Origin of the sequence: Roseovarius sp. AK1035 (assembly GCF_003288315.1) — a bacterium.
In the GTDB taxonomy this organism is placed as follows: domain Bacteria; phylum Pseudomonadota; class Alphaproteobacteria; order Rhodobacterales; family Rhodobacteraceae; genus Roseovarius; species Roseovarius mucosus_A.
The window spans coordinates 734,370-843,257 of record NZ_CP030099.1 but is presented as its reverse complement, the minus strand read 5'-3'; the positions used below and the strand labels follow the sequence as shown (position 1 = coordinate 843,257).

The 108,888-nt window shown below is 60.6% G+C and carries 123 protein-coding genes (2 of these 123 running past the window's edge); 70 read left to right on the top strand and 53 right to left on the bottom strand.

From position 1 onward, the window contains the following. The 6 genes from bluB to RAK1035_RS04135 form a co-directional block, all read right to left on the bottom strand. Positions 1 to 54, bottom strand: partial view of a 5,6-dimethylbenzimidazole synthase gene (gene bluB / locus RAK1035_RS04160; RefSeq protein WP_008279678.1) — the 5' end (the start) only. Its footprint begins 576 nt before the window's first position; 54 of the gene's 630 nt are visible here — the first part of the coding sequence; its start codon is at positions 52 to 54; the stop codon falls past the left edge of the window. A gap of 18 nt (positions 55 to 72) precedes the next feature. Then, positions 73 to 450 (bottom strand): 30S ribosomal protein S16, encoded by a 378-nt coding sequence (gene rpsP, locus RAK1035_RS04155; protein WP_008279677.1) that lies wholly within the window; start codon positions 448 to 450, stop codon positions 73 to 75. A 49-nt stretch (positions 451 to 499) separates the two neighbouring features. Beyond that, a complete protein-coding gene (locus tag RAK1035_RS04150; RefSeq protein ID WP_008279676.1) occupies positions 500 to 796 on the bottom strand; it encodes a chorismate mutase in 297 nt (98 codons plus the stop codon). Positions 797 to 830: 34 nt separating this feature from the next. Then, the gene (locus RAK1035_RS04145) at positions 831 to 1,394 is read right to left on the bottom strand and encodes a GNAT family N-acetyltransferase (RefSeq protein ID WP_008279675.1); all 564 of its coding nucleotides are present in this window, start codon (positions 1,392 to 1,394) and stop codon (positions 831 to 833) included. 73 nt (positions 1,395 to 1,467) lie between these two features. Then, positions 1,468 to 2,982 (bottom strand): signal recognition particle protein, encoded by a 1,515-nt coding sequence (gene ffh / locus RAK1035_RS04140; protein ID WP_008279673.1) that lies wholly within the window; start codon positions 2,980 to 2,982, stop codon positions 1,468 to 1,470. A 154-nt stretch (positions 2,983 to 3,136) separates the two neighbouring features. After that, entirely contained in the window at positions 3,137 to 3,685 is a 549-nt protein-coding gene (locus RAK1035_RS04135) for a hypothetical protein (RefSeq protein ID WP_008279672.1), read from the bottom strand. 121 nt (positions 3,686 to 3,806) lie between these two features. On the opposite strand from RAK1035_RS04135, the gene RAK1035_RS04130 reads away from it, so the two are divergent. Together RAK1035_RS04130 and RAK1035_RS04125 are read left to right on the top strand one after the other, a co-directional pair. Then, positions 3,807 to 4,688, top strand: coding sequence for a LysR family transcriptional regulator (locus RAK1035_RS04130; RefSeq protein ID WP_008279671.1), 882 nt, complete (start codon positions 3,807 to 3,809; stop codon positions 4,686 to 4,688). A gap of 8 nt (positions 4,689 to 4,696) precedes the next feature. Continuing rightward, on the top strand, positions 4,697 to 5,590 hold the full coding sequence (locus tag RAK1035_RS04125) for a DMT family transporter (RefSeq protein WP_037297019.1): 894 nt from the start codon (positions 4,697 to 4,699) through the stop codon (positions 5,588 to 5,590). Between the two features lie 12 nt (positions 5,591 to 5,602). Here RAK1035_RS04125 and RAK1035_RS04120 read toward each other — a convergent pair whose 3' ends face one another. Beyond that, complete coding sequence (locus RAK1035_RS04120) at positions 5,603 to 5,947, bottom strand: ArsR/SmtB family transcription factor (protein ID WP_441346852.1); 345 nt, start codon at positions 5,945 to 5,947, stop codon at positions 5,603 to 5,605. A gap of 138 nt (positions 5,948 to 6,085) precedes the next feature. On the opposite strand from RAK1035_RS04120, the gene RAK1035_RS04115 reads away from it, so the two are divergent. The 13 genes from RAK1035_RS04115 (at position 6,086) to RAK1035_RS20120 (ending at position 14,381) form a co-directional block, all read left to right on the top strand. Continuing rightward, positions 6,086 to 6,499, top strand: coding sequence for a universal stress protein (locus RAK1035_RS04115; RefSeq protein WP_008279668.1), 414 nt, complete (start codon positions 6,086 to 6,088; stop codon positions 6,497 to 6,499). A 199-nt stretch (positions 6,500 to 6,698) separates the two neighbouring features. Next, positions 6,699 to 7,040 carry an AtpZ/AtpI family protein gene (locus RAK1035_RS04110; protein WP_008279667.1) on the top strand — a complete coding sequence of 114 codons (342 nt, stop codon included), beginning with the start codon at positions 6,699 to 6,701 and terminating at the stop codon, positions 7,038 to 7,040. Continuing rightward, on the top strand, positions 7,030 to 7,812 hold the full coding sequence (locus RAK1035_RS04105) for a F0F1 ATP synthase subunit A (RefSeq protein WP_037296858.1): 783 nt from the start codon (positions 7,030 to 7,032) through the stop codon (positions 7,810 to 7,812). The genes RAK1035_RS04110 and RAK1035_RS04105 overlap by 11 nt, the downstream gene beginning before the upstream one ends. A 100-nt stretch (positions 7,813 to 7,912) precedes the next feature. Beyond that, entirely contained in the window at positions 7,913 to 8,149 is a 237-nt protein-coding gene (locus RAK1035_RS04100) for a F0F1 ATP synthase subunit C (protein ID WP_008279665.1), read from the top strand. 85 nt (positions 8,150 to 8,234) lie between these two features. Beyond that, positions 8,235 to 8,768 (top strand): F0F1 ATP synthase subunit B', encoded by a 534-nt coding sequence (locus tag RAK1035_RS04095; RefSeq protein WP_008279664.1) that lies wholly within the window; start codon positions 8,235 to 8,237, stop codon positions 8,766 to 8,768. A gap of 5 nt (positions 8,769 to 8,773) precedes the next feature. Continuing rightward, positions 8,774 to 9,334 carry a F0F1 ATP synthase subunit B gene (locus RAK1035_RS04090; protein WP_008279663.1) on the top strand — a complete coding sequence of 187 codons (561 nt, stop codon included), beginning with the start codon at positions 8,774 to 8,776 and terminating at the stop codon, positions 9,332 to 9,334. A gap of 349 nt (positions 9,335 to 9,683) precedes the next feature. Continuing rightward, on the top strand, positions 9,684 to 10,067 hold the full coding sequence (sdhC, locus tag RAK1035_RS04085) for a succinate dehydrogenase, cytochrome b556 subunit (RefSeq protein WP_008279661.1): 384 nt from the start codon (positions 9,684 to 9,686) through the stop codon (positions 10,065 to 10,067). Positions 10,068 to 10,077: 10 nt separating this feature from the next. Further along, on the top strand, positions 10,078 to 10,449 hold the full coding sequence (gene sdhD / locus RAK1035_RS04080; RefSeq protein ID WP_008279660.1) for a succinate dehydrogenase, hydrophobic membrane anchor protein: 372 nt from the start codon (positions 10,078 to 10,080) through the stop codon (positions 10,447 to 10,449). A 12-nt stretch (positions 10,450 to 10,461) separates the two neighbouring features. Next, positions 10,462 to 12,264: a succinate dehydrogenase flavoprotein subunit gene (gene sdhA / locus RAK1035_RS04075; protein WP_008279659.1), complete on the top strand. Its 1,803-nt coding sequence runs from the start codon at positions 10,462 to 10,464 to the stop codon at positions 12,262 to 12,264. Continuing rightward, positions 12,264 to 12,584 carry a hypothetical protein gene (locus RAK1035_RS04070; protein WP_008279658.1) on the top strand — a complete coding sequence of 107 codons (321 nt, stop codon included), beginning with the start codon at positions 12,264 to 12,266 and terminating at the stop codon, positions 12,582 to 12,584. Before sdhA ends, RAK1035_RS04070 begins: the two co-directional genes overlap by 1 nt. A gap of 14 nt (positions 12,585 to 12,598) precedes the next feature. Next, positions 12,599 to 13,378: a succinate dehydrogenase iron-sulfur subunit gene (locus RAK1035_RS04065; protein WP_008279657.1), complete on the top strand. Its 780-nt coding sequence runs from the start codon at positions 12,599 to 12,601 to the stop codon at positions 13,376 to 13,378. A 15-nt stretch (positions 13,379 to 13,393) separates the two neighbouring features. Beyond that, positions 13,394 to 14,107: a ZIP family metal transporter gene (locus tag RAK1035_RS04060; protein ID WP_008279656.1), complete on the top strand. Its 714-nt coding sequence runs from the start codon at positions 13,394 to 13,396 to the stop codon at positions 14,105 to 14,107. Between the two features lie 103 nt (positions 14,108 to 14,210). Beyond that, positions 14,211 to 14,381: a hypothetical protein gene (locus RAK1035_RS20120; protein WP_008279655.1), complete on the top strand. Its 171-nt coding sequence runs from the start codon at positions 14,211 to 14,213 to the stop codon at positions 14,379 to 14,381. A gap of 51 nt (positions 14,382 to 14,432) precedes the next feature. On the opposite strand, the gene RAK1035_RS04055 is transcribed toward RAK1035_RS20120, so the two are convergent. From RAK1035_RS04055 to RAK1035_RS04045, 3 genes are all read right to left on the bottom strand, one after another. Beyond that, positions 14,433 to 14,780, bottom strand: coding sequence for a DUF2794 domain-containing protein (locus RAK1035_RS04055; RefSeq protein ID WP_008279654.1), 348 nt, complete (start codon positions 14,778 to 14,780; stop codon positions 14,433 to 14,435). A 53-nt stretch (positions 14,781 to 14,833) separates the two neighbouring features. Further along, a complete protein-coding gene (locus RAK1035_RS04050; RefSeq protein WP_008279653.1) occupies positions 14,834 to 16,480 on the bottom strand; it encodes a Y-family DNA polymerase in 1,647 nt (548 codons plus the stop codon). A gap of 303 nt (positions 16,481 to 16,783) precedes the next feature. Then, on the bottom strand, positions 16,784 to 17,050 hold the full coding sequence (locus RAK1035_RS04045) for an I78 family peptidase inhibitor (RefSeq protein ID WP_008279652.1): 267 nt from the start codon (positions 17,048 to 17,050) through the stop codon (positions 16,784 to 16,786). Positions 17,051 to 17,180: 130 nt separating this feature from the next. On the opposite strand from RAK1035_RS04045, the gene RAK1035_RS04040 reads away from it, so the two are divergent. Then, positions 17,181 to 18,293, top strand: coding sequence for an S-(hydroxymethyl)glutathione dehydrogenase/class III alcohol dehydrogenase (locus RAK1035_RS04040; RefSeq protein WP_008279651.1), 1,113 nt, complete (start codon positions 17,181 to 17,183; stop codon positions 18,291 to 18,293). Between the two features lie 112 nt (positions 18,294 to 18,405). Continuing rightward, on the top strand, positions 18,406 to 19,266 hold the full coding sequence (gene yghU, locus RAK1035_RS04035) for a glutathione-dependent disulfide-bond oxidoreductase (protein ID WP_008279650.1): 861 nt from the start codon (positions 18,406 to 18,408) through the stop codon (positions 19,264 to 19,266). 59 nt (positions 19,267 to 19,325) lie between these two features. Here the strand turns inward: yghU and trxB are convergent, their stop codons facing one another. Further along, positions 19,326 to 20,270, bottom strand: a complete 945-nt coding sequence (gene trxB, locus RAK1035_RS04030; protein WP_008279649.1) for a thioredoxin-disulfide reductase — start codon at positions 20,268 to 20,270, stop codon at positions 19,326 to 19,328. A 197-nt stretch (positions 20,271 to 20,467) separates the two neighbouring features. On the opposite strand from trxB, the gene RAK1035_RS04025 reads away from it, so the two are divergent. Continuing rightward, positions 20,468 to 20,968, top strand: a complete 501-nt coding sequence (locus tag RAK1035_RS04025) for an Lrp/AsnC family transcriptional regulator (RefSeq protein ID WP_008279648.1) — start codon at positions 20,468 to 20,470, stop codon at positions 20,966 to 20,968. 2 nt (positions 20,969 to 20,970) lie between these two features. On the opposite strand, the gene RAK1035_RS04020 is transcribed toward RAK1035_RS04025, so the two are convergent. Then, a complete protein-coding gene (locus RAK1035_RS04020; RefSeq protein ID WP_008279647.1) occupies positions 20,971 to 21,735 on the bottom strand; it encodes a Hint domain-containing protein in 765 nt (254 codons plus the stop codon). Positions 21,736 to 22,116: 381 nt separating this feature from the next. Between RAK1035_RS04020 and RAK1035_RS04015 the strand changes: the two genes are divergently transcribed. Continuing rightward, entirely contained in the window at positions 22,117 to 22,563 is a 447-nt protein-coding gene (locus tag RAK1035_RS04015; protein ID WP_008279646.1) for a hypothetical protein, read from the top strand. Positions 22,564 to 22,805: 242 nt separating this feature from the next. Further along, complete coding sequence (locus tag RAK1035_RS04010) at positions 22,806 to 23,930, top strand: alpha-amylase (protein ID WP_008279645.1); 1,125 nt, start codon at positions 22,806 to 22,808, stop codon at positions 23,928 to 23,930. Positions 23,931 to 24,071: 141 nt separating this feature from the next. Here RAK1035_RS04010 and RAK1035_RS04005 read toward each other — a convergent pair whose 3' ends face one another. The 9 genes from RAK1035_RS04005 to RAK1035_RS03965 form a co-directional block, all read right to left on the bottom strand. Then, positions 24,072 to 25,184, bottom strand: a complete 1,113-nt coding sequence (locus tag RAK1035_RS04005; protein ID WP_008279644.1) for an alpha-hydroxy acid oxidase — start codon at positions 25,182 to 25,184, stop codon at positions 24,072 to 24,074. Positions 25,185 to 25,192: 8 nt separating this feature from the next. Beyond that, entirely contained in the window at positions 25,193 to 25,597 is a 405-nt protein-coding gene (locus RAK1035_RS04000; RefSeq protein WP_008279643.1) for a universal stress protein, read from the bottom strand. A gap of 15 nt (positions 25,598 to 25,612) precedes the next feature. Continuing rightward, positions 25,613 to 26,596 (bottom strand): zinc-dependent alcohol dehydrogenase, encoded by a 984-nt coding sequence (locus RAK1035_RS03995; protein WP_008279642.1) that lies wholly within the window; start codon positions 26,594 to 26,596, stop codon positions 25,613 to 25,615. Beyond that, complete coding sequence (locus RAK1035_RS03990; RefSeq protein WP_008279641.1) at positions 26,593 to 27,351, bottom strand: SDR family NAD(P)-dependent oxidoreductase; 759 nt, start codon at positions 27,349 to 27,351, stop codon at positions 26,593 to 26,595. Before RAK1035_RS03990 ends, RAK1035_RS03995 begins: the two co-directional genes overlap by 4 nt. Further along, on the bottom strand, positions 27,344 to 28,651 hold the full coding sequence (gene hisD / locus RAK1035_RS03985; protein ID WP_008279640.1) for a histidinol dehydrogenase: 1,308 nt from the start codon (positions 28,649 to 28,651) through the stop codon (positions 27,344 to 27,346). The genes RAK1035_RS03990 and hisD overlap by 8 nt, the downstream gene beginning before the upstream one ends. Positions 28,652 to 28,660: 9 nt before the next feature. Then, the gene (locus RAK1035_RS03980; protein WP_008279639.1) at positions 28,661 to 29,986 is read right to left on the bottom strand and encodes a TRAP transporter large permease; all 1,326 of its coding nucleotides are present in this window, start codon (positions 29,984 to 29,986) and stop codon (positions 28,661 to 28,663) included. A 12-nt stretch (positions 29,987 to 29,998) separates the two neighbouring features. Continuing rightward, positions 29,999 to 30,505 (bottom strand): TRAP transporter small permease, encoded by a 507-nt coding sequence (locus tag RAK1035_RS03975; protein ID WP_008279638.1) that lies wholly within the window; start codon positions 30,503 to 30,505, stop codon positions 29,999 to 30,001. A gap of 108 nt (positions 30,506 to 30,613) precedes the next feature. Beyond that, on the bottom strand, positions 30,614 to 31,762 hold the full coding sequence (locus tag RAK1035_RS03970; protein ID WP_008279637.1) for a TRAP transporter substrate-binding protein: 1,149 nt from the start codon (positions 31,760 to 31,762) through the stop codon (positions 30,614 to 30,616). Positions 31,763 to 31,787: 25 nt separating this feature from the next. Beyond that, complete coding sequence (locus RAK1035_RS03965; protein ID WP_008279636.1) at positions 31,788 to 31,967, bottom strand: hypothetical protein; 180 nt, start codon at positions 31,965 to 31,967, stop codon at positions 31,788 to 31,790. Positions 31,968 to 32,103: 136 nt separating this feature from the next. Here RAK1035_RS03965 and RAK1035_RS03960 point away from each other — a divergent pair, with 136 nt between their 5' ends. After that, positions 32,104 to 33,141: a LacI family DNA-binding transcriptional regulator gene (locus RAK1035_RS03960; RefSeq protein ID WP_008279635.1), complete on the top strand. Its 1,038-nt coding sequence runs from the start codon at positions 32,104 to 32,106 to the stop codon at positions 33,139 to 33,141. Positions 33,142 to 33,193: 52 nt separating this feature from the next. On the opposite strand, the gene phbB is transcribed toward RAK1035_RS03960, so the two are convergent. From phbB to RAK1035_RS03945, 3 genes are all read right to left on the bottom strand, one after another. After that, positions 33,194 to 33,916 (bottom strand): acetoacetyl-CoA reductase, encoded by a 723-nt coding sequence (phbB, locus tag RAK1035_RS03955; protein WP_008279634.1) that lies wholly within the window; start codon positions 33,914 to 33,916, stop codon positions 33,194 to 33,196. Positions 33,917 to 34,086: 170 nt separating this feature from the next. Next, positions 34,087 to 35,262, bottom strand: coding sequence for an acetyl-CoA C-acetyltransferase (locus RAK1035_RS03950; protein ID WP_008279633.1), 1,176 nt, complete (start codon positions 35,260 to 35,262; stop codon positions 34,087 to 34,089). Between the two features lie 141 nt (positions 35,263 to 35,403). Next, positions 35,404 to 36,240 (bottom strand): EAL domain-containing protein, encoded by an 837-nt coding sequence (locus RAK1035_RS03945; protein ID WP_008279632.1) that lies wholly within the window; start codon positions 36,238 to 36,240, stop codon positions 35,404 to 35,406. A 108-nt stretch (positions 36,241 to 36,348) separates the two neighbouring features. Between RAK1035_RS03945 and RAK1035_RS03940 the strand changes: the two genes are divergently transcribed. The 3 genes from RAK1035_RS03940 to RAK1035_RS03930 are packed head-to-tail and all read left to right on the top strand — an operon-like array spanning position 36,349 to position 38,015. Next, the gene (locus RAK1035_RS03940) at positions 36,349 to 36,948 is read left to right on the top strand and encodes a DNA-3-methyladenine glycosylase I (RefSeq protein WP_008279631.1); all 600 of its coding nucleotides are present in this window, start codon (positions 36,349 to 36,351) and stop codon (positions 36,946 to 36,948) included. A gap of 4 nt (positions 36,949 to 36,952) precedes the next feature. Further along, complete coding sequence (locus RAK1035_RS03935; protein WP_008279630.1) at positions 36,953 to 37,168, top strand: hypothetical protein; 216 nt, start codon at positions 36,953 to 36,955, stop codon at positions 37,166 to 37,168. A 1-nt stretch (position 37,169) separates the two neighbouring features. Beyond that, entirely contained in the window at positions 37,170 to 38,015 is an 846-nt protein-coding gene (locus tag RAK1035_RS03930) for an urea carboxylase-associated family protein (protein ID WP_008279629.1), read from the top strand. A 42-nt stretch (positions 38,016 to 38,057) separates the two neighbouring features. Here RAK1035_RS03930 and RAK1035_RS03925 read toward each other — a convergent pair whose 3' ends face one another. From RAK1035_RS03925 to RAK1035_RS03915, 3 genes are all read right to left on the bottom strand, one after another. Next, the gene (locus tag RAK1035_RS03925; RefSeq protein WP_008279628.1) at positions 38,058 to 39,323 is read right to left on the bottom strand and encodes an ABC transporter permease; all 1,266 of its coding nucleotides are present in this window, start codon (positions 39,321 to 39,323) and stop codon (positions 38,058 to 38,060) included. Beyond that, complete coding sequence (locus RAK1035_RS03920; RefSeq protein ID WP_008279627.1) at positions 39,320 to 40,129, bottom strand: taurine ABC transporter ATP-binding protein; 810 nt, start codon at positions 40,127 to 40,129, stop codon at positions 39,320 to 39,322. Before RAK1035_RS03920 ends, RAK1035_RS03925 begins: the two co-directional genes overlap by 4 nt. 88 nt (positions 40,130 to 40,217) lie before the next feature. Next, a complete protein-coding gene (locus RAK1035_RS03915) occupies positions 40,218 to 41,216 on the bottom strand; it encodes a taurine ABC transporter substrate-binding protein (RefSeq protein ID WP_037296853.1) in 999 nt (332 codons plus the stop codon). Between the two features lie 427 nt (positions 41,217 to 41,643). Between RAK1035_RS03915 and RAK1035_RS03910 the strand changes: the two genes are divergently transcribed. Further along, positions 41,644 to 43,041, top strand: coding sequence for an aminotransferase family protein (locus tag RAK1035_RS03910; protein ID WP_008279625.1), 1,398 nt, complete (start codon positions 41,644 to 41,646; stop codon positions 43,039 to 43,041). A gap of 139 nt (positions 43,042 to 43,180) precedes the next feature. Next, positions 43,181 to 43,756 carry a HupE/UreJ family protein gene (locus RAK1035_RS03905; protein ID WP_008279624.1) on the top strand — a complete coding sequence of 192 codons (576 nt, stop codon included), beginning with the start codon at positions 43,181 to 43,183 and terminating at the stop codon, positions 43,754 to 43,756. Positions 43,757 to 43,772: 16 nt separating this feature from the next. Here RAK1035_RS03905 and RAK1035_RS03900 read toward each other — a convergent pair whose 3' ends face one another. From RAK1035_RS03900 to RAK1035_RS03875, 6 genes are all read right to left on the bottom strand, one after another. Continuing rightward, complete coding sequence (locus RAK1035_RS03900; RefSeq protein WP_008279623.1) at positions 43,773 to 44,231, bottom strand: phage regulatory CII family protein; 459 nt, start codon at positions 44,229 to 44,231, stop codon at positions 43,773 to 43,775. A 111-nt stretch (positions 44,232 to 44,342) separates the two neighbouring features. Continuing rightward, on the bottom strand, positions 44,343 to 45,464 hold the full coding sequence (locus tag RAK1035_RS03895) for a beta-ketoacyl-ACP synthase III (RefSeq protein WP_008279622.1): 1,122 nt from the start codon (positions 45,462 to 45,464) through the stop codon (positions 44,343 to 44,345). Positions 45,465 to 45,569: 105 nt separating this feature from the next. Continuing rightward, on the bottom strand, positions 45,570 to 45,992 hold the full coding sequence (gene arfB, locus RAK1035_RS03890; RefSeq protein ID WP_037296848.1) for an alternative ribosome rescue aminoacyl-tRNA hydrolase ArfB: 423 nt from the start codon (positions 45,990 to 45,992) through the stop codon (positions 45,570 to 45,572). Positions 45,993 to 46,047: 55 nt separating this feature from the next. Then, a complete protein-coding gene (locus tag RAK1035_RS03885; protein ID WP_008279620.1) occupies positions 46,048 to 47,400 on the bottom strand; it encodes an MATE family efflux transporter in 1,353 nt (450 codons plus the stop codon). After that, positions 47,393 to 47,902, bottom strand: a complete 510-nt coding sequence (locus RAK1035_RS03880) for a PaaI family thioesterase (protein WP_037296845.1) — start codon at positions 47,900 to 47,902, stop codon at positions 47,393 to 47,395. The genes RAK1035_RS03885 and RAK1035_RS03880 overlap by 8 nt, the downstream gene beginning before the upstream one ends. Continuing rightward, complete coding sequence (locus RAK1035_RS03875; protein ID WP_008279618.1) at positions 47,902 to 48,324, bottom strand: PaaI family thioesterase; 423 nt, start codon at positions 48,322 to 48,324, stop codon at positions 47,902 to 47,904. Before RAK1035_RS03875 ends, RAK1035_RS03880 begins: the two co-directional genes overlap by 1 nt. Before the next feature lie 118 nt (positions 48,325 to 48,442). Between RAK1035_RS03875 and RAK1035_RS03870 the strand changes: the two genes are divergently transcribed. The 9 genes from RAK1035_RS03870 to RAK1035_RS03830 all read left to right on the top strand — a co-directional run bounded on the left by RAK1035_RS03870 (position 48,443) and on the right by RAK1035_RS03830 (position 57,188). Then, positions 48,443 to 48,811: a MerR family transcriptional regulator gene (locus tag RAK1035_RS03870; protein ID WP_008279617.1), complete on the top strand. Its 369-nt coding sequence runs from the start codon at positions 48,443 to 48,445 to the stop codon at positions 48,809 to 48,811. Between the two features lie 171 nt (positions 48,812 to 48,982). Then, positions 48,983 to 49,384 (top strand): MerR family transcriptional regulator, encoded by a 402-nt coding sequence (locus RAK1035_RS03865; RefSeq protein WP_037296838.1) that lies wholly within the window; start codon positions 48,983 to 48,985, stop codon positions 49,382 to 49,384. Positions 49,385 to 49,418: 34 nt separating this feature from the next. Further along, positions 49,419 to 51,197, top strand: coding sequence for an acyl-CoA dehydrogenase C-terminal domain-containing protein (locus RAK1035_RS03860; RefSeq protein WP_008279614.1), 1,779 nt, complete (start codon positions 49,419 to 49,421; stop codon positions 51,195 to 51,197). A gap of 28 nt (positions 51,198 to 51,225) precedes the next feature. Next, positions 51,226 to 51,438 carry a hypothetical protein gene (locus RAK1035_RS03855; protein ID WP_008279613.1) on the top strand — a complete coding sequence of 71 codons (213 nt, stop codon included), beginning with the start codon at positions 51,226 to 51,228 and terminating at the stop codon, positions 51,436 to 51,438. 2 nt (positions 51,439 to 51,440) lie between these two features. Then, complete coding sequence (locus RAK1035_RS03850; RefSeq protein ID WP_008279612.1) at positions 51,441 to 51,797, top strand: hypothetical protein; 357 nt, start codon at positions 51,441 to 51,443, stop codon at positions 51,795 to 51,797. A 5-nt stretch (positions 51,798 to 51,802) separates the two neighbouring features. After that, entirely contained in the window at positions 51,803 to 52,948 is a 1,146-nt protein-coding gene (locus RAK1035_RS03845; protein WP_008279611.1) for an acyl-CoA dehydrogenase family protein, read from the top strand. 163 nt (positions 52,949 to 53,111) lie between these two features. After that, complete coding sequence (locus RAK1035_RS03840; protein ID WP_008279610.1) at positions 53,112 to 53,747, top strand: glutathione S-transferase family protein; 636 nt, start codon at positions 53,112 to 53,114, stop codon at positions 53,745 to 53,747. 15 nt (positions 53,748 to 53,762) lie between these two features. After that, positions 53,763 to 54,974, top strand: a complete 1,212-nt coding sequence (locus RAK1035_RS03835; RefSeq protein WP_008279609.1) for an acetyl-CoA C-acetyltransferase — start codon at positions 53,763 to 53,765, stop codon at positions 54,972 to 54,974. Positions 54,975 to 54,989: 15 nt separating this feature from the next. Further along, the gene (locus RAK1035_RS03830; protein ID WP_008279608.1) at positions 54,990 to 57,188 is read left to right on the top strand and encodes a 3-hydroxyacyl-CoA dehydrogenase NAD-binding domain-containing protein; all 2,199 of its coding nucleotides are present in this window, start codon (positions 54,990 to 54,992) and stop codon (positions 57,186 to 57,188) included. A 112-nt stretch (positions 57,189 to 57,300) separates the two neighbouring features. Here RAK1035_RS03830 and RAK1035_RS03825 read toward each other — a convergent pair whose 3' ends face one another. Further along, the gene (locus RAK1035_RS03825; protein ID WP_008279607.1) at positions 57,301 to 57,951 is read right to left on the bottom strand and encodes a carbonic anhydrase; all 651 of its coding nucleotides are present in this window, start codon (positions 57,949 to 57,951) and stop codon (positions 57,301 to 57,303) included. 158 nt (positions 57,952 to 58,109) lie between these two features. Between RAK1035_RS03825 and RAK1035_RS03820 the strand changes: the two genes are divergently transcribed. The 8 genes from RAK1035_RS03820 (at position 58,110) to RAK1035_RS03785 (ending at position 64,922) form a co-directional block, all read left to right on the top strand. Beyond that, the gene (locus RAK1035_RS03820; protein ID WP_037297011.1) at positions 58,110 to 58,490 is read left to right on the top strand and encodes a hypothetical protein; all 381 of its coding nucleotides are present in this window, start codon (positions 58,110 to 58,112) and stop codon (positions 58,488 to 58,490) included. A 79-nt stretch (positions 58,491 to 58,569) separates the two neighbouring features. Next, positions 58,570 to 59,949, top strand: a complete 1,380-nt coding sequence (locus tag RAK1035_RS03815) for a leucyl aminopeptidase family protein (RefSeq protein ID WP_008279605.1) — start codon at positions 58,570 to 58,572, stop codon at positions 59,947 to 59,949. After that, positions 59,946 to 60,695 (top strand): C40 family peptidase, encoded by a 750-nt coding sequence (locus RAK1035_RS03810; protein ID WP_008279604.1) that lies wholly within the window; start codon positions 59,946 to 59,948, stop codon positions 60,693 to 60,695. Before RAK1035_RS03815 ends, RAK1035_RS03810 begins: the two co-directional genes overlap by 4 nt. Beyond that, a complete protein-coding gene (gene speB / locus RAK1035_RS03805; protein WP_008279603.1) occupies positions 60,692 to 61,660 on the top strand; it encodes an agmatinase in 969 nt (322 codons plus the stop codon). Before RAK1035_RS03810 ends, speB begins: the two co-directional genes overlap by 4 nt. A 115-nt stretch (positions 61,661 to 61,775) precedes the next feature. Then, positions 61,776 to 62,954: a 23S rRNA (adenine(2503)-C(2))-methyltransferase RlmN gene (gene rlmN, locus RAK1035_RS03800; protein ID WP_008279602.1), complete on the top strand. Its 1,179-nt coding sequence runs from the start codon at positions 61,776 to 61,778 to the stop codon at positions 62,952 to 62,954. Between the two features lie 4 nt (positions 62,955 to 62,958). Then, entirely contained in the window at positions 62,959 to 63,912 is a 954-nt protein-coding gene (locus RAK1035_RS03795) for an amidoligase family protein (RefSeq protein WP_008279601.1), read from the top strand. Then, positions 63,909 to 64,628, top strand: a complete 720-nt coding sequence (locus RAK1035_RS03790; RefSeq protein WP_008279600.1) for a gamma-glutamyl-gamma-aminobutyrate hydrolase family protein — start codon at positions 63,909 to 63,911, stop codon at positions 64,626 to 64,628. The genes RAK1035_RS03795 and RAK1035_RS03790 overlap by 4 nt, the downstream gene beginning before the upstream one ends. A gap of 105 nt (positions 64,629 to 64,733) precedes the next feature. Beyond that, positions 64,734 to 64,922, top strand: a complete 189-nt coding sequence (locus RAK1035_RS03785) for a hypothetical protein (protein WP_008279599.1) — start codon at positions 64,734 to 64,736, stop codon at positions 64,920 to 64,922. A 136-nt stretch (positions 64,923 to 65,058) separates the two neighbouring features. Here RAK1035_RS03785 and rpsU read toward each other — a convergent pair whose 3' ends face one another. Continuing rightward, positions 65,059 to 65,265 (bottom strand): 30S ribosomal protein S21, encoded by a 207-nt coding sequence (rpsU, locus tag RAK1035_RS03780; protein WP_008207378.1) that lies wholly within the window; start codon positions 65,263 to 65,265, stop codon positions 65,059 to 65,061. A 106-nt stretch (positions 65,266 to 65,371) separates the two neighbouring features. On the opposite strand from rpsU, the gene RAK1035_RS03775 reads away from it, so the two are divergent. Together RAK1035_RS03775 and RAK1035_RS03770 are read left to right on the top strand one after the other, a co-directional pair. Then, complete coding sequence (locus RAK1035_RS03775; RefSeq protein WP_008279598.1) at positions 65,372 to 66,061, top strand: COQ9 family protein; 690 nt, start codon at positions 65,372 to 65,374, stop codon at positions 66,059 to 66,061. Positions 66,062 to 66,077: 16 nt separating this feature from the next. Next, positions 66,078 to 67,061: an NAD(P)H-quinone oxidoreductase gene (locus RAK1035_RS03770; RefSeq protein ID WP_008279597.1), complete on the top strand. Its 984-nt coding sequence runs from the start codon at positions 66,078 to 66,080 to the stop codon at positions 67,059 to 67,061. Positions 67,062 to 67,164: 103 nt separating this feature from the next. On the opposite strand, the gene RAK1035_RS03765 is transcribed toward RAK1035_RS03770, so the two are convergent. Beyond that, positions 67,165 to 67,452 carry an HU family DNA-binding protein gene (locus RAK1035_RS03765; RefSeq protein WP_037270194.1) on the bottom strand — a complete coding sequence of 96 codons (288 nt, stop codon included), beginning with the start codon at positions 67,450 to 67,452 and terminating at the stop codon, positions 67,165 to 67,167. 132 nt (positions 67,453 to 67,584) lie between these two features. Further along, positions 67,585 to 69,048, bottom strand: a complete 1,464-nt coding sequence (locus tag RAK1035_RS03760) for an AMP nucleosidase (protein WP_037296834.1) — start codon at positions 69,046 to 69,048, stop codon at positions 67,585 to 67,587. 62 nt (positions 69,049 to 69,110) lie between these two features. Here RAK1035_RS03760 and RAK1035_RS03755 point away from each other — a divergent pair, with 62 nt between their 5' ends. Together RAK1035_RS03755 and RAK1035_RS03750 are read left to right on the top strand one after the other, a co-directional pair. Beyond that, positions 69,111 to 69,554, top strand: a complete 444-nt coding sequence (locus RAK1035_RS03755) for a VOC family protein (RefSeq protein ID WP_008279594.1) — start codon at positions 69,111 to 69,113, stop codon at positions 69,552 to 69,554. Then, complete coding sequence (locus RAK1035_RS03750) at positions 69,551 to 70,306, top strand: class II aldolase and adducin N-terminal domain-containing protein (protein ID WP_008279593.1); 756 nt, start codon at positions 69,551 to 69,553, stop codon at positions 70,304 to 70,306. Before RAK1035_RS03755 ends, RAK1035_RS03750 begins: the two co-directional genes overlap by 4 nt. 36 nt (positions 70,307 to 70,342) lie before the next feature. Here the strand turns inward: RAK1035_RS03750 and RAK1035_RS03745 are convergent, their stop codons facing one another. Continuing rightward, positions 70,343 to 71,227, bottom strand: coding sequence for an HAD-IIA family hydrolase (locus RAK1035_RS03745; RefSeq protein ID WP_008279592.1), 885 nt, complete (start codon positions 71,225 to 71,227; stop codon positions 70,343 to 70,345). Between the two features lie 300 nt (positions 71,228 to 71,527). Between RAK1035_RS03745 and RAK1035_RS03740 the strand changes: the two genes are divergently transcribed. The 7 genes from RAK1035_RS03740 to RAK1035_RS03710 all read left to right on the top strand — a co-directional run bounded on the left by RAK1035_RS03740 (position 71,528) and on the right by RAK1035_RS03710 (position 79,190). Beyond that, positions 71,528 to 72,304, top strand: a complete 777-nt coding sequence (locus RAK1035_RS03740; RefSeq protein ID WP_037297008.1) for a DeoR/GlpR family DNA-binding transcription regulator — start codon at positions 71,528 to 71,530, stop codon at positions 72,302 to 72,304. Further along, entirely contained in the window at positions 72,301 to 73,338 is a 1,038-nt protein-coding gene (locus tag RAK1035_RS03735) for an ABC transporter ATP-binding protein (protein ID WP_037296832.1), read from the top strand. Before RAK1035_RS03740 ends, RAK1035_RS03735 begins: the two co-directional genes overlap by 4 nt. Before the next feature lie 42 nt (positions 73,339 to 73,380). Then, on the top strand, positions 73,381 to 74,637 hold the full coding sequence (locus RAK1035_RS03730; RefSeq protein ID WP_008279588.1) for an ABC transporter substrate-binding protein: 1,257 nt from the start codon (positions 73,381 to 73,383) through the stop codon (positions 74,635 to 74,637). A 75-nt stretch (positions 74,638 to 74,712) separates the two neighbouring features. Next, positions 74,713 to 75,606, top strand: a complete 894-nt coding sequence (locus RAK1035_RS03725) for a carbohydrate ABC transporter permease (RefSeq protein ID WP_037296830.1) — start codon at positions 74,713 to 74,715, stop codon at positions 75,604 to 75,606. Continuing rightward, the gene (locus RAK1035_RS03720; RefSeq protein ID WP_008279586.1) at positions 75,603 to 76,412 is read left to right on the top strand and encodes a carbohydrate ABC transporter permease; all 810 of its coding nucleotides are present in this window, start codon (positions 75,603 to 75,605) and stop codon (positions 76,410 to 76,412) included. Before RAK1035_RS03725 ends, RAK1035_RS03720 begins: the two co-directional genes overlap by 4 nt. A gap of 2 nt (positions 76,413 to 76,414) precedes the next feature. Next, the gene (locus tag RAK1035_RS03715; protein ID WP_008279584.1) at positions 76,415 to 77,212 is read left to right on the top strand and encodes a phosphodiesterase; all 798 of its coding nucleotides are present in this window, start codon (positions 76,415 to 76,417) and stop codon (positions 77,210 to 77,212) included. Between the two features lie 124 nt (positions 77,213 to 77,336). Further along, the gene (locus RAK1035_RS03710) at positions 77,337 to 79,190 is read left to right on the top strand and encodes a heavy metal translocating P-type ATPase (RefSeq protein WP_008279583.1); all 1,854 of its coding nucleotides are present in this window, start codon (positions 77,337 to 77,339) and stop codon (positions 79,188 to 79,190) included. Positions 79,191 to 79,207: 17 nt separating this feature from the next. Here the strand turns inward: RAK1035_RS03710 and RAK1035_RS03705 are convergent, their stop codons facing one another. From RAK1035_RS03705 to RAK1035_RS03685, 5 genes are all read right to left on the bottom strand, one after another. Then, positions 79,208 to 80,725, bottom strand: a complete 1,518-nt coding sequence (locus RAK1035_RS03705; RefSeq protein WP_008279582.1) for an AMP-binding protein — start codon at positions 80,723 to 80,725, stop codon at positions 79,208 to 79,210. Further along, complete coding sequence (gene sauS / locus RAK1035_RS03700) at positions 80,722 to 82,131, bottom strand: acylating sulfoacetaldehyde dehydrogenase (protein ID WP_037296828.1); 1,410 nt, start codon at positions 82,129 to 82,131, stop codon at positions 80,722 to 80,724. Before sauS ends, RAK1035_RS03705 begins: the two co-directional genes overlap by 4 nt. Positions 82,132 to 82,203: 72 nt before the next feature. Next, positions 82,204 to 83,163, bottom strand: a complete 960-nt coding sequence (locus tag RAK1035_RS03695; protein ID WP_037296827.1) for a tripartite tricarboxylate transporter substrate binding protein — start codon at positions 83,161 to 83,163, stop codon at positions 82,204 to 82,206. Between the two features lie 47 nt (positions 83,164 to 83,210). Next, a complete protein-coding gene (locus RAK1035_RS03690) occupies positions 83,211 to 83,666 on the bottom strand; it encodes a tripartite tricarboxylate transporter TctB family protein (protein WP_008279579.1) in 456 nt (151 codons plus the stop codon). Then, positions 83,663 to 85,183 carry a tripartite tricarboxylate transporter permease gene (locus RAK1035_RS03685; protein ID WP_037296826.1) on the bottom strand — a complete coding sequence of 507 codons (1,521 nt, stop codon included), beginning with the start codon at positions 85,181 to 85,183 and terminating at the stop codon, positions 83,663 to 83,665. Before RAK1035_RS03685 ends, RAK1035_RS03690 begins: the two co-directional genes overlap by 4 nt. A gap of 110 nt (positions 85,184 to 85,293) precedes the next feature. Here RAK1035_RS03685 and RAK1035_RS03680 point away from each other — a divergent pair, with 110 nt between their 5' ends. Further along, entirely contained in the window at positions 85,294 to 86,331 is a 1,038-nt protein-coding gene (locus RAK1035_RS03680; protein WP_008279577.1) for a LacI family DNA-binding transcriptional regulator, read from the top strand. Here RAK1035_RS03680 and RAK1035_RS03675 read toward each other — a convergent pair. After that, the gene (locus tag RAK1035_RS03675; RefSeq protein WP_008279576.1) at positions 86,313 to 87,101 is read right to left on the bottom strand and encodes a GntR family transcriptional regulator; all 789 of its coding nucleotides are present in this window, start codon (positions 87,099 to 87,101) and stop codon (positions 86,313 to 86,315) included. The genes RAK1035_RS03680 and RAK1035_RS03675 overlap by 19 nt on opposite strands. Beyond that, positions 87,094 to 88,218, bottom strand: a complete 1,125-nt coding sequence (locus RAK1035_RS03670; RefSeq protein ID WP_037297005.1) for an alpha-D-ribose 1-methylphosphonate 5-triphosphate diphosphatase — start codon at positions 88,216 to 88,218, stop codon at positions 87,094 to 87,096. The genes RAK1035_RS03675 and RAK1035_RS03670 overlap by 8 nt, the downstream gene beginning before the upstream one ends. Positions 88,219 to 88,334: 116 nt before the next feature. Here RAK1035_RS03670 and RAK1035_RS03665 point away from each other — a divergent pair, with 116 nt between their 5' ends. The 10 genes from RAK1035_RS03665 (at position 88,335) to RAK1035_RS03620 (ending at position 98,221) form a co-directional block, all read left to right on the top strand. After that, entirely contained in the window at positions 88,335 to 89,192 is an 858-nt protein-coding gene (locus RAK1035_RS03665) for a PhnD/SsuA/transferrin family substrate-binding protein (protein WP_008279574.1), read from the top strand. Positions 89,193 to 89,252: 60 nt separating this feature from the next. Further along, complete coding sequence (locus RAK1035_RS03660; RefSeq protein WP_008279573.1) at positions 89,253 to 90,059, top strand: phosphonate ABC transporter ATP-binding protein; 807 nt, start codon at positions 89,253 to 89,255, stop codon at positions 90,057 to 90,059. Beyond that, a complete protein-coding gene (phnE, locus tag RAK1035_RS03655) occupies positions 90,052 to 90,852 on the top strand; it encodes a phosphonate ABC transporter, permease protein PhnE (protein WP_008279572.1) in 801 nt (266 codons plus the stop codon). Before RAK1035_RS03660 ends, phnE begins: the two co-directional genes overlap by 8 nt. A 128-nt stretch (positions 90,853 to 90,980) precedes the next feature. Further along, on the top strand, positions 90,981 to 92,096 hold the full coding sequence (locus RAK1035_RS03650; protein ID WP_037296825.1) for a M24 family metallopeptidase: 1,116 nt from the start codon (positions 90,981 to 90,983) through the stop codon (positions 92,094 to 92,096). Positions 92,097 to 92,235: 139 nt separating this feature from the next. Next, positions 92,236 to 92,865, top strand: a complete 630-nt coding sequence (locus tag RAK1035_RS03645) for a helix-turn-helix domain-containing protein (RefSeq protein ID WP_008279569.1) — start codon at positions 92,236 to 92,238, stop codon at positions 92,863 to 92,865. 126 nt (positions 92,866 to 92,991) lie between these two features. Further along, a complete protein-coding gene (locus tag RAK1035_RS03640; RefSeq protein WP_085976967.1) occupies positions 92,992 to 94,536 on the top strand; it encodes an ABC transporter substrate-binding protein in 1,545 nt (514 codons plus the stop codon). Between the two features lie 71 nt (positions 94,537 to 94,607). Beyond that, positions 94,608 to 95,615 (top strand): ABC transporter permease subunit, encoded by a 1,008-nt coding sequence (locus RAK1035_RS03635; RefSeq protein ID WP_008279567.1) that lies wholly within the window; start codon positions 94,608 to 94,610, stop codon positions 95,613 to 95,615. Continuing rightward, a complete protein-coding gene (locus RAK1035_RS03630; RefSeq protein WP_008279566.1) occupies positions 95,612 to 96,529 on the top strand; it encodes an ABC transporter permease subunit in 918 nt (305 codons plus the stop codon). Before RAK1035_RS03635 ends, RAK1035_RS03630 begins: the two co-directional genes overlap by 4 nt. Before the next feature lie 4 nt (positions 96,530 to 96,533). Next, positions 96,534 to 97,373, top strand: coding sequence for an ABC transporter ATP-binding protein (locus RAK1035_RS03625; RefSeq protein WP_008279565.1), 840 nt, complete (start codon positions 96,534 to 96,536; stop codon positions 97,371 to 97,373). Next, positions 97,370 to 98,221, top strand: a complete 852-nt coding sequence (locus RAK1035_RS03620; protein ID WP_008279564.1) for an ATP-binding cassette domain-containing protein — start codon at positions 97,370 to 97,372, stop codon at positions 98,219 to 98,221. The genes RAK1035_RS03625 and RAK1035_RS03620 overlap by 4 nt, the downstream gene beginning before the upstream one ends. Here the strand turns inward: RAK1035_RS03620 and RAK1035_RS03615 are convergent. The 5 genes from RAK1035_RS03615 to RAK1035_RS03595 all read right to left on the bottom strand — a co-directional run bounded on the left by RAK1035_RS03615 (position 98,218) and on the right by RAK1035_RS03595 (position 102,963). Next, a complete protein-coding gene (locus RAK1035_RS03615) occupies positions 98,218 to 99,864 on the bottom strand; it encodes an acyl-CoA synthetase (RefSeq protein ID WP_008279563.1) in 1,647 nt (548 codons plus the stop codon). The two genes, RAK1035_RS03620 and RAK1035_RS03615, sit on opposite strands and share 4 nt — an antisense overlap. A 3-nt stretch (positions 99,865 to 99,867) precedes the next feature. Beyond that, the gene (locus tag RAK1035_RS03610) at positions 99,868 to 100,668 is read right to left on the bottom strand and encodes an enoyl-CoA hydratase (RefSeq protein WP_008279562.1); all 801 of its coding nucleotides are present in this window, start codon (positions 100,666 to 100,668) and stop codon (positions 99,868 to 99,870) included. A gap of 21 nt (positions 100,669 to 100,689) precedes the next feature. Then, positions 100,690 to 101,139 (bottom strand): OsmC family protein, encoded by a 450-nt coding sequence (locus RAK1035_RS03605; RefSeq protein WP_008279561.1) that lies wholly within the window; start codon positions 101,137 to 101,139, stop codon positions 100,690 to 100,692. 29 nt (positions 101,140 to 101,168) lie between these two features. Beyond that, entirely contained in the window at positions 101,169 to 102,311 is a 1,143-nt protein-coding gene (locus RAK1035_RS03600; protein ID WP_037296816.1) for a glycine cleavage T C-terminal barrel domain-containing protein, read from the bottom strand. A gap of 160 nt (positions 102,312 to 102,471) precedes the next feature. Then, entirely contained in the window at positions 102,472 to 102,963 is a 492-nt protein-coding gene (locus RAK1035_RS03595) for an Lrp/AsnC family transcriptional regulator (protein ID WP_037296997.1), read from the bottom strand. A gap of 234 nt (positions 102,964 to 103,197) precedes the next feature. On the opposite strand from RAK1035_RS03595, the gene RAK1035_RS03590 reads away from it, so the two are divergent. The 3 genes from RAK1035_RS03590 (at position 103,198) to RAK1035_RS03580 (ending at position 105,570) form a co-directional block, all read left to right on the top strand. Beyond that, positions 103,198 to 104,157: a DUF808 domain-containing protein gene (locus RAK1035_RS03590; protein ID WP_008279558.1), complete on the top strand. Its 960-nt coding sequence runs from the start codon at positions 103,198 to 103,200 to the stop codon at positions 104,155 to 104,157. A 134-nt stretch (positions 104,158 to 104,291) separates the two neighbouring features. Then, positions 104,292 to 105,170 (top strand): phosphotransferase, encoded by an 879-nt coding sequence (locus RAK1035_RS03585; protein ID WP_008279557.1) that lies wholly within the window; start codon positions 104,292 to 104,294, stop codon positions 105,168 to 105,170. Positions 105,171 to 105,327: 157 nt separating this feature from the next. Then, positions 105,328 to 105,570, top strand: coding sequence for a hypothetical protein (locus tag RAK1035_RS03580; RefSeq protein ID WP_008279556.1), 243 nt, complete (start codon positions 105,328 to 105,330; stop codon positions 105,568 to 105,570). A 76-nt stretch (positions 105,571 to 105,646) separates the two neighbouring features. Here the strand turns inward: RAK1035_RS03580 and RAK1035_RS03575 are convergent, their stop codons facing one another. Beyond that, positions 105,647 to 106,456, bottom strand: a complete 810-nt coding sequence (locus RAK1035_RS03575; RefSeq protein WP_008279555.1) for an alpha/beta hydrolase family esterase — start codon at positions 106,454 to 106,456, stop codon at positions 105,647 to 105,649. Positions 106,457 to 106,563: 107 nt separating this feature from the next. Further along, positions 106,564 to 107,379: a cyclase family protein gene (locus tag RAK1035_RS03570; RefSeq protein ID WP_037296814.1), complete on the bottom strand. Its 816-nt coding sequence runs from the start codon at positions 107,377 to 107,379 to the stop codon at positions 106,564 to 106,566. A 102-nt stretch (positions 107,380 to 107,481) separates the two neighbouring features. On the opposite strand from RAK1035_RS03570, the gene RAK1035_RS03565 reads away from it, so the two are divergent. Both RAK1035_RS03565 and RAK1035_RS03560 read left to right on the top strand, forming a co-directional pair. Beyond that, entirely contained in the window at positions 107,482 to 107,748 is a 267-nt protein-coding gene (locus tag RAK1035_RS03565) for a hypothetical protein (protein ID WP_037296811.1), read from the top strand. A 12-nt stretch (positions 107,749 to 107,760) separates the two neighbouring features. Next, positions 107,761 to 108,342: a DUF1523 family protein gene (locus tag RAK1035_RS03560; RefSeq protein ID WP_008279552.1), complete on the top strand. Its 582-nt coding sequence runs from the start codon at positions 107,761 to 107,763 to the stop codon at positions 108,340 to 108,342. An 18-nt stretch (positions 108,343 to 108,360) separates the two neighbouring features. On the opposite strand, the gene RAK1035_RS03555 is transcribed toward RAK1035_RS03560, so the two are convergent. Then, positions 108,361 to 108,888, bottom strand: the 3' portion of a protein-coding gene (locus tag RAK1035_RS03555) for a dimethyl sulfoxide reductase anchor subunit family protein (protein ID WP_008279551.1). Its footprint extends 345 nt past the window's final position; the window shows 528 of its 873 coding nt (coding positions 346-873); its start codon lies off the right edge, out of view; it ends in the stop codon at positions 108,361 to 108,363.

Genomic DNA, 108,888 nt, shown 5'->3' with positions numbered 1-108,888 from the left:
CCATCGCATGAGATCGCGCAGACCGGTCTGGAAGTCCTTGGAAAATTGCGACATTCCAGCGCCTTTCCAGTCTTATTCCTCGGCGGCTGCCTCTTCGGCAGGGGCGTTGGCGGCCTCGGCCTTGGCGGCTTTCTCTGCAGCGCGCTCTTGCGCTTTCTTGCCCGGAACGGCCTTTTTCAGGTTTGCACGCTCTTTCTTGGCAACAATACCTGCGGCTTCCAGCATGCGGCTGATGCGGTCGGTCGGCTGTGCGCCCTGTGCCAGCCAGTGCTGAACGCGCTCGATGTCCATCTTGACGCGATCTTCGCTGTCTTTCGGCAGGAGCGGGTTATAGGTGCCCAGCTTCTCGATAAAGCGGCCATCGCGCGGCATGCGGCTGTCGGCCGCGACGATGCGGTAGAAGGGACGCTTTTTGCTGCCACCACGGGCGAGACGGATTTTCATGGCCATTTGATATTCTCCTTATAATGGCGTGGGTTTGGCGGGGCTCAGGCCCACCTTACGATTGGTGCTTTTGGTGATGTCGGATCACCTCGGCGATGATGAAGTTCAGAAACTCCTTGGCAAAGGCGGGGTCCAGATCAGCCGCTTTTGCCAATTCTTCGAGCCGTTCGATCTGTTGCGCCTCGCGCGCGGGATCGGACGGGGGAAGGTCGTATTCAGCCTTGAGTTTCCCCACGGCCTGCGTGTGCTTGAAACGCTCGGCCAGCGTAAAGACGAGGATCGCGTCGAGCCGATCAATGCTCTGGCGATGCTCCTTGAGAAGCTGCGCGGCAAGGGCGGTTGCGTCAGTCATGCGAGACTCCGGCGGCTGAAAGAAAAAGCGTGGGTCATGCGTAGGCCTCAACCGAGCCGTCATCATCGCGGCCAGAGGCGGCATCGGGGCCGGGATGGCGATAAAGCAGGTCGCGGCCCATGTGGATGTTGTCATATTCCCGCTCGAACCACGCGCCCAGCCGTTCGGCCAGCGCGACAGAGCGCGTATTGCCCGGCACGATATTCGAGGTCAGCGTATCAAAGCCCAGATCTTCATAGGCATAGCGGCGCGCGCGCGCGGCGGCCTCATAGGCGATGCCGCGCCCCTCGAACCCGGCATAGAGCGCCCAGCCCAATTCCGGCTCGGGCCAACCTTCGGGGTTCCAGATGCCCGCGATGCCTGCGATCTCGCCCGTGTCTTTCATCTCGATCGTGAAATACCCATAGCCGTGGATATGCCAATGCCCGACGTTGAGCGCGAACCACCGCCACGCCTCGCCCCGGTTGGGTGATGACCCAAAGCCCTCGGACCGGCTCCGGTCGAGCAGAAAGGCGATTGTGGGCTCAATATCCCGTTGCTCTGGTCCACGCAGGACAAGGCGCGGCGTTTCCAGTGTGGGCGCTTGGGTGAGGGTCATGGCCGGGTCCCCCTCTGGCGGGGTGCCGGTTGCGGGGTCGGATATGAGTATTTATGCCAAGAAGAAGCCATGGTCACTTCTTCTTGCCAAAGCCAGAGAGGCCGGGGGGCAGGCCCATGCCGCCGCCGAGGCCCGGCAATTTGCCACCCAGACCACCCATACCGCCGGGCAGCTTGCCGCCCAATGCCTTGGCCGCTTCTTCCATGGCCTGCGGGTCGTTCATATCGGGCATGCCGCCCTTGCCAAACATGCCTTTCATCGCCTGTTTCAGCATGCCGCCTTTGCCCATCTTGCCCATTTTCTTCATCATATCCGCCATCTGGCGGTGCATCTTGAGCAGCTTGTTGAGGTCAGACACATCCATGCCCGATCCGGCAGCGATCCGTTTTTTGCGGCTGGCCTGAAGCAGCGCGGGATTGGCGCGCTCTTTCTTGGTCATCGACTGGATCATGGCGATCTGGCGGGTGAGCATCTTGTCGTCAAACCCGGCATCTTCGACCTGTTTGGCCATCTTGCCCATGCCGGGCATCATGCCCATCAGCCCCTGCATGCCACCCATCTTTTGCATCTGCTCAAGCTGACCCTTGAGGTCGTTCATGTTGAACTGACCCTTGGCCATGCGGCGCATCATCTTTTCGGCCTCAGCCGCCTCGATGGTCTCCTGTGCCTTTTCCACAAGGGCCACGATATCGCCCATGCCCAGAATGCGGCCTGCGATACGGTCCGGCTCAAAGGTTTCGAGCGCATCCATCTTTTCGCCAAGGCCGACAAAGCGAATGGGCTTACCGGTAATCGCGCGCATCGAGAGCGCCGCACCGCCGCGCCCGTCCCCGTCCATCCGGGTAAGAACAACGCCGGTCACGCCGATCTTGTCGTCAAACTCGGTGGCGACGTTGACGGCATCCTGACCAGTCAGGCCATCGACCACGAGCAGGGTTTCGCGGGGGTTGGCCACATCCCGCACCGCCGCCGCCTGCGCGATCAGCTCTGCGTCGATATGCAGCCGTCCTGCGGTGTCGAGCATGTAGACATCATAGCCGCCAAGCGCCGCTTGCGTCTTGGCGCGTTTGGCGATCTGAACCGGGTCTTCGCCCTTGACGATGGGCAGGGTATCGACGCCAATCTGTTTGCCCAGAATGGCCAGTTGTTCCATCGCCGCCGGGCGGTTGGTATCAAGCGAGGCCATCAGCACCCGCTTGCCCTCGCGGTCCTTCAGCCGCTTGGCCAGCTTGGCGGTGGTGGTGGTCTTCCCCGAGCCTTGCAGACCGACCATCAGAATCGGCGCAGGCGGGTTGTCGATCTTGAGCGCGCCGGGATCGCCTTCGCCGCGCAATGTCTCGACCAGCGCGTCATGCACGATCTTTACGACCTGCTGGCCGGGTGTCACGGATTTGGTGACAGCCTGCCCAGTGGCGCGGCTCTCAACCGTCTTGATGAAATCACGCGCGACGGGCAGGGAAACGTCGGCCTCCAGCAGGGCGACACGCACCTCGCGCAGGGCGGTTTTCACATCCTCTTCAGACAGCGACCCCTGTTTGGTCAGCCGGTCAAAGACACCGGAGAGGCGTTCGGATAGATTTTCAAACATCGCTCAGGCTCCTATGCCGGTTGCTGCCATGTCACCCCATATAGGGGCAACGGTTCAAACGATAAACGCCCCCGTGGGCGCAACGCGCTGACGGGGGGCGATCCCGACACAGGGCCGGGACCGGAAGCATGGGCCTCCGGGATTGCGTGGGCGTTTAGCGCGCGGGTGGGGCAGAGTCAAGCATGGGGTCAGGACCGCGCAACTCGGCCAACCAGTGATTGATCGCGCGCACCACCTCAGCCGACGCGCGGCTGCTGTCATAGATCTCGGTGATCGGATGCAAGAGCGGCGCGCCGCCCGCCCCATCACGCAGAACAAGCGTGGGGCGATGCACGGGGCGGCGCACGCGCGACGGATCGGTGCTTGTCTCGCCGCCCGATAGCGTGCTCTCGCCCGTGGCGCGGATCACGTCCGAGAGGTCAAGGACCGTCTCGCGGTGACGCAGGATGGTTCGGCTGCGCAAAATCGCGGTGCCCGCGCGCGCATCCAAGATCACTTGCAGACGTTCAACAAAAATACACACACCTGCAAAGCCCAACCCGCCGCCGCCGATCAAAAAGACCAGCCCGCCAACAAGGGTCTGCGGCATAACCAAAAGGCCGACACCTGCAAACAAAACTGTGAACAGGCCCAGCATGATCGCCATGAACCAAGGCATGTCCTCGATCATCAAAAGATCTGGGCTGCTATGCGTGACTTTCATCGGTTGGCCGCTGCTGTGAGAGACGCGTACAGGCTACGCGCATTACGGGTGATTGCAACCGCCGCGTCGCCGCCGCATAGTTGCTAGGCGAACGGGATAGCTGGGCAGGGTGATCGGCGTGATGGAGAATTGGGACGAGGTGCGGACCGCCTATAATGTGGCGCGGATCGGCACCGTGAGCGGCGCGGCCGAGGTGCTGGGCGTGCATCATGCCACCGTTATCCGCCACATCGACGCGCTCGAAGAGAGGCTGGGCGTCAAGCTCTTTCAGCGCCATGCGCGGGGCTATACCCCGACCGAGGCGGGCGAAGACCTGTTGCGCGTGGCGCAGGCCACCGATGACCAGTTCAATCAGTTGGCCGGGCGGATCAAGGGGCAGGGCAACGATGTCTCGGGCGAGTTGGTCGTGACTTCGGTTGGCGGGCTCAGCCATCTGCTTGTGCCGGTGCTGGCCGCGTTTCAAGAGATGTATCCGGCATTGGTGGTGCGTTATTTGACCGGCGACCGCCTGTTTCGGCTTGAATACGGCGAAGCGCATGTTGCGATCCGCGCAGGCGCTGTGCCGGATCAGCCCGATAACGTGGTACAGCCGTTCTTTCAGCAGCAGTTCACGCTTTATGCCAGTGAAAGCTACGTCGCGCGCCATGGCCTGCCCAAAGGGCCCGAGGATCTGCCGCATCACCGCTTTGTCGGCGCGGATGATCCCAAGACACGCGCGCCGTTCCTGCGCTGGTTGCAGGACAATGTGCCGGGCGAGGCCATCGTGTTTCGCTCGGGCGATGTGCATGCACAACGCAACGCCATCCTAGCCGGGGCTGGGATCGGATTCACCTCGGTCTTGCAGGCCGCAGAAATGCCGGGGCTTATCCAGGTGACGCCGCCCCGTCCTGAATGGGCGGCCCCCCTTTGGCTGGTCACTCATATGGACCTGCACCGCACCACCAAAGTGCAAGCGTTCCTGAACCATCTCAAAGAGCGCGCGGCGGCATGGCCAGTGACGTGAGCGCGGGCATGACGCCTGCGCTCAAGGGGCATCTGGCGATGCTCTGTTTCTCTGGGCTGGTGGCGGGATCATTCGCGCTTGGGTCTATGGCGGCGCAGCATATCGCCCCCGCCGCCCTCAATGCGCCGCGTTTCTTGCTGGCCGCCGTGATCCTTGGCACAGGGGCGATGCTGGGCCGAGGCATTCCGCGCCGCACATGGTCTGCCCCATGGCGCTACCTCCTGCTGGGTGGCGCGATGGGCCTGTATTTCGTGATGATGTTCGAGGGGCTCAAGACCGCAGCGCCAGTTTCGGCAGCGGCGGTCTTTACGCTTACGCCGATCATGGCGGGCATCGCCGGCTATCTGCTCTTGCGCCAGATCACAACGCCGCGCATGGCGGTTGCCTTGGGCGTCGGGGCGATGGGCGCGCTTTGGGTCATCTTTCGCGCTGATGTCTCGGCGCTCATGGCGTTCGAGGTCGGGCGCGGCGAGGCGATCTATTTCTTCGGCTGCGCGGCCCATGCCATCTATACGCCGCTGGTGCGCCGCCTCAATCGCGGCGAGCGTCCGGTGGTGTTTTCCTTTGGAACGATGCTTGGGGCGGCGCTCTTGGTGACAGCCGCAGGTTGGGGCGACCTGCGCGCGACCGATTGGTCAAGCTTGCCCGCCATCGTCTGGATCACCATTGTCTACACGGCGGTCTTTGCCACGGCGATAACCTTTGTCTGCCTGCAATACGCCAGCCTCAACCTGCCCAGTGCCAAGGTGATGGCCTATACCTATCTCACCCCCACTTGGGTCACGCTCTGGCAGACGGCGTTGGGGCATCCCTTGCCACAGCCGGTGGTGCTGATGGGGGTGGGGCTGACGGTGGTTGCGCTGGTGCTGTTGCTAAAGGATGAAAGTGCCGCGATCACCTAGCGGCCTCACATCTCAGCCCTCATCCGGCAGTTCTGCCTTGAGAAACCGCTCGAACGCATCAAGATTGACTGCCTCGAACTGCCCAAAGCTCTGCATCCAGATCGAGGCATCGCGCAGCGCGTCCGGTTCCAGCTTGCACCATGTCACGCGGCCCCGGCGTTCCTGAGTGATCAGCCCGGCGCGGCCCAGAATGCCCAGATGCTTGGAAATCGCGGCAAGGCTCATCTCGAATGGCTCCGCCACATCCGTGACCGCCATGTCATCCTCCAGCAGCATCGACAGGATCGCGCGCCGGGTGGGGTCGGCGAGGGCGGCAAAGACCATATCAAGGGCGATCGCATTCTGCATGCCCTTCATAAGCCCAAGCGCGCGCCCCGCGTCAACGGCTGATCCATGCCGGGTGGGCTGAAACCGCCCTTGATCTGTGACAAGGTCGGGCGGCGCACCAGCCATTAGGCTGGGCGGACGCAAAACGGAAACACGAAAGGAAAGACGATGTTCTCGACAATCCTGGTTCCGGTCGATCTGCTCCACAAGGACACATTGGCCAAAGCGCTCGACGTGGCGGGGGATCTCGCCAAGCGGCATGGGGCGCGTATCATCGTGGCGGGCGTGGGCGGTGAACTGCCCAATGAGCTTGGCCATAACGCCGCCGAATTCACGCAGACCCTTCACAGCTTTGCCGAAAACCTGCGCAACAAATACGCCGTCACGGTCGAGGCCGAGCCGATCATCAGCCATGACCCCGAGGTCGAAACAACCTCGGCGCTGATGCAGGCAATCGAGCGAAGCGGTGCCGATCTGGTGGTCGTGGCCAGCCATGTGCCCGGCTTTCTCGAGCATATCTTTGCCTCGCATGGGGGCTATATCGCGCAACACGCCAAGGTCTCGGTCTTTGTCGTGCGCTGAAACTCAACCAAACGGTTGAATATACCAAACCGCCCCAGATCGCCTTTGGGGCGGTTGCGACGGAATGACCGCCCTGCATCTTCTTGGTAAAAATACTCAATAAAACAACGCTTTAACCTGGCGTCACGCAGGGGTCTCTGGCGCTTGACTCAGGCGTGCTCAGGACGTAGCACATGCGCAACATCCTGAGGGGGCTCCCGTGACCGATCCCGAGCAGCGCGCGCAACTGGCAGAGCTGGAAGCGAAGATAGCGAGGCTCAAGGCCAAGGACGCACCACGGCCCCATCAGGAAGAGCATTATTCTCAGGCCCAGATGGCTTGGCGAATGGTGATCGAGCTGGTGGCCGGTCTTTTGATCGGTTTCGGCATGGGATACGGGCTTGATGTTCTCTTGGGGACGATGCCGGTGTTCCTTGTCATCTTCACGTTGCTGGGGGTGGCCGCGGGCGTCAAAACGATGATGCGCAGCGCCGCCGAAATCCAGCAAGGCATGGACAAGCCCGCGCAAGGCGGGGATGAGAGGGCAAAGAATGGCGACTGAAGCGCACGGTGCCGGGGAACCCGGTCTGGTTTTCCACCCGATGGATCAGTTCATGGTCAAGCCGCTCTTTGGCGAGGGTGCCGTGGGCGTGTTCACACTGACCAACGTCACCTTGTGGATGGCGCTGACAGTGCTCGCGATCATTGCGCTCATGGTCATGGGCACATCGCGCCGGGCAACGATCCCAAGCCGCACGCAATCCGTGGTCGAGCTGCTATATGATTTCATCCGCAAGATGGTCGAGGATGTGGCGGGCAAGGATGCGCTGGTGTTCTTCCCCTATATCATGACGCTGTTTCTCTTCATCCTCTTCGCCAACTTCTTGGGCCTCTTGCCGATGGCCTTTACCACCACCAGCCATATCGCGGTGACGGCAGTGATGGCGATGATGGTTTTCCTGACCGTGACCGTTGTCGGTTTTGTGAAACATGGTGTGGGTTTTCTGGGGCTCTTCTGGGTCAGTTCCGCGCCGCTCGCGCTGCGCCCGGTGCTGGCGCTGATCGAGGTGATTTCCTACTTCGTGCGTCCCGTCAGCCACTCCATTCGTCTTGCCGGTAACATGATGGCCGGTCACGCCGTGGTCAAAGTGTTCGCCGCCTTCGCGCCGATGATCCTGATCTCGACCGGGATCGGCATCGTGGTGACGCCGCTCTCGATCCTTGCCATCTCGACCATCTATGCGCTCGAGGTGCTGGTGGCCTTCATTCAGGCCTATGTCTTTACCATCCTGACCTGTGTGTATCTCAAGGATGCTCTGCACCCGAGCCACTAACAGGATGTGGTGGGTTTCACCCACCCTACCAAACGACGGCGGGTTCGCCCGCCCCACGACCAACCGATCAATGCCAATTCCAACGTAAGGAGACATCACTATGGAAGGCGATATCGTTCAAATGGGTGCATATATCGGCGCTGGCCTGGCCTGCATGGGCATGGGCGGGGCTGCGATGGGTGTGGGCAATGTTGCCGGCAACTTCCTCGCTGGCGCGCTGCGCAACCCTTCGGCCGCTGCTGGCCAGACCGCGACGCTGTTCATCGGCATCGCCTTCGCAGAAGCGCTGGGGATTTTCTCGTTCCTCGTCGCCCTTCTGCTGATGTTCGCTGTCTAAGTCTCTCGGGTAGCTGATCCTTACGGCTGGGGGGTGGCGCAACGCCGCCCCTCGGTGACACGGAACTTTCCCCTAGGAGGACGACATGGCAAGCGAAACGCATGACGCCGCTGGTCAAGCCGCATCCACGCCGGGCTTGCCCCAGCTGGATTTTACGACCTTTGGCAACCAGATTTTCTGGCTCCTCGTCACGCTGGTCGTGATTTACTTTGTCCTGTCGCGCATTGCGCTGCCGCGCATTGCGGCCGTGCTGGCAGAGCGTCAGGGGGCCATTACCAACGACCTCGCCGCTGCCGAAGATCTCAAGGTCAAGGCTGTCGAGGCCGAACAAGCCTATCTCAAGGCGTTGGCCGATGCCCGCACCGAGGCGCAGACCATCGTGGGTCAGGCCAAGGCCGAGATCAAGGCAGAGCTGGACGCCGCAACCGCCAAGGCGGATGCCGAGATTGCCGCGCGTGCGGCAGAAGGCGAAAAGAAGATTGCCGATATCCGGGCCACTGCGATGGACAGCGTCAAAGAAGTGGCCGTTGCAGCCGCTGCCGAGATCGTTGCCGTCATGGGTGGCAAGGCCGACGAGAAAACCGTCGGGGCCGCTGTTGCCGACCGGATGAAAGGATAATCGCCATGCAAAAGATGCTTTTGACCATGGTTGCCGCCGTCTTCGCCAGCCCCGCGCTGGCGGCTTCGGGTCCGTTCTTTTCGCTCTCCAACACGAATTTCGTGGTCCTGCTCGCCTTCCTGCTCTTTGTTGGCTTCCTGATTTACGTCAAGGTGCCGACACTCTTGGGCAAAAAACTCGACGAGCGTGCCGCCAATATCAAGGGCGAACTCGACGAGGCGCGCGCCCTGCGCGAAGAGGCACAGACCTTGCTGGCCAGCTACGAGCGCAAGCAAAAAGACGTGCAGGCACAAGCCGACCGGATCGTGGCGCAAGCCAAGGAAGAGGCGAACGCCGCCGCCGAAGAGGCTAAGGAAGAGATCAAGGCTTCGATTGCCCGCCGCATGCAGGCCGCCGAAGAACAGATCGCCAGCGCCGAGGCACGGGCCATCCGCGACGTACGCGATCAGGCTGTTGTCGTGGCGGTTGCCGCCGCGCGTGATGTGATCGCCAAGCAGATGACCGCCGCTGATGGAAATGCATTGATCGACGCGGCCATTGCGGATGTAGAAGCCAAGCTGCACTAAACAGCGTCATGGCACAGAATAGGCCCGGGTCGTAAGCGCCCCGGGCTTTTTCTTGTCTGCTTGACTTTTGTGATCACAAAACCATGCGCTGTCCGGGCGAGTCCTAAGAGAGTTTCCCGCACCAGCCCAGAGACTCAGGGAAACCATCAGGGAAAACCTGATTCCCATTGGCCTAATTTGTGATCACACGATTATTTACGTGATCACAAAAGCAATATTTTTGCGGCCAATTGCCTCAAAACAGGGGTTTTGGCGCGCGGGACAGGTGACAGCGCCGAGAAAAAGTATAACAAGAAACCCAGCAAAAGACGGCTGTCGCGCCGCCCGCCATCTGCAAAGGAGTTGCTCCATGGCTGAAACCAAACCGGTTGAACGCCCGCTTTCGCCCCACCTGCAAATTTATCGCCCACAACTGACCTCGATCACCTCGATCCTGACACGGATCACCGGCAATGCCCTGATCGTGGCGGCGCTTCTGATCGTGTGGTGGCTTTTGGCGGCCTCTACCTCTGACGCCTATTTTGCCATGGCCGATGCGGTGCTGACCTCTTGGTTTGGCGATCTGGTTCTGTCCCTCTCGGCTTGGGCGGTGTGGTATCACTACCTTGCGGGGCTGCGGCACCTTTATTTCGATGCGGGCAAGGGAATGGACATTCCCACCGCCGAGAAACTCGGTTGGGGCTGCATCATCGGCTCGGTCGTGCTGACCGTCATCACCCTGCTTCTGGTCTGAGGAGAGCATCATGCGTTATCTGACCGCACGCAAACGCGCCGAGGGCAAAGGGGCCGCTGGCACCGGGACCGAACATTTCTGGTATATGAAACTTTCGGGTGTTGGCCTTGCCCTGATCATCCCGGTGTTTCTTGTGGCCTTTGGCCGCGCCCTTGGCGGTGACCGCGCCGAGGTGCTGGCCGCCTTTTCGCATCCGGCCATGGCCATTCTCACCGGCCTCGTGATTTTCTTTGGCCTGCGCCACTACGCAAGCGGCGCGCAGACGATGATCGAGGATTACAGCCACGGCAGCACGCGCCGGGGCCTGATTATTGCCGTGACCGTTCTAAGTTACGGGCTGATCGCCACCGGGCTTTTCGCCCTTGCCAAGATCGCGCTGTGAGGACCTGAACAAATGGCTGCTTATGAATACGAGACGCATGATTATGACGTCGTGGTTGTCGGCGCGGGCGGCGCGGGACTGCGGGCGACACTCGGCATGGCCGAACAGGGGCTGCGCACGGCCTGCGTGACCAAGGTTTTCCCGACCCGCTCGCACACCGTTGCGGCACAGGGCGGCATTGCCGCAAGCCTCGGCAATATGGGCCCCGATAGCTGGCAGTGGCATATGTATGACACGGTCAAGGGTTCGGATTGGCTGGGCGATACCGACGCAATGGAATATCTCGCGCGCGAGGCGCCCAAAGCGGTCTATGAGCTGGAACATTACGGCGTGCCGTTCTCGCGCACCGAAGAGGGCAAGATCTATCAGCGCCCCTTTGGCGGCCATACCACCGAATTTGGAGAAGGCCCGCCCGTGCAGCGCACCTGTGCCGCCGCTGACCGCACCGGCCATGCCATTCTGCATACGCTCTATGGTCAAAGCCTCAAGCAAAAGGCCGAGTTCTACATCGAATATTTCGCCATTGATCTGGTGATGACCGATGGGGCCTGCACCGGCGTCGTTTGCTGGAAACTCGACGATGGCACCATCCACGTCTTCAACGCCAAGATGGTCGTACTGGCCACCGGCGGCTATGGCCGCGCCTATTTTTCGGCGACCTCTGCCCATACCTGCACCGGCGACGGTGGCGGCATGGTGGCGCGCGCCGGTCTGCCGCTGCAAGACATGGAATTCGTGCAATTCCACCCCACCGGCATTTTCGGCGCCGGGTGCCTGATTACCGAGGGTGCGCGTGGCGAGGGCGGATACCTCACCAATTCCGAGGGCGAGCGTTTCATGGAACGCTACGCGCCCAATTACAAGGATCTCGCCCCCCGCGACTATGTCAGCCGCTGCATGACGATGGAAATCCGCGAAGGGCGCGGCGTGGGCGCGGATGGCGATCACATCCACCTCAACCTCAGCCACCTGCCGCCCGAGGCGCTGCATCTGCGCCTGCCCGGCATTTCCGAGTCTGCCCGCATCTTTGCCGGCGTTGACGTGACCAAGGAGCCGATCCCGGTTTTGCCCACCGTGCATTACAACATGGGCGGCGTGCCGACGAATTACTGGGGCGAGGTGGTCAATCCCACTCAGGACAATCCCCATGCCGTCGTCCCCGGCCTCATGGCTGTGGGCGAGGCGGGCTGCGCCTCCGTGCATGGCGCGAACCGGCTTGGCTCCAACTCGCTCATTGACCTTGTGGTCTTTGGCCGCGCTGCTGCCATTCGCGCAGGCAAGGTGGTGGATCGCGACTCGGCCGTGCCCGCCACCAACAAGGCCGAGGTGGACAAGGCGCTCAGCCGCTTTGACGGGCTGCGCCATGCCACCGGCGCTGTGCCCACCGCCGAATTGCGGCTCGAAATGCAGCGCACGATGCAGGCCGATGCCGCCGTGTTCCGCACCTCGAAAACGCTGGCCGAAGGCGTCGAGAAGATGAAGACCGTCGCGGCCAAGATGGATGACATCAAGGTCACGGACCGTAGCCTTGTGTGGAACAGCGACCTGATGGAAACGCTGGAACTGACCAATCTCATGCCCAATGCGCTCGCCACGATCTTTGGGGCCGAGGCCCGGCAAGAAAGCCGCGGCGCGCATGCGCATGAAGATTTCAGCACCCGCGACGACGAGAAATGGCGCGTTCACACGATTGCGCGTGTCGACGGCAATTCCGTCGATCTCAGCTATCGCCCGATCATCACAACGCCTCTGACAGACGAGGATCAGGGCGGCATCAGCCTCAAAAAGATCGCGCCAAAGGAACGGACGTTCTGATGCGGATCGCCTTGGCCTGTCTCGCGCTTGCGGCCCTTACCGCCTGCGAGGCGACCAATCAGGTCGCCGACACCCTCGCGCGCGAGCGAGCTAAGAGCGTGGTCAACACAGTCGTCGCACAGCGCTTTCCGGGCCTCAACGCTGCCCCGATCACCGATTGCGTGATTGATGCCGCCTCTGCCGGAGAGATCATTCAGATCGCAAGCGCCAGCGTGTCAGGCGTAACACCTGAAACCACGCAGCAAGTGATCGCAATCGCACAGCGCCCCGAGGCCGTGCAATGTATTGCCCAAAATAGCCTGACCCTCTTGGGCGGCTGACAAGGAGTAGCAAGATGGTTCAACTCACACTCCCCAAGAATTCGCGCATGACCACGGGCAAGACATGGCCCAAGCCCGAGGGTGCCAAGACCGTGCGCAAGTTCCAGATTTACCGCTGGAACCCGGACGATGGCAAAAACCCGCGGGTGGACACCTATTTCGTGGATATGGACACCTGCGGCCCGATGGTTCTGGATGCGCTGATCAAGATCAAGAACGAGATTGATCCCACGCTCACCTTCCGCCGCTCCTGCCGCGAGGGGATTTGCGGTTCTTGCGCGATGAATATCGACGGGATCAACACGCTGGCCTGCATCTACGGTATGGATGAAATCAAGGGCGATGTGAAAATCTACCCGCTGCCGCATATGCCGGTGGTCAAGGATCTGATCCCCGACCTTACGCATTTCTACGCGCAGCATGCCAGCATCATGCCGTGGCTGGAAACCAAAACCAACCGCCCCGCGAAAGAGTGGCGGCAGAGCATCGAGGACCGCGAGAAACTCGATGGGCTTTATGAATGCGTGATGTGCGCGTCCTGCTCTACCTCTTGCCCGTCCTATTGGTGGAACGGCGACAAATACCTTGGACCGGCCGCACTTTTGCATGCCTATCGCTGGATCATCGACAGCCGGGACGAGGCAACAGGCGAGCGGCTTGATGATCTTGAAGACCCGTTCAAGCTTTATCGCTGCCATACCATCATGAACTGCACGAAAACCTGCCCCAAGGGCCTCAACCCCGCCAAGGCCATCGCTGAGATCAAAAAGATGATGGTCGAGCGGCACGTCTGATCGGACACAGGGACAATGGCAAGCGAGGGCTTATGGTTTGCGCTGCTCTTGGCCCTGATCGCGGGCGCGGCCATGCCCCTTGGGGCGGCGCTCGCGCTCTCCGCAACCTTTAGGCGGCTGCCTGCGCCTGCGACCCATGGCATCGTTGCCTTTGGTGGTGGCGCGCTTTTGGCGGCGATTGCGCTGGTGCTGGTGCCCCATGCGCGCGATACGCTTTCTGCGCCCGTGGCGCTTGGTGCCTTTGCTGGCGGCGGGATCGCCTTTTTTGCCATCGACCGCTTTCTTGAATCGCACGGTGGGCGCGGTGCGCAGCTTATGGCGATGCTGCTCGATTTTCTGCACGAGGCCATGGCCATCGGGGCCATGCTGACCGCGCAGGCCGAACGCGCACTCTTGCTGGCCGGCCTCATTTTCCTGCAAAATCTGCCCGAGGGCTTTGCCGCCTTTCGCGACATCATGCGTGGTGGGGCGGTCCGGGGGCATCGGATCGTCTTGCTCTTTGCCGGGCTTTCCCTGCTTGGGCCGGTCTGCGCAGCCATCGGCTTTTCTTTTCTCTCCGAGATGCCGCAGGTTCTGGGGATTATCATGATGTTTGCGGCGGGCGGCATTCTCTACCTGATTTTCCAGGATATCGCCCCCGCCGCCCGTGCGCGCCACAGTTGGTTGCCGCCTTTGGGGGCGGTCTTTGGCTTCACGCTGGGTTTGGCCGGGGATATGCTGATCGGCTAAAATCCGTGCCTTGCATCAGACGCATGGCAAGACTGCGCGCTTGGCGGTTTATGCCGCAGCGCAGAAGATTATGTAAGTGCCATGGAAATATGGAGATAAACCCATGGCTTACCCGGTCAAAACCCCTGTCGCCCCGGCTGTGAAATCGGCCCCAATCACCCCGGATTGGGTCGCCGTCTATTACACGCCCGAGGTCCCCGCAAACCTGCCGCAAGTGCCCCAAGCGTCCGGTCTGGACGCGCTCGAACAGATGTATGCCTATTACGAGGCTTGAACGCCCCGGCACAAATCGGGGCAGGGCCTTATGCCTTGCCCCGGCCTTGCCTCACTCTACCGCCCGGATCAGTTTGCGCTCTAGCACCCGCAGCACGGTCTTCAGGTCATGCCCGCGCTTGAGCACCTGACCATCCATGCCAATGACCGCATATTGCCCTTGCTTGCCCTGCAATTTTGGCCGCTTTTCGATCCGGTAGAGCGGATGTTCCGCCGTGCGGCGAAAGATCGAAAACACCGCCACCTCGCGCAGGCATGAAATACCGTAGTCGCGCCACTCTCCCGCCGCGACCATGCGCCCATAGAGCGACAGGATCACGCCCAGTTCAGTGCGTTGGAACGCCACCTGAGTGGTTGAGGGATGCGCGCCCGCAATCGGGCCGAGGCTTTGCAAACTCATACCTCCAGAGTTGCGCCAATCCTGCGCCAAATCAAGCGCTTTCCTGACCGGCCTCAGGCAAACCGCCCCTGACAGAACCACCCGCCCGAGATTTGCCCGCCATGGGCACGAAACAGCCACAGCCGCTCGCCGCGCGTCGTCACCACCTGCCAGTAGTCGCGCACCCCGCTGCGCCACGCCGGGTCCTCCAGCCACCATTCCGGCGCAATCCGCTCTGGTCCGCTGGCCCCGGCCACCTCATGCACCCGCCCGCGCCAGCGAAACGGCAGCGTGATATCTCCCGTCTCGGGCCGCGTTACTGCCTCGGGCGACCAGATCAGCAACGGGCGGCGCGCCTCGGGTGTGGGCCAAGGCGCGGGGGCAGGCTCTGACCAGGCGGCGGCAAGGGTCAGCGCCGATTTCTCGGGAATATGGCTCTCGGCGGGATGGCGGCGGGTGATCGCCTCCAGCCCGATACGCCCTCCCAGCCGCGTGATTAGATCAGCCAGCGCCGCCTCTTGCGCACCGGGCCCCCGCCCACGGCCCAAACCGCTTTCGCCCTGCCGGGTTTCCATTCGCGCGGTCACAATCGTCTCTAGCCGCAGCATGTCGATCCCAAACCCGGCGTCGATCCTGTCAAGCTGCATCTCCAGAAGTGGGCGCATCGCCTCTGGCTGGTCCACCGCACGTGCCAGCCGCACCTCGACCGCTTGCAGCCCACCATCGGCACGATAGGCCTCGAGCCGCAGATGCCGCGCGCCCTGTCCCTTGCCCTGCAACAGAAGGCAGAGCCGCTCGGTCAATCGGCACACTGCGGCCTCCAGATCACCGCGCAATCCGATCGGGTCCGGCAGGCTCAGCCGGGTGGCAAAGCGCGGGGCCGGGGCCGAGGGCGACATCGGCTCTGGTACATGGCCCAAGGCCTGATCCAGCCGCAACATCACCTCGGGGCCAAAGCGGCGGGCAAGGCTGGCGCGCGGTTGCGCCGCCAAGTCCCCGATCCGCCGCAGCCCCAGCCGCGCCAGATCCGCCACCACCACAGGGGGCAGCCGCAGCGCCGCGACTGGCAAAGGTGCCAGCCTGTCTGGCAGATGCCCCGGCGGGGCAATCTCATCCGCCTCAGCGCCCACCGGCACCACAGGGGCCGCGCCGCCGCGCTCCCAATGCCGCCGCTTGGCGGCACGCGACCGGGTGGCGCGGGCCTCTTGGTCGATGGCATCGCCCGAACGCTGCGCCGCCACCCCTTGCCCGGCATAGCGCGCCAATGCCCATGCGCCCCCCACCGTATCCGCCAGCCCACAGCGCAGGCTGAGGCCCAGATCCCCGGCTTCGGCGCGCAGCGTGGCGATCAGCCCCGCTTCGCCGCCAAAAAGATGCGCACAGCCCGTGACATCCAAGAGCAGGCCCGCCGTGCCCTCGATCCCCACCAAGGGCGAGAACCGCCCGGCCCAACGCCCCAATGCGGCCAGAAATGCCGCCTCCGCCGCACGGTTGCGGGGGCGGGTGATCAGGTCCGGGCAGAGCGCCTGCGCGGTGCGCAGCGGCTGCCCCGGTTTCAGCCCCAGCGCCTCGGCGCGCAGTGACACAGAGGTCAGCACCTGATCCTGCGCCTCGGCACTGACCACCGCAAAAAGCCGCGTGTCCGGGTCCGTCACCCGCCGCAACAGGCGCTCGGCCCCAAGCCGGGGAAACCAGATCGACAGGATGCGGCGGGTGGGCATGGCGGGTTTCGTTCTCTATTTGTTCCATATCAAATAGAGCGGGGGATGGGCGGAGTCGAGTCAGCCGCCGCGCGGATTGCTGGGCCGGGGACTAGCGAAGCAGCGGCACCGTCTGGCACTTTATGCACGCAAAGTTCGTGTGATCCCACAGCATAGCGCTCCCTCTCCAAATCGCTAGGCCGCGGGACGGCCCAGCGATCCGCGCGGCGGCGCGTGCCGCGCCTTGTTCCGCGCGGGGGATAGCCGACACTGCCGCACCGCGCTGTTCAAAGCCGTCACATCGAATTTCGACGTGGTGCCCCCTCACCCACAGGCGATCCGTGTGATCACCCCGTCCGCGTCATGCTCGACATTCAGCCGATCGGGGCGGTAATCCATCGTTACCATCGCCCCCGGTGGCAGAATCCGCACCGCAGCGCGCCCGCTGAAATCCTGCGCCGCAACCGGCGTGCCGATCAGCGCCTGCATCTGCGCCGCACCGCAGGCATCGCCCTCAGGCGCCTTGTCCTGTGGGCCAACACACCCCGCCAATGCCCCGATCATCAGGGCTGTGCTAAGGATTTTCTTCATGGTTTCGCCTCTCTTGCCGGAAATTGCCGCAAAAAGTGCCGCAGTCCGGGGTCTGCGTGACGCTCTCGATATTGAATCACCGCGCCGCATGACGCAAGACTGCGGCAAATTGCAAAGGAAAGGATAACACATGCGCACACGTGCTGCGGTTGCGGTTGAGGCAGGCCGCCCGATGGAGATCATGGAGGTGAACCTTGAGGGTCCGAAGGCGGGCGAGGTTCTGGTGGAGATCAAGGCGACGGGCCTGTGCCACACCGATGATTTCACCCTGTCGGGGGCCGATCCCGAGGGGGCGTTTCCGGCCATTCTGGGGCATGAGGGCGCGGGCGTTGTGCTCGAGGTGGGCCCCGGTGTCACCAGCCTGCAACCGGGCGATCACGTCATTCCGCTTTACACGCCCGAATGCCGTGAATGCGAATACTGCCTCAACCCGAAAACCAACCTGTGCCAGAAAATCCGCTCGACCCAAGGCCAGGGCGTGATGCCCGATGGCACCAGCCGGTTTTCGATGCTGGATGGCACGCCGATCCTGCATTACATGGGCTGCTCGACCTTTGCCAATCACACGGTCCTGCCCGAGATTGCGCTCGCGAAGGTGCGCAAGGATGCGCCCTTTGACAAGATTTGCTACATCGGCTGCGGTGTCACCACGGGCGTGGGGGCGGTGATCAACACCGCCAAGGTCGAGATCGGCAGCCGGGCGATTGTGTTCGGTCTGGGCGGCATCGGCCTCAACGTGCTGCAGGGGCTGCGGCTGGCGGGGGCGGATCAGATCGTCGGCGTCGATATCAATCCGGGCCGGATCGAGATGGCGACGCGCTTTGGCATGACCGATTTCGTCAACCCCAAGGAGGTTTCGGGCGATCTTGTGGCGCATCTTGTGGCGCTGACCGGCGGGGGGGCGGATTACACATTCGATGCCACCGGCAATGTGGGCGTGATGCGCACGGCGCTCGAGGCGGCGCATAAGGGCTGGGGCGAGAGCATCATCATCGGTGTGGCACCTGCGGGCGCGGAAATCAGCACGCGGCCGTTCCAACTGGTCACGGGGCGCAGCTGGCGCGGCACAGCCTTTGGCGGCGCGCGCGGGCGCACGGATGTGCCCAAGATTGTCGATTGGTACATGCAGGGCAAGATCGAGATCGACCCGATGATCACCCACACCATGCCGCTCGAGGATATCAACAAAGGGTTTGAGCTCATGCACGCCGGCGAAAGCATCCGCAGCGTGGTGATTTACTAAGCGCGATCCTAAGACCCCATGCAACGCCGCACAGCCCCCTGTGCGGCGTTTTGCATTGCGGGCGGCACGCCAGCGATTAGATTTGCCGCCAAACCCGATGGAGGATCACAAGATGAGCGACAGCACCTATACCCCGCCCGATGTCTGGACATGGGAGGCCCCCTCTGGCGGGCAATTCGCCTCGATCAACCGCCCCATCTCGGGCGCGACCCATGACAAGGAACTCCCCAAGGGCGCGCATCCCTTTCAACTCTATTCACTGGCCACGCCCAATGGGGTCAAGGTCACGGTGATGTTCGAGGAGTTGCTCGCCGCAGGCCATGACGCCGAGTATGACGCCTGGCTCATCAATATCAGCGAGGGTGATCAATTCGGCTCGGGCTTTGTCGCGGTCAATCCCAATTCCAAGATCCCGGCGCTGCTGGACCACACCGGCGACACGCCCCTGCGCGTGTTCGAAAGCGCGTCGATCCTGATGCATCTGGCCGAGAAATTTGGCGCCTTCTTGCCCAAGAGTGGCCCTGCGCGCACCGAAACCCTGAATTGGCTTTTCTGGCAGATGGGCAGCGCACCCTATCTGGGGGGTGGCTTTGGCCATTTCTACGCCTATGCGCCCGAGAAATGGCAATATCCGATCGACCGTTTCGCGATGGAGGTGAAGCGCCAACTTGACGTGCTCGACCGTCAATTGGCCAAGCGGCCCTTTATTGCAGGCGATGAGTATACCATTGCCGATATGGCGATCTGGCCGTGGTATGGCCAGCTTTGCCTTGGGCGGCTTTATAATGCGGCGACGTTTCTGGATGTTGCCAGCTATAAACACGTCATGGCCTGGGCGGAAAAGATTGACGCGCGCCCCGCGGTGAAGCGGGGCCGCATGGTCAACCGCAGCTTTGGCGAGCCGAAGGAGCAACTGCGCGAACGCCACGCGGCCACGGATTTCGACACGCGGACCCAAGACAAGATCGGCTAACTCGGATGGTGCCACGGCCCCGCATAGGCGGGGTCGTGGCGCATTATTCTGAACTGGCCTCAGCCCTCGTGTTCCGCCAGCCAGCGCTCGGCATCAAGTGCCGCCATACAGCCCATGCCCGCCGATGTGACCGCCTGACGATAGACATGGTCGGTCAGATCGCCTGCGGCAAAGACGCCGGGAACAGATGTGCGCGTGCTGCCCGGCACAACCTTGACATACCCGCCATTGTGCAGCTCCAGCCGGTCCTTGACCAATTCGCTGGCAGGGGCGTGACCGATGGCGATGAACACGCCCTTGCACGGGATTTCCATGATAGCACCGGTTTCGACATGACGCACTCGCACGCCCTCGACACCTTTGGGATTGTCGCTGCCAAAGACCTCGTCCAGCGTGTGAAACCACAGGGTTTCGATCTTGGGGTTCTTCATCAGCCGGTCTTGCAGGATCTTTTCGGCGCGCAGGGTGTCGCGGCGGTGAATAAGCGTGACCTTTGAGGCGAAATTGGTCAGGAACAGCGCCTCTTCCACCGCCGTATTGCCCCCGCCGATCACCACGATTTCCTGACCGCGATAGAAAAACCCGTCGCAGGTGGCACAGGCCGATACGCCAAACCCCTTGAACGCCTCTTCCGACGGCAGGCCCAGCCATTTGGCTCGCGCCCCGGTGGCGAGGATCACCGCATCGGCGGTATAGGTGGTGCCGCTGTCGCCCTTGGCCACAAACGGACGGACATCCAGATCAAGCGAAGAGATGATATCGCCCACGATCTCACAGCCCATCGCCTTGGCATGCGCCTCCATCCGCACCATGAGGTCTGGCCCCTGCACTTCGGTATCGCCGGGCCAGTTCTCGACCTCGGTCGTGGTGGTCAACTGGCCGCCAGGCTCGATCCCTTGCACCAGAATGGGCGAGAGCATGGCACGGCTGGCATAGACGCCTGCGGTATAGCCAGCAGGGCCAGAACCGATGATCAGGCATTTGGTGTGACGGGTGTCGGGCATGGGGGCTCTCTCATGTGATCTGCGGATTTGGCGCATGATATAGCCCTCTGGCGCGGGGCATGTAACCCCTTGCAGGGCGGATATGCACAGGGCGCTGGGGGGTCTATTCGGGAAATGATCTTGCGCAATAGCGAAACATAATTGCGCATGTGACCCATGATGCTATAACAATTGCGAAATTCAATAAGGAGTCCCCCATGGCCGCGTCCCGTCTTGATCCCATAGATCGCAAGATTCTGGCGGAGTTGCAGGCCGATGGCCGGATGACCAACGTGGAACTGGCCAAGCGCGTGGGTATTTCGGCCCCGCCTTGCCTGCGCCGGGTCCGCACGCTCGAAGAGCAGGGCTATATTCGCGGCTATCACGCCGATGTGGACCCCCGCGAACTCGGGTTCGAGGTGCAGGTGTTTGCCATGGTCGGGCTGCAAAGTCAGGCCGAGGCAGATCTGAGCGCCTTTGAGGCGCGCTGCCGCGCTTGGCCCTTGGTGCGTGAATGCCACATGCTCAACGGCGAGGTGGATTTCATCCTCAAATGCGTGGCCCCCGATCTCAGCACCTTTCAGCGCTTTTTGACCGAGGAACTGACAGCCGCCGACAATGTCGCCAGCGTCAAGACATCGCTGGTCATTCGTGGGGCCAAGGACGAACCCGGCGTGCCGTTCGAGATCCTTGAGGCGCGGCTCAGCCAGTCGGCCTGAGGTCAGGCAACGCTCAGCGTATCAGGCGCATCAAGCGGCAGACGCAGATGGGCCAGCGGGCCAAATTGATGCGGCTCTTGAATCTGCGGAAAAAGGGATAGGAAGAGCGACAGCATGCTCGGCCCCACGTCGCGCTCGAACCCGGCACCGGGGTGAAAGCTCTCGACCTCAAGCCCGTTGGCCGTGATCAGCGCATGTCGCCGCAGCCAGAGGTGATAGAATGTCACCGCACGCGGCGGTGTGACACCAAAGGCATGTAGCCCATCCGCCAGCACATGCGCCGGGCTCAACACGTGATCCGATCCAATGCTTGCGCGCATGTTGCGTGGGCGCGTCAGAATGCGCGCGCCGGGACCGGCCAGCAAATCAGCCATTGGCCGCGCAATGCCAAAGGCATCGGCCATGATGCGCGTCAGCTTCACCGAACGGCTGGCAATATCCTCGGGGCGCAGGGTCATGCGACCAATCCAGAGCACAGGCAGTGGGCCATGCGCCGAGGTCTGCAAGAGATCACCGGGCAGCAGGTCTTCGATTGCAATCGGCCCGCGCGTGGTGGTGATCAGCGTGCCGCGCGCGAAGGCAGAATGTGCTGCATCAAACAGCGGCAGGGCCGGGGCCATATGCTCGCGTTCCTCAATGCCACCATCGGCCTTTAGCCAGAGGTTGGTATAATGCCGCATCGGCAGGCGAGGTGTTTCGGGATTCGCAAGAATGCGGCGCACAGGCGTCGCATAGGCGGCATTTGCCGTCAGGCGGGGGATACTCATTGCTGTGTCACCTCGAATTCAAGGATGTCACAACCGCGTCGGCCCCCACCGACAACGACAGATGGACAAATCTGTTTGTATAGTGGGGCCAATATGCGGGCGTTGCGGGCTTTAAGTCAAACTTTCAGGGTAATTGTTCGCAGCCCGTGACAAGTGGCGGCAATCCGGCGCGATTGTCCCCGCTTCGCTCAATCGGCTTGCCACAATTCAAAGCCATATCCGCGAATCACCTAACCCCTGCCTGTCCTGCTTGACGCAGTGATCATTCGGGATGTATTCTGAATTTGGAATGTTTAAACCCCTCTTGGGATTGCGGATCGCCCAGACCCGAAACGCATCAGATAACGTGGCGCAGGCCCTGAGCTTGTGGGATTGATAATCATGATTTTTGGACGCTGGATGCGCAGACGAAAGAGGGTTGGCTTTGCGCCGGCGCTGCTCGTCTTGTTGCTCAGCGTTCGGGTCGCCACAGCCGCCGCCGTCGATTGCCAACACGAATTGGCCGATGCCGCGCAGGCCCATCACCACGCCCAAGACCTCCTCAAGATCGAGGCCATCGCGCTTGGCGGTGCGCTGTGTCTGGTCGAAGAGAATCCCGGCGCGCTTGTTGCACCCCCCGTCGAGGCCAAGCATGACAGCCCGCATCTGAATACACCCTGTCCCTTCTTCAAGTCGCCGGTGGTGCTGACGGATGTGACCATCGCGCTCATTGCGCGAGAGCATAGCTTTTCGCGGGTTGTGCGCGTTTACGATGACATGCGCGCCGCAGTGGGCGATCTGCCCATCGCCTATAGCCCGCGCGCGCCGCCCGTGGTTGCCGTGGGATAGCTGGTATAGGTGCCACCCGGTACGCCCCTGCGCTTGCCGTTGCGTGGCAAGCGGTCGCTCGAGCGGGCCAGATGACAGGCTAAGCACATTGCATCGCGCCCGCGTGACCCATGCCAGCCCCCTTTGGCCCAAACTGACATCGGAATGAAACCCTGATTTTCAATTGATCGCCGTCGCGACTGTTGCGGGCTCTTTTGCGCCCGGTCCGACGTGCATCCCCAAGAACAAGAGACTGAAAGACCATGACACAGACCTCTCTGACGGCCGGTGCTCTTTGCGCCGCGCTTGCCCTATGGCTGACTGCGCCCGCTATGGCGCATGACGGCACCACAGCCCCCAAGGACGGGCTGCGCGTCCGCGTGACCGATCTGCCGCCGTTGCGCGCCGATGGCCACGCCCCCATTGGTGTGATGGGCGAACACCGCCACAAGACCGGCGAAGTGATGCTGTCCTACCGCTTCATGCATATGGACATGGAGGGCTATCGCAGCGGCACCAACCGGCTTAGCCCCGAACAGGTGGCCATGACGCCCAATACGTTTTTCGGTCTGCCGGGCCAGCCGCCCAACATCCGCGTCGCGCCCACCAGCATGACCATGGATATGCATATGTTTGGCGCGATGTATGCGCCGAATGATCGCCTGACTCTGATGGCCATGCTGCCCTATATCACCAAGCAGATGAACCACATCACCTTTGCAGGCCCCGCCGGCACCACCCGTCTGGGCACATTCAAGAGCCAATCCGAAGGTTGGGGCGATCTCAAGGTCTCCGCGCTCTACGGGCTTGGGACTTGGGGCAGTCACAAGCTGCACCTGAATTTCGGGGCCAGCCTGCCCACTGGCTCTACCACGGAGCAGGCAACGGTCCTCACCCCAACAGGGGCGTTCGCGACGATGCGCATGCCCTACGGGATGCAGTTGGGTTCTGGCACCTTCGATCTCTTGCCCGGCATCACCTATAGCGCGCGGTCGGGCAATACCGGCTGGGGCGCGCAACTGACTGGCGTGATCCGCACCGGCAAGAACAACGGCTACCATCTGGGCAACGAGATGGCGATGACCACATGGGCCAGCTATCAGCCCAGGCCGTGGATCAGCCTGTCGGGCCGCATCGAGGCCAAGAGCGTGGGTGACATCAGCGGGCGCGATTCGCGCATGGTCGGCCCGTCGCCCACTCTCAATCCCGATAACTACGGCGGCGAAACGGTAACGCTCTATGCGGGCGTCAACCTTGTGGCGCAAAAGGGCGCGCTGCGCGGGCATCGTCTGGCGCTCGAGGTCGGCGCGCCGGTCTATCAGGATCTGAACGGGCTTCAGCTTGAGACGGATTGGACCACGACACTGGGCTGGCAATACGCTTTCTAAGCTGTGTTGCCTGTCATCGAATCGACACCCGCCCCGAGCTTGACCCGGGACCTCGCCGATCCTGCGTAGAGGTCCCTAGTCAGGCCCGAGGCGATGTGACCCCGATCAGACGCTCCAGGTCCAAGCAACGCGGTGCGCGGTTCAGGCCGCGCGCCGCACACACTCTTGCAGGCCTGACATGCTCTTGCGCCCCAGTTGCGCCAGCGTCAGGCTCACCTCTTCGGTCATCACCTCCCAGAGCCGGTGCAGCCCCCGCTCGCCCCCCGCCGCCATGGCAAAAAGCAGGGGCCGCCCGAGAAAGGCAAAATTCGCCCCCATGGCATGTACCTTGACGATATCCTCGCCCGACCGCAGCCCGGAATCGAAAAACAGCGGAAATTCCGGCCCAAGCGCCGCGCGCATCTCTGCCAGCATCAAAATAGGCTCCGGTGCGCCATCCAACTGCCGCCCGCCATGGCTGGAAACCTGAATTGCATCCACCCCAGCCGCACGCAGCCGCACGGCATCCTCCACGTCCAGCACGCCCTTGATCACCAGCTTGCCGGGCCAGGCCGCGCGCAGACGGTCAAGATAGGACCAATCCGCCGCCGCCCGGCTGGCGGTGCGGTCAAAACCACCCTGCCGGAAATTCGCCATCTCTGGCTTGCCATGCAGCAGCGTGCCCAGCGACCAGCGCGGATGCAGCGCGAAATCAACGAATTGCCGTGGTCCGATCTTGAACGGCATCTTGAACCCGTGGCGCAATTCGCGCGGGCGGCGGCCTACTTCAGGCACATCCAGCGTGACGACAAGGGTTTGATAGCCCGCCGCCCGCGCCCGCTCGACCAGCGCCATGGTGCCGCTACCATCACCACTGAAATAGAGCTGAAACCACGCATGCCCCTCGGCCACCTCGATCATCTGCTCCAGCGGGGTCGAGGCGACGGTTGAAACACCCAAAGGCACGCGATCCCGCGCCGCCAGCCGCGCCAGCATCAGATCGGCCCCCGGCGTGCTCAGGTTGCACATCCCCATTGGCGTGATGCCAAAGGGCACGCGCGCCGCGTGCCCGAACACATTCAGCGACAAATCCCGCTTGGCCACATTGCACAGAACACGCGGCTTCAGCCGCAAATCCCGCAACGCCGCACGATTGAGCGCCTCGCCATGTTCTTCCCCCGCAGCGCCGTCGATATAATCGAACACCATCCACGGCAGACGTCGCCGCGCCAAACGGCGCGCATCTTCGGCGGAATGAATGGCATCGGCCCCCATCGCCTTACCTAGCGCAGCACATGCACGGCGCAGGGCGCATGCCGCACCACCCGCGCCGCCGTCGAACCCAAGAGAAAGTCGCTCAGCCCCGGTTTGTGCGACCCGACGATGATGCAATCCGCACCGTGCTTTTCGGCATAATCCGTGATCGCCCGTCCCGAATGGCCGCGCAGCATCACCGGTGTCACGTCGGGCGCCCCCGCCACCCGCTCGGCCAATTGCGCCTGCGCGCGCTTATAGGCCCCTTCGACCACCTCTTCATCCAGATAGGCCCGCACCGAGCCTTGGACCGGCTCATAGGCGTGCAGGGCGATGATCTCGCCCCCGTCAGCACGCAGCGCGCGGGCAACCTCCAACGCGCTTTCGCTGATCCCGTGTTCCAGCGACAGGCCGACAATGATTTTGCGATACATGACGCTCACTCCTCTTCAGGGGACAAGGATGATCTTGGGGCTGGTCACGCGCCCACCACGAATATCGGCAAAGGCGCGCGCACCATCGCTCAGCGCACGCTCCTCCACCCAGTCGAGCGCGCCCAGACGCCCGTCGAACATCGCCTGCGCACAATCGCGGAAATCCTGCGCGGTATAGGTATAGGTGCCGATAAAGGTGATCTCTTGCAGCGTCATACGCCGGATATCGAGGCCGCCGGTGGATTGCCCCAAACCGATATGCACGATCACCCCACCGGGCCGCGCATGGGCAGAGGCCTGCGCGCGCGTGGCCTCATAGCCCACGCCATCGACCACGATGTCGAACTGCTCGGACGGGTCCAGCGCATCGGGCGCAATCGCCTTTTGGTCGCACCGCAGGTCCAGAAACGCCCGCCGCGCGGCATGCGGCTCAACCATCGTGACATCCGCAATGCCCTGCGCGGCAAGGCTCAGCGCGGCACCCAGACCAATCGCACCACCGCCCAGCACCAACGCGCGCTGCGCACCCTCACCCAAAACTGCACGGCCCAGCCGCACGCCATGCCAGCCGCAGGCAATCGGTTCGGCCAGCGCCGCTTGATGCGTGGTCATATGCTCGGGCACCGCCACAAGATTGCGCTCTGGCATCGCCAAAAGCCCGGCAAACGCCCCCTCGCGCGGTGGCATGGAAATGATCTGGCGTGTGCTGCACAGGTTATCGCGCCCCGACCGGCAGGCGGGGCAGGTGCCGCATGTCACCAGCGGATTGACTGTCACGCGCGCGCCCGTCATGGCCCCGCTCAGCACCACACCCGCCGCCTCATGCCCCAGCACCAGCGGCGCGGGGCGGCGGTCATCATGGCCCAGATAGGCGTGCATATCTGATCCGCAAATGCCCACGCTCTCAACCCGGATCAGCGCCTCACCCTCTTGCGGCGCCGGGTCCGCCATCTCGCGATAGTCGAGCGCCTCTGGCCCGGTATAGACTAAAGCCTTCATTTTGCGGTGAATCCTCCGTCCAGCATCAGGATTTGGCCGGTGACATAATTCGATGCATCCGAGCACAGGAACAGCAGCGGCCCATCCATATCCTCCGGCTCGCCATTGCGCCCGATGCAGGTCTGCGCCGCATTGCGCGCGGCGCGCTCTGGGTCATTGAACACCGGCGCGGTCAGCTCTGTGCGCACAAAGCCGGGGGCCAGCGCGTTGACGTTGATGCCCCCCGGCGACCATGCCTCGGCCATGGCGCGGGTCATCTGCGCCACGCCGCCCTTGCTGGCCCCATAGGCGATGCCCCCCGGAAAGGCGCGGAACGATTGCAGCGACGCGAAATTTATAATCCTTCCCCAGCCACGCGCGCGCATCGCGGGCACAAGGTGCTGGCTCAGGAAAAACGGCGCGGTGAGGTTAAGCCCCAATGTCACATCCCAGCCTTCGTGCGTCACGTCATCTGCCACCTGCCGCGTGTTGATGCCCGCCGCGTGGATCACGATGTCGGGCGCGCCAAACGGCTCTGATGCGCGCCGCGCCAGATCGGCCAGACCGTCGCGATCCGCCAGATCATGCGCGATGACTGCGCCCTGCGCGCCCACCTCTGCCTGCCATCCCGCCAGCGCATCGGCACGGCGGGCCACACCCACCACCCGCGCGCCGCGCATCGCCAGCACCGTCGCCGCGCGCCGCCCAAGGCCAGCACTCGCCCCGGTCACCAGCGCCACGCGCCCCGCGACGTCAAATAGCCCCCGTTCAGCCATTGGCGGTCAGGTCAAAGGTTTCATCGGGGAAATACTTGCGCAGGCGAATATCGGCGGTGCGGGCATGCCCCTCCATCCCTTCCAGCCGCGAAATGCGCGCGGTGGCCTCGGCCACGGGCTTGGCCCCCTCGCGGGTGGCGCGCTGCCAAGTGACGATCTTCATGTATTTATGCACGCTCAGACCGCCGGTATAGCTGGCCGCGCCAGAGGTGGGCAGCACGTGATTGGTGCCCGATGCCTTGTCGCCAAAGGCGACCGTGGTTTCTTCGCCAAGGAACAAAGACCCATAACAGGTCAACCGCCCCAGCCACCAATCCAGATCTTCGGCCTGCACCGTCAGATGCTCGGGCGCGTAATCGTCCGAGGTGGCCGCCATTTCTTCGCGATCCGCGCAGAGGATCACCTCGGCATAGTCACGCCACGCGGCGGCGGCATTATCGCGATTGACCTCGGGCAGATCGGCGATCAGGTCCGGCACAAGGCGCATGACCTCTTCCGCCAGCGGGCGATGATCCGTCACCAGCCAGACGGGCGAGTTATAGCCATGCTCGGCCTGTCCCACGAGGTCGGTCGCCACCACCATTGCATCAGCCGTCGCATCCGCCAGAACAAGGCTGTCGGTCGGCCCAGCGATCATGTCGATGCCAACGCGGCCAAAGAGGATGCGCTTGGCCTCGGCCACGAACTGATTGCCGGGGCCGACAAGGATGTTCGCCTTAGGAAGCCCAAAGAGGCCGAATGTCATCGCCGCAACACCCTGCACGCCGCCCATGGCCATGATCACATCCGCGCCGCAGACATGCGCCGCATAGATAATGGCCGGGGCCACGCCCACACCGGGACGGGGCGGGGAACAGGCCACGATATGCTGGCCCCCTGCCACCTTGGCGGTGGTCACGGTCATGATCGCGCTCGCGATATGGCTATAGCGCCCGCCCGGCACGTAACAGCCTGCCGCATGGACCGGAATGCTCTTTTGCCCGGCAATCAGCCCCGGCACCACTTCGATCTCGATGTCACGCAAGGTTTCGCGCTGGGCCTCTGCAAAGCGGCGCACATTGGCATGGGCAAACTCGATATCCCGCTTGAGCTTGTCCGGCACGAGCGCTGTCGCAGCGGCAATCTCTTCCGGTGTCAGGATGATATTGCCCTCATAGCGGTCAAATTTGGCGGCATAGTCCATCGCGACCTTGTCACCGCCCGCTTCGATATCGGCCAGAATCCCTTGCACGGTCTCATGCACGTCACTGGCGTGCGAGGTTGAGGTCAGGGTTGCTTTCTTCAGGTATTCACGGGTCATGGTAGGGTCCTATTTGTAGACATCAGGAAGCATCGTGGTCGAAATCGCCGGGACATAGGCAATCAGCAGCACAACGATGAGCATGAAGAACACGAACGGCACGGCACGCCATGCAATCCGCAGGATGGATTCGCCGGTAATGCCCGACACAACAAAGAGATTGAGCCCCAGAGGCGGCGTGATAAAGCCCACACCCAAGGCGGTGATCATCATGATGCAGAACTGAATCTCGTTCATGCCGATATTGTCGGCCAGCGGCTTCAGAATGGGCGCGAGGATGACGATATTGGGCGTCGTCTCCATCACGCAGCCCGCCGCGATCAGGATCAGGATCATCAAAAGAATGAGCGTGGCCGGATCATCGGTCAATCCCGTCACCGCCGTTACAAATCCCTGCGGCACGCCCATGATGGCCAATGCCTGCGCCAAGGGCAGGGAAAAGGCGATGATCGGCAGGATCACCCCGTTGACCTTGGCTGAACTGATCAGCATGGCCGGAAAATCCGCCAGCTTGAGCGTGCCAAGAATAAAGCCAAGGATCACAGTGACAATGACCGCAGTCGCGCCCGCTTCGGTCGGCGTCAGCCGTCCCGAAAAGATGCCGTAAAAGATGATCCCCGGCACGATAAAGGCATACCAGCCCGACGCCAACGCACGGCCCAGATTGGCGAAATATTCGCCAAACCCGACATTGCCGCCGCCCTCATAGCCATAGATACGATTGACCACGATATTGGTGATCAGGATCGACACAAGGATCAGCATCCCAGGAATAAGCGCCGCCATAAAGAGCGTCGAGGCCGAGATACCCAAGACCAGACCGATGATGATATAGGCAATCGACGGCGGGATAAGGATGCCGGTACAGGCCCCCGCCGCCACCAGCGCACAGGCATAGGGGCGCGGATAGCCCGATTCCACCAGCCGGTCGATGGTCATCCGCCCCACCGCCGCAGCGCCCGCCGCATCCGACCCCGAGATGGCCGAGAACATGCCGCAGACAAGCACCGTGGCAGAGCCGAAACCGCCCTTGGCAAACTGTGTCAGCGCCTCCGCCACGTTCAGAAACTTGCGACTGAGCCCGGTTCGCACCAGCACATCACCCGTCAGGATAAAGAGCGGCACCGCCGTCAGCGCAAAGGCGTCGATCCCGTCAAACAGGCTCTCCCCCACAAGGCTGAGCGGAAGCGCGCCCGACCACATCAGCATGACAATCGCCGCCGATCCAATCGCCGCCCAGACCGGCACAGCCAGCGCCACCAGCACCACGAATAGGATCACCGGCCCGTAAAAATCCCAGCCCAGATCGACGGTTTGCGAGAATGTATTCCACATGACGCGCGCCCCTCAATCAAACAGCTGATTGCCTTCGTGAACGGGTGTTCCGTCACGAAGGGCGCGCACGTCGCGCAAGAAGGATTGCACGAGCCGCAAAAGCATCAGGCCAAAGCCCACCGGCACCGCCAAGAGGAACCACACCATCGACACCCGCAACCCGGCACTGACCGAGCCGAACTTGGCCGAAACCAGCACCGTCTCCCACGACCAGTAAAGCGCGACAACTGCCACCGCTGCCATCACCAGATCGCCCAAGATATACAGCGCCGCCTTCAGGCGCGGCCCCACGTAATGCATGATCACGTCGATGCGGATATGCGCGCGCTCGCGCACCGCCGCCGCCGCCCCGATCCATGCGAGATAGATAAAGGCATAGCGCACGATCTCTTCGCCCCAGACCGAGGAATAGGCGAATACCTCGCGCCGGATCACCTCGATCGCCATGGTGACGACAAGCATCATGTAAAAGATCAGAAGCGCCCATCGCTCCAGATTGCGGTCCAGTGTGCTGAGCATGTCAAACCTCTCCGGTTCAGCGCACGCAGGTTGCGGCCCTGTCCCTATCGTTAGCGTCGTTGCAAAGGCCGGGCGCGGCGGTCACGCGCGCGCCCGGTCGGTCACGGCTCAGGCGTCGTGGACGTAGAATTTGCCCTGCGTGCCAGCGGCTTCGACCAGCTTGTCAAAGGTCTCCATCGACCCGGCCAACTCGGTCTTGAAGCTGTCCCACTCAGAGCGCTGATAGCCCACCGTGTCCTGCCATTCCGCCAGTTGATCGGCGCTCAGCGAATGGAATTCCACACCCGATTTGGCCATTTCAGCCATGGCAAAGGTCCGCGACGACGGCACCTTGGCAAGGTTCTGATGGAAGCTCATTTCAGAGGCCCATTCAATCGCCTCCTGCACATCGCTGGACAGGGTGTTGTACCATTCGAGGTTGCAGGCATAGGTTTGGCTGTCCGGCACCGCTTGGGTAAAGGTGACGTGGCTCAGAATATCCTTGAAGCCAAAGGCATAGAGCGCGCCCACCGCCGGGTCGAGCGCATCGGCCACACCCTGCTTGATCGCCGAAGGCGTTTCACCCCATGCAACCGGCGTCGGATTGGCCCCGCCCATGCGATAGAACTGTTGCAGCATCTGCGAACCGGGCACCCGGAACTTGACCCCCTGCAAATCCGCAGGTGTCATGATCGGGCCACCGCCGCCCTTACGCACGGCCATCACACGCGGGTCGATGCAGAAATAGAACATCGGCTTAAAGCCCCGCGCCTCAACCAGCGCATTCACCTCGGTCTTCCAGATGTCAGAGGTCACAAGATTGACGAACCGCTGATTGGCCCCGCAGAAATAGGGCATGTTGATCAGATCCACCGCCGGGGCGAAGGGGGCAAAATTCGAAAGCGAGAATTGCCCCGCATTGATCGTGCCGCCCTGCACCTTTTGCGCCAGCGCCGACCCCACACCCAACTGCCCGCCGGGCGCGAGCTTGACATAGATCTTGCCGTTCGAGGCGTTTTGCAGGTTCTCTTTCACATCGAGCTGCATCATCGGATAGCTGCGGGTGGTGCCGATCACATATTCCGTGGCCAGCGTCATCACATGCTCTGCCGCCGCTTCGCGCTCGCGCTCTTCATTGGCGGTCTGTGCGCTTGCTTCGGATGACCAGAGCGTGCCCGCCGCCGCCGCGACAACCGCCGCGGTAAAGCTGCCGGTGGTGGCCAGTTTCAGAAAATTGCGCCGCTCTTCGGACGCAAGTTCTTTTGCTTCTTCAGTCATTCTTGTCTCCTCCCTGAGATCTGATTTATTTTCCGCGCTTGCGCGCCGCCTCGCTCCTCAACGTGGCAACGACAAAGGTCACAACCGCCGCCAAAAGCAGCAGCATTTCCCCCACACCTGTCAGAAACGCGGCATTAGCAAAGGCCCCCAACGCCACATTCACGCCAAAGGCGCCGAACAGGATCAGTGCTGCGATCAGGAACATGCGGCCCTCCCTCTCGCCGGAATTGCCGACGATTCGAGAGAAATGTAAGCGCTTACATATTTTCACGCAAGCTGTTATATTTCTCCAATGTCCTTACAGACGGATAGATTCCATCACGCAGACACCGGGCCACAGGATGAACCGACGCCTCTCCGACACCGCTCCGAACCTGCCCACGCTGGCGGATGTCGCCCGCGTGGCGGGGGTTTCGACCGCCACCGTTTCCCGCTGCCTGAACTCGCCCGCGCAGGTGCAGACCGCCACGCGCGACCGGGTTCTGAGCGCGGTCGCAACGCTTGGTTATTCCCCCAATTTCGGCGCCCGCGCCCTTGCCGCACGGCGGACCGGCATCATCGGCGCAATCATTCCGACGATGGAAAACGCGATCTTTGCCCGCGCCATTCAGGCCTTTCAAGAAGAATTGCATCTCAGCGGCCTGACCCTTCTGGTGGCCTCCTCCTCGTATAGTCCCGAGATCGAGGCGGATCAGATTCGTACCTTGGTGGCGCGTGGGGCGGATGCGCTCTTGCTCATCGGCCATGACCGCGATCCCGGAATTTATGACTTTCTCGCGCAGCGCGGCGTGCCCGTGTTGATAGCTTGGGCCTATGATCCCACACAGGCGCGCGCCTCGATAGGCTTTGACAACCGCCGCGCCATGGCAGGTTTGGCCGATGAGGTGCTGCGCCTCGGACATCGGCATATCGGCATGATTTCCGCGCTCGCGGCGGGCAATGACCGTGCTCGCGACCGGATTGCCGGGGTTCACGATGCTTTGCGCGGCCATGGATTAGACCCCACCACGTTGCACCTGATCGAAACGCCCTACAGCATCGCCAACGGGGCCGAGGGAATGGCGCAGCTCATGGCGTTGCCAACCCCGCCCACTGCCGTGGTCTGCGGCAATGATGTGCTCGCGGTCGGTGCCTTGCAAATGGCGCGTCAGCTTGGCCTCAGAGTGCCGCAGGATGTCTCGATCACCGGCTTTGACGATATCGAACTGGCAACCGTGGTTGATCCGGCGCTCACCACCGTGCATGTCCCGCACCGCGACATGGGCCGCGCCGCGGCGCGCCTCTTGGTCGATATGGTTGGCGATGGTGTGGCCCCCACCCCCGTCTGCCTTGACACGAACCTTTGTTTTCGCGGCACGCTCGCCGCCCCCAAAACATGACAAAGCCCGCCACCGGATCACCGGGGCGGGCCTTGAACATCACACAAGTCAGTTAGACAAAGAACTGCGCACCATTGGCCGAAATCGTCGACCCGTTGATAAAGCTGGCATCCTCGGACACGAGGAAGGTCACGCAGCGCGCGATTTCCTCTGGCTCGCCCAAACGGCCCGCCGGAATCATGCCGATGATCTTTTCACGCACCGCTTCCGGCACGGCCATGACCATTTCCGTGGCGATATAGCCGGGGCAGATCGCATTCGCGGTGATGCCCTTGGCGGCACCCTCTTGCGCCAGCGATTTGATGATGCCCAGATCGCCCGCCTTGGTCGCGGCATAGTTGACCTGACCAAATTGGCCCTTTTGCCCGTTGATCGAGGAAATCACCACAATCCGGCCAAAGCCACGGTCGCGCATGCCCGACCAGACCGGGTGAACCGTGTTGAACACGCCCGTAAGGTTGGTGTCGATCACCTCTTTCCACTGCTGCGGCGTCATCTTGTGGAACGGTGCATCGCGGGTGATGCCCGCGTTGGCGATCACGATGTCAATCGGGCCCAATTCCGCTTCGACCTGCGCGATGCCGTCCTTGGAGCTGTCATAGTCCGCCACGTTCCATTTGTAGGTCTTGATGCCGGTTTCCTCGGTGAACTTGGCGGCGGCCTCATCATTGCCGGCATAGGTCGCGGCGACGGTATAGCCCTCCTCCTTGAGCGCCCTGGAAATGGCGGCGCCGATTCCACGAGAGCCCCCGGTCACGAGTGCGGTTCTTGCCATGATATCCTCCAATCTGGCTGGTGCGTTGAAACTTGGTTATCGGTTTGAATTGAATTGCGCAATATTGTTGCGCAATAAATTTTCTGCGATGCAGCTTGCGCCGAAGGGATCAAGAAAAAGGGCACCGTCTGAGGTGCCCTTGATCCTGTCTCAGACCGCGCCAGCGCGCCTCACGGACGCTCGACGCAGAGCGCAACGCCCATGCCGCCACCGATGCAGAGCGTGGCCAGACCACGCTTGGCACCGCGGCGCTTCATCTCGAACAATAGCGTGTTGAGCACGCGACAGCCCGAGGCCCCAATCGGGTGGCCAATGGCAATCGCGCCGCCGTTCACGTTGACGATGGCCGGATCCCAGCCCATTTCCTTGTTGACCGCACAGGCCTGCGCGGCAAAGGCCTCATTCGCTTCGACCAGATCCAGATCGGCGACAGTCCAACCGGCCTTGGCCAGCGCCTTGCGGCTGGCATGGATCGGACCCACGCCCATGATCGACGGGTCCAGCCCGGCGGTTGCATAGGACGCAATGCGCGCCAGCGGTTCGATCCCGCGCCGCTCGGCCTCATCGGCGCTCATCAGCAATGTCGCGGCAGCACCGTCATTCAGACCGCTCGCATTGGCGGCCGTGACCGAGCCATCCTTGGTAAAGGCGGGGCGCAGCTTCTGCATGGCGTCAATTGTCGCGCCGTGGCGGATGTATTCATCCTTGTCGACGATGATGTCGCCCTTGCGCGTCTTGACGGCAAAGGCGATCACTTCTTCGTCAAACTTGCCCGCCTTCTGCGCGGCTTCGGCCTTGTTCTGGCTGGCCACGGCGAATTCGTCCTGCACGTCGCGGGTGATCTGCCACTGGTCGGCGACGTTCTCGGCGGTCTGCCCCATGTGATAGCCATTGAACGCATCCCACAGACCATCGCGAATCATCGTGTCGATATAGGTCATATCGCCCATCTTGTGCCCGGCGCGCAAATAGGCGGCATGGGGGCTCAGCGTCATGTTTTCCTGACCCCCGGCGCAGACGATGGCGGCATCGCCCAACTGGATGTGCTGCGCGCCCAGCGCCACGGCCCGCAAACCAGAGCCGCAAACCTGATTGATGCTCCAGGCGGCGGATTCAATCGGCAAACCGGCGTTGATATGCGCCTGACGCGCGGGGTTTTGGCCCTGCGCTGCGGTCAGCACCTGACCGAGGATCGTCTCGGACACTTCGCCCTTTTCGATGCCTGCACGGGCAACCACTGCCTCAAGCACGGCTGCGCCCAGATCATGCGCCGGCGTATTGGCGAAAGCGCCGCCAAAAGATCCGACAGCGGTGCGCGCTGCGGATGCGATTACTACATTGGTCATCTATGTCCTCCACCAGGATTTGCCGGGCCAGAGCATGGCACGACAGTGTCACATTTTCATGCACACCCTGTCTGTCACCTCCGCCGTTACGCGGCGTCATATCGTAGATGCCGCACTGCGGCAACGGACGGAGTGTCACATTCAAGCGGTGGCGCGGTCAAGGGCGCTGTCAATCCAAGGTGGCCGCACCGTGGGGGCCCCAAAGTAATACCCTTGCAAACAGTCGATCCCCAGCGCCGCAAGATAGGCGGCATCCTCTGGCTTCTCGACGCTTTCGGCCACTGTCACCATGTCAAATTGCTGGCCGATGCTGGCCAAGGCGGCGGTCAGCACCTGATTATCCGGGTCCGTGGCGATGCCGCGCACGAATTGCCCGTCGATCTTGAGGATGTCGAAATAGAACTCCTTGAGAAACCGGAACGAGGTATAGCCCGCCCCGAAATCATCAAGCGCAAAGCTGATTCCCTTCGCCTGCAACTCTTTCATAAAGCCTGTCACCAGTTCGGGCACCAGCATCGCCGAGCTTTCCGTGATCTCCAGAATCAGCCGCTCGCCAATGGTGGGATCATCGCTCAGCCCCTTTTTCAGCGTGCGCATCCAGCGGGAATAGCCGATCGAGCGCGCCGACATATTGATGGCCAGCCGCAGATCAGGATAGTTGATCAGCGTGCGCAGCCCCTTTTCCAACGCCAGACAGTCGATGATCCGCCCGGTTTCCGTCACCTCAATCTGGGTGATGAAATCCTTGGCGGGGATCACCCGTCCGGTGGCATCGAGCACACGAATCAGCCCTTCGTAGAACGCAGGCCGATCCTGCTGGCGCGCAGGCACCACCGCCTGATAGGCCAACAGCACCTGTTTGTGATGCACCGCCTGATTGACCATATCGAGCACGGATCGGTCCCGCGCCGAAACGGCATAGGACAGCGGAGTATCGAATCCCGCTGGAATATCGGCCCATTTGTGTTTCTGTCCCATTTGCCCCTCCGGAACGCCTGTTCTCAAACTGGGGCAGATGGCTTAAGGATGGCTTAAAGCGCGCATTTGAACGAAACCGCCTGCGCGCCGGGCTAGAGGGGAAATTGCATGGAGCGTTGTGGCTGGGTCAGTGACGATCCGCTTTACCTGTCCTACCACGATACCGAATGGGGCGTGCCCGACTATGACAGCCGCGCCCTCTGGGAAAAGCTCATTCTCGACGGGTTTCAGGCGGGGCTGAGCTGGATCACCATCCTGCGCAAACGCGAGAGTTTTCGCGCGGCATTCCAAGGGTTTGATCCCCATGTCATCGCTACTTGGGGCGAGGCTGAGGTCACGCGCCTCTTGGCCAATCCCGGCATCATTCGCCACCGCGGCAAGATCGAGGCAACCATCGGTAACGCCCGCGCTTGGGCGGTGATTGAGGCCAACGAGGGCTTTGATCGCTACCTCTGGGATTTCGTCGGCGGGCAGCCCATTCAGAACGAATGGCAGACGCTTGCAGAGGTGCCAGCGCAAACCGATATTTCTGTAAAACTTTCCAAGGATTTGAAAAAGCGCGGCTTCAAGTTCTGCGGTCCCACCATCACCTATGCCTTCATGCAGGCGGTGGGGATGGTCAACGATCACCTCGTCACCTGCCCCTGTCATGCGCCGGTGCGACAGGCCGCCCCTGACTGCCGCCTTGGCACCATGGCCAAGGGATAGCTTCATGCTCGTCGTCGCGGGCTTGGTCATCGCCTTCGTGCTGGTGTTGATCCTGTCCAACCGGCGGACACGCTCCTGCCGCTGGCGCGCGGACCGGCGACAAGACCGCGATGGGCAATCCTATTACCGCTGCATGGCTTGCGGCGCGCAGGTCTTTACATCCAACGGCAAACCGCCTTTGGATTGCGCGGTAAATCCCCGCGACACCCAAGAGGACTAAGATGACCAACGCCCCCGCCGATGCCGCCGCCCGTCGCGCCGTGCCGCCTGTGATCTGCTACCCCAATGATACGCTGCCGGTGCCGGATCTGGCGCTCTATGCCGCCGCGCGCGCCAGTGCGACCAAAGTGTCAGAGGTGCTGGTGCCTGCGCGCGAGGCGGCCTGCTTTCGCGCCGAGGCGGGGCAATTCTTTCGCATCACCAGCGTGGATGGCCCGCAAGTGGGCGATCTCAACCTTTGGAACGCGCATGACCTCACAGAGCGGTTCTATTCCGGCAAGACCCGCGCGCTCCACGGCACCCATGTGACCACCGGTGAACGGCTCTGGTCGTCCTTCCCGCACCTGCGCCCGATGGCCACGATCACCGGCGACAGCTTGGGCTGGTATGGCATCGACGCCTTCGGCGGCTCGGTGCATGACGTGATCGGCACGCGCTGCGATCCCTATACCGGCAACCTCTTGTCAGGTGTGCAGTATCACCATTGCTGCCACTCCAACCTCACGCGCGCTTTGGCGGATGAATTGGGCGTGACACTGGCCGAGGCAGAACCCCATATTCATGATGTGCTCAACGTCTTCATGTGCACCGGCTTCACCCGCGACACCGGTCAGTATTTCATGAAAGCCAGCCCCGTGCGCCCCGGCGACTATCTGGAGTTCTTTGCCGAGATCGACATTCTGGGATGTCTCAGCGCCTGTCCCGGCGGCGATTGCTCCTCTGAGCATACCAGCGACACAGCCGCCTGTTACCCGATGCTGGTCGAGGTTTTTGCACCCGCACCGGGCACGCTCAATGGTTGGCAAAGCCCCGTGCGCAATGGCTATAACGGCAGCCACGGGCGGTAAACAGGGCAGGGCAGGGCGCGTTGGCCCTGCCCGCACCTTACCTCAGACGCGGCCCTTCCACGGCACCAGCCAGTTTTCGGCCTTGCGCATCAAGATGTCGATGCCATAGCCGATGATCCCGATCAGGATGATCCCCATCAGCACGATATCGGTAAGCTGAAAGCGGCTCGCGACCATGATCATCATGCCTGCCCCCTTTTCCGCCGCGACCAGTTCGGCGGCCACCACCGTGCCCCAACAGACCCCCATCGCAACGCGGGCGCCGGTGAAAATCTCGGGCAGGCTGTTGGGCACAATGACATGGCGCATCAACTGCCATTTACTTGCCCCCAGCGAATAGGCGGCATGCACCTTGGAAATCGCCACGCCCGACACACCTGCGCGCGCCGAAATCGTCATGATCCAGAGCGCGGCCAAAAACAGCAGAATGATCTTGCCGCTCTCGCCAATGCCCGCCCAGATGATCACCAAGGGAATCAGCGCCAAGGGCGGCACTGGGCGCATGAATTCGACAATCGGATCGAACCAGCCGCGAAACCAATCACTCAGCCCCATGGCATAGCCCAGCGGAATCCCCACCAGCGCACCAAGGGCAAAGCCCACGATCACCCGGAACAGCGACCAATAAAGATGCTCCCACAGGGTGAAATTCTGATACCCCTGCTTTGACACTTCGATCAGTCGCGACACCACCGCCTCAGGCGCCGGAAGCCAGATAGGCTCCATCTGCATGCCCTTGGCGGGGGCGAAGTTCAGCGATCCCTTGGCGGTCACGGCCACGGTGCCATCGGCCACGGAAACGGTCTGCCCTTCGCTCACCGGCTTGCCATCAATCGCGACAACCCGCGCGCCCTGATCACGCGTCACCTCGTCGTTCTTGTCCATCAACAACAGCTGCGACCGCCACGCGCCCACTGTCAGCACGTCATTCTTGGCAATCCCATCGCCCGGCTCGATCACCGGATCTTCAACCGTCTCGCCCACGGTAAACACTCGCACCGTCACCGTCGCATCGTCGCGCGTGCCGTCGGGGGCCTCTAGCGTATAGGTGAATTCGGTATCGCCCATGAACGGCCCCGGCGCATGGATCGGCACCCATTTGCTGCCGGTAAATGCGCCCCAGATCAAAAAGATCGTCACGATTGAAATCACGCTCGCCCAGCGATCCGGGCGCACAGCGCTTTCATCCCCGAATGTCACCGTCTTGAGCGAGGTAAAATCGTTCATCTGCCGAAACTTGCGCACGCCAAAGCGCACGACGAAGAACGATGCCGCGAAAATCGCCACATAGATAATCAGGATGATCATGCGCCCGCCTCCTCTGCCCGGCCCATGATCTCTTCTTCCATGTCCCAGATCATCGTCAGGATTTCCTCTCGCTTGGCGGCGAAATCAGGAACTTTCTTGACCTCGCGCAGATCGCGGCCCGCGCCCATTTCGGCAAAGGGCAGGCGGTATTCCTTGTGCACCCGCCCCGGTCGTGGGGCCATCACCAAGAGCCGCTCGCCCAAAAGCAGCGCCTCTTCCACCGAATGGGTGATCAGGATGATGGTCTTGCCGGTTTCTTTCCAGAGCTTCAGCACCAGACCCTGCATCTTTTCACGCGTCAGTGCATCCAGTGCCCCAAGTGGCTCGTCCATCAGAATCACATCGGGGTCATTCGCCAGACAGCGCGCCAGCGCCACGCGCTGCTGCATCCCGCCTGACAGCTCATAAACCGCCTTTTCCTTGAAATCGCGCAGGCCCACGACATCGAGCAAATGATCGACCGTGCCCGCCCATTCCTTTTCCCGCTTGCCCGCCATACGGGGGCCAAAACTCACGTTGTCGCGCACGCTCATCCATTCAAACAGCGCGCCTTGCTGAAATACCATGCCGCGCTCGGCATCCGGGCCGGTGACACGGTGCCCGTTCAGCGTGATCTGCCCCTCACTTGGGGCCAGAAATCCGGCAAGGATGTTCAAAAGCGTGGTCTTGCCACAGCCCGACGGCCCCAGCACGCTCATCAACTCGCCGGTCTTGATCTCTAGCGAGACATTTTTAAGCGCCTGCACATGGCTGCCATTCGGCAGATCGAACCGCATCGAGATGTTATCAATGGTAAGTGTCGACATCCCCACCCCCTGTTGTTTTTTTGGGATTGTTGGGCAAAGGCCCGCCCGTTTGTGCGGGGCGGGCCTCGTTTCAGTCCGTCAGCCGGGCTTACATGCCGTTGGCAGCGGCCAGCGGTCCGGTGTTGACGTTGTTCTCATAGGTGGCCAGCGCCGAATCGATGCTGCCTGCCTCGACGAACACCTCAGCCACGCCCTTCATGAATTCCTGCGCGCCGCCGCCCAGCCATTTGGCGGTCAACTGCTCTTCGGCAGAGGGGAACACAAAGGTGTCGATCGTTGCTGCCGTGGCCTCGACATCCATGCCGCTATCCTTGGCAATGACCGGCAGCATCGTGTCGCGATTGGCCGGATCGGCCCACATCGCATTGGCATCAGCCGTCACTTTCAGGAACTTGGCAACCAGATCGGGGTTTTCCGCGACAAAAGCAGCCGGGCCGGATGTCACGTCAAACACCAGAATGCCCAACTCTTCCTTTTCCGCACCGGTCAACAGCACATTGCCATGTTCCAGCGCGCGACGCAGCGAACCGCCCCAGCCGCAGAACATATCAACCGCGCCCTGCGCGATGGCGGCGGCCCCTTCTGGCGGGGCCATGTTGACCACGTCCATGCTGGAAATATCCACGCCGAAATGGTTCATCTGCTTGAGGAACCCGTAATGCGCAGCGGTGCCCAGCGGAACGGCAACCTTCTTGCCGGCCAATTCGCCCGCATTGGTCTTGTCGATCTCCAGCGCCGAGGCGACGACACAGTTGTCGTTGTCAGCATAGCTGACGGCCACGTCGAGTGTCTGCAAATCCTGCCCGGCGCTTGTCGCCACAACGAAGGGCGGAACGCCTTGGCTGACCGACAGATGCACATCGCCGGATGCCATCGCAGCACTCATCGCGGTGCCGGTGTCGAACGCGCGCCAGTTAACCTTGACGCCCATTTCCTTGTCATAGGTGCCCATTTCCTTGGCATACTGGAACGGCATCGGCCATTCGAGGAAATAGGCAACGGTGATTTCCTCTGCGCTGGCCGCTCCGGCCCCCGCCAGAAACGCCGCGCCAGCCACTGCCGACATCAGTTTGCTTTTCATACTCATCTTGTCTTCTCCCGTTGGTTACAGTCGTTTTTCTGTCTTACACCGCACGTATCGGCGGGTTTCTCCTGCGTCAGTGTCTTGTGGATCATACGCACTCCGAAACAGGCAACAGCCAAGAGTGAACCCGATCCACAGGCACTGATCAACGCAATTATAGCAGAGCTAAGATCATTTCAGTATTTCCGAAAAGGGGTTTTCGGATAGCCTTAGACAGCCGCCCCTTCCGCTCCTTTGGGTGAAAAACCGAAATTTGCCAGAGAGTTACAGCCAGACTCATAAGGTGGCGGGCCATTCTGGACCTATTTAATGGTATGCTCTGGCCCTAACGATCTGCCCGGATTCTCGGCTGATATGCGGACAGAACAACCCATGATATATAAAGACGGCCTGAGCCCCGCGCCGGGCCTCAACCTGATGGAGCATCCCCATGGACGGCAAACTTCGCGACAACGACATTTCTCACGTGGTCGAGGCCGACCGCGCGCATGTCTGGCATCACCTGATTCAGCACGCGCCCTGGAGCGGCACAGACCCCAAGGCGGATCCCCGCATTATCGTCGAGGGGCGCGGCATGCGCGTCTGGGACCAAAAGGGCAAAGAGCATCTCGACGGCGTGTCGGGCGGCGTCTGGACCGTGAACGTGGGTTACGGGCGTGAACGCATCGCCAATGCCGTACGCGACCAGCTCATCAAACTGCCCTATTTCGCAGGTTCCGCAGGCTCGATCCCCGGCGCGCTGTTTTCCGAGAAACTGATCTCGAAAATGCCCGGAATGAGCCGCGTGTATTACACCAACTCCGGCTCCGAGGCGAATGAGAAAGCCTTCAAAATGGTCCGCCAGATCGCGCACAAGCGCTATGGCGGCAAAAAGCACAAGATCCTCTACCGTGACCGCGATTACCACGGCACCACGATTGCCTGTCTCTCGGCGGGCGGTCAGGATCAGCGCAACGCGCAATATGGCCCCTATACCCCCGGTTTCGTGCGCGTGCCGCATTGCCTTGAATACCGCGCGCAATGGGATCTGGAGGGCGAAGAATACGGCATCGCCGCCGCCAACGCGATTGAAGAGGTGATCTTGGCCGAAGGCCCCGACACCATCGGCGCGCTCTGCCTTGAACCCGTGACCGCCGGTGGCGGTGTGATTGTCCCGCCCGTCGGCTACTGGCCCCGCGTGCAAGAGATTTGCCGCAAATACGACATCCTCCTGCACATTGACGAGGTTGTCTGCGGCATCGGGCGCACCGGCACTTGGTTTGGCTATCAGCATTACGGGGTCGAACCCGATTTCGTGACCATGGCCAAGGGCGTGGCCTCGGGCTATGCCGCCATCGCCTGCTGCGTCACCAACGAGCGTGTGTTCGATATGTTCAAGGACGATACCACCGATCCGATGAACTATTTCCGCGACATCTCGACCTTTGGGGGCTGCACCGCTGGTCCGGCAGCGGCGCTGGAGAACATGGCGATCATCGAGGAAGAAGACCTCTTGGGCAATACCGTCGCCATGGGCGATTACATGCTCGATCAACTGGCGGCCCTCAAGGACAAGCACGCCGTCATCGGCGATGTGCGCGGCAAGGGGCTGTTTCTTGGGGCCGAACTGGTTGCTGACCGCGCCACCAAGGAACCGATGGATGAAAAGCGGGTTCAGGCCGTTGTCGCCGATTGCATGGCGCAGGGCGTCATCATCGGGGCCACCAACCGCTCGATTCCCGGCTTCAACAACACGCTGTGCTATTCGCCCGCGTTGATCGCGACCAAGGACGATATCAACCACCTGATCGCCGCAACCGATGCGGCCCTGACCCGCGTGTTTGGCTGATCCAAAACGGGTTTCCCCACCTGACCCGGCACGCACCCGCGTGCCGGGTTTTTTGTTGCGTCCCGCCTTTGCCTTCCCCATGCTGCGGCTCAGGCGCGACTCACCCCGAGGCGCCGGTTGACCCCATAAGGAACCCTTGATGAAACACCTTCTCGCCCCGCTCCTAATTCTCGCCGCCAGCCCCGCTGCGGCGCATCTGCCTGAGGGCGAATACGGCTCTTTCCTCGCGGGTGTGACGCATCCGCTCTTTGGCCTTGATCATGTGCTGGCGATGATCGCCGTCGGCCTCTGGGCTGCGCAAATCGGCGGTCGCGCGCTCTGGACTGTGCCAAGCGCCTTTGTTCTGGCGATGATCGTGGGGTTTCTGGCGGCCATCATCGGTCTGCCCCTGCCGATGGTTGAGCCGATGATCTTGGCCTCCATTATGGCACTTGGCCTTGTCGTGGCGCTCGCCCTGCGCCCCGCGCCGGGGCTGGCGATGGTGCTGGTGGCGGTCTTTGCACTCTTTCACGGTCACGCCCATGGCGGCGAATTGGGGCAGGCGCAGGCGCTGCAATTTGGCGCGGGCTTTGCCATCGCAACGGCCCTTCTGCACGCGGCGGGCCTCGTTATCGCCTTCACCGCGGCGCGCGAAACCCGCCACGCCAGCGCCGTGCCGCTCCGCTTGATGGGCGGGGCCACCGCACTCGCCGGGGCCTATATCGCCTTCATCTGACGCCTTGAAACTGGCGTCAGGTTACTTCTTCCTCAAGATGCAGCTTCATTTCGATCAAAACCTGCTGCAATTGCGTCGTTTCGCGCAATAGCCGCTTGGCTTCGTTCACGGTGATACGCCCATCCGCGATGCTCTGCTGATACTCGGCCATGAGCATCGCGAACCGCTGCGACAGCGCGATCACGTCGCTGTTCACATTTGCCCGCTCCTGCGCGTTGCGCCGCTCTGCGATCAGGCTCAGACTGACGCCGCCCAACTCTGCCAAGGCGCTCGTCACATGCGGATAGCTCGCGGCCGCCTCAAGTGCTGCAACAGTGTCCACCGGCATGAACCTGTCGGCGTGTTCCTCATGGTCTGAATAATAGCGGCCAAGCGTCGCCTTGGACTTGCCCGTCAACTGACAGGCCGCCTCGATTCCTACATCCTTGACCAAGGCTTCGGTGTGCTTTTTCAGGTAACTTCCCGTCGTCGACATACGCTTTCCCCAATAGAGCCCTTGTCCCGAGGGCTACCCTTGCTCAATTTTCCCTTACTGACTTTGCCGCCCGATGTCATTTCCAAACTGATCCAAGGGTTTGCGCCGCCCTTAGCCGCGTTCCACCAGAACCGATCCCACCGAATAGCCCGCGCCGAACGAACAGATCAGCCCTTGGTCGCCGGGCATCAGATCCTCGGAATATTTGGAAAAGGCGATGATTGATCCGGCAGAGGACGTATTGGCATAATCTTGCAGGATATTCGGTTGCTCATGTGCCTCTGGCACCCGGCCCAGCACCTTGCGCCCGATAAAATCATTCATCGCCTTGTTCGCCTGATGCAGCCACAACCGCCGCAGGTCATCCGGTGCAACACCTTCCTCCGCAAGATGCCCCAGAATATGCGCCGAGACCATCGGCAACACCTCCTTGAACACCTTTCGCCCCTCCTGCACAAATTGCATATCCCGGCGGTCGGCCACACCATCGGGGCGCGTTCGGCGCAGAAACCCGTTGTTATTGCGGATATTGTTGGAAAACTGCGTCGCACAGCGCGTCGAACGGATCACAAAATGCGGGCCCTTGGCCTCATCCGCCGCCTCGATCAGAACGGCGGTGCAGACATCGCCAAAAATGAAATGACAGTCGCGGTCGCGCCATTCCAGATGCCCCGAGCAGATTTCAGGGCTGACCACCAGCGCGCGGCGCGCCGATCCCCCCCGGATCATGTCAGCGGCGGCCTGAATCCCGAACGTGGCCGAGGAACAGGCGACATTCATGTCAAAGGCAAATCCGCCCGCGCCCAAAAGCTGCTGAATCTCGATGGCAATGGCCGGGTAGGGCCGCTCGTGGTTCGAGGCAGCGCAAATGATCAGATCCACCTCAGACGCCGCCCGCCCCGCTTGTGCAAGCGCCTGCGCGCAGGCGTCCATCGCCATTTCGGCCATGATCCCCGGTTCGTCATCCCGACGCTGCCGCAACAGCGGGTGCATCACCTCGGGATTTAACACACCGGTCTTGTCCATCACATGCCGCTGCTCGATGCCAGAGGCACTCACGATGAACTCGGGCGAGGATAGCCCCTTGGCTTCGATCTCTCCCGCCGCAATCTCAGACGCATGGCGCGCGTTGAACGCCTCTGCATAGGCGTTAAAGGCTAGGACCAGTTCCTCATTGGTGATCACCTCGGACGGCGTGAACACCCCCGTTCCCGTGATTGCGGGCAAACCCATTCTCATTCTCCTCAAAGATTTGATCAGATCACCTCAGTCCCGCCGCCGGGTCAAGCCCAACGTCGCGCCACCGTCTTGCCGGTTTTGGCGTAATCGCGCTACGGCTCAGTCCTCGCCCTCCACCTGACCGCGCAGCGCCTTGACCTCTCCGCGCTGCTTTTTGGCGGCAAGGCGGCGTTTCTTCGATCCGAGCGTCGGTTTGGTCGCCACCCGCCGCTTGGGCGCGATCAAGGCTTGGCGGATCAGATCGGCCAATCTGTCCCGCACAATCTCGCGGTTGCGGGTCTGGCTGCGGGTCTCGTCGCATTGCAGCACGACCGCCCCTTCTTTGGTCCAGCGTCGCCCGGCCAATCGCCGCAGCCGTGTCTTGACCGGCAAGGGCAGGTTGGGCGACCGCTCGGCCTCGAACCGCAATTCGACAGCGCTCGACACCTTGTTGACATTCTGCCCCCCCGGCCCCGAGGCGCGCATGAACTGCTCGGTCAATTCCCAGTCTTCGATGGCGATCTGATCGGTGATATGCAGCATGATCCCTGCTCCGTGATTCAGCATCCGGCAGGCGCTGCAAACCGGTGCCACGACCTTACAAAATCGAGGGGGGTTTTGTAAGGTCTGTAAGGGGGCTCGCGGCCCGTTCCAATGCCGGATAGCGCAGCCCCAACGTGATGCCGCGCGCCACAAAACTGATCAACAACGCCAGCCACAGGCCGTGATTGCCCATCGACGGGGCCAACACTAGCGCCGCAACGATATAGACCAAAAGGCTCAACGCCATCATGTTGCGCATGTCGCGGGTGCGTGTAGCCCCAATGAAAACCCCATCAAGCATATAGGCCGCCAGCCCAAGAACGGGCGCAAGCGCCATATATATCAAGTATTTACGCGCCTCTAGCTGCACCTCTGGTGCCTTGGCCATCAGGTCGATCAACGCCCCGCCAAAGCTGGCAAAGATGACTGCGAGGGCCACGCAGACCACCACACCCCAGACGCTCGTCAACAGCGCCCCGCGCCGCAAATGGGCCACGGACCGCGCCCCAAACGCCTGTCCCACCAGCGCCTCGGCGGCAAAGGCAAACCCATCTAAGGCATGCGCGGTGATGCTCAGGAACTGCAACAGCACCTGATTTGCCGCCAGCGTGACATCGCCAAAATCGCTGCCCCAAAACAGGAATGAGATGAAAATAATCTGCAACATCAATGATCTAAGAAGAATGTCGCCGTTCACCGACGCCATGTTTTTCAGCCGCTCACGATCAAACACCCGCGGCCAGTCGCACCACGCGGGTACTGCAAAGGCATCGCGGCAAAACCAGAACCCCAGCGCCAGGCCGCCCCATTCTGCAATCACCGTTGCCCGCGCCACGCCCGCAACCCCCCAGTCGAGCCCCAGCACAAACCACAGATCCAAAAGGATATTTATGCCGTTCATGGCAACTTGCAGCAGCAAAACCGCCCGCGTGCGTTCCTGCGCGATCAGCCATCCGGTCATGCCGAACAGCGCAATCATCGCCGGCGCGCTCCAGACCCGGATCGCCATGTACTGCCGGGCAAGGGATTCGACCTCTTCGCTGGCTGGCGAAATCTGAAAAGCGGCCCGGAAAACAGGGACTTGCAGCGCAATGAGCGCGATACCCCCGGCAAAGCCGATCATCAGCGCCCGCGTCAGAAGGGCTGCCACCTCGCCCACCTGTCCCGCCCCTTGGGCCTGACTGGTCAGCCCCGTGGTGCCCATCCGCAAAAAGCCGAAAAGCCAATAAATTCCGGTGATTATGACCGCACCAATGCCCACTGCACCAATCGGTGCTGCCGCGCCCATCTGCCCGACAACGCCAGTATCCACCGCGCCAAGGATGGGCACCGTGGCATTGGAAATCACAATGGGCAGGGCGATTTTCAGAACACGGGCATGCGTGACCGCCCGCGCGACCTCAGCCATCGCGGCGCGGCATCAAGAAATGCCCGGTGGCTTGGGCAAAGGGACGGCTGCGATTGTCCTGCCACGCTTCGACGTGGACGCTGGCATAGCGACGGCCAGAGCGATTGACCTGTGCCCGCGCATAGGCATCACGCGGCAGGCCGGATCTTAGGTAATCCACTGTGAAATCAATGGTTTTTGGCAGTCGGGGCAGCTTGCCGCCGACAATCGCCTCGGGGTCGAACGCACCACTTTCGATCTCTTCCCACAGCATCCCCCAGCTCAATCCGATAATCGCCGTGATCTCTAGAAACGCCGCTGTCGCGCCACCATGCAGCGCGGGCAAAAGGGGGTTGCCAATCAACTTTTCTTCAAACGGCATCACGGCGGTCAACTCATCCCCCCGCCGATCAAACTGCACCCCAAGAAATCCGATATAGGGAACCCCCGCAACCAAGGCTTTCAGCGCCGCATCACGCCGCTGTTTGACAACCTGCACAGGTTCGGGACGGGCACGGGCCATCATTTGCCCTCCACGGTAAAGGTTCCAGTGGCCGTCGCCACCGGGCGCGCCTCATCCTCATCCATCGCACGCGCCCGCACAAACGCCACAGAACGCGTGATATGATAGCATTCCGCATGCGCGCGAATGCGCTGCCCCGGTGTTGCCGGGCGCATATAGTCAATGCGCAGATCAATTGTCGCCGTGCCGCCGGGCGATGCTGGATGGCTCATCGCCGCCGCCCCGCAACAGGTGTCCATCAGGGCCGAAACCGCCCCACCATGGATTACCCCCGTCTCGGGATCGCCAACAAAGCGCGGATCATAGTCCATCTCGATCTCGGCCTGTCCGTCACCCATGGACACGAGCCGCATGCCAAGCGCACGCGCATGCGGCAGGGCCTGCATGAATTGCTGTGCGATTTTGGTTTTGGCGTCGGTCATGGTATCCCTCACGGATCGTGCTGTCGTCTTTATGATCCCTAATCCATACAAGCTGCAAGAGCACCGGTTGCAAGGGCTGCGTCTTGGTCCTAACGTCTGAGCAACAGGAGGGCTTGCCATGTCGGATAAGAAACTATCCTTCAAGGAGATGTGTGCGACCTATGATGTTACACCGCGCACCCTGCGATATTACGAATACATCGAGCTTTTGGAGCCAGAGCGCGACGGGCGCGCACGGTATTACGGCCCGCGTGAATGCGCGCGCATGACGCTGATCCTGCGCGGCCGCAAATTCGGATTTGCCTTGGAAGAGATTCGGCAATGGCTTTTGATCTACGAGAAAGAAGGCACTGATGCGCAGATGCGCAGCTGGATTGAATTGGCCGATCGTCAGCTTGCGGGACTGGCCGAACAACGTCGTCAGATTGACGAAGCGATGGCCGAATTGAAGAAATTGCGCGACGACACCGCCGCGAGCCTTGGCTGAGCGGGTGACGTTGGGGCAAGAATATTTCCACTTTGCCCCGCTTACCTTGCCTTATCTTACGTCAACTTGAAAGTGACGCGACGTAGTGGTTACGTAAAGCCATCCGGCTGTTGTAACCATACTCCATGATCCGCAGATTGTCGGCAAATGTGCTGTGACATGGGTAAACTGATGACCGACGATATGATGACCATTCGCCAGATGTGTGAAGCGTTCGATGTAACGCCCCGCACTCTACGCTTCTACGAGGCCAAAGAACTGCTCTCGCCCCGCCGGGTTGGGCAGAAACGGCTCTTTACCCGGCGCGACCGGGCGCGGCTGAAACTGATCCAACGCGGCAAGCGTTTCGGGTTCAGCCTCGAGGACCTGCGCCAGTTGCTCGACCTCTACGACAAAGGGGATCAGCAACACAGCCAGATTGCCCGCGCCTATGATGTGGCACGGATGCGTCTGGCCGAAATGGAGAAACAGCGCGACGAGCTGGAGGCTGCAATCTCTGAGCTGCGCGAACAGATGACATGGGGCGAGCGTATGCTGGCCTCGCTCAAGACTAGCCAAAAAGCCGCCGAGTAATCCGGTCCGGCACCTGTTTTAGGGAGAGAGACATATGCCAAGCTACACCGCCCCCACCCGCGACATGCAATTCGTGTTGCACGAGGTGCTGAACGTGTCTGAGCAGACCACGCCCGGCTATGCCGAGCTTGAGCCCGACTTTACCAAGGCTGTGTTGGAAGAGGCGGGCAAGATTGCCTCTGAGGTGCTGATGCCGCTCAACGCCGTGGGCGATACCGAGGGTTGCGTGTTGGAAAACGGTGTGGTGCGCACGCCCAAAGGGTTCAAAGAGGCGTTTGAGCAGATGAAAGAGGGCGGCTGGACCGCGCTCGACCTGCCCGAGGAATTCGGTGGGCAATACATGCCCTATATCCTTGGCACAGCAGTGGGCGAGATGTTCTCGGCCGCCAATCAGGCCTTTACCATGTATCAAGGTCTGACCCACGGCGCGGCCTCTGCGATCCTTGTGCATGGGTCCGAGGATCAAAAGGCCACCTACCTGCCGAAAATGGCCAATTGCGAGTGGACCGGCACCATGAACCTGACCGAGCCGCATTGCGGCACCGATCTGGGCCTGATGCGCACCAAGGCCGAGCCGCAGGGCGATGGCAGCTACAAGCTCACCGGACAGAAGATCTTTATCTCGTCGGGCGAGCATGACATGGCCGACAACATCATCCATCTGGTGCTTGCCAAAATCCCTGGCGGCCCCGAGGGGATCAAAGGCGTGTCGCTTTTCATCGTGCCGAAATTCATTGTCAAAGAAGACGGTAGCCTTGGCGACCGCAATGGCGTGACTTGCGGCAAGATCGAAGAAAAAATGGGGATTCATGGCAACTCCACCTGCGTGATGAACTATGACGGGGCGACCGGTTGGCTCTTGGGGGAAGAGCACAAGGGCATGCGCGCCATGTTCACCATGATGAACGAGGCGCGGATCGGTGTGGGCATGCAGGGTCTTGCACAGGCCGAGGTCGCCTATCAAAACGCACTCGCCTATGCCAAGGACCGGCTTCAGGGCCGTGCGGTGACCGGCACGGAAAACCCCAATGGCCCGGCCGATCCGCTGATCGTGCATCCTGACATCCGTCGCTCGCTGATGGATCAAAAGAGCTTTATCGAGGGCGCGCGCGCTTTCATGCTCTGGGGCGCGGAGCTGATCGACCGCTCGCATCGTGGCAATGACGCCGCTGCCGAAGGTCTGATTTCGCTGATGACGCCGGTGATCAAGGGCTTTCTCACCGATGAAGGCTATGACATGACCGTGCTCGCGCAGCAGATTTACGGCGGCCACGGCTATATCGAGGAATGGGGCATGTCGCAATTCACCCGCGACGCCCGCATCGCCATGATTTACGAAGGTGCCAACGGCGTTCAGGCGCTCGATCTGGTGGGGCGCAAGCTCGCGCAGGATGGCGGCAAGCATGTCATGGCCTTCTTCGAACTGGTCAAAACCTTCCTCAAGGAAAACGAAGGCAATGAGGCGCTGAAGGCTGATTTCCTCGATCCACTCAAGGCGGCCTCTAAGGACCTGCAAGCCTCGGCCATGTTCTTCATGCAGAATGGGATGAAGAACCCCAACGCGGCGCTGTCCGGCTCTTATGACTTCATGCACCTCTTTGGCCATGTCTGCCTTGGCCTGATGTGGGCAAGGATGGCGAAATCGGCCCACGCTGCGCTAGAGGCGGGAACGTCGGACGAGGCGTTTTACAAGACCAAGCTGGCGACCGGCCGCTTCTACATGAAGCGCCGCCTGCCTGCGACGGCCCTGCATCTGGCACGCATCCAGAGCGGTGCTGATACGGTCATGGCCTTGGAGGCCGAAGCGTTCTGAGGAGAGACTGCTAGGGGAGGAGGGACAGATGCCGAAACGCTTTCGCCTCACGCGCCGCTTCAACGCGGCGATGACCGAGGATGGCTACCGCCGCCTGCGCCGCTTTGCGCAGGACTCGGGGCTCGACGAGGGCGAGGCACTGTCCTTTCTCTTCGAGAATTTCGACAGCGTGATCAATGAAGAAACCTTTGCGCATCGCCTCAGGCTCTTCAATTCCGAGCTTGAGGCTCGAAAGAAATAGCAATGGGTTTTATCGTAATCGGTGCAGGGATACCCATTCTGGCGGCTCTTCTGTTCGGGCGCTTTAACGCTCGCACCGCACCATTTGTTATCGCCGGAGTGCTTTTAGGACCACTTGCGCTCGTTATTATTTTGCTCGGCTTTGAGTTCATCATCCAGTGGGGCGCCGAATGCAGAATGGAGCCGTCTGGCGCACTAACTTGTGGAGAATTTCTCGGCCAATGGCCGGTTAACGGCAGAGCAAGAGGGTTCGTAGGCACGGGTTATGCGGCGGGTTTTGCAATCCTTTGGGCCACTATTGGACTTGTCCTGCTTTTTGCTGCGGGCATCGCAACGGCGATAATCAGGAGGTTTTGGTAACTCAAATGACCCAGACATCAGCCTGGATGACAGACGAGCATCAGATGCTCTCCGAAATGACGGCCAGATTCATCACCGATGAATGGCGGCCGCATTTCGCCCGTTGGCGCAAGGCGGGGATCATGGACCGCGACTGCTGGCTCGAGGCGGGGGCTTTGGGCCTGCTCTGCACCTCTATCCCCGAGGAATACGGCGGGGCTGGCGGCGATTTCGGCCACGAGGCCGTAATCTGCATCGAACAGGGCCGCGCCAATCTGGCAAGCTGGGGAAATCCCATCCATTCCGGCATCGTCGCGCATTATATCCTCGCCTATGGCTCAGAGGCGCAGAAGCAGAAATGGCTACCCAAAATGGTGTCGGGCGAGATGGTCGGTGCGCTTGCCATGACAGAGCCGGGTGCCGGATCGGATGTGCAGGGCATCAAGACCCGCGCCATTCGGGACGGCAACGCCTATCGTCTTACGGGACAAAAGACCTTTATCACCAACGGCCAGCATGCCGAACTGATCATCGTTGCGGCCAAGACCGACCCCAAGGAAGGGGCCAAGGGCATCTCCTTGGTGGTTGTGGAAACCGAAGGCGCGCAGGGCTTTGCGCGCGGGCGCAATCTCGAAAAGGTCGGGATGCATGCGGGGGATACGTCCGAGTTGTTTTTCGACAATGTCGAAATCCCGCCGGAGAACATCCTTGGCGGCGAAGAAGGGCGCGGGTTTTATCAGATGATGCAGCAACTGCCACAAGAGCGGCTCATCATCGCCTGTGGCGCGCAGGGGGCGATGGAGGGTGCGGTGGAACGCACCATCACCTATTGCAAGGAACGCGAGGCCTTTGGCGGTCCGATCCTGCAATTCCAGAACACCCGTTTCAAATTGGCGGAATGCCAGACCAAAACCGCCGTCTGCCGTGCTTTCTTAGATTCCTGCATCACGGAACACATGCGCGGCGACCTTAGCGTTGAAAAGGCTGCGATGGCGAAATACTGGCTGACCGATACTCAGGGCGAGGTGCTGGATGAGTGCCTGCAACTGCATGGCGGCTATGGCTATATGCAGGAATATGACATCGCCGAAATGTGGGCAGATGCCCGCGTACAACGCATCTACGGCGGCACCAACGAGATCATGAAAGAACTGATCGCGAGGGCGCTGTGAGGATTGGGGCGGCGGTCAGCATGGCACAGTCGCAGCCGGGGGTTTCACACCCCCGGACCCCCGTGGAGTATTTCAGCCATGATGAACCACGGGCCGCGCTTTCACTGTTCCCAGAATATTCAAATCCAACGCCCGACATGGGCGAAACGCCGGGAGGGCACATATGACCATCAACCTCTACTGCTTTGGCGAGAGCGGCAATGCCTACAAGGCGGCGCTGGCGCTTGAGCTTTCCGGTCTCGACTGGACGCCGGTCTATGTCGATTTCTTCGGCGGCGAGACGCGGCAGCCCGCCTTCCGTGAGATCAACGTCATGGGCGAGGCACCTGTGCTGGTCGATGGCGACGTGACCCTGAGCCAATCGGGCGTCATGCAGATGTATATCACCGAGAAGACCGGAAAATTTGGCGGCACCACACCGGAAGAGGCGCGTGAGGTGATGCGCTGGATGTTCTGGGACAACCACAAATTTAGCAGCCCCATCGGCATGACCCGTTTCCTCATGAACTTCTTGCCTGAGGACAAGCGCCCCGAAGGCGTGATCCCCTTTACCCAAGCCCGGCTCAAGGCGGCCTATACAACGCTCGACACGCACCTTGCGGGGCGCGACTGGATCGTTGGGGAGGCGCTGAGCAATGCGGATTTGAGCTGTTGCAGCTACCTTTACTATCCAGAGCCCTTCGGTTTTGACCGCCCGGATTGGCCCAATATCGACCGGTGGCTGGACAACATCAGCGCCACGCCCGGCTGGAAACACCCCTATGACCTGATGCCCGGCAGCCCCGCTGACCGCGCCTGAAAGAAGGAGACCGATATGTCTGACGCCTATATCTACGACACCCTGCGCACCCCACGAGGCAAGGGCCGCAAAGATGGCGCGCTGCACGAGGTGACGGCTGCGCGCCTAAGCGCACAGGTGCTCAATGCGCTGAAATCCCGCAACGGTCTTGATGGTCACGCCGTCGAGGATGTGATCTGGGGCAATGTCACGCAGGTGATGGAGCAGGGTGGTTGCCTTGCGCGGACTGCCGTTCTCGCCTCTGATCTGGACGAGAGCATCCCCGGCCTTGCCATCAACCGCTTTTGCGCCTCTGGCATGGAGGCGGTGAACCTTGCCGCCAACCAGATCAAGGGCGGGGCCGGTGAGGCCTATATCGCTGGCGGGGTCGAGATGATGGGCCGCGTTGCCATGGGCAGCGACGGGGCGGCGATTGCCGTGGACCCGTCGATTGCGATGGACACCTATTTCGTGCCGCAAGGCATCAGTGCCGATATCATCGCAACCGAATATGGCTTTACCCGTGACGAGGCAGATGCGCTTGCCATGGAATCCCAACGCCGGGCCAAAGCGGCCTGGGATGACAATCGCTTTGCGAAATCCATCATCGAGGTGCAGGATCAGAACGGTCTGACCATTCTTGACCATGATGAGTATATGCGCCCGGGCACCGATATGCAGACACTGGGCGCGCTCACCCCGGCCTTTCAGGCGATGGGCGAGGTGATGCCGGGCTTTGATACGATCGCCAAGATGAAATATCCCCATCTGGAGCGGATCAATCATATTCACCACGCGGGCAATTCATCCGGCATCGTCGATGGCGCGGCAGGGGTGCTGATCGGGTCCAAGGAATTTGGCGAGAAATGGGGCCTTAAGCCGCGCGCGCGGATCGTGCAGACCTGCAAGATCGGCACGGACCCAACGATCATGCTGACCGGCCCCGTACCGGCCACGCAGAAAATTCTTGCCGACAGTGGCATGTCGATTTCCGACATCGAGCTTTTCGAGGTGAACGAGGCCTTTGCATCGGTGGTTCTGCGTTTTCAGCAGGCGTTCAATGTCGATCCAAACCTTGTGAACGTAAACGGTGGATCCATCGCCATGGGCCATCCGCTGGGGGCGACGGGCGCGATCATCATCGGCACGCTGCTGGATGAGTTGGAGCGCACGGGCAAGGGCACCGGCCTTGCCACGCTTTGCATCGCCTCTGGCATGGGTGCCGCCACCATCATCGAACGCGTGTAAGAGGAGCTGACCAAGATGACTGATTTCACAATTCAAAAACACGCCGATGGCGTCGCGATCATCACCTGGGACACGCAGGGCAAGTCGATGAACGTGATGAACGCGCAAGGGTTTCTCGACCTTGAGGCGCTGATTGATGACGCGCTTGCGGATGATGCCGTCAAGGGCGTGATCCTCACCTCGGGCAAGCCGGGCTCGTTTGCGGGCGGTATGGACCTCAATGTTATCGCCAAGATGCGCGATGACGCGGGGGACAATCCTGCAAAGGGGCTTTTTGACGGGGTGATGGGGATGCACGCCATCCTGCGCAAGATCGAGCGCGCGGGCATGGACCCCAAGACCAACAAGGGTGGCAAGCCGATTGCGGCGGCGCTGCCTGGCACGGCACTTGGTATCGGGCTTGAGATTCCGCTCGCCTGCCACCGGATCTTTGCAGCTGACAATCCGTCTGCCAAGATTGGCCTGCCCGAGATCATGGTGGGGATTTTTCCCGGGGCGGGTGGCACTACGCGGCTTGTGCGCAAGCTGGGCGCGATGGCCGCCTCGCCGCTCCTGCTCGAGGGCAAGCTCAACGACCCGAAAAAAGCCAAAGCCGCCGGTGTGGTGGATGAGGTGGTGCCCGCCGATCACCTGATCGAAAAGGCCCGCGAATGGGTGCTGAGCAATCCCGAAATCGTCAAACCCTGGGATGACAAGGGCTATAAAATGCCTGGCGGCGCGCCCTATCACCCGGCGGGCTTCATGACCTTTGTCGGGGCCTCTGCCATGGTCAATGGCAAGACCCAAGGCGCGTTTCCGGCGGCCAAGGCGCTGCTCTCTGCGGTTTATGAAGGCGCGCTCGTGCCATTTGACACCGCTCTCAAGATCGAGGCGCGCTGGTTCGTCAATGTGCTGATGAACCCCTCGTCCAGTGCGATGATCCGCTCGCTCTTCATCAACAAGGAAGCGTTGGAAAAGGGTGCCAACCGCCCCGATGTGCCCGATCAGCGCGTGAAGAAAGTTGGCGTCATGGGGGCCGGCATGATGGGCGCGGGCATCGCGCTTGTCTCTGCCATGGCGGGCATGCATGTGGTCCTGATCGACCAGAAACAGGAGGCCGCGGACAAGGGCAAATCCTACACCGCCGATTTCATGGATCAGGGGATCAAGCGCGGCAAGGCCACAGCCGAGAAGAAGGCGGCGACGCTTGATCTTATCACCGCCACTACGGATTACGCAGCGCTCAAAGGGTGCGATTTGATCATCGAGGCGGTGTTCGAGGACCCTGCCGTCAAGGCCGCAGTCACCAAAGAGGTGCTCAAGGTTGTGGGTGAGAACTGTATCTTTGCCACCAACACCTCGACCCTGCCGATTTCGGAACTGGCCAAGGCATCTGACAATGCTGAGAATTTCATTGGCATCCATTTCTTCTCGCCGGTGGAAAAGATGATGCTGGTCGAGATCATCAAAGGTCAGAAAACCGGCCCGCGCGCCGTCGCCAAGGCGCTCGACTATGTCCGGCAAATCCGCAAGACGCCGATCGTGGTCAATGATGCCCGCTTCTTTTACTGCAACCGCTGCATCATTCCCTATATCAACGAGGGTCTACGCATGGTGGCCGAAGGTGTGGCGCCCGCGCTTATCGACAATGCCGCGCGGCAGCTTGGCTTTCCGGTGGGGCCGCTGCAACTGGTCGATGAGACCTCGATTGATCTGGGTGCCAAGATTGCCCGCGCCACCAAGGCCGCGATGGGCGACGCCTATCCGGATGCCGCCGTGGATGAGGTCATCTTTTACATGGAGGGCGAGGGGCGTCTGGGGCGCAAATCCAAGGCTGGCTTCTTTGACTATGACGACAAGGGCAAGCGTCTTGGGTATTGGCCGGGGCTGGCCGCCCAATACCCCCGCGCCGCCGAACAGCCTGACCTGCACGAGGTTCAGCAGCGTTTGATGTTCGCTCAGGTGCTCGAAGCGGTTCGCGCGCTTGAGGAGGGTGTTCTTGAGGACATCCGCGAAGGCGATGTGGGGGCGATCCTCGCTTGGGGTTTTGCGCCGTGGTCGGGTGGACCGTTTGCTTGGCTCGACATCATTGGCACGCCCTATGCCGCAGAGCGGTGCGATCAGTTGGCCGAGCAATTCGGCCCGCGTTTCGCAACCCCCAAATTGCTGCGTGAGATGGCCGACAAGACCCAGAGTTTTTATGGGCGCTTTGGTGGACAGGCGGCGGCAGCCTGACCATAGTAAAAAGCCCGGCGCGCCTTGTTCGAGCGCGCCGGGCTTCTTCTTGGATCAAATACTCATAATCTTTTCTTTGGCTGATCCCTGAGAGGCGCACGAGGCTATGCGCTCAGAGTGGCACAAAGGCATCCTGATTGCCGCTATATTGCTCCAGTGCACCAGAACCTATTTCATGCCAGAGCCCATGCAGCGTCAGCGCGCCCTCTGACACGGCCTTGGCGACAAACGGAAACGTCATCAGGTTCTCAAGCGAGATCACCACCGCCTGCTTTTCCAGCGCATTCATCTGGGCATCGGCGTCAGCCATATCCTTGACCCGCTCATAGCCTGGCCGCAGGATATCAAGCCACCGACCGACAAAGCTGGTCTGCTTGTCCAGTTCCGGCGCATGGCCCGAGCACATATCAAGACATCCCTTGACCCCGCCGCAGGCGGAATGACCAATCACGATCACATGCGCCACCTTGAGCGCTGTCACCGCATATTCCACTGCCGCCGAAGTACCGTGCTGCGCACCATCACTCACATAGGGCGGGACAAGGTTGGCGATATTGCGATGAATAAAGAACTCTCCCTGATCCGCGCCAAAGATCGAGGTCACGTGCACCCGGCTGTCGCAACACGAAATCACCATGGCGCGCGGGTGCTGACCCTGCTGCGCCAGATGCCGATACCACGACTGGTTCTCGGTATAGCTTGTGGCCTTCCAGCCATGAAAGCGGTGCACCAGATAAGCGGGCAGGGGGCGGGCGTGTTCCATGGTCTCTCCCGGGGTTTGGGCAATCGACTGGTCAATAGTCGGGATTCGCCTCGAATTCGAGGGACAATTTGCGATGCCGGAAACCATTTGGGAACCGCGACAATGTCATTCTGCCCGCGCCGTGGGGGCAGAGTGAACATGACAACGTGGGTGAGAATGTGGAACAGGTGACATTGCTGAAACAACAAGAGCAGGTGCGGCTCGACGCGCATCGGCTTGCGGCCCTCTATTTGCAACTGGGCGATAGGAATGCCGAGGATGTCGTGTGCCGTGCGCTTGAGGAGCTGGCGGCGCGGCTCACGCATGCTGAGCGGCTTTACCGCGAGGGGCAAATGGCCGATCTGCGTAAATGTGCGCGTAGCCTGATCGCAATTGCGGATCAAATCGGCATGCTGCATCTGGCACGGGTGGCGGGGGATGTGACGGGTTCTATCGACGCGGGCGATGCCAATGCACTTGCCGCGACCTTTGCACGGCTTTTGCGGATTGGCGAAGGCTCGCTCTGCGAAATCTGGGATATGGCGGACCCGCTCAATTAGCGGGATCAATTGACGGGTTGCAGGCGGCGTAATCGTGGCTAGGCTGGCGCGCAATACTCCTGCCAAAAGGTCTGCCAGAATGAGCCTCAGATTCGCTGCTCCCGACACGCCCGCCCTGCCGCTGCATCTTGTAGCTGAGGAGGCCCTTGAGGGGTGGCTTGCAGGGCAAACGCCCGAAGTTGCGGCATGGGTGCGCGCCATGGGGTTCACGGGTGCCCTTGGGCGCGTGCTGGTTGTGCCCGATGCGGCGGGTGGGATTGCCATGGGTTTGGGCGGTTACGGATCGGCGACGTCGCGCGCACGGGGGCGGTTTCATCTTGCCGGGATTGCCGCGGCCTTGCCTGCGGGCACCTACCGCGTTGCAGGCCTGCCCGAGGATCAGGCCGAGACCGAGGCGCTTGGCTGGCTCTTGTCGCACTATGCCTATGAGCGCTATCGCGACCAATCCCCGGCCAAGGCAAGGCTTGTTGCGCCCGAAGGCGTCGATGCGGCACGGTTGGAAATCATCGCGGCGGGCGAGGCGCTTACCCGCGACCTCATCAATACCCCCGCGAATGATCTTGGCCCCGATGCGCTTGAGGCGGCCTGTGCCGCCATCGCCGATCAGCAGGGCGCGCGCGTGACCTGCGTGCGGGGCGAAGATCTGCTCGCGCAGAACTTTCCGCTGATCCACACGGTTGGGCGCGCCTCGGCTGTGGCCCCGCGCCTCATGGACATGCGGTGGGGGCAGAGTGGCCCGAAACTGACACTGGTGGGCAAAGGCGTTTGTTTCGACACGGGCGGGCTCAATCTCAAACCCGGCTCTTCCATGGGGTTGATGAAAAAGGACATGGGCGGTGCCGCGACCGTTCTGGGGCTGGCGCATATGATCATGGCGCTCGGCTTGCCGGTGCAGTTGCGTGTGCTCATTCCGGCGGTGGAAAACGCGGTGGCCGGCAATGCGTTTCGTCCCGGCGATATCCTGACCGCGCGCAATGGTCTGACGGTCGAGGTCAACAACACCGATGCCGAGGGTCGATTGGTGCTGGCGGACGCGCTATCCTATGGGGCCGAGGATGCACCCGATCTGATGATCTCCATGGCCACCCTCACCGGGGCCGCGCGCGTGGCGCTTGGGCCGGACCTTGCGCCCTATTACACTGACGATCCCCGCTTTGCCGGGGCACTCGAGGCCGCCGCCGCGCGCGTGGCCGATCCGGTTTGGCGCTTGCCGTTTCACACGCCTTATGAGGCGATGATCGAGCCGGGCATCGCTGATCTTGACAACGCGCCCTCGGGCGGATTTGCAGGCTCGATCACCGCTGCGCTCTTTCTGCGCCGCTTTGCGGGTGGGCTGAACTACAGCCATTTCGACATCTACGGCTGGACGCCCTCCGCCGCCCCCGCACGCCCCAAGGGTGGTGTCGGCATGGGCGCGCGTGCGCTTTTGGAGGCGCTGCCAGAGGTGCTGGGGCTGTGACCACACCCTGCCTGATTGCCTTGCCTCTCGTTGACCTATTGCGCGGCCCCGACGGCCCGCGCGATCGACAACTTCTGATGGGTGAGGGTGTCACGGTGCAGTCGATCGCTGATGATTGGGCAGAGGTTACAGCCATCCGCGACGGCTATTCGGGTTTTGTGTCTGACTCCGCCCTGACTGAGGGGACAGTTACCCACCGCGTCAGCGCCCGCGCCACGCATCTTTATCCCGCGCCGGATTTCAAGACCCGCGAGCGCTTCAGCCTTAGCCATGGTGCGCGACTTCAGGTGCTGTCCCAACAAGGCCGATTTGCCGAGACGCCGCAGGGATACGTCCCGCACGCCCATCTGTCATCGCTGGACGTGCTCGACACTGATCCTGTCACCGTCGCCGAAACCCTGCTGGGCACGCCCTATCTCTGGGGTGGAAATGCCAGCTTTGGAATTGATTGTTCGGGGTTGGTGCAGGCGGGGTGTCTTGCGTGTGGCATTGCCTGCCCGGGCGACAGCGGACCGCAAGAGCGCAGCCTTGGCGCGCCTTTGTCTGAATCCGCCCCCCTCCAACGCGGCGACCTTCTCTTCTGGCGTGGGCATGTCGCATGGGTGTCTGATCCCGCCACGCTCCTCCATGCCAACGCGCATCACATGGCCGTGGCCTATGAACCCATAGCGGATGCCATTGCCCGCATCACCGCGCAGGGGGGCGGCCCCGTCACCTCTCGCAAACGCCTGAAAGGACTGTCATGACCTCTGATCCCTTCTTTCACCCGATTTCCGGGTTTGAGCTGCCGCGCTTTGCCGGTGTGCCCACATTCATGCGGCTGCCCTATGTGCCCAATGGGCATGAGCGCTACAAGGATGTGCAAATTGGCCTGATCGGCGTGCCCTGGGATAGCGGCACCACCAACCGGCCCGGCCCCCGCCATGGCCCCCGCCAATTGCGCGATGCCTCGACCATGATCCGCGCGCAGCATCCGACATCCGGCATGCGCCCGTTCGAGGCGGTGAATTGCGCCGATCTGGGGGATGTGGGGCCAAACCCTGCGGATATCATCGACAGTATGCGCCGGATTTCCGAGTTCTACGATACGGTCACCGGTGCGGGGATCATCCCGTTGACCGCAGGCGGGGATCACCTCACGACCCTGCCGGTGCTGCGGTCGCTGGCCCGCCGCGCGCCTGTGGGCATGATCCATTTCGACAGCCATACAGACCTCTATCACTCCTATTTCGGGGGCACGATGTATACTCATGGCACGCCGTTCCGTCGCGCAGTCGAAGAGGGGCTGCTTGATCCAAAACGCGTCGTGATGATCGGCCTGCGCGGCACGATGTATGACACCGAAGATCGCGATTTCGCCGCAGCTGAGGGTATACGCCTGATCCTGATCGAGGAATTCCACGCCCGCGGCCCCGAAGATGTGATGGCCGAGGCGCGTGAAATTGCAGGCGATGGTGACACCTACGTCAGCTATGACATCGACTTTGTTGACCCAACCTTTGCCCCCGGCACCGGCACGCCCGAGGTGGGGGGGCCGAACAGCTATCAGGCATTGCAGGTCGTGCGCGGGCTGCACGGGGTCAACATCATCGGTGCTGATCTGGTCGAAGTGTCGCCACCGTTTGACGCCTCTGGCGGCACGGCATTTCTAGGGGCGTCGATCATGTTTGAGCTTCTCTGTGTCATGGCGGGGCAACACGCCGAGGGGTAAGGCCCCAACAGATCACACATGACGCATGGTTTGGCGGCGCGCTCCGCCAAACCCTTTGGAATCCGTGCGCGAATCCTATATGGGGTCATATCCCAGCCCGAACCGCGACAGGCCCATGACCCAAACTGCCCCCATTACACAGGATGTGCTGACCATCCCCCGCAAGCTGCCCGACGGGCCGATCAACCTGGTGGGGTTAACGCGCGATGCGCTGCGTGAGGTGCTGATCGCGCATGGCACGCCCGAAAAGCAGGCCAAGATGCGGGTCAATCAGATCTGGCAATGGATCTATCAGTGGGGTGTGCGTGATTTTCATGCCATGACCAATCTGGCCAAAGCCTATCGTGCCCAATTGGCCGAAAACTTTGTGGTAACAATCCCGGAAGTCGTGAGCAAGCAGGTCAGTGCCGATGGTACGCGCAAGTATCTGGTAAGGATCGCGGGCGGCCATGAGGTCGAGGTGGTCTATATCCCCGAAACCGATCGCGGCACGTTGTGCATTTCCTCTCAAGTGGGCTGTACGCTCACCTGTTCGTTTTGCCACACCGGCACGCAGAAACTGGTGCGCAACCTGACGGCGGGTGAGATCATCGGTCAGGTGATGCTGGCGCGCGATGACTTGAACGAATGGCCCAAACCGGGCGAGCCTGCAGGCGAGCGCCCCCGCCTTATCAGCAACATTGTCCTGATGGGCATGGGCGAGCCGCTCTATAATTTCGACAATGTGCGCGATGCCATGAAAATCGCAATGGATGGTGAAGGGATTTCCCTGTCACGCCGTCGTATCACGCTCTCGACCTCTGGTGTTGTGCCCGAGATCGCCAAGACGGCTGAGGAAATCGGATGTTTGCTGGCTGTCAGCTTTCACGCCACTACGGATGAGGTGCGCGATACTCTGGTGCCGATCAACAAGCGATGGAACATCGCCACGCTGCTGGACACGCTGCGCGAATATCCGCGCCTGAGCAATTCCGAGCGGATCACCTTTGAATATGTCATGCTCAAAGGTGTCAATGACAGTGATGCCGATGCCCGGCGCCTTGTTCAACTGATCAAAGGTATTCCGGCTAAGATCAACCTTATCCCATTCAACGAGTGGCCCGGCAGCCCCTATCAACGCAGCGATTGGGAGCGGATCGAACGCTTTGCCGACATCATCTACAAGGCTGGGTATGCCAGCCCGATCCGAACGCCGCGTGGCGAGGATATCATGGCCGCCTGCGGCCAGTTGAAATCCGCCACCGAACGCTCCCGCAAATCCCGCGCGCAGATCGAGGCCGAGGCAGGGCTTTAGCCCAATGACCGCCTTTGCCCCCCTGCCGCAGCCATTGAACGCTACGGACGATCCGCGCCTTGTCGGTGTCGAAATCGAGCTTGGCGGCTTGCCGGAATCGCGCGTGGCGGACCTGTGTGCATCCAAACTGGGGGGCACGGCGCAACAGGTGGACAGCCATATCTGGCGGGTTGAGAATAGCCAGATCGGACAGATCGACATCTATCTCGACATCTTTCTGCGCAACGCGGAACACAGCAAACTGCGCGATCTGGCGCTAGATCTGGGGCGCGAAGTGGTGCCGGTGGAAATCGTCACCAAACCGCTTGATATGGATGGCCTTGCCCGCCTTGATGATTTGCGGATGACGCTTCGTGATGCAGGGGCTTTGGGCAGCGGCGCGGGCTGGTTCTTTGGGTTTGGCCTGCATCTGAACATTGAGATGGCCAGCGATGCTGATGCCGACACGGTTCGCCCTTTGCTTGCCTATGCGCTGATCGAGGACTGGCTGCGCGCCGCCAATCCTATTGACGAGGCCCGCCGTCTCTTACCCTTTACAGACCCATACCCGATTGATTTTACCCGTGCGCTGATCGAAATGGGGCCAGAGGCCGCGCGTGAGAGGGTGATCGGCAGCTATCTCGAACTGACGCCAAGCCGCAATCGCGGTCTCGATATGCTGCCCCTCTTTGCGCATTTCGACGCGGATCGGATCAAGGCGGCCATTTCCGACAAAACATCGGCACGCCCGACCTTTCATTTTCGTTTGCCCGACTGCCGGATAGACGAGGCCGCTTGGTCGATTGCCGATGAATGGCAACGCTGGTTGACTGTGGAACGGGTGGCCGCCGATACCGCGCTGCTCAAGCGCCTGTCGCAGGCCTGGCAGGACGATCACGGCCTGCTCACGCTGTCGCGTCAAAGCTGGGCCAATCGCGCAGGTCGTATCCTGCAATCGGCGGGGCTTGATCGAGTATGACCGCACGCCGCCCCGTGATCGGGGTCACAGTTTCGCGCCGGTCAGGGTGGCGTATCTTTCCGCTTATCGCGCTTAATGTGTGGTTGGCGGGGGGGCGCGCCCTGCGGTGGCAAGCGGGCCGCGCGGCTGACATAGAGTTGGTGGATGGGCTCATCATCGGCGGTGGCGATGACATCTCGCCGGATCTCTATGGCGGGCGGCTGGTTAAATCCGCGCGACTAGATCCCGACCGGGACGCGCTGGAACGTGGGCTGGTCTTGGCCGCCTTTGCGCATGACAAGCCAGTTTTGGGTATCTGCCGGGGTAGTCAGATGCTCAACATCGCTCTTGGGGGCACATTGCATCAAGACGCGTATGAGACCTATGCCGCCAGCGATCACATCCGCACCGTGCTGCCGCGTAAGACCGTTCGGATTACCGCCGGCACCCGTCTGGCACAGCTTGCGGGCACCCAACCGATGAAGGTGAACGCCCTGCATACCCAGGCCGTTAATCGCTTGGGGGACGGTCTGCGCATCGCTGCGCGGGATAGCGCTGGCATGATTCAGGCTGTCGAGCGGGTCAAGGAACCCTTTGCCTTGGGCGTGCAATGGCACCCCGAGCATCTTTTTTATGCGCATCGGCAAATGGGCATCTTTCGTGCGCTCATCGCGGCGGCCGCAGCGCGGCGCGATCATGCGGCGCAACTGCCCGGCGTGGATGCTGTGGCACGTTGACCCTGTCGCGATAATTCCCCGACCCTGCCATAATCCGGCACGATTACCGCCACATCCGTCACCTATCCCTAAAGTCAGAGGCAAATTTTAACAGGGATAGAAACAATGAACCTGAACCAGAATGAAAGCAGCACCGAAATCCGCAATCTCGTGATGCGCGAGCGTCATCTCGCCGTTTCCGAGCGGGAATGGAAGCACCGCCTGCGCGGCTATGGCTATGCGATCCGCGACACCGCCGAGGGGCGTTTTGTCACCTCGATCCGTCAGGATGCACCGCTCTGCCAACTGAGCTGACCGCGGCCTGTTTCTGGCTGAAATCTATAGGCGACCGGCCCTTGGGCTGATGGGGCTAAGCCCCAAAAACGACAAACCCCCGAAGCATCTGCCCGGGGGTCGTCAAACGTGCCGCAAAAACCTGCGGAGAGCGCTCTTAGAGCATGCCTTCGCGCTGCGCTTTCTTGCGCGCCAGTTTCCGGGCACGGCGAATCGCTTCGGCCTTCTCGCGCGCTTTCTTCTCGGACGGCTTTTCGAAATGTTGCTTGAGCTTCATTTCACGAAAAACGCCTTCGCGCTGCAGTTTTTTCTTCAGAGCGCGGAGCGCCTGATCGACATTGTTGTCGCGAACACTAACCTGCATGTGGTGTCACCACCTTCCTAAGTTAAAGTTGCAATAGATTGCAGGAAGGCGCCGTATAGCAAAGCATCTTGGATTTGTCTAGGGTGCGCCGCAAGGAGGATTTTCGATGTCCGAACCCGATCTGATGACCCGTTTGCTGGATGCCGCAGCGCTCCACGTGCCCTTCGATGGCTGGAGCGAAACCACCCTGCGTCTTGCCGCTGAGGATGCTGGGATTGCCCCCGGCCTTGTGTCCGCGATTTGTCCGCGCGGCGCGGTCGATTTGGCGCTAGCCTATCATGCGGCAGGCGATGCCGCGATGCTTAAACGACTGGCCGAGACCGACCTGAGCGCCCTGCGTTTTCGGGATCGCGTGGCGTTTGCCGTGCGTGTCCGCCTTGAGGCGGTCGAGGATCGCGAACTGGTACGTCGGGGGATGACCCTCTTTTCCTTGCCGCCCTATGCTGCCGATGGTGCGCGCGCCCTCTGGCAAACGGCTGATCACATCTGGACCGCTCTTGGGGACACATCGCAGGATGTGAATTGGTACACCAAACGCGCAACGCTCTCGGCTGTCTATGGCGCGACGGTTCTTTATTGGTTGGGTGACGACAGTGACGGCCAAACCCGTACATGGGAATTTCTTGATCGCCGCATCGAGGGTGTAATGCAGATCGAAAAGCTCAAGGCGCAGGCCCGTGACAACCGTTTGGTGTCGGGCCTCATGGCGGGACCGCTCAGTTTTTTGAGCCGTATCCGTGCGCCGCAGCCGGGCGCACAGACGGGTATGCCGGGCCGCTGGAATGGCCCGAACTGAATATAAGGACAGATGAATGACCAAGACGATGCAGGCCGTCGAAATCACGCAGGCGGGTGGCCCCGAAGTATTGCAACTGACCACTCGCCCCATTCCCGCGCCACGCGCAGGCGAAGTCGTGATCCGGCTGGCCTATGCCGGTGTCAACCGCCCGGATGCCTTGCAGCGTGCCGGGCTCTATGCGCCGCCGCCCACGGCCTCTGACCTTCCGGGGCTTGAAGGGGCAGGGGAAATCGTGGCGCTTGGTGCGGGCGTCACGCATTGGACGCTTGGCGATCAGGTCTGCGCGCTATTGCCCGGTGGCGGCTATGCCGAATATGTGGCCACGCCCGCAGCGCATTGCTTGCCGGTGCCGCATGGCCTTAGCCTCGAACAGGCCGCCTGTCTGCCGGAAACCTTCTTCACCGTCTGGTCTAACGTGTTTCAGCGCGGCGCACTCAAGGGCGGCGAGCGGTTTCTTGTGCATGGCGGTTCATCCGGGATCGGCACCACGGCCATTCAACTCGCCCACACCTTCGGCGCGCGGGTGTTTACCACGGCAGGCTCTGCCGAGAAATGCCAGGTCTGCATGGATCTGGGGGCCGAACGCGCGATCAACTACCGCGAAGAGGATTTCACCGAGGTGTTGTCTGCCGAGGGCGGCGCAGATCTGATCCTTGACATGGTTGGCGGCGATTACCTGCCCCGCAACGTCAAGGCGCTTGCCGATGATGGACGCCTCGTGCAGATCGCCTTTCTCCAAGGCCCCAAGATCGAGCTGAATTTTTCTCAGGTGATGATGCGTCGCCTCACGATCACCGGCAGCACGCTGCGCCCGCAAAGCGATCTCGCCAAGGCGCGGATTGCCGAAAGCCTGCGCACCCATGTCTGGCCGCTGCTGGAGGCGGGTAAAATCGCGCCTGTAATGGATTCCGAATATCCGCTGGCCAAGGCTGCTGCTGCGCATGCGCGGATGGAGTCGAGCGGGCACATCGGCAAAATCGTCCTCAAGGTTGCGTGACCCGGTTCAACGATCGAGACAAATAAAAAGCCGCCCCATTGGGCGGCCCTTTTGATCTCTGGTGCAGACTGGCGTTGCGAATGCTGCGCCAGCGGGCCGCGGATCAGCCGTTCACGCTGTCCTTGAGTGCCTTTGCAATGGTCATCTTGACCACCTTGTCGGCCTCTTTCTTCATCTGCTCGCCTGTCGCGGGGTTGCGCACCATACGCTCGGGGCGCTCACGGCAATAAATCTTGCCGATGCCGGGCAGGGTCACGGCACCGCCGGCGGATACTTCACGGGTGATGATCGCGATCACGGCGTCCAGAGCTGCGCCAGCGGTCTTCTTGTCACTGCCCATATCATCGGCCAGAGCGGCGACGAGTTGGGTCTTGGTCATGGGTTTTGCCATTTTATGGTCTCCTTACAACTGCCCGTCCCTTGGGCCTCATGCGCGTGATTAAACGCCATGATGTGGCTAAACACAACGGCTAGTGGGCAAAAGCAAGCCCTTTTGCTGGATTTTGTGCGGATTTCCGTCGGGTCAGAGGAAGGCTGTCTCTTCAAAACTGCGCAATTTGCGGCTGTGGATGCGTTCAAGGGGCATGCGGCGCAATGATTCCATGGCGCGAATCCCAATCATAAGGTGACGTGAAACTTGGGATTTGTAAAAATCCGAGGCCATGCCGGGCAGCTTCAATTCGCCCTGCAACGGCTTGTCCGAAACGCAAAGCAGCGTGCCATAGGGCACACGGAAGCGGAACCCGTTGGCGGCAATCGTGGCGCTCTCCATGTCCAGCGCGACGGCGCGCGACTGGCTGAGGCGTTGCACTGGCCCCGATTGCTCGCGCAGTTCCCAGTTGCGGTTGTCTACGCTGGCGACTGTGCCGGTGCGCATGACGCGCTTGAGGTCGAACCCCTCAAGCTGCGTCTCGGCGGCCACCGCCTCTTGCAGTGCGATCTGTATTTCGGCAAGCGCGGGGATGGGCACCCATGCGGGCAGATCAGCGTCAAGCACGCGATCTTCGCGCAGATAGGCATGGGCCAGCACGAAATCGCCCAAGGATTGCGAATTGCGCAGCCCCGCGCAATGGCCGACCATCACCCAAGCATGCGGGCGCAGCACGGCGATATGATCGGTCGCGGTCTTTGCGTTGGATGGACCCACCCCAATATTGACCAAGGTGATCCCCGATCCATCCGCCCGCTTGAGGTGATAGGCGGGCATCTGCGGCAATCGTTCGGGCGCAGGTAGGATATCATCTGGCCCGGTGATCTCGGCATTTCCGGTGCTGACAAAAGCCGAATAGCCGCTGTTCGCGTCCCCCAGCATGCGCCGGGCGTAGGTCTCGAATTCCGAGACATAGAATTGATAGTTGGTGAAGAGCACGTAATTCTGGAAATGGCAGGGATCGGTTGCCGTGTAATGCGTGAGGCGTGCCAGCGAATAATCCACCCGCTGCGCAGTGAACGGTGCCAAAGGGGCTGCCCCGTCCAGCCCCGGCAGCCATGTGCCATTGACGATATCGTCATTGGTGGTCGCCAGATCCGGCACGTCAAAGTAATCGCGCAGGGTGAACTCTGCGGCACCTTCTTGTGGCACGCTGAGGTTTGCATCCCCCGCCACCGCGAAATGTACAGGAATAGGCGTGTCAGAGAGGCCGATCATGACCCCGACACCGTGATTGTCCATCAAGAGGCCCAGTTGCTGCTCCAGATAGGCGCGGAACAGGATGGGGCGCGTGATCGTTGCGGCATAGGTGCCGGGGTTCGAGACATGGCCAAAGCTGAGCCGACTGTCGACCTTGGCATAGGTCGTCGTGGTCAAACGTATTTCGGGATAAAAGGCGCGCACCCGGCCCATCGGCAGGTGCCCGGCCAAAGCCTTTGCAAAGGCTGTGCAGAGAAACTCTGTGCTTGCCGCATAAAGCTGACAGAGCCGATCCACCGCCGCGCGCGCCTCTGTGAACGCCTCTGGGGCGATCTTGTTGGGGGTGCTGATGTTCATGCGTGTCTCCTGCGGCATGCTCTCAGGTTGACACGTGCCGGGGGCATGATCAAGCTGAGGCCATGGATTACGAAACGATTACGCCTGAGGAATTCGGGGCCAGCCTGCGCGGGCTTGGCCTCAACCTCTTGGTGCGCGATGTGCGGGTTGAGGCGGCTTTTCTTGTCAGCGTTTTCGGCATGGCGGCCCACCGTCTGAGCGCGGATTTTGCGATCATGGTCTATGGCGATCAGGTGATGCAACTGCATGCCGATCATACCTACGCCGCCAACCCGATCCTTGGCCTTGTGCCTGAGAGCCCGCCGCGCGGGGCCGGGGCGTCTTTGCACCTTTTCGACAGCGATCCCGACACGGTTGCCGCCCGCGCCGAAGGTTCAGGCGCCATGATCCTGCAACCGCCCACCAACAAACCCCACGGGCTGCGCGAATGCTGCATCCTGTGCCCCAATGGTTATGCGTGGGTCGCCTCCCGGCCCCTGACCGAGATTGAAAGGAAAGCGAAATGAATGTGACAAACCTGCGCCCCAACATGGACCACTGGCAAGAGCGCGTGGATCTTGCCGCGGCCTTTCGTTGGACCGCGCGCCTGAACATGCACGAAGCGGTTGCCAATCACTTTAGCCTCTCGATCAATGATGATGGCACGCGGTTCCTGATGAACCCCAACCAGATGCATTTCGCCCGTATCCGCGCCAGCGATCTGATCGTTGTGGATGCCAATGATCCCGAAACGCTAGAGGGGCCAAATGCGCCTGATCCCACCGCCTGGGGCCTGCATGGGGGGCTGCACCGGCACTGCGCCCATGCCCGCTGCGCCATGCATGTGCATTCTATTCATGCCACCGTGTTGGCCAGCCTTGCCGATAGCCGCCTGCCGCCCATCGATCAGAACTGTGCCACGTTTTATAACCGGCATGTGGTCGATGAGGGCTATGGCGGGCTGGCGTTCGAGGATGAAGGCGCGCGCTGTGCACGGCTTTTGACCGACCCCAAGAAGAAGGTGCTGATCATGGGTAACCACGGGGTGATGGTGATTGGCGATAGTGTCGCGGACACGTTCAACCGCCTCTATTATTTCGAGCGTGCCGCCGAGACTTATATCCGGGCGTTGCAAACCGGGCGCCCCCTGCGGGTTCTGTCGGATGCGGTTGCGGAGAAGACGGCGCAGGAACTTGATGATTACCCGGGCCAGGCAGATCGGCATCTGTCGGAACTCAAGGCCATTTTGGACGCTGAAGGCTCGGACTACGCGCAGTAGATTCTTGGGGTTGCAGCCACGTGCGGCGCGCCTGTCTCAGATGCGGGACAGGCGCCACGTTGGGAAAAGGGTCGCTTGACTGAGATAGGCGCTGGTGTCCTGACCACAGAAGAGGCCGTCTTGTTCTACAAGGACCGTTTGCCAATCCCGCGCCGCAGCCCCCAGAATATCTGTGTGAAGCGTATCGCCGCACATGACGATTCGATGGCGCGATAGGTTAGACAAGGACGCCTCAACCATTTCGTAGACGGCAGGAAACGGTTTGCCAAAGAACCGCACGTCTGGAATGCCGCGATCCGCAAGTTGATGCCCGAAATAACCGGGCTCTAGCGAAAAGCCGTGTTCGCGCGGGGCAACCAGATCGGCGTTGGCGATGATCACTGGCCTCGGGCGCTTTAACAGTGCGGTTTCGAGCAGCGCTTGGCGATCCAGCGACCAGACCTCGGTAGAGAGAAAAACAAAGCCTTCGACCTGATCATAGCTGATGGGATCATCCACCAGTCGCCGGGTAGGGGCGGAAATATCGGACAGATTGTCCTGTGGCGCGGCGATACATCCCCAAAGCCTGTCATCCAGATGCGCCAATGTGGCATCTCGGCTGGTGATGATCTCGTGATCCCTGACCCCCATGCCCAGATTTTGAAACTTGGTCATGGCGCCGGCATGGGTGTAGCTGGCCGCGTTGGAGAGAATGCGAATCTGGCATCCGATTTCTCTCAACTCTCTCAAACGTTGCGCGGCGCCGGGTATGGCCGCCTCGCCGATATTCAGCACACCGTAAGCGTCAAAGACAAAGGCATCCGCTTGTGCCGCGATGTCATGCAGAGAGCTGATTTCCCGCGTCCGTGTTGGCGAGTGAACCATTGGCAAGCGGTGGCGCACGGCCTCGTAGCGGTCGAAAATAGTCGCGACAGTGTCCATCAGTTTGGTGAAGCCTCCGACTTGGTCGAACTGCGTGTGCCGCAAGGCCGCAGAATAGACCCAGCTCGGGAAAACTTACAGTGCAGAGAAGAAATTGAAAGTACAAAACAACAAAGCGACATTTCACATAGGTGTCATATTTTCGAGTTAGGCCTGTAAAAGGGGTTTAATTTGGAGAGTATTTGCGATTGCTGTGATGATCTTAAGGTTTTGGCCCTGAGACTAGAGGAAAACCAAGCAAAAAAATGTTGCTTTGTTGCATTTCGTGACCAACAATCGCGCAAAGTTATGGAAACTCAGATGGCGTCCAAGAAAAGTCGGCGACACGACCTTATTCAACAGGTTGTTCAAGAACAGGGAGGCGTGAGTGTGGGCGCGCTCGCCGACATGTTCGGCGTCTCGATGCAGACGATCCGGCGCGATCTTGATCTGCTTTGTGATGGTGAAACCCTCCACCGCGCGCATGGGCGCATCGAGCTTGCCGAGGGCCGCCGCAATACACCGTTTGACCAGCGGGCGGGCACCAATCTTGTAGGAAAGCGCGCTATTGCCAATGCGGCGGCGGCGATGATCCCCAATGGGGCAACGGTCTTTATCTCCATCGGCTCTACCGTGCTCAGCGTGGCGCGGGCGCTGCATCGCAAAAGGGAATTGACCGTCGTCACCAACAACCTCAGCGCTGCCATGGCGCTGAGCGAAGAGATTTCCAATCGCATCATCGTTCCGGGTGGGGAACTCCGGTTGCCAGACCGCGATTTTGTAGGCGAGGAGGTGGTCGAGTTCTTTGGTCGTTACCGCGCCGAATTCGCCCTCTTTGGAACGGCGGGGATCGGAGCGGAGGGCGAGTTGCTGGAGTTCCATCAAGCCGAGGTGCGGGCCACCGACCGCATGTGGCAGAACGCGCGAACATCCATCCTTGTGATAGATCGTAGCAAATTCGGGCGTCTGGCCCCCGCCGTTGGCGGCAATATTGCCCAGATCGATCATATAATCTGCGACCGCGCGCCAGCCGCGCCGTTTGACCAACTGGTCGAGCGTCTGGGAGGCCGGATCACATTTGCAGAGGACATTGGCTGATGTCGGATGCGTTTGTAGACGTGCGAGAGGTCGCAAAGCGTTGGAAGGGGCAGCTTGGCGTCGAGCGGGTTTCCTTGTCGATCCCGCGCGGATCGTTTGTGGCCCTGCTTGGGCCATCTGGTTGCGGAAAGTCGACCACTTTGCGCCTGCTCTCGGGGCTGGAACTGCCGGATGCGGGGCAGATCTTGATTGATGGACGGGACGTGACCACGGCCGCACCGTCTGAGCGAAATCTGTCGATGGTGTTTCAGTCCTACGCGCTCTTTCCACATCTCAGTGTCGCGGAGAATGTGGTTTTCGGGCTCAAGGTGCGCCGGGTGCCTGCGGCTGAGCGGCGGGAAAAGTTGCAACGCGCCCTCGAGATTACCGGATTGTTGGGGTACGAGGCACGTAAGCCGGGTGAGTTGTCCGGGGGCCAGCGGCAGCGCGTGGCGCTTGCCCGTGCCATTGTGGCGAACCAGCCGCTTTGCTTGATGGATGAGCCTCTGTCGAACCTTGATGCCAAGCTGCGGGCGTCCGTGCGTAAGGATATCAAGAAACTACAGGTCGATCTGGGTATCACCGTCATCTACGTGACCCATGATCAGACCGAAGCCATGAGCATGGCCGATATCGTCGTGTTGATGAAGGACGGGCGCATCCAGCAAACCGGCGCACCCGAGGACCTGTATTACCGCCCTGCCAATACATTCGTCGCCGAATTTGTCGGCTCTCCGCCGATGGCATTGATTGATAGCGCGACGCTGCCCGGTTTTGAGGGGGCTGATAAAATTGGCCTGCGCGCAGAAAGTTTGCGTTTGGCCGGTCCGGGCAAGGGGCGCCTGAAATGCCGCGTCTCCGAATGTGAATTCCTCGGGTCAGAGACCTTCGTAGGGCTGACACATCCCGGTGCGAATGGGTTGGTGATCGCGATGCCGGGATTGCGGAACATCCCAGCCGGAGACGTGCTCGACATAGATTTTGCCGATGAGGATCTGCACTTCTTCGACACAGAAGGAAACAGACTTCGGCATCCGAATGGCGTGACGGCGTGAGGTCACGTTGGAAATACCGTGTTTAATTCTTGGGAGGACATCATGAACACCATCAGAAAGATCACTCTGGCCACCGCGTTGGCGACATTGACTGCCGCGCCGGTGGCTGCGCAAACCGAATTGACGATGTATTACCCGATTGCGGTTGGCGGCGCGCTGACCGAGGTTGTTGATGGCATCGTCGCCAAGTTCGAAGAGGCCAATCCGGATATCAAGGTCAACGCGATCTATTCGGGCAATTACGACGACACGCGCGTCCGTGCGCTCTCGGCCATTGCCTCGGGGGAGTCTGCGCAATTGGCGGTGATGTTTTCCATCGACGCCTATGACCTGATCGAGCAGGGCCAGATTGTGGCCTTTGAGGATATCGAAGGCGTCGACCAAGGCTGGCTCGATAGCTTTTATCCCGCGCTGATGGCCAATGGCCGGATCGAGGGCAAGACATGGGGCATCCCGTTCCAACGCTCGACCATCGTGGCCTATTACAACAAGGACATGTTCCGCGCTGCAGGTCTTGATCCAGAGGCCCCACCGGCCAGCTGGGACGAGATGGTGAGCATGGGCAAGGCCCTGACCAAGGATGGCACCTATGGGCTGATGATCCCCTCGACCGGCTATCCCTATTGGATGTTTCAGGCGCTCGCCATCCAGAACGGCAAGGAGCTGATGTCCGGCGACGGGCTGGAAACCTATTTCGACGACCCGGCAGTCGTCGAAACGCTGGAATTCTGGAAATCGCTCTCGACCGAGCATGGCATCATGCCGACTGGCACAGTTGAATGGGGCACATTGCGTCAGGCCTTTCTCGAAGGGCAGACCGCAATGATGTGGCATTCCACCGGCAACCTGACGGCGGTCAAGAACGAAGCCAGCTTTGATTTCGGGGTGTCGGTGCTTCCGGCGAATGTGCGGCCCGGCTCGCCCACCGGCGGCGGCAATTTCTATGTTTTCGAGGACACAACCGCAGAAGAGCGCGCCGCAGCCCTCAAACTGATCGCGTTCATGACTGCACCCGAACAGGCGGCGGAATGGTCGATTGCCACCGGCTATATGGGCGTGTCGCCTGCGTCCTATGAAACGGAGGCGCTCAAGGCTTATACCGCAGAGTTCCCACCGGCTCTGGTTGCGCGCAATCAGCTTGAGAACGCGATTGCCGAATTCTCAACTTTCGAGACGGCGCGCGTGCGTGATGGGCTCAATAACGCCATTCAGGCGGCCTTGACGGGCGGCAAATCGCCCGCCGATGCACTGGCCGAGGCGCAGGAGGCTGCCGAGCGGCTGTTGAAAGACTACCGGTAATTTGTCGCCCGGTGATCCTTTTGTCGACGTCGGGCTTGGGTCTGGCGTCGACATTGACTGTATAAAAGGCCGAACATGGGGCAGCACGTGAATATAGAACGCCGCAGACAGGCGATATACGGATGGCTTTTGCTATCCCCCGCCGCAATCCTGCTTACGGCTTTTGCGTTTTATCCCTCTATGGCGACGTTGTGGACAAGCCTGTTCAGCCGCGAAACGCGGCGCAAACCCAGTGAATTCGTAGGCACAGAGAATTACACGGATCTTTTCGCCGATCCGACTTTTTGGAAGGTGGTGACGAACAACCTGATCTATGCTGGCGCAACAATTCCGATTTCCATAGCGATTGCTCTTGGCATGGCGCTTTGGGCCAATTCCAAGATCCCGGCACGCGGATTCGTGCGTACCGCCTATTTCACGCCGACCGTGCTACCGATGATTGCCGCCGCAAACCTGTGGCTCTTCTTTTACACGCCGGGATTGGGCGTTCTGGATCAAATTGGGGCGCTCTTTGGCTTGCCGTCGGTCAACTGGCTGGGCCAGCCGGAAACTGCGCTTTGGGCGGTGATTATCGTGACGATCTGGAAGGAGGCGGGGTTCTTTATGATCTTCTACCTTGCCGCGCTTCAGACCATCCCCGAAGACCTCAAGGAAGCTGCTGATATCGAAGGGGCCAGTCGCTTTACCTATACGCGCCGGATCGTGCTGCCGCTTTTGATGCCGACTACGCTTTTCATCATGGTCAACGCCCTGATCAACTCGGTCAAGCTGATCGACCACCTCTTTATTCTGACCAAGGGCGGCCCAAACGACGCCTCGAAGCTGATCCTCTATTACATCTGGGAAATGGCGTTCGCCTTTTTCGATGCGCCGCAGGCGGCGGCGATGACTATTCTTATTTTGCTCGTTCTTGGCATCGTGGCGGGGATCAAGTTCACCATTCTCGATAAGCGGACACATTACCAATGAGCGTCCTGTCCCGACATCTTGAGACTTTTGGCGCGCTTTTGCTGGCCGTGATTTGGATCTCGCCGCTGGTCTTCGCTTTTTGGGCGGCGTTTCACACAACCTCGGATGCGGTCAATTTCAACCTGACCGCGCCATGGACGCTGGACAACTTTCGCACCGCTTGGGCGGGTGCGCCGTGGCTGAAGTATTTCCTCAACACATTTCTTTTGGTGACGGTCATCCTGATCGGACAGTTTTTTGTCACGACATTGGCCGGGTTCGCCTTTGCACAGGTGCGGTTTCCGGGGCGGGATGTGGTGTTTCTTCTGGTCTTGATGCAGCTCTTCATCCTGCCAGAGGTGTTGATCGTCGAGAATTATGTGATGGTTTCGCGGCTTGGTCTGTTCGACACGATCCTTGGGGTGGGCATGCCCTATATGGCATCTGCCTTTGGTATCTTTCTGATGCGGCAGGCCTTTAAGGGTGTGCCTATTGAGCTGCATGAAGCGGCACGTGTCGAGGGCTGCGGCTGGTTCGGCATCTTGTGGCGGGTCTATGTGCCCCTCGCGCGGCCCACTTACCTTGCCTATGCGCTGGTCTCGGTCTCGACCCATTGGAACAATTTTCTCTGGCCGCTGATTGTCACCAACTCGCCGGATACTCGGCCTCTGACCGTGGGGTTGTCGATCTTTGGCGCACCCGAGAATGGGGTGAATATCAGCGTGATTTCCGCAGCGACAATCCTGTCAGTGGCCCCCTTGCTCGTGGCATTCCTTGTCTTTCAACGCCAGTTCGTACAGGCCTTTTTGCGCACAGGGATCAAGTAAACATGGCGCGGTTTCTCCATCTGTCCGATCTTCATGTCGTCCCCGAGGGGCAGTTGGTCTCTGGTCGGCTCGACACGGGCCGCTTGCTGCAAGAGGCTGTGGACACGCTCCGCACACGGCTAGATGCGATTGGGCCGGTAGATGCGATCCTTGTCACTGGCGATCTCAGTGAGGATGGCAGCGCCGAGAGCTACGCGATTGCGCGCCGGGAGCTCGAGCGACTGGGACACAGGTTGCTTGTGGTGCCCGGCAATCACGATGGTCGAGAGACGTTCAGAGCTGCGTTTTCCGACCTGCCCGAAATAAGGCCGACCGGCCTGATCGACTGGGTTGCAGATATCGCAGACACGCGCGTCATTGGTCTTGATACGTTGATAGAGGGCAATGGCGGCGGCATCTTGCGGGCCGAAAGTCTTGCGTTCCTTGACCAAGCGCTTGCAGAGACGGGCGGAAGGCAGGTGGTGGTGGCATTGCATCACCCGCCGCTCCGCACGGGTATCCGGTTCATGGATGCCATAGGGCTTGAAAACCCCGACGCCCTGCGCCTTGTTCTGGAGCGGCATCAAGCTCCGATCTGGGTTTTGTCGGGGCATGTGCACGGTGTTTATCATGGTCTTTTAGGGCGGCATCCGGTCGTGACGGCACCATCCTGTTGCAGTGCATTTGCACTGGACCTGCGTCAGGAGGCGCCAGTCGGCTTTATGACAGGTCCTACGGGTTGCGGGCTGATCGATACGGGCCCAGGCGGCGTCTGGACAGAACTGCCGCTGCGCCATGGGGATGGGCCTTTTGCGTTCTGAGGCGTATCCGCACTGGCGCGAAGCTGGTTAGCCTGCGGTAAAACGCGGACTGGACCCTTAGTCGCGCCTGCGCGATGATGCGGATAAAGCGAAACCTGTGCGTGACCATGGAGAGCACGGTCGCATGGAACAAACCGGATCTGACCGCCTCAAGATCGTGCTTCTGCTGCTGGCGGTAGCCGGTCTGCTGTTGGGGCTTGCGCTCTATTTTATGGGCGAGGTCCGCTTAGCCAAATTCCTCTGGATTGCCGGGGTTGCGCCCGCGCTCGTCGCACTTGTCATCGAGATCCTCCGCAGCTTACGCCGGGGTGAGGTCGGGCTCGATATCGTTGCCGCGCTTTCTATGTCGGCGGCGCTTGCCTTTGGCGAGACACTGGCAGCCGCGGTCGTCGCGGTGATGTATTCGGGCGGCACATTTCTAGAGTCCTTTGCAGAAGGCCGTGCGCGGCGAGAAATGCACGCTTTGCTGTCCCGCGTTCCGCGCACAGCGACGAGACACCGAAGCGGTGGGCTAGAGGATATACCTCTGGACGAGATCATACTGGGTGACAGGCTGTTGATCCGGCAGGGGGATGTGGTGCCGGTTGATGGCACTCTGGCGTCAGAGACTGGTTTTGTTGACACATCGGCGCTGACGGGCGAATCCCTGCCGGTGCGGCTTGTGCGCGGGGCCGAGACCATGAGCGGCGCGACCAATGCAGGCGAGGCCTTTGACCTCATAGCCTTGCGCCCCGCCAAAGATAGTACCTATGCCGGGATCGTCCGGTTGGTTGCCGAGGCACAGGCATCCAAGGCACCGATGTCCCGGCTGGCGGACCGCTGGTCGCTTGGGTTTCTTGTGGTGACGGTTGCAATTGCCTTTGCCGCGTGGTGGTTCACCGGGGATCCGATCCGGGCGGTCGCAGTTCTGGTTGTGGCCACGCCTTGTCCGTTAATTCTTGCTGTGCCGGTGGCACTGGTGGCGGGCCTCTCTCGTGCTGCGCATTTCGGGGTGCTGATCAAGGGTGCGGGACCGCTTGAGACAATGGCACGTATCCACACGCTGATCCTGGATAAAACCGGCACCCTGACGGATGGTCGCCCGCAAATCGTGTCCATCGCCTGTCACAGTGACAAGAGCGAGGATGAAATCCTGCGCTTGGCCGCAGCGCTAGATCAGGCGTCGAAACATCCTGTGGCGCAGGCCATCGTTGCGGCGGCAAAGGCGCGCGGTCTCAGCTTGCCTGTGCCCTCAGAGGTGGTGGAGCTGCCCGGTGAAGGGCTAATTGGCCATGTCGCGGGGTGCCGGGTTATTGTGGGTGGGGATGGCTTTGTTGCGTCGCGCATCGCGGGGCAATCGGGGGGCCCGTCCAGCATGGCCGCTGGGGCTGTTCTTGTCGCTGTGGCGATTGACGGACGTTTGGCCGGGCATCTGGTGATGTCCGATCCGCTGCGCGAAGGCACGGGCGCGATGCTGGACAGGCTGCGGCGAGAAGGGGTTGAGCGTATTCTGCTTGCAACGGGCGACCGCGCCGATGTGGCCGAGCGTGTGACCGAGGGGCTTGGGCTAGATGGTCTGCGGGCGGGTCTCACGCCTGATCAAAAGGTGCTGCTTGTTCTTTCCGAGCGCAAGCGCGGCCCGGTGATGATGGTGGGGGACGGCGTTAATGACGCGCCGGCGCTCAGCGCCGCGGATGTGGGTGTCGCCATGGGGGCGCGGGGTGCGGCCGCATCTGCCGAGGCGGCAGATGTGGTGCTTCTAGTGGATCGTATCGACCGGCTGGTGCCGGGGATCGAGATTGCCCGCGCGGCTCGCCGGATCGCAGTGGAAAGCGTTGTTGCCGGGATCGGCCTATCGGTGCTTGGCATGATCGCCGCGGCCTTTGGCTATCTCAGCCCGGTGCAGGGTGCCCTGTTGCAAGAGGCGATTGATGTTGCCGTCATTTTGAACGCCCTGCGCGCGCTGCGCATTTCCCCTGTTGACGCGCCCCTTGCGTGACCGTGGGCCGTCCAAATTCATGGGTTGGGTTCGAGGTCCCCGGCCAACAAATCCTTGAGCCTGACACGTTGAATTTTGCCCGACGGCCCTTTGGGTAACTCGCCAAGAAAGTATATGTGATCCGGGCTTTTGAATGCCCCAAGCCGGTCTTTGCACAGTGTCAAAAGGGTCTCAGCCGTCAGTGTCGAGCCGGGCCTTAGGGCGACTGCCGCCTCGACCCGCTCGCCGTAGCGCGGGCAAGGACAAGAGAAGGCCGCCGCCTCGACCACATCGGGATGCGCATAGAGCACCTCGTCGATTTCACGCGGCGCAATATTCTCACCGCCCTTGATGATCAACTCCTTGAGGCGTCCGGTAACAAAGAAATACCCCTCGGCGTCTTTGCGCCCCAAATCGCCTGTGCGCAGCCAGCCATCGGGTGTGAAACTGGTGCGCGTGGCCTCGGAATTGCGGAGGTATTCCAGCATCACATTGGGGCCTTTGACGATGATTTCACCCTCTTGGCCGGGGGGGAGCGGGCGCATATCCGGCCCCGCGACCTCGGCCTGATTGCCATAGGCGATACCCGGAGAGCCAATCTTGCGCGTGCCGGGTGGAAGGGGGTTTGACAGGATTTGCGCCGCCGTCTCTGTGAGGCCCATCGTCTCGACAATGGGCACATCGAACCGAGCTTCAAAAGCCGTATGTACCTCGACCGGAAGCGGAGAGGAGGCAGAGCGCCCGAACCGAAGCCGTTTGCGCGTCTCTGGGTCTGGTCCTGTTTCCCCATGCAACAGATGCGATACAATGGTGGGCACGACCGAAAACCAAGTGGCCCGTGTCTCGGCTGCCTGCGCCCAGAACCGGCTTGCAGAGAACCGTGCGCACATGGCCAACTGTCCCCCCGACACAAGCGATCCCATCACCGATACGCAGAGGCCGTTGATATGATAGACAGGTAAGACACATAGCCCAGTATCCTCTGGCCCGAGATTATGGGCGATGGCGGTGGTCCATCCCCCGGCCAAAAGGCTGGCTTGGGTGTGCACGACCCCTTTGGGGCGCCCGGTCGTACCCGAAGTATACATAAGCAAGGCGTGGTCGTCGGGTGTGACGGGATGCAGGACAGTGTCTGGCGCGGCCGCAGTCAGGCTGAGGACGGCAATGCGCCCGCCGGGATTGACGCTCTGGAATACCGCCTGTTGGGAGGGATGCACCAGAGCCACGCGCGCCCCGGAATGGTCGAGCGCATAGCCAATCGCCTCTGCCCCGGCGACGAGGTTTATCATCGTGGCGCGAAATCCGCCGTAGAGGGCACCATAGATCGCTTCGATCGCCGCCTGTCCGTTGGGCTGCATGATCGCAACGCTTTCGCCCTTGGCGATGCCCTGTGCGGTCAACATGCCAGCGATGGCGCGGGCCCGGTCACGCAGACCGGGCCAATCCAGCGCCGTGCCTTCATCAGGAAAGGACAGTGCCGGGCCGCCCGCCTCGGCGCGGGCATCGACCCAGTCCCGTAGCGTGCCCTTGGGCGGTGTGTCCCGGCACAGCCTCATTGGCCTGCCACCCGCCAGTAATCAGCGAAAATCTCGTCGAGTGTCGGCTCTCTTGGGGGGATTTCACGCACGATCTTGGTGGTTTGCAGGAAATGTCGCCAGTTGAGGTTGTCGTCGATGGAATTGCCGCCCCAGCCTCCGCAGCCCATCGAGAGTGAGAAGGGCATGCCGTTGTTAAAGGCACCACCTGTTGCAAAGCAATGCGCCTGATTGACGATCACCCGGCAGGTGGGCAGCGTGGCCCCAAGATGGCGTGCGCGGCTGTCATCAGCGCTGTGCAGGCCAACGGAATGACCCGCTCCCTGATGGGTAAGGATGCGCTCGACAAGAGTGGCCGCATCTTCGAAATCCGCGGCGCGATAGAGCGCGAGAACAAGGCTCAGCTTCTCGCCCGAAAGGGGGTGATCGGGCCCGATATCCCGTGTTTCCACCGCAACAAATCGGGTTCCCTCTGGTACCCGCCCCGAAAGGCCAAGCGCCTCAATCATGCGGGGGGCGTCCTGTGCAATCACTGCGCGGTTGAGATGGCCATCGGGCCAGAGACGCGCAACGATTTCATGCGAATTGCTCTCGGGGATCAATGCGCCGCCTTCGCGTGCCAAAGCTGCGACAAAGGCGTCATAGACCGCATCCACCACCACCACCGCATTTTCCGAGGAACAGGAGGTTGCGTTGTCAAACGTCTTGGAGGCTGCAATCTTGGCTGCCGCTGCCGTCAGATCGGCGGTTTCATCCACGATGACACATACATTGCCAGCACCGACGCCAATTGCAGGCGTGCCGCAGGTATAGGCGCGGCGCACATTGTCCTGACTTCCGGTCACAACCACCAGATCGGACAATTCCAGCATCCGCTGCGTTTTGGCCTTGGAGCCCGGAGCGGGCACCATCTGCACCAGATCGGGGTTTGCCCCGATCTTGGCAAACTCGGCATGGATATGCTCTAGCAAGCGCTCGCAGGTCGGCACCCCTTTGGGTGAGGGCGACAGCACTATGGCATTGCCACATTTGAGCGCATTGATGATGTTGTTGGCCGGGGTGGCCCCCGGATTGGTCGAGGGCACCACGGCACCGACGACCCCGATGGGACGCGCGATTTCAGTAATCCCTGTTGTCGGATCGTCACGGATCACACCGAAGGTCTTAACCCCGGAAATGTCGCGCATGAGCCCAAGCGTCTTGCGGTGGTTTTTGGTGATCTTGTCCGGCACATTGCCGATGCCGGTGGTGGCCACTGACAATTCCGCCAAGGCACGGTTGCGGGTCGGTTCCATGATCGCCCAGGCTGCGGCTTGCGCGGCGCGGTCATAGCGCTCTTGCGACCCGCCCGCCTCATAGGAACTTTGCGCGGCCCGAGCCTTGGCCATAACGTTTTCGACAGCGGCGATATCACCTTCAGCGCTCATGTGGTGTTCCTTATTGGGGTGGATGCAGGGCATGCCGGGGGCTGCCCTGCTTAGGTAGGCTTTGCGTCGGGATCAAAGCCCGGCCAAGAGTTTCTCGAGTGTCTTCTGACGGGCAGCCCACATCTCGATCACCTCTTGCCGCGTCATGATCTTGATCGGCGATCCGCCCGCCTCCATTTGTTTCATGACATTGGGATCGGCGAACATGGCTGGCATCACGGCAGCCAGCTTGTCTATTGCCTCTTGAGGGGTGCCTTTGGGGGCCATGATGCCACGATAGTTCACGCTGGAATCGTCGATGTCATAGCCCGCCTCTTGCAAGGTGGGCACATCGGGCAGGAAGCTGCTGCGCTCGGTGTCGAATACACCCAAAATCTTCACACTGCCCGCATCGGCGGCACGAAAGGCGTCCGACAGGTTGTTGATGCCGCCCATGACCTCTCCGGCGATCACGGCCTTCATGGCACCGGCACCGCCAGAATTGTTGGGAATATAGGCCAGTTTGACCTCGGCGGCTGCTTCGAGTTGGAGCGCTGCGATATGGTGCCCCACAAACAGGCCTGCCCCCGAAAAGGTCAGTTTGCCAGGGTTCTCTTTGGCCCAGGCCACCACATCTCGCATCGAGTTGAATTCACTGTCGGCACCCACGATGAAAACTGCCGGATCAGCACCCCAATTGGCAATCGGCTCAAAACTGTCGGCGCTGTATTCGACCCCACCTTCGATGGACTGCGCGATGAAATGCGGGATGTTGTAAACGCCAAGCGCGTAGCCATCCGCCTCTGCCTGCGTTGCCAGCCAATTCCAGCCGACACGCCCGCCTGCGCCGGGTTTGTTTATGATGGCGATAGGTTGGCCAAGCGTGTCTTCATTTCCCGCCGTCATCGTCACGATTCTGGCCTGAAAATCGGTGGCTCCCCCGGCGCCATAGCTCACCATCATCATCACGGGGCGGTCTGGATAGTCCTGTGCCACGGCGGGGGACGCCGCGAGCAATAGGGCCGTTGCCAACCCTCTGAGTATCTTGGTCATGGTCTTCTCCTCCCTTGGTTTTGATTTTCCGGATCGCTCCGGCAGTTCTAGAAAAACAGGCCCCGTGGCGTGAACACGCTGAGCAGCTTTGCAAAGAGCAGATACATCACGAGAATGAACCCCGATGTGATTACCGCCCGGCGCATCCAGCTTTTGATGTCGCGATGCGGGGCGGGATCGTAGAGGCTGAGCAGTGCAAAGAAGGCCAGTGCGCTGCCGCTGTAAAATCCGAGCGTTTCAGCGGCCCAGAAGATATAGACACTTGCCACGACCAGCCCCGGCAGGATGTTGAGAAACATCGTGCGGCCAATTCCTGTTCCGGCGCGCGACAGGCCCATAACCGCACGACCAAAGGTCCAGAGTGCCAGCACGACAAAAACGCTTGAAATCAGCCTTGGAAACAGGAACGCCTGTGCCGGCTGCTGCGTAAAGCTGACATAGCAGACCCAGAGGCCAAGGGCGGCGATAGCCCCGGACGGGATGACATGTTGCCACTGTCTCATGCCTTTGCCTCCTTGGCCTGATCGGCGCGGTCCTGGCGACGTTGCAGAACCTCCATCCAGGCCGAATAGGCGACAGAGGCGATCACGATCAGGATCAGCGCGATATTCAGCGTTCCGCCAAAGAAGTAACTGAACCGTCCATCGGTCGCGTCGGCGATCATCGAACCTTGCGTGAAATTGGCCTCGGCGATTGGTCCCAGAATAAGACCCAGCACAAGCGGTGCGGCGGTAAAGCCGAACCGCTCTAGAAAGAACATGCCAATGCCCAATGCGGCCATCACATAGACATCGCCCATCGAGTTTTGAACTGAGTAAGAGCCAAAGACAGCCAATCCCAGCACCACTGCGGCCATGACATATTGCGGCACCTGCGCCACCCGCGCGGCAAGACCTGCCACGTAAAGGCCAAAGATGCACATCAACACCTGCCCGATGAGCATCGAGTTGATAAAGGTCCAGGCCACATCCGGGTGATTGTCGAAAAGGTCGCTACCCGGAAAAATCCCGTGGATAAGCAAGCCCCCCAAGAGCACCGCCGCTGTCGGGCTACCGGGCACGGAGAGCGTCAGGAGTGGCACCAGCGATGGTCCGACCATCGCGTTGTTGGCGCTTTCTGCGGCGATCACGCCTTCAGAGTGACCCTTGCCGAACTTCTGCCGCTCCGGGCTAAACTTCTTGGCCTGATCATAGGCCACCAGCCCGGCGATCTGTCCTCCGATACCCGGAATGAGGCCGATTATAGACCCGATAGCTGTCCCGATGCTCAGCGCGCGCCAACGGCGGATGACTTCACGCATTGCCTTGCCGATGGGGTGTTTTTGTACAGCGATCACATCGCTCCCGGCTGGCTGTCGCCCTCTCGCGAACATCGCCAGCACCTGTGGAATGGCAAAGAGCCCGATCAGCGCGGGCACAATGCTGATCCCACCTGCCAGCGAAGGGTGAACGATAAAGCGCTGTGCGCCCATGATATCGTCAAAGCCGATGGTCGCGAGCCACATGCCCATGCAGCCCGAAAGCAGCCCTTTGACGACCGAGTTGGTATCCAGCGTGCCGATCACGGTCACGCCGAGTATGGCCAGCCAAAAGAGATGCGATGGCCCAAAGGCGAGCGCCCATTTCGCCAGCATCGGCGTGAGAAAGATCAGCAGTAGAACACCAAAAATGCCGCCCGCCGCCGAGGATAAAAACGAAAGTTGCAACGCTTCTGCCCCACGGCCCTGCGTAGCCATTGTATGCCCGTCCAGTGTCGTTGCGATATTGGCGGGCGCACCCGGGATCTTGAGCAGGATGGCACTGACCGCACCGCCCGCAACGGTTGAGGTATAGGCCGCCCCAAGCAGAATGAGACCATGAGCTGGCTCAAGTCGAAAGGTGAACGGAATGAGCAAGGCTACCGCCATGGTCGGCGAGAGGCCCGGAGTGGCCCCGAGGATCAGCCCGCCGATCGTGCCGCCCAAAAGCAGCATGAAGGCCATAGGCGTAAAGACCTCTCCGAAGTAGTAGATGAATTCCAACGCGCACCTCCCGTTGCGGTCTCCGACGAAAACGCCGGTTGATCTTCTACGGTAAGTGATGAAAATAGTAATGCAAATGTTTTCATAAAATCCCCGAAATGGTGGTTTAGGTGTCTGATAAATATAATGAAAAAGTGGATATTGTGGCTGTTGCAAAGGCTGCGCGCGTGTCGCCATCGACCGTGTCACGCAGTTTCAATCATCCCAGCCTTGTCAGCCCAGCTACCCGCAAACGCATCACCCGTGCGGTGGAAAAGCTGGGCTATATCCGCAATCGCGCAGCGCAGTCGATGCACGGACGGCGTAACGCGACCATCGGTTTGATCGTACCCACCATTGATCACGCAATCTTTGCCGAGGTGATTCAATCCTTTTCCGATTCTATCGACCGGGCGGGTTTCACCCTGCTCATCGCGTCGCATTCCTATGACCTTGATCGTGAATATGCGATGATGCGCAAACTGATGGAGCATCGCGTCGATGGCATTGCTCTTGTTGGGTTGGAACACTCAGATGCCAGCCTGCGACTTTTGGAGCACCATCGCACCCCGGCGATGGCGCTTTGGAACTACGCTGCCGATTCAGCCTTGCCCTGTGTCGGGGCAGACAACCACGAGGCGGGGCGCAGTGCTGCTGATCATCTTCTCAGCCTTGGTCATCGGGATATCGGGTTGGTTTTCCCCCGCCCCGAGGGCAATGACCGTGCAAGTGCCCGGCTCTCTGGCGCGCGTGACCGGCTCTTGGCGGCCGGCGTGCCGCTGATTGCGGATTGGCAATGGGAGGCACCCTATAGCATTGCGCAGGCCAAGCAGGTGGCGCAGGATCTCTTGCGCCGCGCCCATCGTCCCACTGCGCTTTTGTGTGGCAATGACGTGATTGCCCAAGGGGTGATCTATGGCGCGCAAAGCTGTGGCTTGCGGGTTCCCGAAGATCTCTCGGTGATCGGAATCGGCGATTTCAAAGGCTCAAGCGAGATGGAGCCGGGCCTGACCACCATCCGTATTCCCGCCCGCAGCATCGGCGAAATTGCAGGCGAGCGGTTCACAGACCTGATCACCGGAGCAAGCGAAGATCACTTCCGCATCCGTTGTCCGCTGGAATGCATCGTGCGCGGCACGTCGCGCGCGGTTCACTCGATGGGTGACTGAAACACGAATTCCACGCCGGTCATTGGCCAGCAGCCTCTGTTGAACTCGATTGCCGTTCCATCCGGGGCGCGGTTAATGGCGGTGACATATTGCACCGGGGTGTTTTCGTTCAGACACAGGATTTCGGCCTCATCGGGTTGCGCGAACCCACCGCTTACGCGGGTTTCGGCGCGGCGAAACCAAGGGATGCCTGCCGCTTTGTAAACCGCGCTGACCGATTGGCCGATTTGGTAGATCTTCTCAAACTCCGGGAAGCGGTGTGCGGGTAATTCCTTGCGCGTGAAATAGATCGGCGCGCCGTCCAGAAGGCGCATCCGGTGCAACACGATCACCCGATCGGTTGGTTCCAGATCAAAGAGACGCGCGGCCTCGGGGCTGGGGCAGGCGCGTTCCAATCGGAGGGTGCGCGATGTCACCTCGGCGTCGCAATCAATCAGCGAGTCGGCAAAGCGCATATCGTTGCGGATCACAAAGGCGCGTGGCACCTGTCGTACGAAAATGCCTACACCCTTACGCGCCTGCAATTTGCCCTCGCTTTGCAAGAGCGCCAGAGCGCGGCGCATGGTGACACGGTTAACCTGAAACATATCGGCCAACTGGACCTCACCGGGCAGGCGGCTGCCGGGGGTCACGACAGCCCCCTCAATCGCTTGAGCCAGACGATCATAGATTTGCAGCCAGATTGGGCGTGTGGATCGGGCATCATAGGCCGTGCACGCAAGCGCCGCGAGTCCGGCCTCGGCGCGTGAGAGATCAGACAGGTCAGCCACGGGCTAACACCTTTCTACCTTGGACGAACACCGTCTCGATCCTACGTGTGTCCGGGTTTACCACAAGGATATCCGCTCGTTTGCCAACGTCCAATGTGCCGCGGTCCCGCAGCCCGACAGCCTCAGCAGGATTGGCCGAGACCAAGGCCCAAGCCTGCGCAAGTGGCAGAACATCAGCATCGTGCAGCCGCCAAACGGCATGAAATGGTGCGGGATAATAATAGTCAGACGCCAGTACCGTGCAAAGACCTGCCCGGACCGCCTCTGTCGCACAGAGTGCGCCATTGTGACTTTCGCCGCGCAGCGCGTTGGGCCCGCCCAGGATCACTGGCTCATCTGCGATGCGCGCCTCTTGCGCCGCCTCTTGGGTCATCGGGAATTCAGCCAATGTCACGCCGCGCGCGCGTCCCGTGCGACGATCCTCTTGCGTCATATCATCATGCGACAGCACCGGGCGGCCCAGTCGGACGGCCTCTGCGCATATCCGATCTATCGCTTCGGGCACCTCATCCCGACGGGCGAGAACCGCCGCAATCGCAGCCTTGGCATCGGTGGGCGCAAGGCCCATGCGCACCGCCATCCGCTTGAGTTTGGCACTCTCCTCGCTCAGCTTGTGATTGGCGCTTGTGTGATCATTGAGCGATAGGATGTCGCCCGACCGCCGTGCCAACCAACCCAGAACTTCGTCTATATGGTCGAGTGCAAAAGTCTCCCACCGGATATTCAGCCGAGTGTCGCAGTCGAGCGTCGGCGCGACGCGCTCCAGCGCCGATAGGAGGGCGCGCGTGATCTCTATGTCACGCAATCCCGGCTCCCACGACACCGTCAGCCCGTGATAGGCGGTTGTGATGCCGTTGGAGATGAGCTGCGCATCCGCCTCGCGATAGGCAAGATCGTAGGGAAAATGCACCCCCGGACGCGGCTGAACCAGGGCCTCGAACCCATCGCCGTGCAGGTCAATGATACCGGGCAGGATCAACCGGCCGGCTGCGTTGTAGGATTCGGCCTCTGGTGCCGGTTCTTGCGTGATCCGACCGTTGGTCACATGCAGGGGCTGCGCCGCAAAAGTTCCGCCCAAGAGCATCTGACCGCCGGTGAGTGTCCAGTTATTCGTCATGTCGTCGCAAATCTCCATGTCACGAAAGTGTCAACCGAATCCCGTATGCCTCGGTTGTGTGACGATCCTGTATACACAGCAACCCTGATTTGCCCCGAACCCACCGGAGACCTCTCATGATCCGTTCCCTGCTCGCCGCTGCTGCGGTATCCCTTGCCAGCACTTTGCCTGCCTTTGCAGAGCCGCTGAAATTCGCCGTGACTGACATTGAGGGGCTCGAAGCCCTGCAACAGGAGTTTGGTGCGTTCGAGGCAAAACTCGAAGAGATGACAGGACAGGAAATCGAGCTTTTCCCGGTCAGTTCGCGCACTGCGGCCGTAGAAGCGCTCAATCAGGAACAGGTGGATCTGGTTCTAACTGGCCCGGCTGAATATGTCGTCATCAAGGAGTTGACGGATGCACAGATCGTAACCGCATGGCAGCGCCCGAATTACTTTGCGCAGATCGTCACCCTTTCGGACGGGCCGATCAAATCGGTGCAGGACCTCAAGGATAAGGTCGTGACCTTTGGGTCTGTCGGTTCGACATCGCAGCACCTTGGGCCTGCGCAGGTTCTGGCTGATTTCGGTCTTGTGTATAACAAGGATTACCAGCCACAGATCATTTCCCGTAACACGGCGATCGAGGCGCTGATCCGGGGGGATGTTGCGGCGGTCGGCATGAACGAAAGCCACCTTGGTCGCATTCGCGAAGCCTTTCCAGATGTGTCCTTTACCGTCGTCGCCCGTGGTCGAGATCTGCCCAATGATATTCTTGTTGCACGGTCTGGCATCGACGCGGACGCTGTTGCCGCCGTCAAGTCAGCGTTTGTGGACCACGCAGAAGAGTTGATGTCGGCGATCCTGACCGGAGAGGACAACCAGAAATTCAAGGGTGGGTTCTTTCTGACCAATGTGCAGGACAGCGACTATGACTATGTCCGCTCGATGTATGGCACCATTGGCGTGGATACCAAATCCTTTGTCGGAAACTGACAGGGCTTCATTCCACAAGGCCGGGGTGTGTGCCCACGACCTTACGCACTCCGGAGACTGATGATGCAGGTTCTAGAGCGGACCACGACAAGCGCGCCCGAGGGTCGTGCGGCTGATGTCGCACCGCTGATCGTCGCGCGTGGCTTGACCAAGGCCTATGACACGCGCGCAACCGTGCTTCAGGGAATTGATCTCGAAATCCAAGAGGGCGAGCGTGTCGCCCTGATCGGTGCCAACGGTTCGGGGAAATCCACCCTCCTCAAGAGCTTGATTGGGCTGCATTCGATTTCTGATGGTACGCTTAGCTGTTTTGGTCACCCGGTCGGCCGAGAGGCAGGGCGCGCTCAGCGATTGCGCATGCGGCGTCAGACCGGCTTTGTTTTTCAGAAACATTGCCTCGTGCGACGCCGCTCTGTGCTGTCGAATGTGATCCATGGCCTGTTCGGCGAGCCGGGAAGTTGGCGCGCTTTTTCTCATAGCCTTGCGCCGCTCGAGTGGCGCAACCGCGCCATGCAGGCGCTTGCAGATGTCGATCTAGAGCATAAGGCGTTGCACCGTGCGGATGCCCTCTCAGGTGGACAGCAACAGCGTGTCGCCATCGCCCGCGCGATTGTGCGCAGACCGCGGCTGCTGATTGCCGATGAACCCGCAGCCAGCCTTGATCCGCTGTCCGGCCACAACGTGATGGAGCTTTTTACCCATCTGTGCCGCACGCAGGGCATTACGTTGATTTATACCTCGCATGATATGGCGCATGCCATGGATTATGCCGACCGGATTGTCGCGCTAAAGCGCGGAAAGGTATTCTTTGACCGACCTGTGACCAAGGTTGCGCCTGCTGATCTCAAGGACACGTTCGATGATTGATCGCCGGGCTCAGGCCCCTGACAGGTTTCGACGGTTTTCAACGCTGAACTTTGTCTTGATCGTCGCACTTGCGGCGATCCTCCTTGCCTCCATGGGGCAAGTCGCCCCCTCGCCCAAGCAGCTGGCTGACGGGTTGCCCGGTATGGCAAACTTGGTCGGTCGGATGCTGCCACCCAACACAGAACCGGATTTTCTGGCGCGTATCGCGGTGAGGATGATCGAAACCTTTCAGATTGCCTTGGTCGGCGCAGCCATCGGTATTGTCCTCAGCCTGCCTATTGCGTGGTGCGCAGCGCGGGGTGTGTCCCCGCTCGGGCGCGGCAATGTTTTGGTCAAGGCGGCTATCTCGTTTTTGCGCACGGTGCCTGATCTGGTCTGGGCGCTAATCTTCGTGGCTTCGATCGGGCTTGGGGCTGTGGCGGGCACGATGACCATCATGGTCGATACCATCGGGTTTTGCGGGCGTTTCTTTGCCGAGGCGATGGAGGATGCCGAGAAGGAGCCGCAAGAGGCGCTCGCGGCCATCGGTGCAAACAGACCGTCGATCCTGATCGGGGCCATCCTGCCCGATATCATGCCGTCACTGATCAATTCCTCGCTGTTTGCATTGGAAAAGGCGGTCCGTTCTTCCGTCGTGTTGGGGCTGGTCGGGGCAGGGGGCATTGGTCAGGAACTCAAGGTTGCCTTTGATCTTTTTCAGTATCGCAATGCCTCGATGATCATTCTGGCGATCTTTGTGATTGTTCTGCTGATGGAAGTTTGCACAGACAAATTGCGCGCCCGCCTGCAGTGATCGCCCCCAGAAGACGGGTGTGAGGCCTCAAATTGTCTTCTATGGTCAAGGCCAACCGCGACGATTCGCCGGGCATGGTGTCCGCGACTCCACCTGTCGACCGGAACCTTTAATCGGCAGGAGCCGTCATGACCGCCTTTCCCCGTCTCCAATCCCGCCTTGCAGACCTACGCACCCGTATGGAAGCTACGGGGACTGATCTTGTGGCACTTGGACCGTCGAGCCATATGGCATGGCTCTCGGGCGTGCATCCGCATGGCGACGAGCGGCCCGTGATGCTGTTGGTCACGCGCGATTATGCCGGGTTTCTCATGCCCTCACTCAATGCCGCCTCAGCGCGGCAATCAACGGATTTACCATTTCATTTGTGGCGGGATGACGAAGGTCCGCATGCGGCCCTGCAAGACATGCTGAGCGCCTGTCAGGCAAACCGCCCGGGCCTATCGGTCGTGCTCGATGAAACCATGCGTACGGATTTTTCGCTGTTGCTGCTGGATCATCTTCAGGCCCCGAACCGACGTTTTACCGACGATACAGTCGGTGCGCTGCGAGCCTGCAAAGACGCCGCAGAATTCGACGCGATCAAGGCTGCGCACCTGCTCAATGATCGGGCGGTTGAGGCCGCTTTTGATGCGCTCCGCTTGGGCATGACCGAGCGCGAGTTGGTTCAGATTATTCAGGATTTCTATGGGGCGAATGGCGCGACGCTGGAATTCTGCTCGGTCTGCTTTGGCCCATCGGGGTCCTTTCCGCACCATACGCCCGGCGCGACGCGGTTGGAGCGCGACATGCCCGTGTTGCTCGATACGGGCTGCCGTCTCAATGGGTATCCATCTGATATGACGCGATGCGGCTATTTTGGAACGCCCGATGCCACCTATACTGAAGTATTCGCGGTGGTGGATCAGGCTGTGCGCGCCGCTCTCGCTGCGGCGCGCCCCGGCGCATTGGCGCGTGACGTCGACAAGGCGGCGCGCGATGTGATCACCGCCGCTGGATATGGCGACCGTTTCTTGCACCGCACTGGTCACGGGCTTGGCATCGATATCCACGAGCCGCCCTACATTACCGCAACGTCTGAGACGCCGCTGTCGGTTGGCAATGTCTTTTCCATCGAGCCGGGCATCTATCTCGAGGGTCGCTTTGGGCTGCGGCTTGAGGAAATCGTGATCCTGCGGCCCCAAGGTCCAGAGGTGTTTTCCAACATGCCGCGTGATTTGATCGTGCGTCCATTGGTTGGGTGATCAAGCAGAAACATCCTATGCGTGTGGAGCAATATAGGTCCGCTTCGGTGACAAAAAATTTTCCAGATGGAAGAATTTTTGTTGCAATGCTTTTCCATTTCGTCTGATGTGGGCCTCACGAAAGCCTTCTGACCCAAGGATGCCGATGACTCATACACCTGCCGGCGCGCCGCTCGCCTTGGGGCGCCGCATAAGAAAACGCCGGCAGCTCATGTCGATGACCTTGCAGGATCTCAGCAACGGATGTGGAGTATCTGTGAGCTATCTTAGCCAAATCGAGCGCGATAATGCGGTGCCCACCTTGGGCACCCTAGCCGAGATTGCGGCGGCGCTCGATGTCAGCATCGACCACTTTATCGCGACCCCGCGACAGGCAGATAGCGTGACACGCGCAGAGACGCGCCCGCAGTTTTCAATTTCGGGCACCTCGATCATCTACGAACAGATCGGCGCCGAATTTCCGGGGCATGAGCTCACATCGTTTATCCTCAATGTCCCGCCCGGCTACGAATCTGAAACCGTGCAACATTCCGGCGAAGAGTTGATTTTCGTGCTCGATGGTGAGGTGCTGCAAGTGGTGAACGGTCAACAGTTTCTACTGCGGACCGGCGATAGTATGCATTACCTCGGTCAGCATCCGCATTCTTGGTCCAACGTTAGCGAACGTTGGGCGCGCCTGCTATGGACAGGCAAGATGCTGCATGGGGCAACCCCTTCTTCCTATGTGCCGCGCACAGGCGCGGAGACCCAACAACCTGACATCCCCTGAACGACGCCACAGCATGTCGCGCAGGTATCAGCCGGGTTAACCGGCGCACCTTTCCAAATCCAACAAGGAGAATAACCCGTGAAACACCTACTGCTCTGCGCTTCGGCACTGGCGCTGACCGCCACGATGTCTGAGGCCAAAACATTTGTTTACTGCTCCGAAGCCTCGCCCGAGGGTTTTGATCCCGCCCCCTTTACTGCGGGTGGCACCTTTGATGCCTCTGCGCATCCAATCTACAACCGCCTGACTGAATTCAAGAAGGGTACGACCGAGGTCGAACCAGGCCTCGCGACAAGCTGGGATGTGTCCGAGGATGGCACCGAATACACGTTTCATCTGCGCGAGGGTGTCAAATGGCACTCCAACGACAACTTCACGCCAAGCCGCGATTTTAACGCCGATGACGTGATCTTTTCCTACGAGCGTCAGGGTTCGGCCGATCATCCGTGGCACCAGTATATCGCCGGTGTGACCTATGAATACTACACCTCGATGGCGATGCCCGAGCTGATCAAATCCATCGAAAAGATCGACGACTACACGGTCAAGTTCACCCTGAACCAGCCCGAGGCCCCGTTCCTTGCCAATATCGCCATGCCCTTTGCCTCGATCGTGTCCAAGGAATATGCCGATACGCTGGATGCGGCAGGCACCAAAGAAGATCTCAACAACCTGCCCATCGGCACCGGCCCGTTCAAGTTCTTGGCCTATCAAAAGGACGCGGTGATCCGCTACACCAAGAATGCCGACTATTGGGGCGATGGGGCAATCATTGACGATCTGGTCTTTGCCATCACCCCCGATGCGGCCGTGCGCCTGCAAAAACTGAAGGCGGGCGAATGCCACCTGATGCCCTATCCGGCCCCTGCTGACATTGAGACGATCAAAGCTGATCCCAACCTCAAACTTGATGAGCAGGCCGGTCTGAACGTGGGCTATCTGGCCTATAACACCACTGTCGCGCCGTTTGACAACGCCCGCGTCCGCAAGGCGCTGAACATGGCGATCAACAAGGACGCCATCGTTGAGGCTGTGTTCCAAGGGGCTGCCGCACCCGCCAAGAACCCGATCCCGCCAACCATGTGGTCCTATAACGAGTCGATCGTCGATGATCCCTATGATCCCGAGGCCTCTAAGAAGATGCTGGAGGAAGAGGGCGTGACTGACCTCTCGATGAAAATCTGGGCCATGCCGGTACAGCGCCCCTATATGCCCAATGCCCGTCGCTCGGCAGAACTGATGCAGGAAGACCTCTCCAAGGTCGGCGTCACGGTCGAGATCGTGTCCTACGAGTGGGGTGAGTATCTGCAAAAGTCGATGGAAGCAGGCCGTGACGGCGCGGTGATGCTGGGCTGGACCGGGGACAATGGTGATCCCGACAACTTCCTGTCGGTGCTCTTGTCCTGCGATTCTGCTGGTGAAGGCGGTGCCAACCGTGCCTTCTGGTGCAACGAGGATTTTTCCAAGCTGCTGAAGGATGCCAAAATCACTGCGGACCCGGCAGAGCGGACCGCGCTGTACGAACAGGCGCAAGTGATCTTCAAGGATCAGGCCCCTTGGTTCACCATCGCGCATTCCACCCAGTACGTGCCGATGTCGAACAAGGTTTCGGGGTTTGTGATGAGCCCCTTGGGCGACTTCACCTTTGAGACTGTCGATATTGCCGAATAACCAGATCGCCTTGGTATGAAACCGGACGCGCGGGGGCACAGCCCTCGCGCGTTTTCAAAGGAAAGCGGCGCATGATCCGATTTATCCTGTCCAAACTGCTCTACTTGGTCCCGACCTTTATCGGGATCACGATCATTGCCTTCAGCTTTGTGCGTATCCTGCCCGGTGATCCGGTGCTGCTGATGGCCGGAGAGCGTGGCGTTACCCCGGAACGGCATGCCGAACTCAGCGCACAACTGGGCTATGACCAGCCTATTGTGCTTCAGTATTTCGATTTTCTCGGGCGCCTTTTGCAGGGCGATATGGGCAATTCGCTTGTGACCAAGAAGCCCGTGCTGGACGAATTCCTCACCCTCTTTCCCGCGACCGTGGAATTGGGTCTTTGCGCCATCATCATCGCCACGGTTATTGGCGTCACCGTCGGCGTGTTTGCCGCCATCCGTCGCGGTAGTTGGTTTGATCAGATTTCCATGACGCTTGCCCTTGTGGGCTTTTCCATGCCGATCTTTTGGTGGGGGTTGCTGCTTATCATCTTTTTCTCGGGCATTCTGGGTTGGACGCCGGTGTCGGGGCGTATCAGCCTGCTTTATTATTTCCCCAATGTGACGGGCTTCATGTTGATCGACAGCCTGCTCTCGGGGCAAAAGGGGGCGTTCACCTCGGCGCTGAGCCATCTCATCCTGCCCTCTTTGGTATTGGCCACGATCCCGCTTGCGGTTATCGCCCGCCAGACCCGGTCTGCCATGCTCGAAGTGATGGGCGAGGATTATGTTCGCACCGCCCGGGCAAAGGGCATGCCACAATACCGCGTCATCGGCATTCACGCGCTGCGCAACGCCATGGTGCCGGTGGTCACGACTATCGGCCTGCAAATCGGCGTGCTGATGGCGGGTGCAATCCTGACGGAAACTATCTTTTCGTGGCCCGGTATCGGCAAATGGATGATCGATTCCATTTCCCGGCGCGACTATCCCGTCGTGCAGTCTGGCCTTCTGCTCATCGCGGCGCTGGTGATGATCGTCAACCTGTTGGTTGATCTGACCTATGGCCTCATCAACCCGAGGATTCGTGTGAAATGAGCGATACATCCAACCTTGCTGCCCCGGTAAAGCTGTCCGACGCCGCGATCCGCCGCCGTATGCTGGCCGAATTCTGGTTCTACTTCAGCCAGAACCGGGGCGCTGTGATCGGTCTGGTTGTCTTCGTGCTGCTGGTCCTAACAGCGGTCTTTGCCGGAATTATCGCCCCGCACGACCCGACCACGCAATACCGCGAAGCGTTGCTTGTGCCCCCCGTCTGGGCCGAAGGCGGCAGTGCGCAATTCCTGCTGGGCACGGATGCGGTTGGGCGCGATATGCTTTCGCGTCTGATCTTTGGGGCGCAGTATTCGCTCTTTATCGGCATTGTCGTGGTCTCTATCGCGCTTGTGGGCGGGATCATCATTGGGCTCTTGGCCGGGTTTTTTGGCGGTTGGATCGACAATGTCATCATGCGGATGATGGATGTGATCCTTGCCTTTCCGTCGCTTCTCTTGGCGCTTGTGCTGGTGGCGGTGCTTGGGCCGGGGCTGACCAATGCGATGATCGCGATTGCCATTGTCTATCAGCCGCATTTCGCCCGCCTGACCCGCGCTGCCGTGATGACCGAGATGAAGCGCGAATATGTCACTGCTGCTCGCGTGGCGGGGGCGGGCAACCTGCGCCTGATGTTCAAGACGATCCTGCCCAATTGCCTTGGGCCGTTGATCGTGCAGGCCACGCTGTCGTTTTCCTCGGCGGTGCTCGATTCCGCCGCTTTGGGCTTTCTCGGCATGGGTGCACAGCCACCTGCACCCGAATGGGGGACCATGCTGGCAGAGGCGCGCGAATTCATATTGCGCGCGTGGTGGGTTGTTACCTTTCCCGGCCTTGCCATTCTGGTTTCGGTGCTGGCCATCAACTTGATGGGCGACGGGCTGCGCGATGCGCTTGACCCCAAGCTGAAGCGGAGTTGACGATATGGCACTTCTGAACATCAAGAACCTGACCGTCAAATTCGCCACCGCCACCGGTAGCTTTACCGCCGTGGACGGGATCGACGTGCATGTCGACCGAGGTGAGGTATTGGCCATCGTGGGTGAGAGCGGCTCTGGCAAATCGGTGTCGATGCTGGCGGTTATGGGTCTCTTGCCTGATACCGCCACCATCACCGCTGATGAGATGACCTATGACGGGCGCGACATCTCGAACCTCTCTGCGTCGGAGCGCCGCCACCTGATTGGCCGCGAGATTACCATGATTTTCCAAGAACCGGTGGCGTCGCTCAACCCCTCGTTCACCGTGGGCTTTCAGATTGAAGAGGTGCTGCGTCTCAACCTTGGGCTCTCGCGGGACGATGCCCGCGCCCGTGCGCTTGATCTCTTTCGGGCCGTCGGCATCCCCGAGCCCGAGACCAAGATCAATGCCTATCCGCATCAGATGTCAGGCGGCCAATGCCAGCGGGTGATGATCGCCATCGCTATTGCGTCGAACCCGCGCCTTTTGATCGCGGATGAACCGACAACAGCCCTTGATGTGACCATCCAGAAACAGATCCTCGATCTGTTGATGAAACTGCAAGAGGATTACGGCATGGCGCTGATCCTGATCACCCATGACATGGGCGTCGTGGCCGAAACCGCCGACCGGGTGGTGGTGCAATATCAGGGGAAAAAGATGGAAGAGGCTGACGTCCTTTCGCTCTTCGAGGCACCGCAGCACCCCTATACTCGCGCTCTGCTTTCGGCCCTGCCCGAGAATGCAACCGGCGACCGGCTGCCCACTGTCTCTGACTTCTTCGCGCAGGAGGCAGCACGATGACCGCTGACGCCCACTCTCCCGTTGTCGAAGGTCGGGGCATTGTTCAGGACTACGCAGTGCCGGGCAGCCTTTTTGCCCGTGCGGGCAAGGTGCGCGCGCTCAATGGCATCGACTTTGCTGTCGAGAAGGGCAAGACACTGGCCATCGTTGGTGAAAGCGGTTCTGGCAAGTCTACCCTCGCGCGGATTATCGCGCTGATTGATGCCCCCTCGAGCGGCGAATTGCGGATTGACGATCACCCCGTTGATATTGCCCGTAAACGCCCCAGCCCGGCCCTGCGTTCCAAGGTGCAGATGGTGTTTCAGAACCCCTACGGTAGCCTCAATCCCCGCCAGAAAATCGGCAATGTGCTGATGGAACCACTGGTGATCAACACCGATATGCCCGCATCCGAGCGCCGCGACCGCGCCGAGGCGATGATCAAGAAGGTCGGCTTGCAGCCCGAGCATTTTAACCGCTATCCGCATATGTTTTCGGGTGGGCAGCGGCAGCGTATCGCGATTGCGCGCGCGCTCATGCTCAATCCTTCGCTGCTGGTGCTTGATGAACCGGTGTCGGCGCTCGATCTCTCGGTGCAAGCACAGGTGCTCAACCTTTTGGCGGATTTGCAGGAAGAGTTTGAGTTGACTTACGTCTTTGTCAGCCACGATCTTTCGGTTGTGCGATACATTGCTGACGATGTGATGGTGATCTCAAAAGGTGAGGCGGTCGAGCAGGGCAGCCGAGAGGCGCTTTTTGCCGATCCGCAGCACCCCTATACCCGTGCCTTGTTCGCCGCGACACCTATCACCGATGTCGCGGCTATCCGCGCGCGTGTCGCGCGGCGTCAGGCCGCAAGGCAGGGTTAAACGGCCTCGGGTTCCGTCATTTCCTTGGCGCGTGTGCGCAACAGGAATTTCTGGATCTTGCCGGTCGACGTGCGTGGTATTTCTGTAAAGACGAACCGCCCCGGCACCTTGTAGGGTGCCAGATGATCGCGGCACCACGCCCGCAGGGTTTCCGCATCCGCCGCCTGCCCGTCAGCCAGTTCGACAAAGGCGCAAGGGGTTTCGCCCCATTTCTCATGCGGCATGGCGACAACGGCTGTCACAGCCACCGCCGGGTGCCGATAGAGCGCCTCTTCGACCTCGATAGACGATATATTCTCGCCCCCTGAAATGATCACATCCTTGGAGCGGTCCTTGAGCTGGATGTATCCGTCCGGGTGCCGCACGCCGAGATCGCCGGAATGAAACCAGCCCCCCGCAAAGGCCTCTTGCGTGGCCTTGGGATTGCGGAAATAGCCCTTCATCACGACATTGCCGCGAAACATGACCTCGCCCATGGTCGTGCCGTCGCGGGGCACAGGGTTCATGGTCTCCGGGTCCAGAACATCGAGCCCCTCAAGTGCCAGATAGCGCACCCCCTGACGTGATTTCAGGCGGGCTTGCTCTGAGGCGGGCAACGTCGACCAACTGTCATGCCAGTCATTCACCACGGCAGGCCCATAGGTTTCTGTCAGCCCATAAAGATGGGTCACGTCAAAACCAGCATCCTTCATATCCGCCAATAGCTTTTCAGGCGGTGGTGCCGCAGCGGTAAAGAATTGCACCGTGTGATCCAAAGGACGTTTAACCGTCTCGGGGGCAGAGATCATAAGCGACATCACAATCGGCGCGCCGCAGAGATGTGTTACCCGCTCTTGCGCAAGCGCCTCCCAGATTGGTTCTGCCCGCACTTGGCGAAGGCAAATGTGTGTGCCGATGATGGCAGAGAGCGTCCAGGGGAAACACCAGCCATTGCAGTGAAACATCGGCAGGGTCCAGAGATAGACCGCATGCTTGGCCATCGACGTCGTCAGGGCATTGCCCTGCGCCAAAAGATACGCCCCGCGGTGATGTGACACCACTCCCTTGGGGTCGCCGGTGGTGCCGGATGTGTAATTGATGGAAATCGCGTCCCATTCATCCTCTGGCATCAGCCAGTCGAACGATGGATCGCCCGCTGACAGGAACGCTTCGTAATCTTGTGCTGTGGCTGCGATTTCTGGCCCGCTGAATTCGGGATCGTCATATTGGATCAGGAGTGGGGTGACTTTGACGAGCGCTAGGGCCTCTTGCATCAGCGGCATGAATTCGCGGTCCACGATCACCACCCGCGCCATCGCGTGATCAAGTTGAAACGCGATGATCCCGGCATCGAGCCGCGTGTTGATCGAATGCAGCACCGCGCCGCACATCGGCACGCCGTAATGACATTCCAGCATCGCGGGTGTGTTTGCCAGCATCACCGAGACAGTATCACCGCGCCCCAATCCATGCACGCTCAGCGCCGAGGCCAATTGGCGTGAACGGTTATAGAAGGCCGCATAGCTGCGCCGCAGGGGCCCATGCACAATCGCGGTATGATCCGGGAACACGGTCGCCGCACGCTCCAGAAAACTGAGTGGCGTCAAGGGTTGGTGGTTTGCGGGGTTGCGGTCGAGATCAGAGTTATAGGGGTTCGGTGTCATGGGTCAGGCATCCTGCCATTGGGGCGCGCGTTTCTCGATAAAGGCACCGATGCCCTCTTGGGCGTCGTGCGCCAGCATATTGTCCACCATCACGGCAGAGGCATAGGCATAGGCATCTGAAAGGGTCATCTCGCGCTGTGCGTAAAAGGCGCGCTTGCCGGTCGCGAGGGTCATGCTTGATTTCGACGCGATCTTGCGGGCCATGGCCATCGTAGCGGACTGCAAGTCCTCAGGGGAAACCGCATGGTTGATGAGGCCCATTTCCGCCGCCCGCGGTGCCGGGATCATATCGCCGGTGAGCAACAGTTCCATCGCATGTTTGCCCGCCACATTGCGCGACAAGGCCACCATCGGTGTCGAGCAGAAAAGGCCGATATGCACACCGGGCGTGCTGAATTGGGCGGTTTCCGCCGCAACCGCCAGATCGCAGCTTGCGACCAACTGACATCCCGCAGCGGTGGCGATGCCTGTCACCTCGGCAATCACCGGCTTGGGGCAAGTGACGATGGATTGCATCACGCCGGAACAAAGTGCCATCACCGTGGTGAAATAGGCGCGCCCCCGGTCAGGGTTGGCGCGCCCAGCCGTCATTTCCTTGAGATCGTGGCCCGCGCAGAACGCGGGCCCGTTTGCCGCCAAAATGATGACCCGCACCGCAGGATCATTCCCGGCCTCTCGAAAGACCCGACCCAGTTCCGCCAGCATCGCCTCGGACAGCGCATTGCGCCGTCCCACGTCATTGAGCGTCAGGCGCAGGATACCTGCGCCGTCGAGGTCACAAAGAAGGATGTCGCTTTTCTGCATGGGGTCTCGTCCTTTCAGAGGTCAGAGAATGTTGATCTCCACGCTTTCGGCGAGCGTGTTGGCGATAAAGCAGTAGCGGTGCGCGCGGTCCTGCATTTCGGCCAAGTGCGTGTCATCCACAGTAAAGCCGGTGTCGAACCGAACCACCGGATGCAAATCAATGCGCGTGACCGACATCAGTCCCTTGGGATTCTTGCCCAGATGGGCCACGGCATAGTCATGATAGCTCGCGACTGGCCAGCCGGCCTTGGCCGCGAGCGCCAGAAAGGTCATCATGTGGCAACTGGACAGCGCCGAGGCGAGCGCCTGTTCAGGATTGGTGTGGGCGGGATCGCCGCCCCAATCCGGGGCGGCATCCACTTGCACATCATGGTGGTTGTTGAACTGCACGGTATGGGCGTTGGAATATTTGCCGGTGTGCAGCACAGGTTCGGCGCGCTGCCAATGCAGCTCGATTGCGAGGTCAGACATCTATCAGGTCTCGTTTTGGTTGGGCGCGCTTAGGCAGCGGCAATTTTCTTGTTGGGGTCGTAGAAGGGCCGTTCCACCATCACGGCACGCACTGGCCCTTGGCTGGTCACGATCTCGACCTCGGCACCGATGTTGGCATGCTCTGCCGCGACCATGGCCAGTGCGATATTGCGCTCCAGACGCGGCGAATAGACGGCTGATGTGACCTTGCCCACCTGCACACCCGCGACATTTATCGCCCAGAAAGTGGTGTTCGGCCCCTTGAGCGGTGCGCCGTCAATGATCAGGCCGATCTGTTTGCGGCTCGGCCCTTGCGCCTTGATATGACGCAGCGCGGCCTTGCCGATGAATTCGGCCTCAATATCGACGTTGACCAGACGGTCCAGCCCCAACTCATAGGGGTTGGTTTTGATGTCGGCATCAGCATGATAGGAAAGCATCCCGCCCTCGATCCGGCGGATAGAAGAGGTGTGACCGGGCTTGAGGCCAAACGGCATACCTGCCGCCATGATCCGCTCCCACAGAGCATCGCCATGGGCGCTGTCCCGCAGGTAAATCTCGTAGCCCAACTCGCTTGACCAGCCGGTGCGCGACACAAGCAGGGGAATGCCATCCAGTTCAAGCTCACGCAGCCAGTAGTATTTCAACTCCATGATGCTCTCGCCAAAAAGCTCTTGCATGATCAGGCCCGATTTCGGCCCCTGCAATTGCAGCGGCGACACATCAGGTTCGCCAATGGTGACGTCCATACCGGAATGTACCGCCACGCCCTGCGCCCACAGAAGAATGTCGCTATCTGCCAGCGAAATCCAAAAGTGATTTTCGGCCAGACGCAGCAGGATCGGATCGTTGAGAATGCCACCTTCCGCATTGGTGATCAGGATGTATTTGCACTGGCCTACCGCCATCTTGGACAGGTCGCGCGGGGTGAGCATTTGCACGAAGCGCGCGGCGTCCGGTCCCGTGATTTCGACCTGACGCTCAACCGCCACATCGCAGAGGATGGCATCATTCACCAGGTTCCAGAAATTCTGTTCGGGATCACCGAAATCGCGGGGGATATACATATGATTGTAAACCGAAAATCCCTTGGCGCCCCACCGCACGGTGGCGTCGAAATAAGGGGATTTGCGGATCTGGGTGCCGAAGCCGAAGTCGTCTGCTTGCATCATGGTTTTCGCCCTTGCTGTCCCGTCGCGCCACAAGCGGCGGACTGTCTGAAACTGGCGATCTTCTAGGGCCATTCAGTGCTGCAATTTGGTCTGAAAAAACGATCCGCGCAGGCTGAACAGCCTGATTTTTGGGCGGGTATGGACTGCGCAGTCGTAACGATCACTTGCCGTCTTTGGCCGTGAGAATCGCGAGGTTCGGCTGACCGGATTTGACCCGTCGCGTGGCGATATAGGTCATGTAACGGTCGATGCCCAACTCAGCGGCAAGCATGGCCTCCATCACGGTCTGGAACCGCGCAAGGCTGGGGCAGATGACCCGCATCACATAATCCATTCCGCCGCCGGTCGCGATGCATTCTGTGATTTCGTTCCGGCCACGCACGAACCCCTCGAACCGATCGAAATCCACTTTGCGGTGATGCGTGAGCGAGACGGTCACGACCACTTCGGTGAAATCACAGATCTTTTCGAGAACAATGTCAGCGTGATAACCACGGATAAATCCAGCCGCTTTGAGCCTGTCCAGCCGTGCCCAACAGGGTGTCGGAGAGATGTTGGCAATTTCGGCCAGCCGTGTCTTGCTCAGGGGGCCATGCTGTTGGACGGCATTGAGAATGCGGATATCCGTTGCATCAAGCCCAAGCCGTTTCATCCCATTAAAACCCCTTGCCACCGGGTTGCCATTGGTCATCGCGCCGCGCTGCGCAAGCCCTGTAGAGTGTATCGCGCATATCCGCGCCCCGTCGTCCTATTGCAACATCTTTTGCTCAAAAAACGACGGTGATCGTCGTGGGCCAACCAAGTCTTGGCGAGAGATCGTTGAATATGGGGTGGTTTCCTTGCTAGAGGTCTAGGGCGAGCGGCCCAAACCAAGGCGGAGAAAGTCATGAGCGGATTACTGGCTTTGTTCGACGATGTGGCTGCCATCGCCAAGCTGGCTGCGACGCAACTCGATGATGTTGCGGCGCAGGCGAGCAAGGCAGGGACCAAGGCCGCAGGTGTGATCATCGACGATGCCGCTGTCACACCGAAATATGCAACTGGTCTGCCTGCCGCGCGGGAATTGCCTATTGTCTGGAAAATCGCGCGGGCCTCGTTTTTCAACAAGCTGGTGATCCTGCTGCCCGCAGCGCTTTTGTTGAATGCGTTTCTGCCGTGGATGTTGACGCCGCTTTTGATGATTGGCGGTGCCTATCTTTGTTTCGAAGGGGGCGAGAAGGTTTGGCATCTGATCGTGCCACACAAGGACCATGGCCCGCAGGAGGCCAAAACCCTTGAGGCCGCGCATCTTGAAGAACAGCGTGTCAAAGGGGCGATCAAAACCGATTTCATCCTGTCCGCAGAGATCATGACCATCGCCTTGTCACAGATCGACATTGGTACCTTTTGGATACAGGCTGCTGCCTTGGCCTTGGTGGCCATCGGCATCACCGTCTTGGTTTATGGGGCCGTGGCTTTGCTTGTGAAGGCCGATGATGTCGGCCTGCATCTCAGCACGACCGGGCACTTTGCCCCAACACGCGCGTTAGGGCGTGGAATTGTCCGGTCTATGCCGGGTGTGTTGGCGGGAATCGGGGCTATCGGTACGGTTGCGATGCTGTGGGTCGGGGGGAGCATTCTTGTGCACGGTTTGCATGACCTTGGCTGGCATCTGCCCTATGAGCAGATCAAATATGCCGCGACATGGGCGGCAGAGGCGGTCGGGGCGATGCCCGGCTTTGTCACTTGGGGTGTGACGGCGGGGCTGGACGGAATAGTCGGGTTAGCGGCTGGCCTTGCCCTGATCCCGGTGGTCACGCGCGCCATTGTTCCGGTGTCCGGCTGGCTCTTTCCTGAGAAGTTGTGATTTCGTTCCGTGGCTATCAACGGCAGAGCGATGGCTATTCCTATCTTGCAAGGTGTTCAAAACTCCGTCTCTTGTGGGATCACCCGCTTCCTTCTAGCTTCGCGTAAATTTCCTTGGCGACACGGTGGCAACCTTTGAAAAGTGACTCGGCAAAGACGACGCAATCCGGGTTGCGTGCCGCGCTCTTGCAGCGCGGTTTTGCCGTATCCGATGCCTTGTGGACCCGCCTTTTGGGTGGGCGCACCAATCAGAGTTGGAAGGTCGAGGCCGGGGGCCTCTCCCTCGTTGTCAAACTTTTTGGGAAGGGTTCTGACAATCCCTTGTTCCCCAATGATGCAAGCGCTGAGGTGGCCAGTCTTCGGTATCTGGACAGTCTGAACCTTGCCCCAAGATGGTTGGATGACTTTGCCTTGGCTGAGGGACATTGTGTGATCTACGACCATTTTCCTGGCCAAACCTGGCAGACGGGCGTGGCAGAGATTGCCACGCTTTTGCACCGGGTTCACGGCATGGGCGGGCCTATGCATCTGCGCGCGGTACCTGATGGGAGTGACGCTCTTCTACGTCAAACAGAAGATATCCTGTCCCGCTGTTTCCCGGGCAAAGCCAAATCTTTTATGAGCCTTCGTCCCTCTGGTGTGATTGCGCCTTTGGGTCGCTCCTGTTTTCTGCATGGCGATCCGGTGCCTGGAAATATCGTGGGACATCCGGGTGACTGGCGATTGATAGACTGGCAATGTCCGGCATATGGCGATCCGTGTGAGGATATCGCCCTGTTTCTGTCCCCCGCGATGCAAATGGCCTATCGCGGCACCTCATTATCAGAGAGCGAACGCCAGAGGTTTCTCGCGGCCTATCCAGAGCAGGGGATCATCCGGCGTTATCAGGCGCTAGCGGCCTTCTATCACTGGCGCATGGCCGCCTATTGTCTCTGGCTCGATTCGCGTGGTGATGCCGCTGCTGCCGAAGGTGCAGAGGCGGAAATCGCTGCAATGAGCACGGCACTTTCCTGAAATTGCACAAAAATTAATCTTGCCGTTGCAACTATATCTCTTACGGGCGAGATTAGGCGCATGGCGAAATTTCAGGTTCCATTGAGCCTTGAGCTATGGCATAAGCAACCCTAAGTCCTTTTGGGATGTCATGGTCCATAATGGATAGGAGAATAAAATGAACAAGATTACGACTTTTGTCGCCGCTGCCGCTCTGGCTGTTTCTGCTGCTGCTCCTGTGCTTGCAGAAGAGGCCAAAACGAATGCTGATCCGTTTGTCTCGACACAAGGTGCGGGCGCTGGTCTGGGTCTGGGTATTACCACCGGCACAGCGGTTGCTGTGGTCGCGGGCGCAGTCATCGTGGGTGCAGTTGCTGCATCGGGCGGCGACGGTTCGTCCTCCACGACGACCACAAACTAAGATCATTCCAGCTTTTCTGGCTGGTTGTGAGACACGTAATACAGAAAACGGGCATAAGTGCCCGTTTTTTGCTGTTTTAAGGATAGGATGATGGCAGGGCCAAAAGCTCGTCCAGCTGTCTGCCAATCCAGCCGCGCGGGATGAAATGGCCGCGGTTATGCACATCAAGCAGAACGCGACCTTCGGTGCAGTCCTCCCACGCGATGCGCTGAAAGCTTAAAATCTCTGTCACGCTCCAGTCTCCGCGCTCCTCACCCGGTTCGGCACATCCCAGCCTGTCCCGCCAGAGTTTGACCGGCCATGTGCTCTCGCCGTTGGGGCCAAACGGAAAGTCCATGACGGTATCAGCGGTCCCATGCACGTGGCGAATCTCTTGCGGGGCTTGGTGACAGGTTTCTGATTGCCGAAGTGTTCCTGATATCGCCAGCAGGGCAGCAACGCGGTTGCCGTTCTCGCACACGTAGCGCCAAGCCATTGCAGACCCGAAGGAATAGCCAGAAACAAAGAGACGCTCGCGGTCTATCGGATAACGCAGGGCGGCATCCTCGATCACGGCAGTGGCAAAGGCGACGTCATCCGTTTGGGACGTCCAGAAATCCCATGTTTTGCCCTCGCCATTGGGGGCCAGTAACAGCACGCCTCGGCGTCGGGTGGCCCCTGCGACGCGGGGATGTTTCACCACGACCGTGCCTTGCCGCATCCAGCCGTGAAAATGCAAAACTACTGGCAGTGGTGTCTTGCCGTCCCACCCATCCGGCTCGAGCACATGATATGATCGATCCCCAAGCATACAGGGTACCTCGGCATGACATTGGCCAATTGCGCCCTCGGTTGCGACTGCCAGATCAGCCCAGAACATACACAGGATCACCACCAAATAGCGCATACTACGCCTGCTCATACCTTGCGGTCAGCCTAACCACCGTGCCTGAGATGTCATCTCACAAAGGTGTCAGAATGAGCCCCGGTTCCAACGCACCGGGGCCCTATAGGTTAGATCAGCGCAAAGATACGGGCAGGCCCGCCAGAGCCGCCCCGATGTTTGGGCGCGCCGATAACGATGGTCGCGCCAGAGGCGGGCACCTTGTCGAGATTGGCCAGACATTCGATGCCGAACCGGCCCGTCGGCAACCAAGCGTAATGCGCGGCGAAATCGGCGGAAGGGCCGTGGTCGAGTGACAGCGTATCGCTGGCAATCGAGCGGGCACCGGTTTCCTCGATCAGCATTTGCGCCGCCTCGATGTGAAAGCCGGGATAGTGCTGTTTCTCGCCGTCAAAACCGCGAAACGCCTCTGTGCCAGTCTTGGAACCCCAGCCGGAATGGAGTGCGACGCAGGCCCCGTCAGGGATTGGGCCATGGGCGGCAATCCAAGCCTTGAGGTCATCGGGGGTCAGCATTGTATCGGCATCCTGTGCGGCGCGGGCAGCGATATCCACGACACAGAGCGGCGCAACCAGATCACCCACAGCGATTTCATCCACTGATGCGCCATCCGCAGAGAAATGCAGCGGCGCATCCACATGGGTGCCGGTGTGTTCGTTGACCGTCAGCGTCATCAGGTTAAAGCCGTTTTCGGCAAAGTTAAAATTCTGCTCGGTCGAAATGCCGGGTGCGCCGAAATAGGTGGGGAAATCGGCGTCATAGGTATGGGTCAGGTCCTCGACCTTGGCGTGGCCATGCGCCAGAGCAGGCGTGCCGCCGAGAGGCGAGAAGGCGGCCGCCGCCCCGGCCCCCGCTGCGGCGGTGAAAAAGCTGCGGCGCGACAGCATCCTGTCCTTGACCGCGTTGATGATGCAGGCGTCACACATGGCATGTCCTTTCGGGTTTTGGCGCATATGGGGTGCAGCCTAGCATGATTCTGCGCTATGCAAGGGGCGGCTTTGGTCGCAAAGAGGAAACAGGGGCATGCCATGGTGGCACTGATGCGGTTGCTGATCTTTGGATTGATCGCCCTGACGGTGATCTATCTCGCGATTTCGTGGTATTCGCGCTCTGCCCGGCGGCGGAAAATGGAGCTTGATTGGGAAGAAGCGGGTCGTCCCGGCGACAGGACTACCTATATAGAGGCAGGGATGGTGCAGTATGAGCGCTCTTTGCGCAAACGGCTGATCTGGCTGGTCTATATTGTTCCGGTGACGGCGGTGGTGGTCATTATATATCTGACGAACTTCATGTAAGGGGGCCGCGCGATGGTCTATGTCAAATGGGTTTTCTGGGGGCTGTTCTGGTCCGGTGTAATTGCGTTTCTGCATTACACATTGCCGCAGCATGACGTGGTGCGGATTACGGATACCTATGAAAAGCGGGTCAATCCGGGTGACAATGCGCTGTTCTGGTCGAATGCCAATACCGGCGAGGACCCTTCGGCGACCGAGCGTGATGTGTTCTTCATCCAGACGTTCCGGGCCAATGAAAAGCCGATGATCTATCGCAACGAGGATACGGGTTGGGGCTGGCCGCCCTATTTCAAGTTCGACACCTCGAACCTACAGGCCGAAGCCTCGGATATGATGTCGAAGAAAGCTGCCGGGAATGCTCAATGGGTCGTCGTGCGCCATTATGGCTGGAGGATTGAGTTCTTTTCGATTTTTCCCAATGCCATCAGCATTTGGCCCGTCGAGGGGCCGGATGTGCGGATCATTCCTTGGGTCAAGATCGTGGTTCTTCTGATGCTCGCTGCTGCGGCATGGGCGATCCGGGTGCGTTGGCGGCGGTTTTGGCAAGGACGACAGGAAAAGGATGACACCGAATGGAGCGTCGGACGCGGGTGAAAACCGCGCCTCGACGTTTCAGCGTTTGCCGTAGTAGAGGCCCACGACATGCTCGGCCTCTGCAAAGAACAGCCAGCGTGAGGCGGCAATCCCGGCGACATGGGCGATGACTGCGATCACAGCCAATGCATGGCTGAACGGCACCAGCAACAGCAGGACAGGCGCGGCGTAGCCAAGACCAAAGGCAATGCCGCGCAGTTTCAGAGCATGTTTGCGCCCGACCTGAAAGACCAGTTCACGCAAAAGGTAATTCGGCCCGGTATGGGGTGGCTCGAAGGCGCGCACCGCGCCGATATGCCCGAGTCCCGTTGCTGTCGCCATATCCGTGCCCGCGGCTTTAAACGCACCATCGCCCCGCACCCACCAGAGGATTTGCAGAACGCCCGCAATCGGGATCAGGATGAGCGCTGTGCTGACCTGTCCCGCCAGAAGTGCGCCCCCAGCCAAGGAAATCGCGATCAAGAGCGCGGGGGTGAGCGGGGTCTTCCAGCGTGGCACGGTTTTGAGTTGGGCATAAATCATCGAGGTCGTGAACACGGTAGCAAG

Bases quoted from the DNA above. Each gene is read 5' to 3' on its own strand.
- RAK1035_RS04150 (WP_008279676.1), bottom strand. From the start codon at position 796: ATGACTGACGCAACCGCCCTTGCCGCGCAGCTTCTCAAGGAGCATCGC.
- RAK1035_RS03850 (WP_008279612.1), top strand. From the start codon at position 51,441: ATGGGTTTTATCGTAATCGGTGCAGGGATACCCATTCTGGCGGCTCTT.
- RAK1035_RS03900 (WP_008279623.1), bottom strand. From the start codon at position 44,231: ATGTCGACGACGGGAAGTTACCTGAAAAAGCACACCGAAGCCTTGGTC.
- RAK1035_RS03695 (WP_037296827.1), bottom strand. From the start codon at position 83,163: ATGACCAAGATACTCAGAGGGTTGGCAACGGCCCTATTGCTCGCGGCG.
- RAK1035_RS03605 (WP_008279561.1), bottom strand. From the start codon at position 101,139: ATGTCTGACCTCGCAATCGAGCTGCATTGGCAGCGCGCCGAACCTGTG.
- RAK1035_RS03705 (WP_008279582.1), bottom strand. From the start codon at position 80,725: ATGAGGCTGTGCCGGGACACACCGCCCAAGGGCACGCTACGGGACTGG.
- RAK1035_RS03630 (WP_008279566.1), top strand. From the start codon at position 95,612: ATGAGCGATACATCCAACCTTGCTGCCCCGGTAAAGCTGTCCGACGCC.
- RAK1035_RS04130 (WP_008279671.1), top strand. From the start codon at position 3,807: ATGGAGAATTGGGACGAGGTGCGGACCGCCTATAATGTGGCGCGGATC.
- RAK1035_RS03645 (WP_008279569.1), top strand. From the start codon at position 92,236: ATGCCGATGACTCATACACCTGCCGGCGCGCCGCTCGCCTTGGGGCGC.
- RAK1035_RS04010 (WP_008279645.1), top strand. From the start codon at position 22,806: ATGACACAGACCTCTCTGACGGCCGGTGCTCTTTGCGCCGCGCTTGCC.
- RAK1035_RS04105 (WP_037296858.1), top strand. From the start codon at position 7,030: ATGGCGACTGAAGCGCACGGTGCCGGGGAACCCGGTCTGGTTTTCCAC.
- RAK1035_RS03755 (WP_008279594.1), top strand. From the start codon at position 69,111: ATGGATTACGAAACGATTACGCCTGAGGAATTCGGGGCCAGCCTGCGC.
- RAK1035_RS04005 (WP_008279644.1), bottom strand. From the start codon at position 25,184: ATGGGGGCCGATGCCATTCATTCCGCCGAAGATGCGCGCCGTTTGGCG.
- RAK1035_RS03815 (WP_008279605.1), top strand. From the start codon at position 58,570: ATGAGCCTCAGATTCGCTGCTCCCGACACGCCCGCCCTGCCGCTGCAT.
- RAK1035_RS03885 (WP_008279620.1), bottom strand. From the start codon at position 47,400: ATGGCTGAGGTCGCGCGGGCGGTCACGCATGCCCGTGTTCTGAAAATC.
- RAK1035_RS03610 (WP_008279562.1), bottom strand. From the start codon at position 100,668: ATGCAGAAAAGCGACATCCTTCTTTGTGACCTCGACGGCGCAGGTATC.
- rlmN (WP_008279602.1), top strand. From the start codon at position 61,776: ATGACCCAAACTGCCCCCATTACACAGGATGTGCTGACCATCCCCCGC.
- RAK1035_RS03935 (WP_008279630.1), top strand. From the start codon at position 36,953: ATGCTCGTCGTCGCGGGCTTGGTCATCGCCTTCGTGCTGGTGTTGATC.
- RAK1035_RS04070 (WP_008279658.1), top strand. From the start codon at position 12,264: ATGCGGATCGCCTTGGCCTGTCTCGCGCTTGCGGCCCTTACCGCCTGC.
- RAK1035_RS03570 (WP_037296814.1), bottom strand. From the start codon at position 107,379: ATGTGTGACGCCTGCATCATCAACGCGGTCAAGGACAGGATGCTGTCG.
- RAK1035_RS03835 (WP_008279609.1), top strand. From the start codon at position 53,763: ATGTCTGACGCCTATATCTACGACACCCTGCGCACCCCACGAGGCAAG.
- RAK1035_RS04040 (WP_008279651.1), top strand. From the start codon at position 17,181: ATGCGCACACGTGCTGCGGTTGCGGTTGAGGCAGGCCGCCCGATGGAG.
- RAK1035_RS03590 (WP_008279558.1), top strand. From the start codon at position 103,198: ATGAGCGGATTACTGGCTTTGTTCGACGATGTGGCTGCCATCGCCAAG.
- RAK1035_RS03670 (WP_037297005.1), bottom strand. From the start codon at position 88,218: ATGACGAATAACTGGACACTCACCGGCGGTCAGATGCTCTTGGGCGGA.
- RAK1035_RS04015 (WP_008279646.1), top strand. From the start codon at position 22,117: ATGATTTTTGGACGCTGGATGCGCAGACGAAAGAGGGTTGGCTTTGCG.
- RAK1035_RS03965 (WP_008279636.1), bottom strand. From the start codon at position 31,967: ATGTTCCTGATCGCAGCACTGATCCTGTTCGGCGCCTTTGGCGTGAAT.
- RAK1035_RS03740 (WP_037297008.1), top strand. From the start codon at position 71,528: ATGGCGTCCAAGAAAAGTCGGCGACACGACCTTATTCAACAGGTTGTT.
- RAK1035_RS03660 (WP_008279573.1), top strand. From the start codon at position 89,253: ATGATGCAGGTTCTAGAGCGGACCACGACAAGCGCGCCCGAGGGTCGT.
- RAK1035_RS03970 (WP_008279637.1), bottom strand. From the start codon at position 31,762: ATGACTGAAGAAGCAAAAGAACTTGCGTCCGAAGAGCGGCGCAATTTT.
- arfB (WP_037296848.1), bottom strand. From the start codon at position 45,992: ATGCTGCATATCACCGATCAGATCGCCATCGAAGACTGGGAATTGACC.
- RAK1035_RS04055 (WP_008279654.1), bottom strand. From the start codon at position 14,780: ATGAGTTTGCAAAGCCTCGGCCCGATTGCGGGCGCGCATCCCTCAACC.
- RAK1035_RS04135 (WP_008279672.1), bottom strand. From the start codon at position 3,685: ATGAAAGTCACGCATAGCAGCCCAGATCTTTTGATGATCGAGGACATG.
- RAK1035_RS04145 (WP_008279675.1), bottom strand. From the start codon at position 1,394: ATGACCCTCACCCAAGCGCCCACACTGGAAACGCCGCGCCTTGTCCTG.
- RAK1035_RS03930 (WP_008279629.1), top strand. From the start codon at position 37,170: ATGACCAACGCCCCCGCCGATGCCGCCGCCCGTCGCGCCGTGCCGCCT.
- RAK1035_RS03830 (WP_008279608.1), top strand. From the start codon at position 54,990: ATGACTGATTTCACAATTCAAAAACACGCCGATGGCGTCGCGATCATC.
- RAK1035_RS20120 (WP_008279655.1), top strand. From the start codon at position 14,211: ATGGCTTACCCGGTCAAAACCCCTGTCGCCCCGGCTGTGAAATCGGCC.
- RAK1035_RS03765 (WP_037270194.1), bottom strand. From the start codon at position 67,452: ATGGCAAAACCCATGACCAAGACCCAACTCGTCGCCGCTCTGGCCGAT.
- RAK1035_RS03650 (WP_037296825.1), top strand. From the start codon at position 90,981: ATGACCGCCTTTCCCCGTCTCCAATCCCGCCTTGCAGACCTACGCACC.
- phbB (WP_008279634.1), bottom strand. From the start codon at position 33,916: ATGGCAAGAACCGCACTCGTGACCGGGGGCTCTCGTGGAATCGGCGCC.
- RAK1035_RS03960 (WP_008279635.1), top strand. From the start codon at position 32,104: ATGAACCGACGCCTCTCCGACACCGCTCCGAACCTGCCCACGCTGGCG.
- RAK1035_RS03665 (WP_008279574.1), top strand. From the start codon at position 88,335: ATGATCCGTTCCCTGCTCGCCGCTGCTGCGGTATCCCTTGCCAGCACT.
- RAK1035_RS04115 (WP_008279668.1), top strand. From the start codon at position 6,086: ATGTTCTCGACAATCCTGGTTCCGGTCGATCTGCTCCACAAGGACACA.
- RAK1035_RS03710 (WP_008279583.1), top strand. From the start codon at position 77,337: ATGGAACAAACCGGATCTGACCGCCTCAAGATCGTGCTTCTGCTGCTG.
- RAK1035_RS03595 (WP_037296997.1), bottom strand. From the start codon at position 102,963: ATGAAACGGCTTGGGCTTGATGCAACGGATATCCGCATTCTCAATGCC.
- RAK1035_RS04045 (WP_008279652.1), bottom strand. From the start codon at position 17,050: ATGAAGAAAATCCTTAGCACAGCCCTGATGATCGGGGCATTGGCGGGG.
- sdhC (WP_008279661.1), top strand. From the start codon at position 9,684: ATGGCTGAAACCAAACCGGTTGAACGCCCGCTTTCGCCCCACCTGCAA.
- ffh (WP_008279673.1), bottom strand. From the start codon at position 2,982: ATGTTTGAAAATCTATCCGAACGCCTCTCCGGTGTCTTTGACCGGCTG.
- RAK1035_RS03980 (WP_008279639.1), bottom strand. From the start codon at position 29,986: ATGTGGAATACATTCTCGCAAACCGTCGATCTGGGCTGGGATTTTTAC.
- RAK1035_RS03730 (WP_008279588.1), top strand. From the start codon at position 73,381: ATGAACACCATCAGAAAGATCACTCTGGCCACCGCGTTGGCGACATTG.
- RAK1035_RS04125 (WP_037297019.1), top strand. From the start codon at position 4,697: ATGACGCCTGCGCTCAAGGGGCATCTGGCGATGCTCTGTTTCTCTGGG.
- RAK1035_RS03855 (WP_008279613.1), top strand. From the start codon at position 51,226: ATGCCGAAACGCTTTCGCCTCACGCGCCGCTTCAACGCGGCGATGACC.
- RAK1035_RS03635 (WP_008279567.1), top strand. From the start codon at position 94,608: ATGATCCGATTTATCCTGTCCAAACTGCTCTACTTGGTCCCGACCTTT.
- RAK1035_RS04095 (WP_008279664.1), top strand. From the start codon at position 8,235: ATGGCAAGCGAAACGCATGACGCCGCTGGTCAAGCCGCATCCACGCCG.
- RAK1035_RS03640 (WP_085976967.1), top strand. From the start codon at position 92,992: ATGTCTGAGGCCAAAACATTTGTTTACTGCTCCGAAGCCTCGCCCGAG.
- RAK1035_RS03865 (WP_037296838.1), top strand. From the start codon at position 48,983: ATGACCGACGATATGATGACCATTCGCCAGATGTGTGAAGCGTTCGAT.
- RAK1035_RS04120 (WP_441346852.1), bottom strand. From the start codon at position 5,947: ATGAAGGGCATGCAGAATGCGATCGCCCTTGATATGGTCTTTGCCGCC.
- RAK1035_RS03725 (WP_037296830.1), top strand. From the start codon at position 74,713: ATGGGGCAGCACGTGAATATAGAACGCCGCAGACAGGCGATATACGGA.
- RAK1035_RS03770 (WP_008279597.1), top strand. From the start codon at position 66,078: ATGACCAAGACGATGCAGGCCGTCGAAATCACGCAGGCGGGTGGCCCC.
- RAK1035_RS03580 (WP_008279556.1), top strand. From the start codon at position 105,328: ATGAACAAGATTACGACTTTTGTCGCCGCTGCCGCTCTGGCTGTTTCT.
- RAK1035_RS03940 (WP_008279631.1), top strand. From the start codon at position 36,349: ATGGAGCGTTGTGGCTGGGTCAGTGACGATCCGCTTTACCTGTCCTAC.
- RAK1035_RS04065 (WP_008279657.1), top strand. From the start codon at position 12,599: ATGGTTCAACTCACACTCCCCAAGAATTCGCGCATGACCACGGGCAAG.
- RAK1035_RS03875 (WP_008279618.1), bottom strand. From the start codon at position 48,324: ATGACCGACGCCAAAACCAAAATCGCACAGCAATTCATGCAGGCCCTG.
- RAK1035_RS03760 (WP_037296834.1), bottom strand. From the start codon at position 69,048: ATGAACATCAGCACCCCCAACAAGATCGCCCCAGAGGCGTTCACAGAG.
- RAK1035_RS03565 (WP_037296811.1), top strand. From the start codon at position 107,482: ATGGTGGCACTGATGCGGTTGCTGATCTTTGGATTGATCGCCCTGACG.
- RAK1035_RS04000 (WP_008279643.1), bottom strand. From the start codon at position 25,597: ATGTATCGCAAAATCATTGTCGGCCTGTCGCTGGAACACGGGATCAGC.
- RAK1035_RS04100 (WP_008279665.1), top strand. From the start codon at position 7,913: ATGGAAGGCGATATCGTTCAAATGGGTGCATATATCGGCGCTGGCCTG.
- RAK1035_RS03920 (WP_008279627.1), bottom strand. From the start codon at position 40,129: ATGTCGACACTTACCATTGATAACATCTCGATGCGGTTCGATCTGCCG.
- sdhA (WP_008279659.1), top strand. From the start codon at position 10,462: ATGGCTGCTTATGAATACGAGACGCATGATTATGACGTCGTGGTTGTC.
- RAK1035_RS04025 (WP_008279648.1), top strand. From the start codon at position 20,468: ATGGCCGCGTCCCGTCTTGATCCCATAGATCGCAAGATTCTGGCGGAG.
- rpsU (WP_008207378.1), bottom strand. From the start codon at position 65,265: ATGCAGGTTAGTGTTCGCGACAACAATGTCGATCAGGCGCTCCGCGCT.
- RAK1035_RS03990 (WP_008279641.1), bottom strand. From the start codon at position 27,351: ATGGCTGAACGGGGGCTATTTGACGTCGCGGGGCGCGTGGCGCTGGTG.
- RAK1035_RS03615 (WP_008279563.1), bottom strand. From the start codon at position 99,864: ATGACACCGAACCCCTATAACTCTGATCTCGACCGCAACCCCGCAAAC.
- RAK1035_RS03620 (WP_008279564.1), top strand. From the start codon at position 97,370: ATGACCGCTGACGCCCACTCTCCCGTTGTCGAAGGTCGGGGCATTGTT.
- hisD (WP_008279640.1), bottom strand. From the start codon at position 28,651: ATGACCCGTGAATACCTGAAGAAAGCAACCCTGACCTCAACCTCGCAC.
- RAK1035_RS03915 (WP_037296853.1), bottom strand. From the start codon at position 41,216: ATGAGTATGAAAAGCAAACTGATGTCGGCAGTGGCTGGCGCGGCGTTT.
- RAK1035_RS03975 (WP_008279638.1), bottom strand. From the start codon at position 30,505: ATGCTCAGCACACTGGACCGCAATCTGGAGCGATGGGCGCTTCTGATC.
- RAK1035_RS04020 (WP_008279647.1), bottom strand. From the start codon at position 21,735: ATGAGTATCCCCCGCCTGACGGCAAATGCCGCCTATGCGACGCCTGTG.
- RAK1035_RS04090 (WP_008279663.1), top strand. From the start codon at position 8,774: ATGCAAAAGATGCTTTTGACCATGGTTGCCGCCGTCTTCGCCAGCCCC.
- yghU (WP_008279650.1), top strand. From the start codon at position 18,406: ATGAGCGACAGCACCTATACCCCGCCCGATGTCTGGACATGGGAGGCC.
- RAK1035_RS03845 (WP_008279611.1), top strand. From the start codon at position 51,803: ATGACCCAGACATCAGCCTGGATGACAGACGAGCATCAGATGCTCTCC.
- RAK1035_RS04060 (WP_008279656.1), top strand. From the start codon at position 13,394: ATGGCAAGCGAGGGCTTATGGTTTGCGCTGCTCTTGGCCCTGATCGCG.
- RAK1035_RS03795 (WP_008279601.1), top strand. From the start codon at position 62,959: ATGACCGCCTTTGCCCCCCTGCCGCAGCCATTGAACGCTACGGACGAT.
- RAK1035_RS03625 (WP_008279565.1), top strand. From the start codon at position 96,534: ATGGCACTTCTGAACATCAAGAACCTGACCGTCAAATTCGCCACCGCC.
- RAK1035_RS03910 (WP_008279625.1), top strand. From the start codon at position 41,644: ATGGACGGCAAACTTCGCGACAACGACATTTCTCACGTGGTCGAGGCC.
- phnE (WP_008279572.1), top strand. From the start codon at position 90,052: ATGATTGATCGCCGGGCTCAGGCCCCTGACAGGTTTCGACGGTTTTCA.
- RAK1035_RS03870 (WP_008279617.1), top strand. From the start codon at position 48,443: ATGTCGGATAAGAAACTATCCTTCAAGGAGATGTGTGCGACCTATGAT.
- RAK1035_RS03745 (WP_008279592.1), bottom strand. From the start codon at position 71,227: ATGGACACTGTCGCGACTATTTTCGACCGCTACGAGGCCGTGCGCCAC.
- trxB (WP_008279649.1), bottom strand. From the start codon at position 20,270: ATGCCCGACACCCGTCACACCAAATGCCTGATCATCGGTTCTGGCCCT.
- RAK1035_RS03690 (WP_008279579.1), bottom strand. From the start codon at position 83,666: ATGAGACAGTGGCAACATGTCATCCCGTCCGGGGCTATCGCCGCCCTT.
- RAK1035_RS03840 (WP_008279610.1), top strand. From the start codon at position 53,112: ATGACCATCAACCTCTACTGCTTTGGCGAGAGCGGCAATGCCTACAAG.
- RAK1035_RS03750 (WP_008279593.1), top strand. From the start codon at position 69,551: ATGAATGTGACAAACCTGCGCCCCAACATGGACCACTGGCAAGAGCGC.
- RAK1035_RS03925 (WP_008279628.1), bottom strand. From the start codon at position 39,323: ATGATCATCCTGATTATCTATGTGGCGATTTTCGCGGCATCGTTCTTC.
- RAK1035_RS03720 (WP_008279586.1), top strand. From the start codon at position 75,603: ATGAGCGTCCTGTCCCGACATCTTGAGACTTTTGGCGCGCTTTTGCTG.
- RAK1035_RS03790 (WP_008279600.1), top strand. From the start codon at position 63,909: ATGACCGCACGCCGCCCCGTGATCGGGGTCACAGTTTCGCGCCGGTCA.
- RAK1035_RS03945 (WP_008279632.1), bottom strand. From the start codon at position 36,240: ATGGGACAGAAACACAAATGGGCCGATATTCCAGCGGGATTCGATACT.
- RAK1035_RS03905 (WP_008279624.1), top strand. From the start codon at position 43,181: ATGAAACACCTTCTCGCCCCGCTCCTAATTCTCGCCGCCAGCCCCGCT.
- RAK1035_RS03880 (WP_037296845.1), bottom strand. From the start codon at position 47,902: ATGGCCCGTGCCCGTCCCGAACCTGTGCAGGTTGTCAAACAGCGGCGT.
- sauS (WP_037296828.1), bottom strand. From the start codon at position 82,131: ATGAGCGCTGAAGGTGATATCGCCGCTGTCGAAAACGTTATGGCCAAG.
- rpsP (WP_008279677.1), bottom strand. From the start codon at position 450: ATGGCCATGAAAATCCGTCTCGCCCGTGGTGGCAGCAAAAAGCGTCCC.
- RAK1035_RS03825 (WP_008279607.1), bottom strand. From the start codon at position 57,951: ATGGAACACGCCCGCCCCCTGCCCGCTTATCTGGTGCACCGCTTTCAT.
- RAK1035_RS04050 (WP_008279653.1), bottom strand. From the start codon at position 16,480: ATGCCCACCCGCCGCATCCTGTCGATCTGGTTTCCCCGGCTTGGGGCC.
- RAK1035_RS03785 (WP_008279599.1), top strand. From the start codon at position 64,734: ATGAACCTGAACCAGAATGAAAGCAGCACCGAAATCCGCAATCTCGTG.
- RAK1035_RS03775 (WP_008279598.1), top strand. From the start codon at position 65,372: ATGTCCGAACCCGATCTGATGACCCGTTTGCTGGATGCCGCAGCGCTC.
- RAK1035_RS03715 (WP_008279584.1), top strand. From the start codon at position 76,415: ATGGCGCGGTTTCTCCATCTGTCCGATCTTCATGTCGTCCCCGAGGGG.
- RAK1035_RS03600 (WP_037296816.1), bottom strand. From the start codon at position 102,311: ATGATGCAAGCAGACGACTTCGGCTTCGGCACCCAGATCCGCAAATCC.
- RAK1035_RS03950 (WP_008279633.1), bottom strand. From the start codon at position 35,262: ATGACCAATGTAGTAATCGCATCCGCAGCGCGCACCGCTGTCGGATCT.
- RAK1035_RS03560 (WP_008279552.1), top strand. From the start codon at position 107,761: ATGGTCTATGTCAAATGGGTTTTCTGGGGGCTGTTCTGGTCCGGTGTA.
- sdhD (WP_008279660.1), top strand. From the start codon at position 10,078: ATGCGTTATCTGACCGCACGCAAACGCGCCGAGGGCAAAGGGGCCGCT.
- RAK1035_RS03860 (WP_008279614.1), top strand. From the start codon at position 49,419: ATGCCAAGCTACACCGCCCCCACCCGCGACATGCAATTCGTGTTGCAC.
- RAK1035_RS03895 (WP_008279622.1), bottom strand. From the start codon at position 45,464: ATGGGTTTGCCCGCAATCACGGGAACGGGGGTGTTCACGCCGTCCGAG.
- speB (WP_008279603.1), top strand. From the start codon at position 60,692: ATGACCTCTGATCCCTTCTTTCACCCGATTTCCGGGTTTGAGCTGCCG.
- RAK1035_RS03995 (WP_008279642.1), bottom strand. From the start codon at position 26,596: ATGAAGGCTTTAGTCTATACCGGGCCAGAGGCGCTCGACTATCGCGAG.
- RAK1035_RS03575 (WP_008279555.1), bottom strand. From the start codon at position 106,456: ATGCGCTATTTGGTGGTGATCCTGTGTATGTTCTGGGCTGATCTGGCA.